This window comes from Streptosporangium sp. OZ121, from assembly GCF_051918885.1.
Taxonomy (GTDB): Bacteria; Actinomycetota; Actinomycetes; order Streptosporangiales; family Streptosporangiaceae; genus Streptosporangium.
This window is the reverse complement of sequence record NZ_JBPXMC010000009.1, coordinates 1-115,343: the sequence shown is the minus strand read 5'-3', so window position 1 is coordinate 115,343 and position 115,343 is coordinate 1. Positions and strand designations below refer to the sequence as shown.

Below are 115,343 nucleotides of genomic sequence, written 5' to 3'. Positions count from 1 at the left end.
GATGTCGGCCTGGACCTCCTCCATGAGATCCAGCAGGTAGCCCAGGCTCAGCTCGTCCCGGGTCGTGCGCAGGCCGATCCGGCCGACGAGGCGGGGCGAGAGCCAGTAGGAACGGGCGCTCGCCTGGTAGACGCCCTCGTGGATGCCGCGCACCCTGCGCTCGGTCACCTGGGTCACCAGGCCGGCCTCGACCAGGCGTTTGACGTGGTAGTAGACCCGCTGCGGGGTCTGGTCGAGCAGGGCCGCCACCTCGGTGCACGAGCGCGGCTCGGCGAGTTGCCGCAGCACCTCGATGCGCTGTGGTTTGAGCAGGGCCTCGGCCTGCTCGATCTGTTCCAGGTACAGGACGTCTCTCATCGCAAAATCAACCTTGTACGTAAAATTATAATTTGTCAATGGCCGGCGCGGAGGAGCTCGCTCGACCTCTCCCCCCGGTGACCGGCGACCGGTCAGGCGGGCGAGGGGAAGGCGGCCAGGAGGCCAGGAGGTCAAAAGAGCAAGGCGGGCGGGGGTGCGGGGCTCACCTGCCTTCCGGGGACGATCGCATCGCCCCCAGAAGGGTGTCGAGGGTCACGCGGGCGAATCCGATCCGGGCGTCGCTCGCCCCGTACGGCAGCCACAGGGCGCCCGCGTGCAGCAGGCCGCCGCAGGAGTACACGACGTTGGGCACGTACCCTTCGCGCTCGGTGTCGCCGGGCGTGAGGAGCGTGCCCGGCAGCTCGGCGATGACGCGGCGCGGCTCGTCCAGGTCGAGCAGCAGCGCGCCGATGGCGTAGCGGCGCATCGGGCCGACGCCGTGGGTCAGGATGAGCCAGCCGGCCTCGGTCTCCAGGGGGGATCCGCAGTTGCCGACCTGGATCAGCTCCCAGCCGCTGCGGGGGGTGTGGAGCGGTACCGGGCGCCGCCACCTGCTGTCCTCGCCGAGGGAGGTCAGGCCGATGGTCTCGCCGTCGGATCGGCACAGCGCCAGCCGGCGCCCGCCCACCCGACGCGGGAACAGCGCCATCCCCTTGTTGACGGCGGCGGGCCCGCGCAGCGGGGTGACCTCGAAGGTACGCAGGTCGTCGCTGGCGAGCATGTGCGAGCGGATGTGCCGCCCGTCGTAGGCGGTGTAGGTGGCGCGGTACGAGGGCGTGCCGTCCTCATCGACGATCCTCACGAAACGGGCGTCCTCCATCCCGTTGCTCTCGGCCGCGGTGGCGGGCCAGAGTACCCGCCGCTCGATCGGGACGTCGGCGGGGAAGGTCACGGCGTAGTCGGCGGCGGTCGCCCGGCGCAGCTCCTCCACGGTGCCGTGCGTGGTGGTGCGGGTGAGCAGGTCGGTGGGGAGCCGGGCGACCGCCTGCTCGAAGTCGTCGTCGTCGAAGAGGTCGGGCAGCGAGCCCAGCACGGTGGAGGAGACCTCGTTGTCCCAGCCCTCGTCGGTGAGCGCGGCGGCGAGCAGGTCACGCCGGTGGGGGACCCCGTGCCGGGGACCGGCGGTCAGCGGTCCCGAGCGGTCGGCGACGACGAGCTCGTCGCCGGGGCCGAGCACCGCCGTGACGAAGCCGATGGACGACAGGTGGCCCTCGCCGATCTGCCGCGTGCTGATCACCACGCGCAGCCGTCCCGGGCTCAGGCCGGACTGGTCGGGGTGGGCGACCATCGAGGGGTTGCACAGCGCGGCGCCCTCCACCGCGTACTCGTGGCTGAAGTAGGCGCCGACCAGGAGGCGGGCCGCCGGCCGCAGGTCGATATGGCTCGGGACCCGGTAGCGGACCAGGTCGTAGTGGTGCAGGAAGGTCGTCGAGAGGTCGCGGTGCCGGTCGCCGAACCCCCGCAGCGTCTCATCGAGGAGCGCGGAGGTCTCGTCGTGGCCGAGAAGCGTGATGCGGTCGATCAGGGCGGCGGCCCGGCTGCGCGCCAGGGCGGCGTCCTCGCCGGGCACGAACAGCTTGATGATCACTCTTCGCGGGTCGGGGGCGAGAGTCTGGTCGAGCCGGGTGGCCAGGTCCCTGATGGTCATGGCGCCTCGTTCGGGGGTCTCGGGGCCGGGACGCGGCCCTCTCCGGGAGAGGCGGCCGGGAGGCCGTGCCTTCCGGGGGAGGAGGCCGGAACGTCGCACCCTTCGGGGGTGGCGGCCGGGAGGCCGTGCCTTACGGGGGAGGCAGTCGGGGCGCGGCACCTTCCGGAGGGCGCGGCCGGGACGCGGCGTCCTCCGAGGAGCGCGGTCGGGACGCGACGCCGTGCAGGGGCCGCGCCATATCCCGTCATGACACCCATGACATCATCCCTCCGGTCCCGTGACCAGGGCACGATGCCTTCAGACGACCTCACTCCGTTCGCTCACCAGGTGCTCGGCGTGCTGCAGGGTGGAGATGAGCGCGATGGTCGACTCCGCGCCCTGGTTCAGATTGGGCCCGTACAGGGTCAGGCCGTCGTAGCCGCCGCCGGTCGCGATGTCCCACATCGCCGTACCCCGGTCGTTGGCGCCCTGGAACCACGCCGACGCCCGCCACACCCCCGCCCGCCAGGCGGGGTCGCCGGTGGCGGCGCCCGCCGTGGCGCAGGCGTCGGCGAGCGCGGCGACCTCGATCGGCTGCTGGTCGTAGCGGCCCCGCGGCGCGTGCCGCCGCCAGCCCGCGACGGGCACGACCGACAGCCGCCCGTCCCTGGTCTGGATGTCGTGGAGCCAGGTCAGCATCCGCAGGCCGTCGGCGAGCATCGAGTGATCGCCGCCGAGGTGGCCCGCCGCGATGAGCACCTCGGCGAGGGCGGCGTTGGCGTACGTCAGCTCGGGCTGCGGCCACGGCCAGTCGGGGTCGGCCGGAGGGACGCCGACCGCGAGGGCGGCGTCCGCGAGCAGGGCCGCGGCCGGGGCGTTGTCCGGCAGGACGCGCAGGACCTCCGCCGCGCCGAGCCCGGCGAACGCCATGGCGCGCGGGTGCGTGGACCGCCTGGTGGCGCCGAGGGCGAAGGAGATCAGGGCCTCGTCGCGGATCCACGGGGCGGGGTTGCGGGCCGCCGCGGTGCCCAGGCCCCACAGCGCCCGGCCCCACCAGTCGCCGAGGCCGGGTTCGTCGGTCCAGCGCCGGTCGTGGGAGAGCCGGTTGCGGAACGCGCCGGAGCCGTCCTGCGCGTGCGTGAGGAAGGCCAGGTAGCACTCCGCGAGCCGCCGAACCTCGGGGGTCGGCGCCGGTTCGCGGCTGGTGACGACGAGCCCGCGGGCGACGTCGTCGGTGCAGTAGCCGTGCTGGCGGCGGACGACGGCGTGCCTGGCGTGTTCGAACAGGCCGGTGTCGTCGCTCAGCCGCGCCAGGTGCCGGAAGCCGGGGATGGCGGGGGCGACCGCGAGGGACGTGTGGGGGGCGGGGGTTGCGGGGGTCGCGGGAGTCACGGCAGGGCCACCGCCACGGCTGCCGGGCGTCTGGTGAGCAGGCTCCGGGCGAGGTCCTCGTAGCGCGCCGCCACGGCGGGCCACAGCAGGGTCGGGACCAGGGCGTGGGTACGGTTCCTGAGGTCCTCGGCCAGGCCTGGCTCGGTGAGGATCCGGCGCACGGCCGCGGCGAGCGCCGCGGGGTCCTCGTGGGGGACGAGCAGGCCGGGCCCGTCGGTGAGCAGTTCCACGGCGTGCGGGAAGGACGTGGCGACCACCGGCACCCCGGCGGCCACCGCCTCGATCAGGACACCGGAGGTCACCTGCTCGTGCGAGTCGTACGGCAGCACGACCACGTCGGCCGAGCGGACCAGCCGGATCAGCGAGGCCTGGTCGCGGTAGACCGGGTCGTACCGCACGGAGGCGGACACGCCGAGCCGCGCCCCCATCCGCTGCAGCCGGTCGCGGTAGGCCTCCCCGTGGTGTTCGAGCACCTTGGGGTGGGTCTTGCCCGCGACCGTGTACGTGGGCGAGGGGGAGAGGTCCCCCAGCAGGGCGAGCGCCTGCAACGCCCACTCGATGCCCTTGCCGGGGCCGATCAGCCCCCAGGTGAGCAGGTGCGGCCGCGGGCGGCGCTGGGCCGGGACGCGCATGTGGTCGGCGGCTCCGTGCGGGATGACCGACACCTTGCCCGGGTCGACGTGGTAGCCGGCGAGCAGCCGGTCGCGGGCGGTGCCGGTCATGGTGACCACCGCGCCGGCGGCGTCCACGATCTGCTCGAGCAGCCTTCGCTGCCGGGGGGTCGGCCGGGTCAGCACGGTGTGCAGGACCACGATGCTCGGCACCATGAGATGCCGCAGCAGCGGCAGGACGTCCTGGCCGTCCGTGCCGGGGTAGATGCCGTACTCGTGCTGGACCACCGCCACGTCGAACCGCTCCAGCGCGGAGGCCGCCGCCTTCCAGCTCTCGTGCCCGCCGGGGGCCCAGGTGTGCACGACCCCGGGTACGGGACGTTCGTCGTCGACATCCGTGGTGACGCGGACGATCCCGCCGCGGGTGCCCCCCTCGGTGAGGTGGGCGGCCAGGGCGGAGTTGAAGGTCGCCAGCCCGCACTGCGTGGGCGGGTGGGTACTGAGAAATCCGTATGTACAGGCCACTGCCAAGCCTTCCGGTCATCGGCCGCTCCGGCTCACGGATGCGGACCTCACGGGATGAAGACGTCCACCGGCCAGCGTGGTGGCGGATGGAACCGAAGCCTGGCGCCGGGGGCCGTCCTCATCGGGGCCCGGCTGCCGCGACCCCGCAGAGGACCGCGGGGGCTACGTCACTCCGACAGTATCAGGGGATTACGCTCGGTCCACTATGTCGCGGTAGATGCGTAAATAATTGGTCACCATTCTCTCCACCCCGAATCTGCGTTCGGCCTGGGCGCGGCAACCCGCCCGGTCGATCGTGCCGACGCGCGAAACGGCGGAGACGGCCTCCTCGACGGTGTCCACCAGAAAGCCCGTCACGCCCGGGTCCACGACCTCGGCCATCGACCCGCGCCGGTAGGCGACCACGGGGGTGCCGCAGGCCATCGACTCGACCACCGACAGGCCGAAGGGCTCGTCGAACGCGATGGGATGCAGCAGGGCCGCGCTTCCGCCGAGGATCTCGGCGCGCCGCTCGGGGCCGACCGAACCGAGGAACCTGACCCGCTCGCCGTCGACGTGCGGGGCGACCCGCTCGTCGAAGTAGCGCCGGTCCTGGACGATCCCGCAGACGGTCAGCGGCAACCCGGCCCGCCGCGCGATCTCGATCGCCGTGTGGGTCCCCTTGTCGGGATGGACCCGGCCGAAGACGACCAGCCCTCGGCCGCCGTCGGGGTCGAAGGGCAGGAGCCCGAGGTCGATGCCGTGGTGGACCGTGGCGACGTAGTCGAGCTCGGGGGAGCGGTCGGCGTCGGAGATGGAGACGTAGGCCGATCGGGCACGGGCGTAGGCGGGCAGGATCCCCGCCCCGGAGAACCCGTGGATCGTGGTGAGCAGCGGAGCGCGGCAGTGACCCGCGAAGGCCAGGGGCAGCCAGTCGAGGTGGCTGTGGACGAGGTCGAACTCGGCGGAACGCCCCAGCGCGTGCGCGACGTGCATCGCCTCCCACACCCGCCCGTCGAGGGACGGATCCTCGGCGTACCCGGTGGGGCAGACCCCGTCGAGCGTCCCCGAGGTGATCGAGTCGAGGGTGGCGAAGAGCGTCACGTCGACGCCCCTGGCGGTCAGTCCCTCGGCGAGCAGGCTGGTGACCTGCTCCCACGGCCCGTAGTGGCGCGGCGGCGTACGCCAGGCGACCGGTCCCAGCAGGGCCACCTTCAGCGGAGCCGTCTCCGTCTCCGACGCCGCCTCTGCCGGAGCCGCCTTCGCCGGGGCCGTTTCCGCCGGAGCCGCCTTCGGCGCGTCCCCCTCCGGCGACGCCGACCTCACCGGTCACCGGATCCGGTGCGTACCCGTCCCAGGTCCTCCCGCGACCTCACAGATTCACCCCTCTGCCGGACTGGTAAGGACAGAGCCAGGCAAAAACCACGCTGCTGAAATTCACCAGCATGGTGTGAGGTGTCCGTCCGGCCGTTTCGGTGACCTGGAGCCTGACCACCGACCCGTCCCGCATCCAGCCCGCCACCTCGTCCTCGGTGGGCTCGTGTCCGTGCAGGCGCAGCATCAGGTCGTGGGACTGCCCGGCGATTCGCAGGTGCAGCTCGCACGCGGGCTCGGTATCCGCCATGTTTCGCCGTCCAGATGTCCATGTGGAGTAGACCCGGCGGAGTTGTCGGCGTCCTGTCGAGCGTACTCCTCGCGCCGGAGGCCACCCCGAGCGGGCGAACGACCACCATGATCGTCGACCCGCTGACGCTCCGACCAGCCGACTCGCCGCCCCGCAGGCTCACCACCCCGCCGAACACCCGGTCAAGCCCCCTCCCTCTCGTGCTCGCGAACTCATGCCCGCGAACCGGGACAAGAACGTCAGCGGGCCAGATCGGCCCTCGGCGCCTCGCATTCGTGTACGCGTCACCGCGATCGATGGATAAACCCCGGAATGGTATTTCCCGCGTCAGTGTGGCTTCTCCACATCGTGACAGGTCGATCACCATCCAATCCGGTGCGATTCGCGCGCGGGAAACGACCCGAGCCGTCGCCGTGCGGATGCGCGCCCCCGGCCGGATCCGTGCGGACACGGCGTCGCGGGCGTCGCCGGATGTCCGTGCGTGTACGCGTTCCGGGTGTGAGCTGCCCGTACGGTGCCGTCCCCGACGTCCTTACCCGCAGTTTTGAAGCGGCTTGCCCTTATCGCCGACTTAGTGATGGAAATGCATGACAAATGGCTTGTTCTGTCCTGTCATTGAGCGGCCAACGGGCATTTAATTGTTGATTCTCGTGGAAATTTTCCGCAATCCGCGGTCTCATATTCCAGCCAGTTCTTTCGGGATCATTACTGGGAAGAGGAGAGTCATATGACCAATTCGCGAAGGATCACGGCACTCGCGGCCGCGCTCGCGACGGCGGTCAGCCTCGGGGGCGCCGGTGCGCAGGCGTCGGCGACGGCCGAGGAGTCCTCGGTGGTGGCCGCGCCTCCGGCGCAGGGGCTCCTGATCACCCGCTTCCTCGGCGAGCAGCGCCTGCCGCACAGGATGCGGTTCCGGGGGACCACCGTCGGCGGCCTCTCCGGTCTCGACCGTGACCCCCGCACCGGCACCTGGTACCTCATATCCGACGACCGGTGGCGCTACAACCCGGCCCGCTTCTACACCGGCCGCTTCGACATCCACCCGGTCACCGGGGCGTTCACCGGGGTGAACCTCACCGGGGTCACCACCCTGCGGCGACCCGGCGGGAGCTCCTACCCGGCCTACGGCCGGCCCAGGTCCGCCGATCCCGAGACGATCCGCTACGACCGGTGGAGCCGCAGGGTGCTGTGGGCCAACGAGGGCGACCGGCCGGACGCGGAGAACCCCGGCATCCCGGTGTCCGACCTGTCCGTCCGCTGGACCAACAGCGAGGGCCGCTACCTCGGGGAGCTGCCCGTTCCCCGCAACCTGAAGATGACCGCCACCACCAGCGGCCCCCGGCGCAACTTCGGGTTCGAGGGGCTGACCTCCACGGAGCGGACCATCGCGGCCGTCACGGAAGGCCCGCGATACGAGGACGGCGCGCCACCGACCGTCAGCCGGGGCGCCACCGCCCGCATCACCGTGTGGGGACGCGACGGCCGGCCGCGCGGGCAGTACGCCTACCCGATCGACAAGCTCCCGGCGGCGCCGATCCCGGCGAACGGCAAGTCCGACAGCGGGGTCTCGGAGATCCTGGCGATCGACGACAACCGCTACCTCGCCCTTGAGCGCTCCTGGATCGAGGGCGTCAACTACAAGGCCAAGCTGTACGAGATCGACCTGCGCGGCGCCACGAACGTGCTGACCCGCGACAGCCTGGCCGCCGGGCGCCCGTACCGCCCGGTTTCCAAGCGTCTCGTCACCGATTTCGGCAGGGTGCGGCCGCCGTTGCAGAACCTGGAGAGCCTCGCCTGGGGGCCGCGCCTGCGCAACGGCGAGTGCACGCTGGTGGTCGGCTCCGACGACAACTTCGACAGCAACGAGGCCACCCAGTTCCTGGCCTTCGCCGCCCGGGGCTGCGACGGCCGTTGAGATAGCACCGGACGACCGGTGCCGCCGCCGACCGCGAGGTGACGGCGGCTCGATCGAGAAAGCACCCCGGCGTGGCCGGGACCCGCGACGCGGGTCCCGGCCACGCCTGCTGTTCCGCCGTCCCCGCCGCCCGCCCGCCCGTCCGGTCGTCGCGGGAGACGCGGCGATCCGGCACCCGACCGGGTCTCCGTCTCCCGCGCCGGGGCCGGTCCCCTCGGTCCCGGCGGTCCATGGGCGGATCGGGAGACGGCGGTCCGGCTGGACCCTCCCATCGCGGGAACCTTCATGCTGGTGACGTGAACGAGGGACACCTGCCGATCGGGCGGTTCGCACGGCTGTGCCGGCTCAGCGTCAAGCAACTGCGCCACTACGACGAGCTGGGCCTGCTGACCCCGGCGTACGTCGATCCGGACACCGGCTACCGCTACTACCGGCCCGACCAGGCGCGCCCCGCGATGCTGATCGGCCTGCTGCGCTCCCTCGACGTACCCCTCCCCTCGATCGGGCGGGTGCTGTCCGGCGAGGCGGGCGTGCTCGGCGGCGTGCGCGACCGCATGGAGGCCGAGCTGGCGCGCCGCGAGCGCAACTTCGCCGCGCTCGAACGCATCCTGTCCGAGGGCCTGCCCCGGCCGGAGGTGACGGTCGTCCGCGAGCCCGCCCGGCGGGTGGTCGTCGTACGGGACACCGCGCCCCAGGAGCGGATCGGCCCGGTCACCTCGGCGTGCGTGGCCCGGTTGCTCGCGGCGACGGGCGCGCCGGACGGGCTGCTGGTCGGCCTGTTCCCGCTCGACATGGCGGAGGAGGTGGCCGTGGCCGTCGCGCTGGAGACGTCCGAGGACGTCCCGGGGACGTCCTCGGACGTCCTGCCGGGCGGCCTGTACGCGTCGGCGACCCACATCGGGGCGTACGACCAGATCCCTCTCACCACGCACGCGTTGCTCGCCTGGGTGGGCGAGCGCGGGCACACGCCTGCCGGCCCGCTGCGGGAGGTGTACGTCTCCAACCCCGCCACCACGCCACAGGACCGGCTGGTGACACATCTGATGATCAAACTGAATGACCTGGAATGAACGGGTGCCCGGCCGCCCGCGATCCCGAAGTGGCCGAGTCCGGTCCCGCGCGGGCGCGTGCGTCCCCCGCTATCACCCCCGGCGGAGACACGAAAGCCGTCCCGGCATTACGTCGGTCCTAAAATGCCAAAAGTGTCCGCATCAAAGTACCGCGGCGATTCATCGGGATTCGTGGATTTCCTCTTTCGGGAGCCGCCTGACCGGGGTTGTTCCGGCTCCGCGACTCCTTGGCCGGTCGCTTCCCGGCACCTGCCTACGGATGGCCAAAAATAAGTAAATTTCTGGATTCGTTGGAGCCGTTGAGGTGTCCTCGGCATGGCTCCGGGTTCTTGGCTATCCGCCCGCTTCTTTGATTGTCGTCGGGTTCATCTATGTCTGCCGCTAGAACTTTGTTCGCATAATGACAAATTTAATGATTTAGCTATACGATCGCCGTTCGTGGTTGGAGTTGATCTTTCAGGAACCCGATTGGCCGACGACCTGTTCTTTGTCATGCATGACAACGCGACCGGCCGGATGAGGCTTCACGCCCGTCTGACCGGTCTCGGGCTGGCCGCCGCCGTACTGGGAGAACTGATGCTCGCCGGGCGGGTGACCGTGGGATCGGCGGCGGGGCAGGTGCGGCTCGTCGTCCTCGACGCGGCGCCGCCTCAAGACGCGCTCACCCGGACCGCCCTGGGGCACATCGTCGCCGAACCCTCTCACCGCTTCCGTACCTGGCTGCAGTTCCTCGCCCGTACGGCACTCGCCGACGTGGCGGCCCGGATGACCGCCGACGGGCTGCTGCGCCCGCCCGGCAGGCGCCCGTCGCGGAGACGGGTACCGGTCGACGTGAACGTCGCGGGATGGCCTGTCGGGCGCGTCAACCTGGCGATCCAACGCCGTGAGCCACTCAACGCCCAGGACCGCGTCCTGCTGGGGCTGCTCGTCGCGACCGGCGGCAACCAGCTCGTCCTGTGGGAGCGGAACCCGGCGTACCTCTCCGCGGCGATCGCCGCCCTTCCGGCGCCGCTCCAGGAACTGGTCGCCCAGACCGAGGCCGCCGTCGGCGACGCCGTCATCACCCGCCGGTGAGCCCACCCCCCTCATTCCAAGGAGTCCCTCGATGTCCGTGACAGAGCAGAGAACCGGCGCGGTCTCCGCCGCGCTGGCCCAGGACCGCCTTGGCGTGCCCTCCGTGGTCTTCTTCGTCATCTCGGCGGCGGCACCGCTCACCGTCATCGGCGGCTCGGTGACCGCCGCCTACGCCGCGACCGGCGTGACCGGCGTGCCGCTCGCCTTCATCCTGCTCGGAGGCATCCTGGGCCTGTTCGCCGTCGGCTACGTGACGATGGCCCGCCACGTCGTCAATGCCGGGGCGTTCTACGCGTACACCGCGAAAGGGCTCGGCAGGCCGGTGGGCGTGGCGACCGCGTGGGTCGCGTTGCTGGCCTACAACGCGCTCCAGGTGGGTCTCTACGGAATGATCGGCGCGGCCGCCCAGCCGCTGATCGCCGGCTGGTTCGGCAGTTCCCCGCCCTGGTGGGTCATCGGGCTGGTCGCCTGGGTGCTGACCGGGGCGCTCGGCCTCATGCGGGTCGACGTGAACGGGAAGGTCCTGTCGGTCCTGCTGCTGACGGAGATAGCCGTCGTCGTCCTGTTCGACATCGCGGACCTGGTCAACCCGTCGGCCTCGGGCTACAGCCTCGACGTCTTCGACCCGTCGAACCTCTTCGTCCCCGGGATCGGAGCGGTGGTCGCGATCTGCATCGCGTCCTTCGCGGGCTTCGAGTCGTCGGTGGTGTTCTCCGAGGAGACCAAGGACCCGAGGCGCACGGTGCCGATCGCGACCTATGTCGCGCTCGCCGTCATCTCCGGCCTCTACGCCCTGTCGTCCTGGGCGATGACCGTGCCGATCGGCTCGGACAAGATCGTCGATGCCTCGCGCGAGCAGAGTTCGAATCTCCTGTTCAACCTGGCCGGGCAGCACCTGGGGACGACCATCGCCACCATCGGCTCCCTCCTCTTCGTGACGAGCCTCTTCGCCGCGCTGATCGCCTTCCACAACACGATCTCCCGCTACGTCTTCGCCCTCGGCCGGGAGAGGGTCCTGCCCGAGACCTTCGGCCGTACCTCCCCCCGGACCGGTGCCCCGGTCAACGGCTCGGTGGCGCAGAGCATCATCGGGCTGGCCACGATCGTCATCTACGCGATCTTCGACCTGGACCCGGTCATCCAGCTGTTCTTCACCGTCGGGTCGTTCGGCGGCCTGGGACTGCTCATGATGCTGGCGGCCACCTCGGTCTCCGTACTGGTCTTCTTCGCCAAGAACCCCCACGAGGAGAACGCCTGGCGGACCAGGATCGCCCCGGTCATCTCCTCCGTCCTGCTGTTCGTCGTCATCGTGCTCGTCCTGCTCAACTTCGACACCGTGCTCGGCGTGGCCCCCGACTCCCCGCTCCGCTGGATCATGCCCGCCATCTACTTCGTCGCCGCGGGCTTCGGCGTCATGTGGGGCCTCGCCCTGCGGGCCAGGCGGCCGAAGGTGTACGCCAACATCGGGCTGGGCGCCCAGGCGGCCGTGGGAGGGAACGAATGACCGAGATCATTCGCCTGCAGAACGCTCCCGGGGTCGCGGAGGCCGTCGGCGCGATCATCGCCACCTCCTTCCACGAGCAGGAGGTCTCGGCCTGGATGATCCCGCCGGAGGAGGACCGCCGCCGGGTGATGCCCCCCTTCTTCTCCATGCTCAGCGAAGGCGCCCTCGTCCACGGCGAGGTCCACGCGACGACCGACATGTCCGCCGTGGCCGTGTGGTACCACAAGGGGGTCGAGCCGCTTCCCGAGGTGCCCGACCGGGCCGCCCGGGTGGCGGCGTTCGCCGGGCCCCACGCGGAGCGCATCGAGCAGATGGGCGAGGAGATGGACCGGCGCCATCCCCACGAGCCACACCACTATCTGGCGTTCCTCGCCGTGCTCCCCGGACATCAGGGACGGAAGACGGGGACCCGGCTGCTGGAGGGGTACCACCGCGGGCTCGACGAGGCGGGGATACCCGCGTACCTGGAGGCCAGCAGCACTCGCAGCCGCAGGCTCTACCTGCGGCACGGCTACCGGGACCTCGGCGACCCGCTGGACCTGCCCGGCGGCCCGCCGATGTTCCCGATGTGGCGCCCGCCGAACCCCTGATCCCGGAGCGCCGGGCCGAGGTCAGGCGAGGGAGAGGTGAAGACGGACCTGGGTGCCGGGCGGCCGTCGCGGTGGTGTCCGGCCCGCGCGGCCGGGGACGTTCGCGGCGGCCGGGCCGGGGTATGCGTCGGCGGATCCGCGTTTGGTCCGGGGGGATGGGCATTGCCGCTCGTTATCGGGGTATCGCGGGGGTCCGCCATCGGTACGCGGCCAGGGAGGGCTGAGGTGGATCGTCACAAGCAGGCGTTGTGGGTGCGGGTGACCCATCGCGGGCACTGCAGCGTGCTGGAGGTGGGCGGGCACCTGGACTTCATCACCGCCCCCACGCTCACCCGACACGTCGACGAGGTCTGGGAGCTGAGCGCCGGCCCCCGCCTGGTGCTGGAGCTGTCACAGCTGACCTTCTACGACTCCACGGCCCTGGGAATCCTGGCCAGCACCCGGCAGCGCATCCAGGACACCGCCACCGGCCGGCTCCTGTTCGCGGGCGTCCCGGACGGCCTGCGGCTTCTGCTGCGACGCACCGGCCTGCTGCCCCGCTTCGAGCTGCGCGACAACGCCGAACAGGCCGTCGCCGAGCTGCTCTCCTCGAGGTGAGGAGCCGCTCCTACCTTCACGAGAGTGGAAAATCTGTAGTGGTCGATGTAGACATTCGTATCGAGCAGGGGTATGGTTTCTGACATCGCAAGGAACGGATCCACCAGGGCAGCGCAGGACTCAGGCATCACGACGAGCTGCCCGGACGAGCGTGGACAGCAGGAGACAACGCGGTAGGGCCGCGAAGAGGGGCAGAAGGTCGGACGTGCCGGGGCCGAGCGGTTGAAGGGTCCCGACCGTGGACGCGCTGCCACGGCAGTAGCGGTGAACGAAGTCGCGACGTCGGACGTGCCGGGGCCGGCACAGCAGGTGAAGGGTCCCGACCGTGGGCGCGCGGTTGCGGTAAGTGACGCATGAGATCGAAGAAGCACACACAGCGAAGGGAGTGTTGAACGCCATCAGGATCGCCCGTTGACGGCTGATGTTCCGCCGCACGGGTACCGCAGTCCCACGGATTGGAAGGTGGTCTACGGTCACGCATACGCGATCCCCGCACACCCGTCCCCATCGGGCGGCCGGTGCGGAAGAAACGGATCGGCCCCAGGGCCGATAGATGGTGTTGAACCTCGCGGGCCCCGGCGCATCAAGGCGCCGGGGCCCCTGTCGGCATTTCGGGAAGGTTGTATGGATCAAGCAGTGATGACGTCGGCCGTCCGCGCCGAGCTCGGGCTCCGCGGCACCGCCGGCAAGGCTGAACCGGCCCCCCGGGTCGCCGCCGCGGGGAGGGCCGATGGGCTCGGGTGACGTCTCCGGTCACCGGTTCGACGACGAGGACTACCCCGCCTACAGCATGGGCCGGGCCGCCGAGATGCTCGGCGTCACCCCGGCGTTCCTCCGCAACCTGGGCACCGCCAAGCTGATCGAGCCGCAGCGCTCCGAGGGCGGCCACCGCCGATACTCGCGCTACCAGCTACGCCTGGCCGCCCGCGCCCGCGAGCTGGTCGACCAGGGCACCGCCCTGGAGGCGGCCTGCCGCATCATCATCCTGGAGGACCAGCTCGCCGAGGCCCTGCGCATCAACGCCGAACTCCAGCGGAGCCGCGACCGCCAGTGAGGAACCTCAGCCGCCGGGTGTGAGGCCGGGGCCGGTGAGGCGGCGGTCTCCGCGGGTGGTGACCACGAACACCTGCCAGTTGTAGTAGGCGTAGTAGTTTCTGATGTCCTGCTTGATCTGGCGGGCGTGCAGCAGCACCGCGTCGACGTACGCCTGGGAGTGGTTGTAGGCGTACAGCGCGCGCCGGTAGTCGCGTGGCGCCCCCGACGCGTGCAGGTAGTTGGCCGCGGCGAGCAGGGCGTCACGGGTGTCCTGGATGTCGCCGCCCATCCCGTAGGCGGCCCATGTTCGCGGCATGAACTGCATGGGCCCCTTGGCGCCGGTGTGGCTCGGCGACCGCACCCGGCCGAACTTGGTCTCGACGAACATCACCGCCGCCAGCACCTCCCAGTCGACGCCGAACCGCCGCTCGGCATACCGGAAGTGGCCGAGCAGGAAGTCGGCGGGCTTGGGCGGCTGGACGCGGAACTTCGCCGCTCCGCTGATGGGCCGGACGAGGGAGCGCAGGTCCCGGCCGGCCGTCACGTTGTCCCTCGCCTGCCCGGCCAGGGCCTTCGGCAGCCTGGCGTAGGTGCGGGAGGCGACCTTCGGGTTGAGGACCAGGTAGCGGTAGATGCGCTGCTGGTGCAGGGCCAGCAGCACCACCGGCTCGGGGGGCCGCCCCTTGGCGGGGTCGCCCTCGCGTCTCCAGCCGTCGATGGCGCGCCGGAGCTCCGCGGTGGTGGTGGTGAGGGAACGGGCCAGTCGTGACGGGTCGGTGGGAATCGCCGCGTCCGGGGCGGGCAGAGCGGGTGCCGCCTGGCCCGCGGGGGTCTGGCCCGTGGATTCCGCCGCCGGCGGCGGTGTCGTCTTCGGGGCGGCGGCGCTCTGCGAGGCGGCGTCCCGCGCGGCACCCGTTGGCGAGGCGGCGTCCTGCGGGGCGTTCTGCGGTACGGCGTTCTGTGAGGTGGCGCTTTGTGAGGTGGCGCAGCCGGAGATCGCGACGACCAGGCCGACGAGCGAGGCGACCATCGGCCTCCCGCGCGACCGGCCCGCGCGCGTGCCCCGCGGCCTGACCTCCGAGACCTCCGGGCACGCGGGCGTCGTCCGCCCGCCCGGCCGGTGGCCACGCTCCGGCCGTGAAACCTCCGCGTGCTGATCGTTCATCGGCCCCAACGTACCCGAGCGGTGGCCTCCCGGGCCGCTTTCCCGAACAACGGGACTCGTCGCGGGGGGAGAGATCAAAGCCGTCAGGCCGGGCCGGCGCGGGCGGCCAGGACGCGCCGGCCGTACTCGTTCGTGTGCACCCGGGTCCGGGTGCGGCGCATCCGGCCGGCGAAGGCGCCCTCCTGAGGGTCCCTTTCCGGCGAGGACATCCGGGAACCTGGACGAACATCCGGCCCTCCGGGGCTCCCACCTGGGCGGCGACGTTGATCGGCGGCTCCGGGAAGGACTTTGGTCCTGACCTGATGCGCCAAACAGCCCTGTTTCCGCCAAGAGTGCCGGATACATCCTGATATGTGGGGATAACTGAATCTTTACCCGAAGGGAGGGGGCATGGGGCCGGCGACAACAAAGATCTTGTTCGTGTTGATCCTGATGATCGTGGCGTTGGCGGGTGTCACCGTGGCGGCGGTGATCGATGACCGCCTCTCGCCGGCCCAGCAGCCCCGCCCTCCAGGGAACTCGGACGAGCGCGGGACGAACGACATGGTCGCGACCGGCGAGCTCGACTATCTGGCGCGGATGGTGCCCCACGATCAGGAGGGCGTCACCGCCGCGAAGCAGCTCCGGCGCTCCAGCACCCCGGAAATACGCCGGCTGGGCGCGACGATCGTGGCCACGCAGAACGCCGACGTCGCCAGGATGAAGGCGTGGCTGGCCAAGTGGTATCCAGGGCGCGCCACGAAGGTCGACTACCAGCCGATGATGCGCGATCTGTCGAACCTGTCGGGTGACTCACTGGACAAGGCGTTCCTGAAAGACATGATCTCGCACCACAAGGCGGCGGTGATGCTGTCCCAGCACCTGCTCAGGCACGGGCTCGCGCGACACGAGGAGGTCGCGGCGTTCGCCCGTGAGGTGAGGGACACCCAGCGTGCCGAGATATCCCAGATGCAGCGTTTGCTGAAGACCAGCGGGCAGGACGGACGTCCCGGCTGATCACGCCGGCCGGGCGAATGGCGGTGGCAGGCCCCGTCCCCCGGGCCTGAGAGTGCCCGCGAAGGGCGTTCCGCCGGTCGCTCATCCGTTCCGCCGGTCGTTCATCCGTTCCGCCGCCAGTACCAGCCGCCACGTCAGCTCCCCGGAGGGCGGGACCACCGCGGCGTCCCCCGGCCCCGCCTCGGCCAGGTCGAAGACCGCGCCGAGCATCGGCTCCACGCCGATGCTGCGGTACGGCGCGCGGGCGGGGAACCCGCCGAGGTTGCGCCACAGCGCGGTGGACACCGGCACTCCCTCGGGCGCCTCCACCCGCAGGTGGAGGACGTCGGGGCCGTCCACCACCCGGACGGCGGAGCACCGGAGCACGGCTCCGGCCGCGGTGCCGTCACACGGGCCGAACCGGCCGAGCGGCAGGCCCAGCGGGTCGGGCCAGCGGCCCTCCAGGTAGGGGGCGCCGGAGGGCCAGGGACGGGCGAGCATCTCCGCGGCCTCGGGAAAGACCCTGGTGGGAGTCTCCGCCGGGGCGACGAGCCGGGCGTCGTCGCCGAGGTCGAGCAGGGCGTGGGCGGCCCAGACGAACGCGTACCCCGGGTCGGCCGACAGGCGGTACTCGGCGACCACCGCCCCGGCCTCCTCGGTGACCCCGCGCCGCAGTTCGAAGCCGTCACCCTGTACGAAGCCCTCGCCCGCCGACCCGCTCCAGGGGCGGCTCCACGCGTCGCCGTGGTCGGGCAGGCCGCGCACCGTGGGAAGGCACTCCTCCAGGCCGCCCGCGTCGACGAAGTCCATGCCGGGGACCACGCCCTCCCGGGCGGGGTCGGGGCGCGACCACAGCCACTCGCGGCCGCCGCCGGCCAGCGACGTCCACCTGCCACCGCGCTCGAGGTCGAAGAGGGGGCGCAGCGGAACCGGGACCGTCGCCATCCGGCGAACCCCTTCCCGGCCGTCCTGATCTCCCGCTCGATTCCGGCCGGTCACGCGGAGTCCTTCACCGCGCTCCAGCCGCCGTCCACGACCAGGCACGCCCCGGTGACGTACGAGCTCTCCTCGCAGGCGAGGAAGGTCACCGCGGCCGCCACCTCCTCGGGCCTGCCGAAGCGCGCGGCGGCGGTGCCGGCCACGCTGCGGAGGCGGTCCTCCTCGCCGATGCCGTCCCAGGCGGGGGTGAGGATCGGCCCGGGGAGCACGGTGTTGACCCGCACCTCGGGGCCGTACTCCACGGCCAGCTGGCGGCCGAGCGACACCAGGCCGCCCTTGGCCGCGGCGTAGGCGGGGTGCGCGGGCAGGCCCGCCAGGGCGTGCACGGAGGAGCTGAGCACGATGGTGCCCCGATTCGCCCGCAGGAGCCCGACACACGCGTGGACCGCCAGGTACGTCGCGGTGAGGTTGACCGCGATCTGCCGGTCCCAGTCGGCCTCGGCCAGTTCGTGGGCGGGGGCCCGCGTCACCACGCTGGCGTTGCTGTGCAGCACGTCGAGCCGCCCGAACTCGGCCCGCGCCACGTCCGCGATCCGCCGCCAGGTGCGGGCGTCGGCCACGTCGCCGGTGATCGCCAGCACTCCGGGCCGGTCGGGGCCCTGCCCGGCCAGGTCGACCGCGATCACTCGCGCGTCCTCGGCCAGGAAGCGGTCCACCACCGCGGCGCCGATGCCGGAGGCCGTGCCGGTCACCACGGCCACCTTGCCGGACAGCAATCCCCGTCCCATGATCTACATCCCCCAGATGGTGGGGAGCCCGCCCGGCTGGACGGTCTCCACGATCGGCCGAGCACGCGAGTCGTCGTTCCTCGCGGACCGGTCACGTCGTCGTTCCTCGCGAACCAGTCAACACGCGGCGACCGGCCGCGAGGAATGTCCATTACGCGGCACTACCTGGACAATCCGATGACGTGTGCCATACTGCTCCCGTGCCGATCCAGGAGGGGTTCCTCAACCAGCGGCTCACCGTCGTGCCGCGCCGCGTCGTCGCCGAGGCGCACGCCCGGCCGGTGACCAGGCGCCTCATGGTCACCGACTGCGGTTACTATCCCAAGGCGGCAGACCACCTGATGACAAGGCCGAACGGCACCGAGGAGACCATTCTCATCCTGTGCGCGGCCGGCACCGGATGGGCGAGCGTCGGCGGCGCCCAGCACCGCGTCGGGTCGAACGCGGCCCTGGTGATCCCGCGCGGCGCCCCGCACTCCTACGGCGCGTCCGCCGACAACCCCTGGACGATCTGGTGGTGCCATCTCCGTGGCAGCGACCTGGCCGAGCTCGTCGAGGAGATCGGCGCGAGCGTGTCCAGGCCGGTGATCCCCATCCGGCGCCTCGACCGGGCGGTCGCGCTGCTGGACGAGATCGTCACCATCCTCGAACGCGACCACTCGCCGGCGAGCCGGATGGGGGCGGCCGGCGCGGCGTGGAAGCTCCTCACGCAGATCGTCGTCGACCGCGCCATGCCGGCACCCGGTGACCCCCTGCAGCGGGCGATGGCCTACCTCGCCGAGCGGCTGGACAGCACGGTCCGGGTCGCCGACCTGGCGTCACTGGTCGGCGTCTCCCCCTCCCACCTGAGCGCGATGTTCCGCCACGCGACCGGGGGAGGGGTGCTCGCGCACCACACGGCGCTGCGGATGGCGCAGGCGCGCCAGCTGCTCGACACGACGGACGCGACCGTCGCCACCATCGCCCGCGAGGTCGGCTATCCCGACCCGTTCTACTTCTCCCGCCACTTCAAGCGGATGCACGAGGCCAGCCCCACCGAATACCGCAACCGCGCCAAGGGCTGAGCCCGGGGCGCTCTCCCGCGGCCCGCGAGCCCGGCAGGGCGGCCCGCGTCACGGCGTCGCCGTCCGGCTCACGACGCGAGCCGGCAGGGCGGCCCGGGGACACGACGCCGCCGCGGGTCCGGGAGGCGAGGCGACCGCCGCCCGGGTCACGGCGTCGCCGTCCGGCTCACGACGCGGATCAGCACCGAGCGGTCCACGTCCAGCGACGGCGCCTCGACGCCGACGAGCCGCAGCACCCGTCCGGGCAGGGTCACGCCGTCGTACTGCCACGGCGGGAGCACGGCGCCGGGCGCGAGCGCGGGCGAGGTGCCCGGGTGGACGGCCTCGACGGTGTAGGTCCGCTCGTCGTCGAGCCCGGGGAGCCGGACGCGTCCCGGCGGCCAGGTCGCCGGGCGCTCGACGACGCTGAACGCGTACAGCGCCTCGCTCCGGTCGCCCGCCACGACACCCTGCAGGCGCAACGCCGCGTCGGCGAGGTCGGCGTGCACGACCTCACCCGAGTGCAGCAACGCCCGGTGCTCCTTGTGGAACGCGATCCACCTCCTGAGCGCGGCGCGGGTCTCGTCGTCCATGGTGAGCAGGTCGACCTCGACGCCGAGGTGCCCCCACAGCGCCTTCTCCGCGCGGTAGTCGAGCGGATGCGTGCGGTGGGTCGTGTGCGTCTCCTCGGCGGCGATGTGCGTGCCCTGCATCTCCGGGGGCACCAGCAGCCCGGTCCAGCGCTGGATCTCCAGCCGCTCGTGCGGGTCGTTGCAGTCGCTCGGCCAGACCCGGTCGGCGTACTCCAGCACGCCGAGGTCGACGCGGCCGCCGCCGCTGGCACACGACTCGATCTCCAGCCCCGGGTGGGCGGCCTTGAGGTCCGCCATCAGCCGGTACGCCTGCCGGACCTGCTCGCGCACCCCCGGCCGCCCGTCGGGGCCGTGCCCGGCGTCGAGCAGGTACCGGTTGTGGTCCCACTTGACGTACGCGATGCCGAGCGAGCCGATCAGGGCGCTCATCCGCTCCAGGAGGTGGGCGTACGCGCCGGGGTGGCCGAGGTCGAGGACATGCTGGTGGCGGGAGGGCAGCCCGGGGCCGTGCCCCGCGTCGAAGATCCATTCCGGGTGCTCGCGGGCCAGGTCGGAGTCGAGGTTCACCATCTCCGGCTCGAACCAGAGCCCGAACTCCATGCCGGCCTCGCGCACGCGGGCGACGAGCGGTTCGAGGCCGTCCGGCCAGACGGCCGGGTCGACCGTCCAGTCGCCCAGCGAGGTGGTGTCGTCCCGGCGGCCGAGGAACCAGCCGTCGTCCAGCACGAACCGCTCGGCGCCGATCTCCGCTCCGCGCTCGGCGAGCGCGGCCAGGGTCGCGAGGTCGTGCTGGAAGTAGACGGCCTCCCAGGTGTTCAGCACGACGGGCCGGGGCGAGCGAGGGTGCTCGGGGCGCGACCGCAGGTACCGGTGGAACCGCGAGGCGAGGTCGTCCAGCCCCACTCCCCACGAGCCGTACTGCCACGGGCTCCGGTACGAGTCGCCCCGCCCGAGCACCACCTCGTCCGCGAGCAGCGCCTCTCCCGCCGCCAGGTGCCTGGTGCCCGCCGGTGTCCGCTCGGCGGCGAGCACCTGGTTGCCGCTCCAGGCGAGATGGGTCGCCCACACCGTCCCGTGCCGGAACCCGAACCCCTCCTCACCGGCGACGAGCAGCATCGTGTGTTCGAGCCCCGGCTTGCCGCCCCGCGAGGCCCTGACCCACTCCCCGACGTGGAACGGGCGCCGCTGCGGCACGCGTTCGAGCGCCCAGCGGCCGGTCAGGTCGAGGACCTCCGACGCGTCCGGCGGCACGGGGAGGGCCATCTCCAGGCCACCCACGCGGTACGGCGTCTCGGCGTCGTTGGTGATCCGGGCCCGCTGCCGTACGAGCCCGCCGGCGGCGAGCACCTGGATCTCGATGTCGGCGGTCAGCCCGTACTCCGGGTCGCGCGCCGTGCCGCGCAGCACCGGGCCGCCGTCGGCCTCGCCGTCGAGGTGGTACGTCGCGTGCCGGAACTTCGGCGCCCAGCGGCGGCCGTCGCTGTCGCCGACGAGCCCGGGGCGCCCGAGCCAGCCCTCCGCCAGCTGGGGGAGCACCGGGACGGGCTGCGGGTAGGTGACCGCGCTGTCGCCGATGGCCGGGAGCGCGGCCCGGTGCAGGTCCGCCAGGGCGCCGTCCTCCAGCGGGCCGAGGTCCGCCCCCCAGTGCAGGACGCGCGGGAGCCGGCCGCCGTCGACGGCGACGACGAGGCTGGTGCCTCCCGCGCGCAGGTGTACCGGTACGTCGTTCGTGGTGTCGTTCACTTTATGATCTTTACCCATCTTTTCCGTCATCCCTTGAGCCCGCTGCTCGCGATGCCCGCGAAGAACTGCCGCTGCAGGAGCAGGAAGACGATCACGAGCGGGATGGAGCACACGAACGCCCCCGCCATGAGGGTCGGGTAGTCCGTACCGAACTGTCCCTGCAGCCCCGCCAGCCCGACCGGCAGCGGCCGGTTCTCCCCCGAGGGCGAGACGATGAGCGGCCACAGGAGGTCGTTCCACGAGTAGAGGCCGGTCAGCACGGCGAGCGCGGCGAGCATCGGCCTGGCCATCGGGAGCATGACGTACCAGAACACCTGGAAGGCGTTGGCGCCGTCGAGCCGCGCCGCCTCCTCGTAGTCCTTCGGCATGGTGAGGAAGGCCTGGCGCATCAGGAAGGTGCCGAACGCCGAGAACAGGCCGGGAACGGCGAGCGCCGGCAGGGTGTCCAGCATCCCCAGGCCGCGGATCAGCTCGTACTGGCCGATCAGGAACAGCTGGCTCGGCACCATCAGCATCGCGATGAACAGGCCGAACAGCAGGTTGCGGCCGCGGAAGGGGATGCGGGCGAAGGCGTACCCGGCGAGCGCCGCGACCGCGAGCTGGCCGGCGACCCGCAGGACCAGCGAGCCGACAGAGACCGCGAACATCGACCAGAACGGCACGGTCGTGAAGAACGTCGCGAACGCGTCCAGGCCGAAGCTCTCCGGGAGGATCGTCGGCGGGATCCTGGTCGCCTCGGCGGTCGACTTGAAAAGGGTGAGGATCTGCCAGACGAACGGCACCACCATGACGACGGCCGCGATGACGAGGACGACGTGGATCGGCCAGGTGGTGCCCGCCTTCCCGCGCCGCCGGGGGCGCGGCCCGGGACTCCTGGCGGCGGTGGTCTTGGTGGCGGTGTTCTCGACAGTGGTGGTCTCAGCCATAGAACACCCACGATTTCTGGAGGCGGAACTGCAGGGCCGTGGCGATCATGATCACCATGAGCAGCACGATCGCGATCGCGGCTCCGTAGCCCTGGTCGAACTGGACGAACGCCTTCTCGTAGAAGAGGTAGACGATCGTCTTGGAGTCGGCGAGGGCGGTGTTGTTCACCCCGCGCAACATGACGAAGATCAGGTCGAACATCTGCAGGGCGGCGATCACGTTGAGGATCGTGACGAAGAAGATGCTCGGGCTGAGCAGCGGCACGGTGATGTGCCGGAACTGCCGCACGCGGCCCGCGCCGTCCAGGGCGGAGGCCTCGTAGAGCTCCTTCGGGACGGCCTGCAGCCCGGCGCCCAGGATGATCAGGTTGATGCCCAGGCCCATCCAGATGCCGGCCACGCCGAACGCGTAGATCGTGAACCGGGGGTCGGCCACCCAGAACTGGCCGGGGACGCCGAACCACGACAGCACCGAGTTCAGCAGCCCGAAGTCGCCGTTGTAGATGAACCGCCAGACCATGCCGATCGCGACCGGCAGGGTGACCACGGGCAGGAAGAAGAGCACCCGGTAGACCGCGCGCCCCCGGCCGACCTGCTCGATCAGCGCCGCCAGCACGATGGCGAGCGGGATGCCGAGCAGGATGATCGCGGTGTAGAGGGCGGAGTTGCCGAACGCCTTCCAGAAGTCCTCGTCGCCGACGAGGTTCGCGTAGTTGTCCAGCCCCACGAAGGTGGCGGGCCCGAACGCCGGAACGTCCTGGAAGCTCTTGATCATGGTGGACAGGAACGGCCACAGGTAGAGGGCGGCCAGGCCGATCACCGCCGGGGCGACGAACGCGGCCGCCCACCAGCCGCCGGGCTCGCCGACGCCCGTGCGGCGGCCGGCCGGCCGCCGCACGGGCTCCGTCGCCCTCACGGGCTTCGTCGTCACGGACGTCATTGCTTCGCGAGCACCTCGTCGACGGCGGCCTGGTACTCCTTGGCCGCCTCCTGCACGGGCTTCCTGCCGTCCCACGCGGGAGCCAGATACTCCGCGGCGAGCCCCTGCCACTCCGACGCGTTGCCGGCGACCGGGAGGGGGACGCTGTACTCGATGGCGTCGATGAACACCTGCAGCTTGAACTCGGGCATCGCGTCGAGCCACGGCTGCTGCGTCCCCTTGTACGCGGGGAGCACCGTCCCGGTGGCGGCCTGGATCTCGGCGGCCTTGGTCCCGCCGAGGAAGGCGAGGAACTTCTTCAGCTCCTCCGGGTGCTTGCTGCCCGCGTACCCGGCGTTGCCGATGCCGCTGGTGACGGTGGCGCGCTTGACGCCCTGCGGCAGTGGCGCGACGTCGACCTTGCCCTTCAGATCGGCGTTCTTGTGGAAGCGGAAGGCCCAGTACGCGCCGGAGAAGTACATGGCGACCTTCTGGTTCTCGAACATCGAGACGGCCTCGGTGTCCGACAACTGCTGCAGCGTCGGCGACGACCCGGCCGCCTGCAGGTCGGTCCAGAACTTCAGACCGGCGACGCTCTCCGGGCTCGCGAAGCCGGACGCGGTGCCCTCGCCGTTGATGATTGACCCGCCGGCCTGCAGGATCGTGTTGTAGTAGCCGCCCTGCGGGTCGATCGGCGCCGCGACGCCCCACACGCCCTTGGCCTTGTCGGTCAGCTTCTCGGCGGCGTCCTGCACGTCCTGCCAGCCCCAGGTGTCGTCCGGGTAGGCGACCTTCGCGGCGTCGAAGAGCGCCTTGTTGTACCAGATGCCGTTGGTGTCGAAGTCCTTCGGCAGCGCGAACAGCTTGCCCTCGTAGGTGTAGGAGTCGGTGACGGCCTTGGGGTAGACGCCCGTGTCGATCCCGGCGGCCTTGACCGTCTCCGACAGGTCGAGCAGCTGGCCGCCCTTCGCGTACTCGCGGAAGTGGTCGGCGAGCATCCAGAACGCGTCGGGCGCGGTGCCGCCCGCGGCGCCGACCTGGAGCGTCGACCAGTACTCGGTCCACGGCAGCGTCTGGACCTTGACGGTGATGTTCGGGTTCGCCTTCTGGAACTCCGCGGCGATCTGCTCCATCGCGGGAGTCTGGTCCTCGCTCCAGTTGGCGTAGGTGAGGGTGACCTTCTCGCCCGGCGCGGCACCCGACCCTGACCCTGATCCGGACCCGCAGGCCGTGAGAAGTGTCGTCGCCGTGACCATCGCCACGGCCGCCATCCACGTGCTTTTCATGGTGTTCCTCTGGTTGTGCCGTTGATCGTGCCGCTGATCGTGTTGTGCACCGGTCGCCGTGATCGGCGCGGTGTCATCGGTTCGTGGGTGGGACGTGCAGGGTCGTGCCGACCCAGTCGACGTGCACGCCGGCGTCGTCCGGTGTGGCCGCCTCGCTGCGCAGGCAGAGGGTCTGGACGCCCCGCACCTCCACGCCGAAGTCCGTGACGGGCCTGCCCGCCTCGACGACGGCGGTGAACAGCTCGACACCGTCGCCGAGGACGCCGACCCTGGCACCGCCGGTCGACTCGTCGTCGACCCCGACCGCGCCGGTGAACGTCTCCACGCGCCCGCCGAGGTGGAAGCGCGCCTCCGAGTACGGCGCCGTGCCGAGGCCGCGCTCGAACCCCTGACCCGCCACGCGCATCGGCCGGCCGTCGCCGGGGTTGCCCGCCCCGTTCGACCGGTCCCGCTCGACGGGCCCGTCGTCGTTGACGAAGGCGATCATCGGCAGGTCCGAGAGGGCGTGGTCGCCGGGCGTCAGGGGGCGCACGACACGCGCGTGCGAGACAACGGGCACCTGACCGTCGCCCTCGCCCTCGCCGTCCCGCTCGATCGTCACGACGCCGAGACGCCCGGGGCGCAGCGAGGCGTCGGGACGGACGGCCCAGCCGGTCTCGCCGACGCGCTCGGCCGACCACCCGGGGGGAAGGCGCAGCCGGACCCCGGCGTCGGTCGTGATCGACGCGGTCCCGTCCGCGCCGACCTCGGCGACGGCCGGGTACACGGCCGGTGCGGCCCGACGCGGCCGGGGCGCGGCCCGGAACACGCCGGTGCCCGCCGGGGCCACGATGGCGACGAACCCGCCGTCGCGGGCGACCTCGACGTCGATCGCGTCACCGGCGGTCGTGGTCGTCTCCGCGAGCCCGGTCGCCGCTGTCCGGTCGGCCTTCTCCGCGAGCCCGGTCGCCGGCGCCTCACCGGTCATGGGCGACGCGTCGCCGACGATCCACACCTGGGCGTCCGCCCCCACCCCGAGCACGCCGAGCGGCACGCGGATCGTCCGGGCCTCCCCGGTGGCGATGCCGCCCACGAACCACCGGTCGCCGGCCCGGCGGGCGATGACCGCGTGGCTGTCGGGGTCACCCGCCAGCAGCACCGTCTCCGTCCAGTACGGCGCGAGCTCCGCCAGGAACCGGGCCGCGAGCGGGCGTCCGGCGTAGGCGTCGACATGATCGGCGAAGTGGGTGATCCCGCATTCGAACGCCACCGACAGCCCGAGCTCGTGGCCGTCGCTGGTCGTGCGGTTCGCGGCGCCGAACGCGACCGGCGTGGCGTCCATGCCGCCCACGACGTTGCGGGTGAACGGCTGGACGACGTTGTGCGCGGCGGTGAGCGCCTGGTTCTCGAAGAACACGTAGTACTCGGCGCCGCGGATCGCCTCGTACCCGATCACCTGCGGGAACGTGCGCGCCCAGCCGCGCGGGATGACCGAGCCGTGGAAGTTCACCATGAGGCCGAGCCGCGCGGTCTCGGCGAGGATCGTGTCGTACCAGCGGTAGCGGTCCTTCGACTCCGACTCCATGAAGTCGACCTTGATCCCGGCGACGCCCCAGGACCGCCACAGCGCCAGCCTCCGCAGGTCCTCCGGGCTGTTCAGGTCGCGCCAGATCGTCCACAGGTGCACCTGGACGCCCCGGCCTGCGGCATAGGAAACGATCTCCGGGACCCAGGTCTCCTCCCACCCGCAGTCGATGAGCAGGTGTTCCCAGCCAAGGTCGGCGGCGACGTCGACGAAGTGCTTCTGCTTGTCCAGCTGCGCGCCCGAGTAGAAGTCCGACCACCACGACCAGGCGGCCCGCCCCGGCCGGACCCACGCCGCCTCCTCCAGCTCGGGAGAGGCCGCGGGCGCCAGCTCGTCGACGAGCAGCGAGGACACCAGCTCCGGCAACGTCCCGACGAGGAAGACCCGCCACGGCGTGACGACGCCGCGGGTGACCTCGACGCTCTCGTCGGCGAGGACGAACCGCAGCGTCCGCCCGCCGCCCTCAAGTCCTCCCGCCTCGGGCTCGCCCGCCTCGACGTGCGCGCCCGCGAACCGGCCGTCGATCCCCGACTCGGTGATCAGTACGTGACTCTCCGCGTCCAGCCGGGCCAGGAACGGCAACCCGTACGCGCCGCTCGCCAGCTCGGCGCTGTCGACCCCGGAGCGGGGCGTCTCGTACCAGGTCTGGTAGTCGAGCACCCAGCTCCGCGACCCGGCGGGAAGCGTGACGGCGGTGCGGTCACCCGTGACGCGGGCGGTCCCGTCCAGCGCGGGCAGCGCGTAGCGGACCGCGACGCCGTCACGCGCGACGCGCAGGACGACCTCCCATTCGACGCCGCCGGCCTCGCGGAAGGCGTACACGCTCTCGCGGTGCTCGTAGTCGTGCTCGCCGGCCGACTTGCCGGAGCGGGCGCGGAACCGGTCGCGGACCGTACGCTCCGAGACGCGCACGAGCTCCGCGCCCGCCGTCCCCAGCTCCGTGCCGTCGAGCACGAACCCGAGCGGGACCCGGTCGAGGACGACCTCCTCCCGCCGGGTGACGGTCAGCCGCACTCCCGCGCCGGCGTTCTCGACCCGGGCGTCGACCGGACCCGCGTTCGTCGCGGTTCTGGAGCGTACTTCGTCGGTCACCACGTTCTCCATCAGATGCCGTCCGGCTGCTCGGGCGGTGGGGGAGCCACCGCCACATATCAATGACGCTATCGGCCGGGTGATTCTTCGTGAAATGGGCTTTCGCAGGTAGGGGATGGACGATCCGACGGTGTAGGCGGGGCGGCGCTCCGTCAGGCCCGCACCGCCGGGCGGGCGGTCACCGCCCCGCCCGGCTCGCGTCGACACGCGGACCGCCGAGTCGGCGGTCACCGCCCCGCCCGGCTCACAGCACCGTGCCGACCGAGTCGACGGTCACCGCCACTCCGGACGCTTTCTTGAACACGATCGTGTTCGCGCCCGGGTTCAGCGGGAGCCCGACGGTCGCCGTGGCGGGGGTGTCGTCGCTCCCCGTCGCGTGCAGCGGAACGGTGATCGCGGCTCCGCCGTTCACCACCACCTTGATCGAGCCGGCGGTCGCCGACGCGTAGTCGATCCGCACCGTCTTGTCGCCTGCCGAGACGGCGTCGACGCGCACCGAGAGCGACCCGTCCGCCAGCCCGGACACCCCGGCCCCGCCCTCGCAACCCGAGCACGCGTCCACGGTGGCGCCGCCCTTCCGGGTGTTCGCCGGCGCCTCGGCCTGGACCGTGCGCGCGATCGTCAACGCGTCGATGTCGGGGGCGTGGGCGCCGTCGTTCAGGAACGTGACGGTGTTCGCGCCGGCGTTGAGCGGCACGTCGAGCGACCACTTGCCCACGTGCTCCCAGCCGCCGGAGTCCTTGACGTTCTCCGTCGAGACGGTGGCGCCGTTGACCTGCACCTGCACAGAACGCGGGTCGCCCGAGGTGTAGGTGAAGGTCAGCCGGTGGGTGCCCGCGGTCGCGGCCGTCACGCCGTTGAACCGCACCGAGCCGCCGGCCCCGAGGTCGCCGACCTTCTGCCCGCCGGAGCATCCCTTGCAGGCGTGGATCCCGGCGGCGCCGCCGCGCGTGTTGGCCGCGCTCTCCGCCTCGTACCGCGTGTCACCGGACCCGATCTTCGGCAGGGGGGTCTTCGAGATGTGCACCGAGGTCCCGCCCGTGGCGATCATCGGCAGGGAGAGCGTGGTCGCGCTCGTCACGGCCTGGGTCGACGTGGTGAGCCGTCCCGAGCCGTTGTCCGAGAAGATCGTCGCGGTGTACGTGCCCGAGCCGAGGAACGACAGCGGGACCGTGGCGGTCCTGGCCGGCGACGTCATCGCGCCGACGAACCAGTCGCCGCCCGAGCGGCGGGCGACCGTGATGTGATCTCCGGGGAACCCCTCGACGACCTTCGTCTCGTCCCACGTCGTCGGGAGCGCGCGCATCAGGTGACGGCCGTCCCACTGCTCGTAGGCCGCGGCCGAGTCCGCGTAGTTGACCATCGCGGAGGTGTACACGACGGCCTGCGCGAGCGTGTGCCCCTGCGTGAGGATCGACGCGTTCTCCGAGATCATCGTCGGCGTGTAGTCCATGCCGCCGAGCATGTTCCGGACGAACGGATAGGTGACGTCCTGGCGGGCGGTCGTGGGCGGCGGGTACAGGTAGTGCTCGGTTCCGGCGACCGCCTCCGTCGTCACCAGCCACGGCCAGGTACGGTTCTCGCCGCCCGGCTTGGTGTTGCCGTGGAAGGTGATCATCATCTCGTTGTCGCCCGCGGCCTTGCCGATCGACTGGTACCAGCCCATCGCCTCCTGCGAGTCCCGCAGGAAGAAGTCGACCTTGAGGCCCTTGACGCCGTAGTCCTTGTGCTCGGCCATCAGCGCGTCCGCGACGGCCGGGTCGGCGAACGGCTCGGCGTTGACCCAGGCGAACATGTCCACCCCGCGCCGCTTGGCGTAGGACGAGATCTCCGGGAGGTCCGCCGCACGGTCGTAGCAGCAGTCCATGGTCACGTACTCGAAGCCCATCGACTCGGCGAAGTCGACGTACTCCTTCTGCTTGTCGAGGTCGGCGGCGCTGTCCCCGTCCGCGTACCACGACCAGGCGGCGCGCCCCGGGCGCACCCAGGAGGCGGCGGTCGTCGCCGGCGGGTTCAGGTGCTGCACCAGGTCCGAGTTGTAGAGCGGGTCGACGCCCTTCGCGATGATCGCCACCCGCCACGGCGTCTGGAACGGGTACGTCGCCGAGATCGGGAACGCCTGGTCCGGCGTCCGCTCCAGGTTCAGCAGCCCGTCCCCGGCACCGCTGCCCTTCAGCAGGGACGGCACGTAGGAGGCGTTCGCGTTCACCACCTCGGCCTCGGTGATCACCGTGAAGTACGCGTTGTCGTCGATCGACGCCAGCAGCGGCATGGTGAGTTTCGTACCGGAGTTCAGCTGGGAGGCGTTCCGGTAGGTGTAGTCCTGCTCGTAGTTCCCGTTCCAGGGGGCGGCCCATCCGCCGGTCGTCGTCGGCAGGCGCCACCCGCCGGTCTCGTCCGTGATCGACACCGCGCCGCTCCCCGGCAGCCGGTACCGGTAGGCGACGCCGTCGTCGTAGGCACGGATCACCAGCTCCAGCGTCCGGCCCGATTTGGCGTACCGCAGCACCAGCTCGTTCGCGTGGTCGCGGTACGACGGCTTGGTCCCGGCGGGCAACGTGTAGGTCGTGTCGATCGACCTGCGCGACTCTCCCGCGAAGCCGAGACCGGACCGCAGGTCGACCGCCGAGGTGGCGATGCCCAGGGGCGACTCCCCGAAGACCGAGGTGCTCCCGGCCGTCACCGCGAACGTCAGCGCTCCCTGCGCCTGCTCGGTGACGGTGAAGGTGATCTGCCCGTTCGGCGAGCTCACGCCGCGGGTCGTCAGCGCGAACGCGGGGGGCGTCGCGAGAAAACTGAGGAGTATCGCCGCCATGGCCAGCACGGCGATCAGGACTGGGCGGTGAGGGCCGTTTCGCTGCGGCATTTCGCCTCCGGTAAGGAAGGGGGGCTGGACTTCACCAGGGTGTATCCGCTCAGGTGAGGTAACTATGAGCCCAGCTGGAGGCCGCAGGAATGGTGGAACCGGTGGACTGGCTGGACGATCCGACTATTTGTCGGCGTGCCGCGGAGGGGCAGAGGGCGGCGCGAGCCCGGCACGGAGTCAGAGCACCGGATCGAAGGAGCGATGGCACGACCGGCAGGAGCCGATCGCACGGATCACAGGGGCAGGACCCCGTCGGCGCGGGCACCGGCTCCTGAGCCCTTGACGGCCGAACCCGGCGGAGCGAATGCCGCCGAACGGGAGGGCCGGGAGAGCCCTGATGTCGGACACCTCTGACCTCTGGTAACGGCGCTTTTCTGACTTCAGTGGTTTGGTATTCCCTTACTCGCGCCGTCATGCGCGTGGATGAACCCTTTTAAGGCATCCACCTGCCGGAACCCTGGATGAGAGGCGAACGGGCCGGCGTAGAGCCGAGACTCCTGGACATATCCGAGGTCTTGATATATCCCGTTAATCATGACATTGTCTGATCAACTGGGGCGTACTGGGGCGTACTGGGGATGTCTCTCGGCGGTGGTTCACAGGGGTATGACGCATCCCGGAGATCGCACGACGGTGGTAGCTCCACTGGAAGTAGGTAAGGGGAAGAATTGATGGACTCTGCGAATGCAGAGAAGCCGGTACAGCTGCATGTGCGTCGTCTCGACTCGAGCCGAGACAAGTCTTTGTCCGAGGTAGCCAAGATTCCGATAAGCCGGATCAAGGTGCCGAGCACGCTGCGGGCGGCAGGGGAGAACCTGCGACACATCAATTCCCTGGTCGAGGTGTACGCCGACCTGCCACCGATAGTGGTCCATCGAGAGACGATGACGGTCATCGACGGCGTGCACAGGCTCAGGGCCACCCAGCGCAGCGGCGCCGAGTTCATCAGCGCCGTGTTCTTCGACGGTGACGAGCGGGAAGCCTTCGTGCTCGCGGTCAAGCTGAACAGCAGCCACGGGCTGCCGCTCTCGCTGGCCGACCGCAAGGCCGCGGCCGTCCGCATAATCGCGGACTTCCCCGACTGGTCCAACCGGCTGTTGGCCGAGGTCGCGGGCCTGTCGGACAAGACCATAGCCGCGCTCCGGCGGAAGTCGGGTGCGGAGATTCCGCACCCGGCCACGGCACGGATCGGGCGGGACGGGGTGGCTTACCCGGTCGCGGTGGGCGAGGGCCGCAAGCGAGCCCTGGCGTTCCTCGCGGCGAACCCCGAGGCGTCCGCGCAGGAGGTGGCGCTCGCCGCGGACATCTCGCTGACCACGGCGAAGGACGTGAGAAGGCGAGCACGCCATGCCGGTGGGGATCCGGACAACGGGTCGACCCGGGGTGGTGAGGCCGGTGTCCGGGGGCCCGCGAAGGTTCCGCCGGGGCATGTGGACCTGTCACTGGCGGTCCAGCGCCTGCGGGCCGACCCCTCGCTCCGGCTCACCGAGGTGGGCCGGAAACTGTTGCGGAGTTTGGACGTCTCGGCGGAACAGCCGGACAACTGGTCGACGATGGCGCACAGCCTGCCGATCCACTGCGCGCCGATAATCGCCGAAGTGGCACGGCACCACGCCAAGAGCTGGCAGCTCCTGGCGGAGTCGCTGACGGAACGCATCAATTGCCCTAACACTGCCGTTTAGCTGTTGAATCGGCTCGGCCGACGACATCCCGACGCCCTGGGCGGTTTCGATTTCCGGTCCGGAACAGATGTCGTGCGAGCGGGTGACGGCGCTGGTCGTCGGTCGTTCTTGTCCGGCCCTTCGGCGTAATTCCAGCCGACGCCGCTGTGAAAGGCGGTCGAAACGGATTTGAACTCGCGGTGAACTTTTCGCCGCGGGAATCATGGATTCAGCTCGCTGGTCGGATGAGCGGATTCCAATCTGACGCGGCAGGTCACGGATCCGTTGTGGATCGCCGGTTTTGGTTCTGACGTAAAGAAGCCTTCGGTGGAAGGGTCGTCGACCGAGATCATTCTTTAACCAGGGCTTCGTGTCCCTGCCGCGCCGCCTTCGGCGTGCCGGACCCTGAGGTACCTCGCAGGCGTGTCGCTGTGCGTGCCGGGTCCGCGCGACACCGAGCAGGTCCGCCTGGGCCGGTCGCAGCGCGGCCCGGCGCGGGCCCGCTCGTCCCTGACCCCGCCTCGTCTTTGACCCCGGCCTCGTCTTTGACCCCGGCCTCGTCCCTGACCCCGCCGAGATCGATCTCCACGTTGACCTGGGCGGTGCCGGCCGCGGCGGCGACGTCGGTGACGGCATTTCTCCACGACGGCCTGCCGGACAGGCCGGGCATCCCGGGGGTCGAGCGATCGGGGCGCGAGCTCAGGCGTCGGGCGTGTCCTGGGTGAGCCGGCGCACCCGCTCGACGTCCGGCAGGTGCGAGGCGTGCCCGTCCCGTGCCGGCGACGGATCGTTGGCGGCGCTCGCCGGGTCCACGAGCCGACGCAGGCCGGTACGCAACAGCGCGCCGTCGGCAGAGGCGATGCCGCTGAGCGCGAGCACAGACATTCCCTGGTCGAGCGCGGTCATGAGCTGTGCGACGTCGTCGGCCGGGAGGTGCTCGCCGTCCGGCCGGCTCGCGGTGGCGACCCGTCCGTAGGCGTTGAGCAGCACCTGGACCCGTGCGCGAAGCAGGTGGATCAGCGTGTCGTCGCGGGCGGCGGTCGCGATGAACTCCAGCATGGCGAGTCCGAACCCGCGCACTATCTCCGCCGCGTCCTCGCCGGGGCCGGTGCCCGGCTCCGGCCGGTCGGGGCCGGGCGCCTCGGGCGTCGCGAACGGGTCCCAGTCCTCACCGCGAAGCGCTTCCAGGTTGTGGTCCATCGCCGCGAGGAACAGCTCGGCCTTGCCCTCGAAGTTCGAGTAGACGGCCCCTTTGGAGAATCCCGCCTCGTTGGCGATCCCCTCCAGGCTCGCTCCGTGATAGCCGTCCCGAGCGAACGCCACCAGCGCCGCCACCGTCAACGCGTCGCGGGTCTCCCTCTTCTGCTCGGCACGGCTCCGCCGTACCCGGGGCGCGGTCGTCGAGGAGCGTTGATCCATGTCCGCATCCTAATTTTTTCGTACCAACAGCATTGCGATACTGATGGAATTCGAATACCGTTGGGATCTAGGTATCGTGGGTATCTCGGTATCGTAGTGCCCGGGGGCGTTTCGGGGTGACGGAGGATCACTTGTGAGTGACGCGGTGTTGGAGATCGAAGGCCTCACAAGGAGGTTCGGCTCGGTCGTCGCGAACGACGGGGTCGGTCTGCGGGTCAGGGCGGGAGAGGTGGTCGGGCTGCTGGGGCACAACGGCGCCGGCAAGACCACGCTGGTCTCGCAGATCGTGGGCCTGCTCAAGCCCGACAGCGGGTCGATCCGGGTGGCCGGCGCGGACGCGATCGCGGATCCGGCGACGGCCCGCCGCTGCGTGGCGCTCCAAGCCCAGTCGCAGGCGCCGCTGGACGGCCTGACGCCCAGGACGGCGATCGAAATCGCCGGACGGCTGCGCGGCATGTCCCGCGCGGCCGCGGCGGCCGCCACGCGCACGCTCGCCGACGAGCTGGACATCCATGAGTGGCTCGATCGACGTGCCATGCCGGACGGCCGTGGCCTGTCCGGCGGCGTGCGCCGTCTGACCGCGTTCGCCATGGCCGCGGTCGCGCCCGTTCCGCTGGTCATCCTCGACGAGCCCACCAACGACGTCGACGCGGGCCGGCGGCGGCGCCTGTGGGACACCGTCCGCCGCCTCGGCGACGACGGCGCGGGGGTCCTGCTCGTCACCCACAACGTCGTGGAGGCCGAACGGGTGGTGGACGAGCTGGTCGTGCTCGACCACGGCAAGGTCGTCGCCGCCGGATCGCCGAGCGCCCTCCGCGGGACCGACGACCACGACCTGCGGCTCGAGCTCTCGCTGCATCCCGACGGCGCGGACCCGTCCAATCCCATGGCCGACATCCCGATCCCGGTCGCCCGCCGCGTCCGCGTCGGCCGGCGGGTGCTGCTGACCCTCGGCTCGACCGATGCCGAGGCCGCCGTCGCCTGGGCGACGAGGCTCCGTTCGAGCCGGCTCATCGAGGGATACGCGCTGGCCCCCGCCACTCTCGAAGACGTCTACCTCGCCGCCACCGCGGAAGCCACCTCGAGCACGGCCGTCACCTCGGAGGAAGCCGCCCATGTCTGAGGCAACCGTCTCCGCGCCCCGCATGCGCGTGCCTCGCGCCGTTCCGCCGCGCACCGGCCTGTGGACGACCTACGGGACCCTGCTGCGCTGGACCATGGCCCAGATCGGCGCGATGCTGCCGCTGATCATCATCGTCCAGGCGTTGCTCGCCGCCGGCATCATCATCGGCTTCGGGTTCCTCATCAGCGACATCAACACTCCCGCCGCGCAGTTCCTGTCCACGGGCACCCCCACCGTGCTGCTGATGGTCGTCGGCCTCGTGATGGTCCCCCAGGGCGTGGCGCAATCACGCACCAGTGGCACGTTCGCCTACCTGCGCGCCCTGCCGGTGCCGCGCCCGCTGCTGCTGCTGGCCGACCTGACGGTGTGGCTGGTGGTCGCGCTGCCGGGCATCCCCGTCGCGGTGTTCGTGGCGTGGCTGCGCTACGACCTGACCTACACCTTCGACTGGCCCCTCCTGATCGCCGCCTCCGTCCTGACCGCGGTGATGGCCACGGCGGTCGGCTACGCGCTCGCCGTGCTCCTGCCACCCCTGCTGGCCCAACTCGTCAGTCAGGTCCTCGTGTTCTTCGTAATGCTGTTCTCGCCGATCACCTTCCCGGCCGGCCAGCTGCCCGACTGGTTCAGGGCGGTGCACGACGTGCTCCCGTTCCGGCCCGCCGGCGACCTGCTGCGTGCCGGGCTGGTGTCGGGCGGCCAAGGTGTGAACTGGCCCGATCTGGCGGTGCTGCTGGTCTGGTGCCTGCTCGGGCTCGCGATCAGCGTGCGTGCACTGGTCCGCCGTGCCTGAGGCGCCCCCAAGGAGGCCGGCGACGGGCGGAGTCCTTCGCCGTCCGCCGCCGCGTCTGCCACGGGCGGCCGCCCATCACCCCGGGTTCCACGTGATTCGGCGGCCTGGAAACGCGAACGATAGGTATGACCTGGTCGGACATGGCTCAGGCCGCCTGGAGATCGTGCCCTAGGCGGTGTTGTTTCTGCTGGTCGGTGAAATGTGGGCTGGGAGGTATATGACCTGCTCGGGGGCGGGGATGTCGATCTTAGCAAGCGGGTCGCCTCGCGGCTCGGACAGATCGGCGACCTGCCGGAACGAGCCCGCGGGGTCGGCCCCGGTTCGGGCCGGCCCACCCGGCCGAGGATCTGGTCGACCCGCGGCCGCCGCCACGGGTGATCGAACCCGTAGGTGCCGCCGCAGGCGGCCGAGGATACGAACTCCAAGTCCGAGGAGGCCGTCGCCGTCAGGGCATCACCCGGTTCCGGCAGTCGCGACACAGACGCGACCGGACATTTGACGGTGTCGCGGTCCAGTTCGTTCTCACGGCCGAAGACGAACAGCGTCCTCGGTATCGTCAGGCCTTTCACCGGGCCCCACTCGTTATGCGCCGGATGCAGGTAGCGGGCCGTTTCGAATTTGTTCTCCCGCTCTTCATATAAGGCTCGGGCCATAAGTCGTCATGCCGGTCCTGTGCGGCTGAATCCAGAGAATCGCGCCTCTGTGCGCTTATGGCTTTCGGGGTCCACCCGAGCCCCTGATCTGCAGGTTCAGCGCGCCGGCCTCGCTGGAACCCCGAATTGCGTGAAACGCGGGATCAGGACAAACCCAGCACCGTCACCGCCAGTCTCTTTGCCAAACTCATAACGAGACTTCAATTGCTTTACTTGGCATGGATCCACACCTAGGATCTTCGAAAGCAGTGATCTGCGGCACAGGGCACCGAAGAGTGTGCGACCCGTGTCGTCCAGCTGTGATCACTTGATGTCGGGCACGAGTAAGGGGTGACGCCAGGCCTCCATCGAGCAGTTTTCCTTGGAGGAGAAGTGTGTGACGGGGGAAGTGCAGCCTTAATTCGGGGTGCACCACGTCGGGGAAGGGAAGTGTTGATCCTTTGACAATTTCCGGTACGTTTACTCACCTTTAGGGTACCCGCGAGTTCCACGGGTATTCGGCTGATCAGCCATCATTCTCATCATGGTCACATGGTTGGCGTGGCGTGCCGACGGCGCCGATCATGCACCACAACTCTGCACCGGTACTTTCCGGCATCCGCAGTCCACGTTCAGTGGCGCCCCGTTGTCACGGCTGCCGCCGATTGGACGTGTCCTTGCGTGTGCCCACCCATGGGGTGACGACTCAAGAGGTAAAGAGCATGGCAATGGTTGGAGTAATTGGCGCCGGTGTTATGGGCAAGGACATCGCACTCACCTGCGCGGCCCGCGGATACGATGTCGTTCTTTGCGACAGCGAAGAATCGGTCCTGGCGTCCGCGTCCGGACAAATGCGTCGGCTCATCAAGAAATACCGGATGATGTCGACGGACCTGGCGGAGTGGAATGCCGATGAAATCCTCGGCAGAATCACCTGCAGCGCCGGCCTCGCGCAACTGGCCGGCGTGGACTGGATCGTCGAGAACATCGTGGAGAACCCGGAGGCCAAGCGGGAACTCTATCTCCGGCTCCGTGACGTGTGCGGAGAGGAGGCGAGGATCGCGGTCAACACGAGTTGCATTCCCATCACCCGGATCGCATCGCTCCTGCCGCATCCACATCAGGTGATCGGCATGCACTTCATGAACCCGGTCCCATTGATCGGCGGCATCGAGGTGATTCGCGGATATCACACGTCGGACGAGACGGTGAAGGCCGCGGAATCTTTCGCGACCTCCCTGAACAAGCAACCCATCGTCGTGAACGACATGCCTGGATTCGTATCCAACCGGCTGTCCCATCTCTTCATGAACGAAGCGGCCTTCCTGGTGCAGGACGGCGTCGCGGAACCGGAACAGGTGGACGCCGTCTTCAAACTCGGTTACGGGCACAGGATGGGGCCGCTGGAAACGGCGGACCTCATCGGCCTGGACACGGTGGTCAATTCGCTGGCGGTTCTGTACGACGAGTTCCAGGAAACCAAATTCCGCTGCTGTCCGCTGCTGAAGAAAATGGTGGACGCCGGGCTGCTGGGGCGAAAGAGCGGCCAAGGCTTCTACAGCTATACGACGCAGGCCGCCCCGGCGCCGGGCAGCGATGCGGGCCGGTCCCGAGTGGGTGCGATCTGATGCCGGACGTGCCCCTTCCCGAAGGGAATCAAGCCGTGAAGATGGCCAAGTGCGTCGTCTGGGACCTCGACGACACGCTGTGGCACGGAACTCTGTCGGCCGGCGACGAGGTCACCCTGAAGAGCGGAATTCTCGACCTGCTCAAGACGCTCGACTCCCGGGGGATCCTCCTGTCGGTGGCCAGCAAGAACAACCATGACGACGCCATGCGGAAACTGGAGGAACTCGGGGTCGCCGAGTACTTCCTGTACCCGCAGGTCAATTGGAACAGCAAGTCGAGTTCGGTCGCGGAGATCCAGAAGCGGCTGAACATCGGACTCGACACGTTCGTGTTCGTCGACGACCAGCCGTTCGAGCGCGACGAGGTCGCGTTCGCCCTGCCCGGGGTGGAGACCGTCGACGCGGAGGACTACCTCACCCTCCGCTCGCTGCCCCGCCTGTCCCCGCCGGTGGTGACCGAGGACGCCAGGAGGCGCCGGCACATGTACCTGGAGGACGAGAGGCGCAGCGAGTCCGAACTGGCCTACCAGGGCCCCCGTGAGGACTTCCTCAGGAGCCTCGACATGGTCTTCCGAATCTCCCGGGCCGGCGGCGACGACCTGCTGAGGCTGGAGGAGCTGACGAAGCGGACCAGCCAGCTGAACTCGACCGGCATCCACTACTCCTACGAGCAGCTCGAGGCGTTGACGCGCGACCCGCGGCACGATCTGTGGGTCTGTGAGCTGGACGACCGGTACGGCTCGTACGGAAAGATCGGATTGGCCCTGGTGGAAAAGCACCAGGACCGATGGACGATCAAGCTGCTCCTCATGTCGTGCCGGACGGTCTCCAAGGGAGTGGGCACCGTCCTCCTGGCCTTCCTCGTCAAGCACGCCGCCGCCGCGGGCAAGCGTCTGCTCGCGGACTTCCGGCGCACGAGCCGCAATCGTCAGATGCTGCTGACGTACCAGCTGGCCAATTTCCGTGTGGTGTCGCAGGACGGCGACGACTACGTGTACGAGAACGATCTCACTGTCAGCCGGGAATATCCGGAATACATCAAGGTGGATGTCAATGCCTAGCGAAGCGGTCACGGAAATGGCGAAGAGTTCGGCCGTGGAAACGGCGAACGCCGTCAGGGACTACGTGCGATCGAACATGAGCGCATTGCGGGACGAGGAGCTTCACGACGACGACAACATCTTCGAGAAGGGTTTCGTCACGTCGATCTTCGCCATGCAGCTCCTGGACTTCATCGAGTTCACGTTCGACGTAGAGGTGCCGGACGATCGCATAATTCTGCAGAACTTCAGCTCGATCCAGCGAATAACGCGAATGGTAGGTGAGCTGAAGAATGCGTCAGGCACATGAGGAGCGAGCCGGCGGTATCCAGGAGCGCGCCAGATCCTTCGCCGAGACCGGACTGGTGAATCGTGCCGCGGAGTTCGACCGGGCCGGTTACCTGCCGAGGGACGTCATCACGACGATGGCCGACGCGGGATTCCTCGGCGCGGTGGTCCCGGCGAAATGGGGCGGCCAGGGCCTGGACCCGCTCGAGTACGGCGAACTGACCGAGTCGATCGGAAAGGCCTGCGCGTCGACACGGGCCTTGTTGACGGTGCACACATCCCTCGTCGCCGAGACCCTCGTCAAACGGGCATCGGACCGGCTCAAGGAGAAATACCTCACAGATCTGGCACTCGGAAAGAAAATCGCGTGCTTCGCCCTTTCCGAGGCCGGTGCCGGATCCGATGCCGCGTCCGTCACCACGTCGTACATCAAGAAGGGCGACCTTTTCGTCCTCGACGGGCGCAAGAAATGGATTTCCTTCGCCGGCGTCGCGGATCTGTTCATGGTCTTCGCGACCGACAACGGCGCGACGAGCGCCTTTCTCGTCGAGCGTGACATGCCGGGCGTGGAGATCCACCCGATGTCGGGGATGCTGGGCAACCGGGCGACGCACATGGCGGAGGTCTCCTTCAGCGATGTCGAGGTCCCCGCCGAGAACCTCGTGTCGGGCATCGGGCTGGGAGTCGGCTTCGTCGCGAACACCGCCCTGTTCCACGGCCGCTACAGCATCGCCTGGGCCGGCGTCGCGATAGCTCAGGCGGCGCTCGAGACCATGTGCGCCTACGCCATCGAACGCGAGCAGTTCGGGGTGAAGATCGGCACCCACCAACTGGTGCAGAAGATGATCGCGGACGCCGTCACGCAGGTCGGCGCCGCGAGAGAGCTGTGCCGTCGAGCCGGCCGGCTGCGCATGGAACACAGCGCCGACGCGGTGATGGAGACCAACATCGCGAAGTACTTCTCCTCGACGATCGCCCAGCAGGTGACCTCGGACGCGGTTCAGGTCCTCGGCGGGAACGGGTGCTGGGACCGGTATCCGGCGGAACGCCTGTTCCGGGAGGCGAAGGTCCTGGAGGTCATCGAAGGCACGTCGCAACTGCAGCAGCTGTTGATCGCCGACTACGGCTACAAGAAATTCGCCGTCTCGAAGTCGGGGTGGGGGACATGAGACATCACGACACCTACGCGAGCGCGCGGCCCGCGTTCGTCTTCCCCGGGCAGGGTGCCGTCTGGCCCGGCATGGCGGTCGAACTGCTCGACAGCTCCCCGGTCTTCGCCCGGCGGGTCGGCGACTGCGCGGACGCCCTGGCGCCGCACGTGGAGTGGTCCCTGGTCGACGTGCTCCGGGCGGAGCGGCCGTCGACCGCGTACGAACGGGCGAACGTCTCGGAGCCCGTGCTGTTCGCCGTCCAGGTCTCCCTGGCCGCCCTGTGGCGGTCCCACGGCGTCGAGCCGCACGCCGTGGCCGGTTACAGCCTCGGTGAGGTCGCCGCGGCGTGCGTCGTCGGCGCGCTCTCCCTGGACGAGGCCGCCCGGGTCATCGCGCTGTGGAGCGAGGCGCAGGCACGGGCGACGGACCCCGGCGCCATGGCGCTGCTGGCACTCCCCCTGGAGGAGGCGCAGGTCCGCCTGGCGCCGCTCGGCGACGCCGTGAGCGTCGCCGGCGTCCTGGCCCCGCGGTCGGTGGTGGTCGCGGGCGACCGCGACGAGATCGTGAGGCTGGTCGCCGAGACGCGCGCCGAGGGGACGTACGCCCAGAAGCTCTCGCTCGGGGTGGCGTGCCACTCGCCCCGGATGGCGGAGCAGCGCGACTGGCTGCTGGACTCCCTGGGCGAGGTCACCCGGCGTGACGTGGAGACCCCGTTCTACTCCAGCGTGACCGGCGGCCGTCTGGCCACCGGCGAGCTGGACGCCGGTTACTGGTACCGCAACATGCGCCAGGTCATGCTGTTCGAGCAGGTCACCCGCGCGATGCTGGCGGACGGCCACACGGCGCTGATCGAGCCCAGCCCCCACCCGGTGCTGACGACCGCGATGCGCGCCACGGTGGAGTCCGCCGGCGGCCGCGTTCCGGTGATCGGTACCCTGTACCGCGGTCACCAGGACATGAACCGGTTCCTGTCCTCGTTGGCCGAGGTCCCCGGACACGGCGTGGCGGCGGGCGCGGACCGGGCGCCGAACGAGGCCGGACGGCCCGTGGCCACCTCGCCCGCGGACGCGAGCACGGTCGGCGCGACCTGCCGCGCGGCCGGACCGCAGGTCCCGCCGCCCGACGGCGACGAGCTGGTGGAGGCCGTGTGCGACCTGATCGTCGCGGCGGTGCGGGGCGGGACGGCGCCGGAGGTGACGGTCGGCGACGTCACGCTGGGCCGCCACGACCATGAGACCGGTCTCTTCGACCTCGGCTTCGACTCGGTCCGGCTCGTCGCGCTCCAGGACCTGCTGGAGCGCCGGCTGGACGTCAGCCTGGAGAGCACCTTCACCGTCGACCACCCCGCCGTCGGCGCCCTGGTGCGCGAGCTGGGGCCGAGGGTGGAGGGGCGGGACACCGAACGCCGGGTACCGGCCCCCGCCGCTCCCACCGTCCGCGCAGACCCGTCGGAACCCGTCGCGCTGGTCGGGATGGCCTTCCGGCTGCCGGGCGGCATCGGGACCCGGGAACACTACTGGGAGGTGCTGAGCGAGGGCATCGACGTCGTTACGGAGATACCGGCCGACCGATGGCGGCAGAGCCCGCTGGACACCGCCGGGGTCACGACCACGCAGGGCGGCTATCTCGGCGACGTCGACCGGTTCGACCCGCTCTTCTTCAACATCTCGCCGAAGGAGGCGCAACTCCTCGATCCGCAGCAGCGGCTCCTCCTCGAATTGACGTGGGAGGCGTTCGAGGACGCCGGGATCGACCCCCTCGCCGCCGGCGAGGACCGGCGGGTCGGCACCTTCGTGGGAATCTACAACAACGACTACCAGCAGGTCGGGGCCGATCTCGGACATGCCCCCGACGCGTACACCTACACCGGCAACATGGCCAACGCGGCGGCCGGACGGATCTCCTACGTCTACGGCTTCCGGGGCCCCAGCATGGCCGTCGACACGGCCTGCTCCTCCTCCCTGTACGCGGTCCACCTGGGCATGCGGGAACTGCGGCAGGGCGGCTGCGACCTGGTCGTGGCCGCCGGGGTGAACCTGATCCTCAGCCCCGAGGTGCACCTGTCCTGGTCGCGGCTGAACGCCCTCTCGCCGAGCGGGCGGTGCCGGAGCTTCGACGACGGTGCCGACGGATACATCCGCAGCGAGGGCGGAGCGGTCGTCCTGCTCAAGCGGCTCTCCGACGCCGAGCGCGACGGCGACCGGATCCTGGCGGTCCTCAGCGGCTCCGCGATCAACCACAACGGTCGCAGCGGCGGCTTCACGGTGCCGAGCGGCACGGCTCAGGCCGACGTCATCCGAAGTGCCCTGGCCGACGCGGGCCTCGGCATCGAGGACGTCTCCTACGTCGAGACCCACGGCTCGGGCACGCCCATCGGAGACCCCCAGGAGGTGAACGCCCTCGCCCGGGTCTTCGCGGACCGCCGGACCAAGCTCCCCATCAGCAGCGTCAAGTCGAACCTCGGGCACCTGGAGGCCGCGGCCGGCATGGCGGCGCTGTGCAAGGTCGTCCTCGCGATCGAGCACGGCCGCCTCCCGGGCACCCTGCACTTCAGGACCGGCAACCGCCGGATCGACTGGGAGCGCATCCCGATCGAGGTGGTCTCCGAGGAGACCCCGTGGGAACCGGCCGGCGGCAGGCGGCGGGCCGGGATCACCTCGCTGGGGATCAGCGGCACCAACGCCCATGTCATCGTCGAGGAGCACCGGCCCCGCGAGCCCGTCCGGACGCCCCGGCCGGCGCCCGACACGCCGCAGTTGCTCACCGTCTCGGCCCAATCGGAAGCGGCGTTGCACACCACCCTGCGGAACCTGGCCGAGTGGAGCGGGAACGCCACCGCGCCCCTCGCCGACGTCGCCCACACGCTGGGCAGGCGACGCGCGCTGCGGTACCGCCGGGCGCTGGTGTGCGGCTCTCCGGCCGACATCCCGGCGGCAGCCGAGGCGGCGGCCTCCGACGACACCGCGCTCCCCGACGGCCACGCCGCCGGCGAGGTCTTCGTCTTCTCCGGTCAGGGCACGCAGTACCCCGGCATGGCCCGCGAGCTCTACGACCACGCCGAGATCTTCCGCCGCGAGATGGACGAGCTGGACAGCGCTTTCTCACGGGCCGGCGGCGCCTCCCCGCTGAAGGCCATGTTCGGGGACGACGAGGCCGTGTTCGCGTCACCGCTCCACACCCAGCCGATGATCTTCACCGTCGAGCTGGCGCTCGCGCGCTACTGGCAGGCGCTCGGCGTCACCCCGGCCGCGGTCCTCGGCCACAGCATCGGTGAGTACGGGGCGGCCTGCTTCGCCGGTGTCATGAGCCAGGAGCAGGCCGTCGACCTGGTGACGCGCCGGGCACGGGTCATGGAGGACACACCGCGCGACGGCGGGATGGCGACGCTGCTGTGCTCCCGGGAGCGGGCCGAGGAACTGCTGCGCGACTTCCCCGAGGTCTCGGTGGCCGCCGTGAACGCGTCGGAGAACGTCACCGTCTCCGGACGGGCGCAGGGTCTCGACGCGGTGCTGCGGAAGGCGCGCAAGCAGCGGATCTTCGTGGAGCGCCTGGACATATCGCACCCCTTCCACTCGCGGTGGATGGACCGGGGCGCCGAGGAGTTGTACGAGCAGATCCGGGACCAGCGGTTCGCCGCTCCGAAGATCCCGTGGATCTCCGCACAGACCGGCCGGCCGGTGACGCGGGACTCGATGATCGGAGCGGAGTACTGGAGCCGCCACCTGGTCGATCCCGTCCTGTTCACGTCGGCGGTCGGCACAGCGGCCGGTCGGGGCTTGCGGGTGTTCGTCGAGGTCGCGCCCATGGCGACCCTCGGCGGGCTGATCGCCCAGGACGCCACGGAGGATGTCGTGACCGTCCCGAGCCTGCGCAAGGGCCGCTCCGACACGCGGCAGTTCCTGGAGAGCGCCGGCCTGCTGTGGCGGCTCGGGAGGGCGCTGGAGTGGGACCGGCTACCGGGCAGGCCCGGCGGCCTCGTCCCGGATCTTCCCCGCACATCATTCGACAGGCAACGGATCTGGTACGGCGACCACACTGGAAACGGCGGTGTTCCGATGTCCCCTGGCGTCGAGGACGGCATCGAGGAGATGCGGGCGCGCGACGCCCGCAGAACGGCGGAACGTGAAACGATCCGGACGTTCCTGACGGGGGCGCTGGGCGAGATCACCGGCGTCGCCGTGGACACGATGGACGAGTCGCTGGAGCTGTTCTCGCTCGGTATCGACTCCCTCATGCTCGTACAGCTGGTCAAGAGGATCGACAGACGGTTCTCCGTCGACTTCCCGATCAGGATGTTCTTCGAGTCGTTGCACACGGTGGGCCAGCTGACCGACTTCGTGCTGGAGCACCGGCCCGCCGAGCCCACGCCGCGGAACGACCTCGAGGCGTCCGCCCCGGCCGGGGCGGACGGGACCTCCGCGTCCTCCGGGTCCTCCGCGCAGGAGCGGCCTGCCGCCGCCGTCCCGTCCGTGGCCAGGACCGCCGCCGTCGCCCAGCAGGCGCCCGGGACCGCTCTCGAGGCTGTCGTCCAGGCGCAGCTGGAGCTCATGCGGCAGCAGCTCAGCCTCCTCGCGGGCACTCCCGATCCGGCGGGCTCCGTCGCCGCACCCGTGGCGGACGCCACCGTCCGGGAACCGCGCGCGGCCACTCCCGCCCGCGCCGACGCGCCGAGGACCCCGCGCAAGGTCGGTTCGTACAACAACAACATCGCGTTGACCGATGACCGGCTCACCGGCGAGCAGAGCCGCTTCATCGCGGACTTCGTCGCGCGGTACGTCGCCAGGACCCGGAAGTCGAAGGAGTACGCCGACAGGTACCGCGGGAGGCTGGCGGACTGGATCGCGTCGCTCAACTTCAACCCGAGCGTGAAGGAGACGGTCTACCCGGTCGTCTCGGCCAGGTCCAGCGGCGCCACGTTCTGGGACCTGGACGGCAACGAGTACGTCGACACCGCCATCGGCTACGGGGTCCACGTCTTCGGGCACAACCCGTCCTTCGTCGCCGACGCCGTCCGCAGGCAGCTCGACCACGGCTACGAGCTCGGCCCGCAGAACGGCGTCGCCGGAGAGGTCGCGGAACTCGTCCACCAGATGACCGGCGCCGAGCGGGTCGCCTTCTGCAACACGGGCACCGAGGCGGTGATGGTGTCACTGCGGCTGGCGAGGGCGGTCAGCGGCCGGGACAAGGTCCTGCGGTTCACCAACTCCTACCACGGAAGCTCCGACGGAGTCCTGGCCGAGACGGACGGCACCGCCACCGTCCCGCTGACCATCGGGGTCCCGCAGGGCATGGTCGACAACACCGTGGTGCGCGCCTACGGCAGCCCCGGGACCCTGGAGTGGATCCGGGAGAACGGCGCCGAACTCGCCGCCGTGCTGGTCGAGCCCGTGCAGTCCCGGAATCCCGCACTGCAGCCGGGGGACTTCCTGCGCGAACTGCGCGAGATATGCACGGAGCATGGGATCGCGCTCATCTTCGACGAGATGATCACCGGCTTCCGGGTGGGGCTGGGCGGCGCCCAGGCGTATTTCGGCGTCAAGGCCGACATGGCGCTGTACGGGAAGCTCGTGGCGGGCGGCCTGCCGATCGGCATCGTCGCCGGCCGGAGCAGGTACCTCGACGCCGTGGACGGCGGCGCCTGGGTCGACACCGACGACTCCAAGCCCGCCGCCCCGACCACCTTCTTCGCCGGGACGTTCTGCAAGCACCCCCTGGCCATGGCCGCGTCCAAGGCCGTGCTCACGCGCCTGAAGGAGTCCGGCGCCGAGATGCTGGCCGGACTCAACGACTACACCGCCGAGTTCGCCCGGCGGGTCAACGAGTACTTCGAGGCCGAGGAGGTTCCGCTCACGGTCGCGCACTTCGCGTCGATGTACAAATGGGAGCCGGTGGCCCCGCGGGACGTGGCGCACGCCTCGTTGACCCAGAACCTGTTCTTCAAGCTCCTGAACCACCACGGCGTCTACGTGTGGGAGCGCAGGACGGCCACCTTCTCCGTCGCCCACACACGTGAGCACCAGGACCGGATCCTGGAGGCGGTCCGCGCCAGCGTGGAGGAACTGCGCGCGGGCGGGTTCGACTTCCGGCGCCGGCAGCCGGCCGCGGCCCCGCCCGGGAACCGCGGGACGTCCGCGGCCGGCACGACGGTCGAGCCACGGCCGGACGCGCCCGTGGACGTCACCTCGCTGGAGCAGCGGGTCTACGTCCTGTCCCGGATGCGCGGCGGGAACGAGGCGTACCAGATCGTCTTCGGCCTCCGCTTCGACGGCCCGCTCGACCAGGAGAGGGTCGCCGCGGCCTTCCGGGCGATCGGCCGCAGGCACCCCAACCTCCGGCGCCATTACGTGGTCGACCCGGCCGGTGTGAGGGCCGGGACCGCGCCGGACGTCACTCCGGAGTTCCATCTCTTCGACCGCGGGCAGGACCCCTCGCTGACCGTCGAGGACATCCTGGCGGTGATGAACGCGCCGCTCGATCTGGCGAGGCCGCCACTGTGGCGGTACGGCATCGTCGTGGACCCGGACGGTACTCACCACCTGGTCGTCACGTTCCACCACATCGCCGTCGACGGCCGGTCGATCGAGATCATCTTCAACGACCTGTCCGATCACCTGACACACGGCCGGCTCGACGACGGCGAGGGGTCCGACGACTACGCCACGTTCGTGCGCCTGCTGTCCGGCGCGGCGGCCCGGCCCGAGTACGCGGACCACCGGCGGTGGTGGCTCGAGCAGTTCGCCACCGTTCCCGGCCCGCTGAGCCTCCCGACCGACTCGCCGCCTCCCGCGGTCAACGACTTCGCCGGGCGGCGCCACTACTTCGAGGTCGACCCCGAGCTGCACCGGGCCGCCACCGCGGTGATCCGGCGGCAGCGGACCACGCCGTCCGTCTTCTACCTGTCGCTGTGGGCGCTCCTGCTGGCCAAGGTCACCGGCGAGGACGACCTGTGCGTCGGCGTCCCCATGGACCAGCGCATGCTGGGGTCCTTCGAGAAGACGGTCGGCATGTTCGCGGAGTCGCTTCCGCTCCGCGTCCGGCCGGCGGCCGGCACCCGGGTGTCCGACTTCCTCCGCCAGGTCCGGGAGACCAGCCTCGCGGCGATGAGCCACTCGCTCTATCCGTACAGCGTCCTGGTCCAGGAACTCGACCTGGCGCGGGACCACGGCCACAACGCGCTGTTCGACACGATGTTCATCTACACCGACGCCCGGACGCGCGCCCGCCGCTACGGCGAGGTCACCGCCACGACGGAGGACCTCGGCGCGCGGGGCTCGATGTTCGCGTTCACCTTCGAGCTCACCGAGCGCGACGGCGGGCTGTTCGCCGACCTGAACCACTCGAGCGTCTACGGCGAGGAGCGGATCGCCGCGCTGATGGACCGGTTCCGCGCCCTCCTGGCACAGGTGGTGCAGGACCCGGATCGAACGATCGGCGAGCTCTCGCTGCTCGACGACGCGGCCAGGGAGCGCCTGGTCACCTGGGGCACGGGCCCGGTCGTCACGGACCTGGCGCTGCTGCCCGAGCTGTTCGACGCGGCGTGCGAGAGGTACGCGCAGGAGCCGGCGGTCCTGTTCCGCGGGACGGACGTCACCTACGGGCAACTGGCCGAGCGGGTGGACCGTCACGCCGCCCTCCTGCGGGCCCACGGTGCCCGCAGGGGAGACGTGATCGGGCTCCTCCTGCGGCCGTCGCCCGAGCTGATCACCCTGATGCTGGCCGCCAACCGGATCGGCTGCGCCTGGCTGCCGATGGACGTCGCCACGCCGCCGAAGCGTCTCGCCCACATCGTCGAGACCGCCGAGCCCGCGGTGATCGTCTGCTCCGAGGACTTCGGCGGGGCACCGGATCTCGGGTCCCGCGTACTCGTCCTGAAGGAGGGCGAACCGCCCGGCACGGCGGCGGACGAGGCCTCCGAGGCCGGTGCCGCGCGGGCCGGTGTCACGGCGGACGACCTGGCGTACGTCATCTTCACGTCGGGTTCCACCGGCAGGCCGAAGGGCGTCACGGTCACGAACGGGGCCCTCGCCAATTTCCTCCGCGGGATGCCGGACGCGCTCGGATGGAGCGAGCGGAAGGCCGTCGCGTGCCTGACGACGCCGTCGTTCGACATCCACGTCCTGGAGACGCTGCTGACGCTGGTCACGGGCGGCACGGTGGTCGTGGCCGACGAGGACGAGGCCCGGACCCCGGCGAGCATCGCCGAGTTCGTCGTCCGCAACGGTGTCGACTACGTGCAGCTGACGCCGACCCGGCTGCGCCTGCTGCACGCGGACCCGGACGCCGCCTTCGAGGCGCTGAGCGCGCTGGAGAAGCTCATCGTGGGCGGCGAGGCGTTTCCCGAGGACCTGCTCGACGGGCTGCGGAAGCACGCGTCGCTGGAGATCTTCAACGTCTACGGCCCGACGGAGACGTGCATCTGGTCCAGTGTCAAGAACCTCACGGGCGACACGGCCCTCAGCATCGGCACGCCGATCGCCAACACCACCTTCCACGTGCTGGACGACGACCTGCGGATGGTGCCGGAGGGCATGCCCGGCGACCTGTGGATCGGCGGGCTCGGGGTGTCGCCGGGCTACCTCAACCGGCCCGATCTGAACGGTGAGGTGTTCCGGGACAACCCGTTCGGTGCCGGACGGATCTACCGGAGCGGTGACCGGGCCGTCTGGAAGGACGGCGAGGTCCACTGCCTGGGACGGACCGACAACCAGGTGAAGGTCCGCGGGCACCGGATCGAGCTGGAGGAGATCGAGCAGGCGATCGCCGGACACGAGCTGGTGACGGCGGCGGCCGCGGTCGTCCACGAACTGTCACCGGGCAACCGGGTCATCCGCGGCTTCTACCAGGCGAAGCGGGGCGAGCCTCTCCGCGAGGAGGCACTGAAGGGCTTCCTCGCGGAGAGGCTGCCCGACTACATGATCCCCGCCACCCTGACAGAGGTCCCGGGCATCCCCGTGACGACCAGCGGAAAGGTCGACCGCAAGGCGCTGGAGCGGCAGGCCGCCGAATGGGCGGCGCCGGGCCGCGAGGGCGCCGCCCGCCCGGGAGTGGAGCGGGAGCTCGTCGCCGCCTGGAAACGGACGCTCGGGGATATCCCGATCGGCCGGGACGACAGCTTCTTCGACCTCGGAGGCAACTCCTTCAGCCTGATCCTGCTGCTGAACGACCTGGACTCGGTGTTCCCCGGACTGCTCGACGTCAGCGACCTGTTCGCCCATCCCACGATCGGCAGGCTCCGGGGGCACATAGAGGGAAGGCTGGCCCAGCGCGACGCGGGCGCGTCGCCGGCCGAGACCGGCGTGCGGCTCCCCGACACCTGGTTCGCGAAGGACGGCACGGGCGGCGGCCGGATCGAAGCCGTCCTGTCCCCGCGGATCAGGGACGGACTGGCACGGCTGGGCAAGGACGTGGACCGGGAGCCCGAGGAACTGGTCCTGGCGACGTTCGCCCTCACCCTCGGCAAGATGCTCGGCCAGGACGACCTCGACCTGTGCGTCGTGCGGAGCGGTGACGACGTCGTCCCGGTCCGGTTCGGCTTCGCGGGGAAGACCGACCTCCGGGAGATCCTCGACGACGACGAGCACCGGCCCGACGGGGCGAACCAGGTCGACCTCAGCCACTTCACCGCCGGCCGGAACGCCGGGGGGAGGGTCTCCATCGCGTGCTGTGACAGCCGGCAGGTGGACGAGACCCGCCTCCTGCGCCATTTCGACCTCGTCCTGGGTCTCGACCTCCTGGCCGATCCGTCGGTCGCCGGCATCGGCTACGCCCGGAAGATCGGCTCCGCGTCGGTGGAACGACTGCTGAGCGGTTTCGTCAGGCTTCTCGGCGTTCTGAGCGAGTCATCCGAGACGGACCGATCGCGCACATCCAAGGAGAAGGACAACTCGTGAACGACCTTGTCATCGTGTTCCCCGGCCAGGGGTCCCAATTCCCCGGCATGGGCAAGAACTGGTTCGACGCGCACGAAAGCGTCCGGAACCGCTTCCGCCAGGCGTCCGGCATCGTCGGCTACTCGCTGGAGGACCTCTGCTTCACCGCGCCGCCCGGCGAGCTGACGAAGACCATGCACGCGCAGGTCGCGCTGCTGGTCCTGAGCCACTCGATGTACGAGGTGCTGACGGCGGACCGCACGCCGCCCGTCTCCGCCATGGCGGGGCACAGCCTGGGCGAGATCACCGCCCTGCTCGCCGCCGGCGCGCTGACCTTCGACGACGCCGTGCGCCTGGTCAAGGTTCGCGGCGAGGCCATGCAGGCCTGCGCGACGGAGAGCGGCGCCGGGATGATCGCCGCCCTGGGGATGTCGGCGGCGGAGGTGGAGAAGTGCGTCGAGGAGTTCAACACCGGCGGCCGCACCGTGCAGGTCTCCAACTACAACGCGGAGCGGCAGACCGTGCTGTCGGGCGCGCTCGACGACCTGAAGGCCATGACCGCCTTCCTCGAGGAGCGCGGCTGTAAGATCGCCAGGCTCAACGTGGGCGGAGCGTTCCACAGCACCTTCATGGCGAACGCCGTTCCCGCGTACGTGCGGGCCATCGAGGAGATCGAGTTCCGGGAACCGGCCGTTCCGGTGTACAGCACCGTCACCGGGCGGGCGTACGGGAGCACGCAGGAGATCAAGGACGCCCTCGCGGTCCAGCTGACCAGCCCGGTGCGCTGGAGCACGGTCGTCTCCGAGCTGGCGGGGCGTGACATCGCCCTGTGGCTGGAGGTGGGGCCGAAGCAGGTGCTCAAGAAGCTGATCCAGGACGCCGTGGACGGCGGCGCCGTCCACAGCCTCGACGCGGAGCTCGACCAGGCCCACGCCGCGATCGACCGGCTCGTCGAGCTGAAGAGGCGGGAGCCCGGGCTCGTCGGCCTGTGCCTGGGCGCCGCCGCCGCGACGCGCAACCGCAACTTCGACGAGGAGCAGTACACCAACGGCGTGGTGCTTCCCTACCGGCGGCTCCAGGAACTGGGCCAGGTGGACAAGGACGAGCTCTCCGACGAGCAGAAGGCGACCGCCCTGGAACTCCTCCACACGATCATGACGACCAAGCGGGTCCCCGAGGCGGAGCGGCAGGAGCGGATCGCGTCGATCCTGGAACGGACCGGCAACACCCACCTCCGGGCGCCCGCGGGGGTGCTGACGAGATGAAACCCTTGCTCGATCTCGGCGATCTGGACTTGATGCGGCTCCCGGACGACTCCGAGGCCCGGATCACCCACGCGGCTCCCCGGCGCGAGCACGGACCGGTCGCCATCATCGGAATGAGCGGCCGGGCGGGTGAGGCGGAGAACCTCGACGAGTTCTGGACGATGATCCTTCGCGGCGAGGAGGCGCGCACCGGCCTCTCGGCCGAGCGTCGTGCCGACGTCGAGGCGTACCTCGCCGCCCGCGGCGTGCCGACGCCGGTGGAGGAGGAGCGCTACATCGGCGGGACGCGGCTGCGCTCGGTGGCCGAATTCGACCACCGCTTCTTCTCGCTCTCCCCTCAGGAGGCGAAGACCATCGATCCGAACCAGCGGATCTTCCTGGAGACCTCGTGGGCCGCCCTCGAGGACGCCGGGTACCTGAACAAGGAGATCCGCGGGGAACGCGTGGGCGTCTACGCCGGGATGTCGGCGGACTTCGGCGAGGACTACCGGTCACTGATCCAGGCGATCGCCCCCGAAGCACCGGAGATCTCCGTCGCCGGCAACGTCAAGTCGATCATCGGGAGCAGGATCGCCTACCTCCTCGACCTCAAGGGCCCGTCGATCCTCGTCGACACGGCCTGCTCGTCCGGTCTGGTGGCCGCCTACACGGCCTTCCGGGCCATCCAGAGCGGCGAGTGCACGATGGCGGTCGTCGGAGCGGCGAACACCGACCTCCTGCCCATCACGGCCGACGCCTCCGGCATCGGGTTCAAGGACATCCAGGACACCTCGTCGTCGGATGGCCGCACGCGGACCTTCGACCGCAGGAGCGAGGGCACCCGTCCCGCCGAGGGATGCTTCGTCTTCGTCCTCAAGGCCCTGGACCGCGCGGAGCGCGACGGCGACAACGTCCACGCGGTGATCATGGGCGGCGCGATCAACCAGGACGGCGCCTCCAACGGCATCACCGCTCCCAACGCGGAGGCGCAGGCGGACCTGATCGAGGAGGCCCTGAACGACGCCGGAATCGGCGCCGACCGGATCGGCTTCATCGAGGCACACGGTACGGCGACCAAGCTCGGCGATCCGGTCGAGGTCAGCGGGATCGAGCGGGCCTTCTCCCGGCAGACCGGGCGCAGGCAGTTCTGCGGCATCGGCACGGTCAAGACGAACATCGGGCACATGGACAACGCGTCCGGACTGGCGGGCCTGGCCAAACTGGTGCTGTCGATGAAGCACCGGACCCTGCCGGCGAGCCTCCATTTCGAGGAGCCGAACCCGAACATCACCTTCCCGGGGACCCCCCTCTACGTGAACGACGCCACGGTGCCGTGGTCCGACGACCCGGAGGAGACCCTCTACGCGGGAATCAACAGCTTCGGCCTGAGCGGCACCAACTGCCATCTGGTGCTGCGCAGCGCGGACCCGGCTCCCGCGCGGGAACAGGCGGGAGCGGGCGCCCCGGAGTGTCTCCTGCTGCCGCTGAGCGCTCGTGACGCGAAGGGCCTGAGGCGGCTCGCGGAGCGCTACCGCGCCTTCCTGACCCGGAACGAGGAGGTGGACCTCGTCGACCTCGCCTTCACCGCGTCGGTCGGGCGCCTGCACCACCCGGTACGTGCCGCGTTCACCTTCCGGTCCCGCACGGAGCTGGTGGCACTGCTCGAACGCTTCCTCGCGGACGGGGACGACGCCCGGGCGAGCGCCGATCCGCTGGACGTGGCGCACGAGGAATCCCGCCCGGCGGGGGAGCGGACCGCGACGAGCGGTCCCCGCGCCCTCGCCGACGCCGATCGCGACGACCTGAGCGGCCGGGCGGCGTCGCTGCTCGCGGGAGGGGAGACGGACAGGGACGCGCGACGCCGGCTCGCCGGCCTGTACGTCCGGGGCGCCGAGATCGACTGGCGGGCGGCGGCCGCCGCCGGGCGGCGGATCTCGCTGCCCACCCATCCGTTCGAGAGGACCAGGTGCTGGATCGAGTCCGACCGCGGACGTCGCCGGGCGGCCGGCCTGACCGGTGACGCGGACGTCCTGCGCTCCTGGAACCGCGACATCTCCGTGTGCCGGATCGGGCCCGGCAGGATGTGGGAGCTGGCCGACCACCGCATCCACGGTGTCAGCGTCCTGCCGGGCACCGGCCTGGTCGAGATGATCGTGGAGACCGCGCGGCGACTCGGCCGCGGCCCGGCCATGACGCTGCGGAACATCCGGTTCGAACTTCCCCTCGCGGTCCCCGACGGCGAGGAGGCCGAGGTGCACGTCGTCGTCGAGCCCCAGGGCGACGTCGACCAGGTCACCATCGCGACGCGACGGCCGGACGGCGAGTGGGTGCGCAACGCGACCGCCGAACTGGTGAACGGAACCGTTCCCCCGCCCCCCGCGCCGCTCGACGTCGAGGACGTGCGGCGCCGGATGACCCGCGAACTCCCCCTGGACGACAGCGTCGACCGCGCCAACGGCCTCGTCATCGGCGAGCGCTGGACCCGCAGCGTGCTGTACGGCGCGGCGGACGACGACGCCGCCGAACTCCTGTACGAGCACGTGTTGCCGGCGGCCTACCGGCAGGAGATCCACGACTACGTCCTCCACCCGGCGTTGCTGGACGCCCTGATCAACGCGCCCAACACCGTCTACGACGAGGACCGGCTCTACCTGCCGTTCTCCTACGGCCGGCTCACGGTCCACGGCCCCCTGCCGGCCCACGTGTTCACCCACTTCACGAAGCGGCCGGAGTCCATCGCCGGCGAGCTCTACGTCTTCGACGTACGCGTGGTCGACCCCGCGGGCCGGGTCGTGCTGACGGTGGACAACTACTGCGTCAAGTCGGCGGCCAACCTCGACCTGACGCTGACCGGGGAGTACGGCTGGGTCCAGGCGTACCGGAAGACGACTTCGGCACCGGCCCCGGCCGCGGGCCAGGGCACCGTCCTGCTCGGCGGGGACTTCGGCGACGTACTGGACGGCCTGACGAAGGAGCTTCAGACCGCCGGACACGACTGGGTCCACGTGCCCGACGCGAAGGACGGAGACGCCGGCGAGCGGGTGGGCGAGAACCGCCGGTTCGCCTTCGGCCTGCTGTCCTGGGCGCCGGCGGACGCGGGTACCCCGCTCGCCGACCGGGTGGTCGAGCCGGTCGACGGGATCCTGGCCCTGCTGGGGCTCGTCTCGCGGCAGCGGGCCGCCTTCGAGGACGGGCTCCTGGTCCTGACGCGCGACGCCTTCGCCGTGACGGGCGAGGAGAGGGCGATCGACCCCGGCCAGGCCGGAGTGACCGGCCTGGCGCGCGTCGCGGCACTGGAGTACCAGGCCCTCGGGATCCGCTGCCTCGACGGCGACGAACACACCGGTCCCGCGCAGGTACTGGCGGAGGCCCGCGCCGCCGGCCGGCCGCCGTTCGTCCTCCAGCGCGGCGGGCAGTCGTACGAGCCCCATCTGGCGAAGTCCCCGGTCCCGCTCGGGTCCGATCGCGCCGTCCCGATCGCCACCGACGGGGTGGTCGTCATCTCGGGCGGAACCGGAGGGCTCGGCACCGCGGTGGCACGGCACCTGGCCCGGCAGGGCGCGCGCAGGCTCGTCCTGCTGGGCTCGCCGGCCGCGGACGGCGCGCGGGAACCGCACCTGAGCGGCCTCTGGTCGGAAATCGAGGCCGAGGCCGAGCACTTCGAGGTGATCCGGCCGGCGCTGGAGGACCGGGAGGCGGTCGAGCGGGCGGTACGCGACATCCGCGCGCGGCACGGCAGGATCTCCGCGGTCCTCCATCTCGCCGGCCGGCCCGGCGTCGGCTTCCTGCACACCAAGAGCGTCGACACCTTCATGAGCGTCTACCGGCCGAAGGCGCTGGGCGGCGTCCATCTCCACGAGGCCACGCTCGCCGACGACCTGGATCACTTCATCGTGTTCTCCAGCATCGCCGGCCTCGAACCGACCCAGGGCCAGGCCGACTACACGGCCGCGAACCTGGCCCTGGACAGCCTGGCCCAGCACCGCGGCCGCACCGGACTGCCGGCGCTCAGCATCCAGTGGCCGGCCTGGCGCGAGACCGGGATGGCGATGCGCCTGGACGCCGTGGACGAGGACGACGTCTTCCCGCCGCTGGACACCCCCGAGGCGGTCGGCCTGCTCACGGCCCTGATGGCCTGGGACGACCACCCGGCCGTGCTCATGCCCGGCCGGACGAGGAGGCGGACCGCGGAGGTCCGGGGGGACCGCGACCGCCGCTCCGGACCGCGGGACGGCCGCGAGGTCGCGCTGCACGGCCTGGAGAGCGTCGGCGAGGTCGAGCGGACCGTCGCGGGGATCTGGGCGGCGACGCTGGACGTCCCCGAGGTCGACGCGCACGACGGCTTCGGGGATCTCGGCGGGAACTCGCTCCTGATATCGCAGATGTCGAAGCTCTACGACGAGCACTATCCGGGCCTGATGGATGTCGTGGACCTGTTCAGGTACACGACCATCGCGGCTCAGGCGGCGTACATCAAGGAGAAGCTCGGTGTCGCACCGGCCGAGGTCACGACCGAAGCGCCCGCCACGGATTCGGACGGCGGTGAAATAGACCGGCTGCTGGACCTCGCGGAGCAGGGCGTGGTCACCGTCGACAGTTCCCCGGGCTTCATCTAGGAATCGGAAGTCACATGGACAATGTGAAGGCATTCATCCTCTCGCAGGTCGCCAACAAGCAGCTGGGCAGGGAGGACGCCAAGAAGTTGCTGCTGGAGCTCTCGGGCGCCCACGCGCACCAGGAGATAGCCGTCATCGGTCTCGCCGGACGGTTCGCCGCCGCCACGAGCGTCGACCGGTTGTGGGAGTTCCTCAGCGTGGGGCACCGGTGCATCCGGGACTTCCCGCAGGCACGCAAGTCCGAGATGCTCGACATGCTGCGGAACCCCTATTACACGGAACTCATCCTCGGGGCCCCGATAGCCGAGTCCGACATCGACCGGATGCACGCCCCCAGCGGATACCTGGACCGGATCGACCATTTCGACGCCCGCTTCTTCGGCATCCCCCCGATCGAAGCCGACTACATGGACCCCAACCAGCGGATCGCGCTGGAGGTGGCCCAGGAGGCGCTGGAGAACGCCGGATACGGAGGCGACAGCGTCAGGGGCACCCGGACCGGTGTCTTCCTGGGCAGGGACCAGACGAACCACTCGTACTACCGCATGCTCTCGGAGAACCACCCGATGCAGCTGTCGGGTTCCTGGGAGGGCCTGGTGGCCAGCCGGATCTCCTACCAGCTCGACCTCAAGGGCCCCTCACTGATGACGGACACCGCGTGCTCGGCGGGCGCGGTCTGCATCCACCAGGCGATCCAGTCGCTCCTGCTGGGCGAGTGCGACATGGCGCTGGCCGGCGGCATCAACATCTCGCAGGGCGGAGAGGTCAAGACCGAGTACCTGGCGAGCATGTCGCTGGGCAGCGTCGAGTCCCGCGACGACACCGTGCGCACCTTCGACGCCGGCGCCAACGGAACGCTGTGGGGCGAGGGCGCGGGCATCGTGGTGCTCAAGCCGCTCCGGCGCGCCCTGGCCGACCGCGACCACATCCGGGCCGTCATCAAGGCGTCGGCCGTCAACAACGACGGCACCTCCACCAGCATCACCGCGCCCGACGCGCTGATGCAGGAGAAGGTGATCCTCGACGCGTGGGCCAAGGCGGACGTCGCGCCGGAGACGATCTCGTACGTGGAGGCGCACGGCACCGGCACGGTGCTCGGCGACCCGATCGAGATCAAGGGCCTGACCAACGCGTTCCGCAGGCACACCTCACGGAAGCAGTTCTGCGGGATCGGCTCGCTCAAGACGACGATGGGGCACCTGGTGGCGGCGTCCGGCGCGGCGTCGATCGCGAAGGTGGTGAAGTCCCTGGAGACCGCGACGCTGGCTCCGACGGCCAACTTCAACGTGCCCAACCCCTACATCGACTTCACCGGCAGCCCGCTCTACGTCAACGACCGCCTGACGCCCTGGGAGACCGGGGGCGAGCCCCGGCGCGCCGGGATCAGCTCGTTCGGCTTCATCCGGACCAACTGCCACATGGTCCTGGAGGAGGCGCCGCGCTACACGAGCGAGCCCGCGCGCCAGAGCCACTACTGCCTCACCCTCAGCGCCAAGTCCGAGGCCGCCCTGCGCGAACTCCTCGACGCGTACGGGGCGATGCTGGCGGAGGAGTGCCCGTGGTCGCTCGCCGACATCTGCTACACCTCCTCCGTCGGGCGCGGCCACTACGAGCACCGCGTGCTGATCGTCGCCTCCGGCAAGGAGCAGCTCGCCGAGGCCCTCGACCGGCTCCGGCACCGAGGCCTGAGCACCGACACGCAGCGGGGGATCTTCTACGGGGTGCACGCGGTCGTCAGCGACAAGAAGAGCTCTCCGGAGCCCGGCGACCTCACGGCCCGGGCGGTCCGGCGCCTGTCGGACGAGGCGAACGCGATGCTCGGCGAGTACCGCGCCCACGGTGACCCGGCGGTCCTCGCCGAGATCGCCACCGCCTACGTCCGGGGAGCCGGCGTCGAATTCGGCCGGTACTACGCGGACGAGGCCCGTCGGCGGGTGCCGCTGCCGACGTACCCGTTCGAGCGGACCCGCCACTGGGCCAAGCCGATGAGGACGCGCGTCCGTGGCTTCGGCAGGGGCCCGGAGCACCCGCTGCTCGGCACCGAGCTCACCCGCACGGAGGACTCGGTCGTCTTCGAGAACACGCTGTCCGCGCAGACCCACTGGGTGCTCGCGGACCACAGGATCGGCCACCGCCCGGTGGTTCCCGGAACGACCTATCTGGAGATGGCCCGGGCGGCCTTCGCCGCCGTGGCGAGCACCGGGAGCACGCGGTTCGAGAACGTCTTCTTCCTCACCCCGCTCGCGGTGGAGGACGGCACGGGGGCCACGGTGCGCACCCTGCTCGACCGGACCGGGGACGGCTACGCGTTCCGGGTGACGAGCCGGCGCGGCGACGAGTGGATCACGCACGTCGAGGGCCGGGTGGGTCCCTTCGACGGGCCCGCTCCGGAGGCCTCGCCCGACACGGAGGCCGTGAAGCGCGCCGCGACCGAGGTCATCGACCCGTACCCGACCGAGACCGACACCGGGGTCTTCCAGTTCGGCCCGCGCTGGGACTCGGTGCGCGGTCTGTGGCGGAACGAGGCCGACGGGCGGGCGCTGGCGCTGCTGGCGCTGCCGCGGGGAACGGACGACGAGACCGCGGTCTACGGCCTGCACCCCGCCAAACTGGACAACGCGGTGAACCTCATCTCGCAGAACAGCGGGCAGACGTTCCTGCCCTACATGTACAAGCGGTTCGTCCTCCACCGGCCCATGCCCGAGACGTTCCACTCGCTGATCCGCACCGTGCGCGACGACAGCCGCGACGGCGAGACGATCACCTATGACGTGGACCTCGTCGGCCCGGACGGGCGGACGTTCGCCCAGATCACCGACTACACCGTCAAGAAGGTCGACTGGGAGCGTTTCAGTCTGGACGGTCCCCGGCGCTTCCTCGAGGTCGCCTGGGTCCCCGCCCCCGCCGTGGAGAGGACGGCCGGCACCGGCGCGGTGTGGGCGGTGATCGCATCGGACACCGAGGCGGGGCGGAGCCTGGTCGACGAGGTGGAGGCCCAGGGCCACCGCGCCGTCGCGTGCTACCTGGCCGGTACCACCGAGGCCGGCGGGAACGTCTTCGCACCCGACGATGACGGCGTGCGGCTCCTGTGCGAGCGCCTCCGGGAGGAGGGGATCCAGGGCGTCCTGTTCGCCACCGACTACACGGCGGACAAGGGCGTGTCCCACGAGGAGCGTCGCGCCTCGGGCGTGGACGCCCTGTTCGCCCTCTACCGCGGCCTGGTGGCCCACCGGGTCAAGCCGGCACTCGGCCTGAAGGTGCTCGGCAGGGACACCTGGGAGGTCGGCGTCGGCGCCCCCGGAGCCGACCCGTACGCCGCCGCCACCGCCGCGCTCGCGGTGGTGATCGGACAGGAGCACCTCGCGGTGGACGTGGTCGACGCGGGGTCGGACACGGAACTCGGTCTCGCGGTCCGCGAGATCCTCGGCGCCGGGGGCACGCTGCCGCGCGCCCTGCGCGGATCGCGGACGTACGTGCGGGAGATGCGCCAGGCCGAGACGAACGAGGTGCCGGACGCCGGCCTGTACCGGGGCGGGACCTTCCTGATCACCGGTGGGGCCGGCGGCCTCGGCCTCGGCGTCGCCGGGGAGATGGCGCGGCAGGGCGCCGCCCGGATCCTCCTCCTCGGCCGGCGGCCCCTGGACGAGGCCACCGCGGGTCGCGTCCGGGAGCTGGCCGTGGCCGAGTACGTGCTCTGCGACGTCTCCCGGGCCGCCGAGGTGCGTGACCTGGACGCGCGGCTCCGCGCCGAGGGCGTCACCTTCGACGGAATCGTCCACGCCGCCGGCGTCGCCGGCGACGGCTTCCTCGCCACCAAGGAGGGCTCCGTCTTCCACGGCGTGCTCGCCCCCAAGGTGGACGGCGGTGTCGCGCTCCTCGACCTGACGAGGAATCACCCCGGCGCCTTCCTGGTGTTCTTCTCGTCGATCACCGCACTCACCGGAGGGCGGGGCCAGGGCGACTACTGCGCCGCCAACGCCTTCATGGACTCCCTCGCGGCCCGGGCACGGGCCGAGGGGATCCGCGCGCTCTCCGTCAACTGGCCCTCGTGGTCCGAGGTCGGCATGGCCGTCGCCTACGGCCTGGGCACGCACGACGCGCCCTTCGTGGCCGTGTCGGTCGAGGACGGGCTGTCGTGGCTCGCCCACTTCATCGCCCATCCGACGGCCACGAGCGTCATCCCGTCCGAGGCGAACCCCCCGGTGCTGAAGGACCATCTCGGGGAGCTGCCCTTCCGGCTCCGGCCGGAGCTGGAGGCGGCGCTGGACGACGCCGCCGTGGCGGCGGAGACCCGGGGCCGCGGCGGTGCGGACGCCCGCCTCACGGGCCTGTCGGACCCCACGCCGACCGAGCTGCGCGTCGGCGGCATCTACGGGGCGGTCCTCGGCCTGGGCGAGGTCGACGCGCACAGCAGCTTCCAGGACCTGGGCGGCAACTCGCTGATGACCGCGCAACTGCTGTCGCTGGTCGACGAGGCGTTCCCGGGGAGGGTCGACATCGCGGACCTGTTCTCCTACGCCACGGTCGCCGACCTCGCCGGCTACATCGACGAACAGGCGCCCTCCACGGGCGGCGAAGGGGAGCCGGCGGCCGTCGCGGAGACGGACGCGTCACTCATGCAGGTCCTGGACGAGATCGGTGACGCGGAGCTGACCAGCCTCTTCGCCGAGGCCGACGACAGCGGGGGGAACTGAGGATGCCGACACCACCGGACGCCAGGAAAGAACTGCTGAAGTACCTGCTCATGCAGGTCAAGGAAGAGAGGCTGGACGTCGGCCGGGCCAAGGAGTTCATCAGGGCGATCGGGGACCCGCAGCGCACCGGGGACGAGCCCGTCGCCGTCGTGGGACTGGCCTGCCGGTTTCCCGGGGCGCCCGACAAGGAGCGCTTCTGGGCCAACCTGCTCGAAGGCCGGGAGCACATCGGCGACTTCCCGAAGGCGCGTGAGGAGGACCTGCGGCGGGTCGACACCACGTCCCGGCTTCGCAAAGGCGGCTACCTCGACCGGATCGACCTCTTCGACCCGGAGTACTTCGGCATCCCGCCGCAGGTCGCGAAACAGGTCGATCCCTACCACCGGAACCTGATGGAGGTCCTGGTGGAGACGATGGAGGACGCCGGGTACGCCAGGAGCGAGCTGTACGGGGCGAACGTCGGCATCTTCGTCGGCAACGACCACACGCACCGGATGAGCACCTCGTACCTCCAGTTCCTCTCGAAGCTCGACTTCTCGGCCTTCACCGGATCGTGGTCCGGCATCCTCGCCAGCCGTCTCGCGTACCACCTCAACCTGCGCGGGCCGGCCACCGTCGTCGACACCGGCTGCTCGTCCGGTCTGGTAGCGCTGGACGCGGCCGTGAAGGCCCTGCGGCAGGGCGACTGCGAGACGGCCTTCGTGGGCGCCGTCAACCTCCTGCTCGCACCGACGAGCATCGGGGACGGGGCCGAGTCCGACGACTGCAGGGTGCGGGCGTTCGACGGTGCCGCGAACGGCACGGTGTGGAGCGAAGGCGTGGCGGGGGTCTACGTCAAGCCCCTCTCGCGCGCGATCGCGGACCGGGACCACGTCTACGGCGTGATCCTCGGCAGCGCCGTCAACAACGACGGCCGCAGCAACGGCCTGACCGCGCCGAGCGCCCGGGCCCAGAAGGAACTGCTCGTCAGCGCGTGGAAGCGGGCCGGCATCCCACCGGAGTCGCTGTCGTACATCGAGGCGCACGGGACAGGGACGTCACTGGGCGACCCCATCGAGATCAAGGGGCTCACCAGCGCGTTCGCCGAGTTCACGACGAGGAGGCAGTTCTGCGGTCTGGGTTCGGTGAAGACCAACATCGGGCACACGGTCGGCGCCGCCGGCCTGGCGTCGTTGATCAAGGTCCTCCTCTGCCTCGACCGCGGGGTCATCCCCCGGTCGCTCCACTTCGACGTCCCGAACGATCTTCTGAACCTCGCGGAGTCGCCGGTCTACGTCCAGGACCGCACGAGCGCCTGGGAGGCGGAGACGCCGCGCCGGGCGGGTGTGAGCAGCTTCAGCCTGAGCGGGACGAACTGCCACGTCGTGCTGGAGGAGCCGCCCGGCGCGGAGGCGCGTCCGGAGGCCGCGGGCGTGTGCCTCTACCCGGTCTCCGCGCGGAGCGAGGAACTCCTGGCCGAGACCGTGGCGCGCCAGCTCGCCCACCTGGACCGGCACCCGGAGTACCGCCTCGACGACGTCTGCTTCACCATGCAGGCGGGCCGCGAGCACCAGCCCGTGCGGGCGGTCGTCCTGTGCGACAGCCGCGCCGCTCTCCGCGACGGGCTGACGCGGTTGCTGGGTCCGGGTGAGGAGGACGAGGGGCCGCTCACGGACGACCGGCTCCTCGTCCTGCGGGCGGAGGACCGGGCCGCCGCGCCCGGAGCCACGCTCCCGAAGCCGTTCCGGCACCTGGAGGACGTGGTCACCGGCTACTTCGAGGCCCGGCCGCGGCCGTTCTCAGGCCTGTACCGGGACGCGGACGTGCGCCGGGTGTCACTACCGCCCCAGCTCTTCCAGCACGTGCGGCTGTGGGACGAGGACGCGCGCCCCGCGGCGCGGGGCGCCTCGGACGCGGCCCCGGACGGGCCGAGCCGGAGCCTCCTGTCGGATCCGTCGCGCCTGCACGGTGAGGAGGACGCCACCCCGGCCCGCAAGGTGATCGCGTGGGTCTGGTCCGACGTCCTGGGATACCCCGTGGTCCGCGGCACGGACGACTTCTTCCTGCTGGGCGGGGACTCCATCTCGTCCCTGAAGATCACGCAGACTCTCAACGCCGAGTTCGGCCTGGACATCCCCGCCGCCACGCTGCTGGTGGACCGGGTGTTCGACGATTTCGCGGACACGGTCGTCCGGGAGCACGGGCTCACCGACGAGCACGTCCGGTCCCTCCTGGGTGGGCCGGACCGAGGAACGGAGCCCCGCCCGGACGAGGAGGACGGCGCCGAGGAGTACGAGCTGCCGCTCAACACCGCCCAGCGGAGTGTGTTCTTCGCGAGCCGGCGCGACGAGGACTCGGTGGCCTACAACGAGGGCGGCCTGGTCGTCCGGCGGGACACGATCGACGTGGCCGGTCTGGAGGCCGGACTGCGCGTGCTCGTCGCGCGGCACGACAGCCTCCGTTCGACCTTCCACGTGGTCGACGGAGAGCCGTTCCAGCGTGTCCACGCGAGTGTCCCGGTGTCGGTCGAGCGCCGGCGGCTCGGTGCCCTCGCCCCGGGGGAGAGCGTCGAGAGCCGGGCCCGCGAGGAGATGAGGGACTTCGTCCGTCCGTTCCGTCTCGACGCCGCGCCCCTGTTCCGCGCCGCGTGCTTCGAGTTCGACGACGGCGTGACGTGTCTGGCGATCGACATGCACCACATCGTCACCGACGGCGCGTCCATGGGCGTCCTGTTCCGCGAGCTCGCCGCCGTCACGGAGGGGGCGGAGCTGCGGCCGCTGCCGAAGAGCTACCGCTCGGCATTGCGTGAGCTGCTCGGACGGCAGAACCGGAACGACCTGCGGCGGCAACGGGACCACTGGGTCGCCACGTTCTCCGACGAGGTGCCCGTGCTCCGGCTTCCCACGGACCTGCGCCGGACCGCCACCCTCTCCGGCAAGGGGGCGAAGCTGTTCACCACCCTGGACGGGCGGCTGCTCGACGCCGCCAAGCGCTGGGCCGGTGAGCACGACATCACCCCGTACATGCTGTTCCTGGGGTTGTTCCAGCAGGTTCTGTCCCGGCTGAGCGGACAACGCGACGTGGTGATCGGCGCCCCGGTCATGGGCCGGCCGGACCTGAGCTACCAGCACCTCATAGGCATGTTCGTCAACACGCTGCCGCTGCGCGTCTCGGCGGATCCCGAGACCGGTGTCGGCGGTTTCTTCCGCGGGCTGAAGTCGACCGTGCTCGACGCGTTCGAACATCAGGACTACCCGCTGGAATTCCTGATCGAGGACATCGCCCCGCCGCGCGAACCCGGGCGGCGACCGCTGTTCGACGTCTGCTTCGTCCACCAGAACGCCGACATGGGCATGGAGGGCGAGAGGCTCGTCCAGTACGACGACGGCAGCGCCAAGTACGACCTCACGCTGAGTACCCGCGAGGCCGACGACGGGCTCGTGATGATGTGGGAGTACTCCACCGGGCTGTTCCGGCAGGAGACGATCGAGCTGTGGGCGGAGCGCTACGAGCAGCTGCTCCGTTCCCTCCTCGCGGCGAAGGACGGCGACCCGGTCGGCGAGCTCGGGATGGTCCCCCCTCGGGAGGCCGAGCTGATGCGGCGCGTCGGCTCGGGTCCGGCCGGGCCGCCGGAGAGCAGGGACATCGTCCGGCTCTTCGAGCGGCAGGCCACGACCGGCCCGGACAGGACGGCGCTGATCAGCGGCGAGACCCGCCTGTCGTACGGCGAGCTCAACGTCCGCGCGAACCGTGTCGCGCACGGCCTGATCCGGCAGGGGGTCGCGGCGGGTTCCCCCGTCGCGCTGCTGACGGACCGCTCCTTCGACATGATCGCCGCGATCATCGGTGTCCTGAAGGCGCGGTGCCACTACGTCCCGCTCAACACCGGGTTCCCCGTCGAGCGCCTTCGGCTGATCGTGGAGGACTCCGGGGCCGGCGTCCTGCTCGCGTCCGCCGCGCGGATGCCGGACGCGGAGCCACTCGCCTCCGACCGGCTGCGGGTCCTGGAGCTCCAGGCGTGCGCGGGCGCGACGGAGGAGACGGCCGATCCTGGCCTTCCCGGGGGTGAGGACGACCCGATCTACATCATGTACACGTCCGGCACCACCGGTGTCCCGAAGGGGGCGCTGATCCGGCAGCGGGGCGTGCTCCGGGTGGCCCACCGGGCCGCCTTCGCCGACGCCGACCGCGGCGACACCTTCCTCCTGCTGTCGGACTACTCGTTCGACGGCTCCGTCTACGACATGTACGCGGCGCTGACCAACGGCGCCTCGCTCGTGGTCACGGACCAGGAGTCCGTCCTGGACGTGGAGCGGCTCGGGGCCACGATCGAGCGCCACGGGGTGACCCGGTTCTTCATCACCATGTCGATGTTCAACACGCTGATCGACTTCGCCCCTCACACGCTCACCGGTGTCCGCAGGGTCGTCTTCGGGGGCGAGGCCGCCTCCCCCGCGCACGTACGGAAGGCGTTCGACCTGCTGGGCCCCGGCCGCGTCGCCAACGGCTACGGCCCGACGGAGACCACGGTCTTCGCCGCCGTGCACGTCTTCGACGAGCTGGACGACGACGACGCGATCCCCATCGGCCGGGCCATCACGGACACCTCGCTGCGGGTGCTCGACGAGCGGATGCGTCCGGTGCCGATCGGCGCGGTCGGCGAGCTGTACATCGGCGGCTCCGGCCTGGCGGACGGCTACCTGAACCGGCCGGACCTGACCGGGGAACGGTTCGTCACCTCGCCGGCCTTCCCCGGCGAGAGGCTCTACCGGACCGGCGACCTCGCCGCGTTCAAGAGCAACGGCCTGCTCTACTACCACGGCCGCGTCGACCAGCAGGTCAAGTTGCGGGGCTACCGCATCGAGCTGGAGGAGATCGTCGCCGTCGCGCTGGCGGAGCCGTACGTGGGGTGGGCGCACGCCGCCGTCCGCGAGTCGGGCACCGGCGGCAGGAGCCTGTGCCTGTGGGTGCGCTACGCCGACGACGCAGAGAAGGACGGCTCGCGACTCCGATCGGCGCTGCGGCGCCGGCTGCCCGACTACATGGTCCCGTCGTTCATCGTCGCGACGAACGAGGTGCCCCTGAACAAGAACGGCAAGGTCGACGCCGCGGCACTGCCCGAACCGGACGTCTCACCCCGCGCCTCGACGGCCCGCCCGACCGGCGAGCTCCAGCACCGGATCGCGGCGGCGTGGTCACACGTGATCGGCCTCCCGGTGGAGGACATCGACGCGAACTTCTTCGAGCTGGGCGGTGACTCCATCAAGGCCATGCAGATCGTGGCCAAGCTCAAGGAGCACGGCATCGCCATCCGGGCCATGGACCTGCTGGAGCACCAGACGGTCCGCGTGCTGGCGGAGAAGGCGTCGGACGCCGCACTCGACCGGCCCGGCGGGCGGGGCCACGACCAGGAGCCGCTGCGGGGACCGGTCACGGCCGGCCCGGTCCAGCACGACTTCCTCGCCGTCCCCGTCAACCGGGCGCACCTGTTCAACCAGAGCCTGCTGATCACGCTCGACGAACCGCACCCGCTCGACCGGCTGGTGCGCGTCACGCGGCGGCTGGTGCGATACCACGACATGCTCCGCGTGGAAATCGACGACCGGGGCGGGCTGAACATCCGGGACGTCGACGCGGAGCCGTCGATCCATGCGGAAGCGGCGCCGGAGGGCCTGTCCGAGGCGGACGTCCCCGCGTACCTCACGGCGCTGCAGGCCCGGGTGGACGCCCGGGGCGGGCCGGTCGTCGCCCTCGCCACCGGCCTGGGGGAGGACGGGCGGCAGGTCGCCCTCGCCGTCCACCACCTGGCCGTGGACGTGGTCTCGTGGGGGATCCTGATCGAGGACCTGATCACCTGCCTGGCCGCCCCGGACGCCGGCCTCCCGCCGAAGACCATGTCCTTCCCCGCGTGGACGGCCGAGCTGAAGCGGTACACGGAGGAGGGCGGCTTCCGCCCGCAGCTCCCCTACTGGACGGAGCTGGCCCAGGACGCCGAGGAGGCCGGCCGGCTGTTCGAGGAGGGGGACCTCGCGCTCGGCGAGAGCGTCGCGGAAACGCTGCGGATGGAGGACGCGGACGGCGTCTCCCTTTTCGACGCCGCGCGCCGCGGTCACGGGGCGGGGCCGGCCGAGGTTCTGGTCGCCGTGCTGGCCCGCGCCGTGACCGCGGTGACCGGCCGGGACCGCGTCCTGGTCACCATGGAGGGTCACGGCCGCGAGCCCCTCGCGCGCGACCACGACCTGAGCCGCACGGTGGGCTGGTTCACCAGCACCTTCCCGCACCTGGTCCGGGTGGCGGACGACGTGGCGGACACCGTCACGTCCGTGCGGCACTCCTTCGACCGGCTGCCCGGCAAGGGCGTCGGATTCGGCGCTCTCCTGCGGTTCGACCCGGCCCTGGGCCGGCGGCGCGACCTGCTCGAAGGCGTGCGCCCGCAGATCAGCTTCAACTACCTGGGCAACCAGGACGGCGGCGGCGACGCCGGCGTCACCCATCTCCCGCGGGACATCACGACCGACGCGGCGTACCGGTCACCGTGTGTCCTCGACATCACGGTGCACCGAACGGGCGGCGACGTGGTCTTCGAGGTGCGCTATCCGAGGAGTTGGCAGGAGAGCGGGACCGGTCCCGCCATCACCGCGGCGATCGGGGCGTCGTTCCACGAGGTCCGCACGGCACTGACGGCCGACGGCCGACGGGTCGTCCACGCCCCGTCGATCGACCGGGCCGTCGTCGACGACATCCTGGCCGACCTCGTCGGCGAGATCTAGGCACCGAGAACCCGAACGGAATCCCTTTCATGGTTGACAGAGACAACATCGAATCGATAACCGGCCTGGCCGCGATGCAGAAGGGAATGTTGTTCAACTACGCGGTCGACGGGAGATCGGACGCCTACGTCGAGCAGTTCGACTTCACCGGCACCGGTGAGATGGACGCCGAGCACATGCGGGAGGCGCTCGCCGCCCTGTCGCGCCACTACGGCGTCCTGCGGTCCGTTTTTTCCTTCCGGAACACGAACGAGCCCTACCAGGTCGTGCTCAAGGAGTGGGCTCCGCCGTTCGACGTCCTGGACCACACCGCGGCCCCCGACGCGGGGGAGGCGGTCGCCGCGTTCAAGGCGGCCGACCGTGCCCGGGGCTTCGACCTGGGCAAGGACGCGCTCCTGCGGGCGACGCTGATCCGTACGGACGAGAAACGGTGGCACTTCGTCCTCACCTTCCACCACATCATCCTGGACGGGTGGTCCCTCGGACCGCTGTTCGGGACCCTGTTCGCCTACTACGACGAACTCGTGCGGACCGGAATGGTCCACCAGCGCCACGAGGAGCACTCCTACGGCGACTACATCGCGTGGTACGAGCGGCAGCACGGCGAGGAGGCGCGCCGGTACTGGGCGGACGAGCTCGACGGCTACGAACGGCCGGCCGGGCTGCCCACGACGCGCGGCACCGGCGGATACCGCGGCGCCACCCACCGGTTCACCTTCCCGAGCGAGCTGTACGCGAGGCTGAAGCGGTTCGCGCAGGAGAACCGGGTGACGCAGAGCGCGGTGTTCCAGGCGGCCTGGGGCGTCGTCCTGCAGAAGTTCAACTACACCGACGACGTCGTGTTCGGCAACGTGGTGTCGGGCCGGGACGTCGACGTGGACGGCGTCGAGGGCATGGTCGGCCTCCTCGTGAACACCCAGCCCGTCCGGGTGACGACGCGGGAGGACACCGGCTTCGCCGACCTGTGCCGGAGCGTGCAGGACGCGTACCGCAGGGCCATCCCGTACCAGTACTACCCGCTCTACGAGGTCCAGGGCGGCACGCCGCTCAGGAACGACCTGCTGAACCACGTGATCGCCTTCGAGAACTACCCGCTGTCGGACCAGCTCCAGAACTTCGGCAACGACGGCGAGGATCTCCGCTTCGAGGGCGTCGAGGTCGTCGAACGGACCGACTACGACTTCCACGTCGTGGTCAACCCGCTCACGGACCTCGAGGTGGCGTTCACGTACAACGCGAACCTGTACCCGCCGGCCCTGATGGAGACGCTGGAAGCCTCCCTGATCCGCGTCCTCACCGTGGCCGTCGACGATCCGGCGATCCCGGTCCGGTGGATCGGGATCCACGACCCCGGGCCGAACCGCGGTCCGGCCGACGCCGTGTCGTCGCTCTCCGCCACGCCGTCCCTCGTCGACGGCTTCGACGCGGTCGTGCGGACCCACGGCGACAGGACCGCCGTCGTGTGGGGCGACGAGGAGTACTCCTACCGGGAGATCGACCGCTGGTCCGACGCCGTGGCCTGGAGGCTGAAGGACCGCGACGTCGGCCCCGGCGCGGGTGTCGGCGTGCTGGCGGACCGTCGCCCGGAGCTGATCGTGGCGATGCTCGGCGTGCTGAAGAGCGGGAACCACTACGTTCCCGTCGACACCAAGGACGCGGCCCCGAGGATCGCCCAGGTCCTCGCCGACGCGGACGTGCGCCACCTCTGCACGGTGGCGGAGTTCGCCGGCAAGGTGCCGGGGGCGGTCGAGACCGTGCCCGTCGACAGGCCCGCGATCAGCGTGCCGGAGTTCTCCCGGCTGAGGGGCACGGGCGACGACGTCGCCTACCTGATGTACACCTCCGGATCCACCGGCCGGCCCAAGGGCTGTCACATCACGCACCGGAACGTCCAGCGGCTCTTCGCCGGCCAGACGTACTTCGACTTCGGCGACGACCAGGTCATCCTCACGACCAGTTCCCCCGCCTTCGACGCCTGCACCTTCGAGATCTGGGGCGCTCTGCTGTTCGGCGGGAAGCTGGTCCTGCCCGACGAGGTCGACATCCTCGACGGCGGCCGGCTCCGCGCCCTGATCGAGCGGCACCGGACGCGTGGCCTCTGGCTGACCACGCCCCTGTTCCAGCAGCTGTGCGAGCACGACCCGGAGATCTTCCGCTCGCTCGACCATCTCCTCGTCGGGGGCAGCGTGCTGTCGAAGCAGCACACGGCCAAGGTGATGGAGGCCTGCCCCGGCGTGCGGATCACCAACTTCTACGGACCCACCGAGAACACCGTGTTCTCCACGGCCCACCTCATCGGCGCCGAGGACCTGGACAGGGACCGGATCCCCATCGGGCGGGTCCTGAACCACACGACGGCCCACGTCCTCGACAACAGCCTCAACCCCCTGCCGCCGTGGGCGACCGGCGAGCTGTGCCTCGGCGGGGGAGGCGTCTCGCCCGGGTACCACAACCGGCCGGAGCTGAACCGCGAGAAGTTCGTCACGGTCCCCGCCCTGCCCGGCGAGCGCCTCTACCGCACGGGCGACCTGGTCCGGCAGTCGCCCGACGGGACCCTGGACTACGTCGGGCGCACCGACGACCAGGTCAAGATCAACGGTTTCCGGGTCGAGCTGGGCGAGGTCGAGTCCGTCCTGGCGTCGGTCGACCGCGTCACCGACGCCGTCGTGATCGCGGTCGAGGAGAACGGGGTCAAGAGCCTCCGCGGGTACTACCTCCCGGACGGCGAGCTGTCCCCGGAAACCGTCAGGAAAGCCCTCACCGCCAAGATGGCCGGGTACATGGTGCCCGCGGTGCTGGTACCGGTCGAGAGGTTCCCGCTCAACAAGAGCGGAAAGGTCGACCGTCAGCGGCTGGAGACGTACCGCTTGCCGTCCCCCGCCGCCGGCCGTGCGGCGGCCCGCCGTCCCTCGTCGGAAACGGAGCGGCTGCTGCTCGACGTCGTGACGGACGTCCTGCCCGGCGTCGACGTCGACGTCGACGGGAACTTCTTCGACATCGGGCTGAACTCGCTGAACCTGGTGACCATCAGCAACCGGCTGCGCAAGAGCCTGGGGCGCGAGGTGCCTTTGCCCCTGTTCTTCGAGCACACGTCCGTCTCCGCGCTGGCGACCCATCTCGACGCCGTGGGCGCCGACGGGGAAGCCGCGTCCGACGACTTCTCCGCCGAAGACCAAGAAGAGGAACAGGCCGCCCTCAGGGCCGGCCGGCTGCTGATGCAACTCGGCGACGAGTGAGAAGGGGGTCACGGCAGTGCCTGAGCACAAGGAATCCGAGCGCCGCTACACCGGGTTGGAGCTGGCGGTCATCGGCATGGCGGGGCGGTTCCCGGGGGCCGAGAACCTCGACGAGTTCTGGAGCAACCTCGTCGAGGGGGTCGACGCGATCTCCCGTTTCACCGAAGAGGAACTGAGGACGGCAGGAGTCGACCTGGAGGAGCTCCAGGACGAGAACTACGTCCGGGCCCGCGGTGTCTTCCCGAACCTGGAGAGCTTCGACTCCACGTTCTTCAACTACACACCCGCGGACGCGGCGATGCTGGACCCGCAGGTCCGGGCCTTGCACGAGGAGGTCTACCACGCCCTGGAGGACGCCGGATACTCGGCGGAGGGGCGCAGCGAGTCCATCGGACTCTTCCTGGGCGCGACCAACAACCTGCCCTGGGAGTCGCACACGCTGCGCGAGTCCATCGCGCGCTCCGGCGTGATGTTCACCGGCATGCAGCTCAGCGACAAGGACTTCGCCGCCACCAGGATCGCCTACGCGCTCGATCTCAAGGGGCCGGCGCTCTCCCTCCACAGCGCGTGCTCGACCTCGCTGGTCGCCGTCGACACGGCCTGCCGGTACCTGTGGACCGGCGCCTGCCAGATCGCGGTGGCGGGCGGAAGCGGCCTGACCCTCCCGCACCGGCGCGGCTACCTCTACCAGGAGAACATGATCCACTCCCCGGACGGCCGCTGCCGGGCGTTCGACAAGGCCGCCGCCGGCACGGTGGAGGGCAACGGAGCAGGCGTCATCGTGCTCAAGCGCCTGGAGACCGCCCTGCGGGACGGGGACCGCATCTACGCGCTGATCAAGGGCTCGGCGGCCAACAACGACGGCAACCGGAAGGTCGGCTACACGGCGCCGAGCATCGAGGGGCAGGCCGAGGTCATCCGGAAGGCGCACCGCGTCGCGGGCGTGACGCCCGCCGAGGTGTCGTACGTGGAGACACACGGAACCGGAACCGCGCTCGGGGACCCCATCGAGGTCGAGGCGCTGCGCAAGGCGTTCGGCCCCGGGAGCGCGGGAACGGTCGGCCTCGGTTCGCTGAAGTCGAACATCGGGCACCTCGACACCGCGGCCGGCGTCGCCTCGCTCATCAAGGCATGCAAGATCGTCCAGAACCGCACGGTCCCGCGGAGCCTGCACTTCGAGGAGCTGAATCCCACCATCAGCCTCGACGGCAGCCCCTTCTACGTGGTGGGACGGCAGGAGGAGCTGCGACGCAAGCACTCACCGGCGCACGACCCGCTGCCGATGCGGGTGGGCGTGAGCGCGTTCGGGATCGGCGGCACCAACGCCCACGTGGTCCTGGAGGAGACGCCCCGCGCCGACACCACGCCGGCCGGCCGGCGGCACAACACGTTCGTCGTGTCGGCCTCGTCCGCGGACGCGCTCGGACGGATCAAGCGGAACGTCGCCGAGCACCTGTCCGCGCATCCCGACACGGACGGCGCCGACCTCGCCTGGACGTTCCAGAACCGCCAGCGGCAGCTCACGTACCGCTACGCCGTGGACTTCGGGGACGCCGGCCAGTTGCGCGAGCGCCTCCAGGAGTCCCTGGAGGCGGACGAGAAGCCGGCGCACCTCGGGAAGAACTCCCGCCGGAGCGTCCACTTCCTGTTCACCGGGACGGGCGCCCAGCACCTAGGGATGGCGCGCGACCTGTACGCGACCGAGGAGTCCTTCCGGGGGCACCTCGACGAGTGTTTCTCGATCGGCGAGGCGCTGGGCAACCCGGTGCCCCGCGAGGTCTTCTTCGGTGATTCCGCCGCGACGGAGAAGCGGATGAACTCGATGGAGACGGCCCAGCTCATCCTGTTCATGCTCGAGTACTCCATGGCGAGGACCCTCATCGGGTGGGGCGTCGAGCCCAGGGGAATGATCGGGCACAGCACGGGCGAGCTGGCGGCCGCCTGTGTCTCCGGGGTGTTCTCGCTGGAGGACGGGGTACGCCTCGTGTGGGCCAGGGGCAGTCTCATGGCGGCCACGCCCGAAGGCGCGATGACCTCGGTGAAGTCCTCCGAGGACGCCGTCCGGTCGATGCTGCCCGACGGGCTGGTGATCGCCGCGGTGAACAGCCCCCAGGACTGCACGGTCTCCGGATCGGTGGCGGACGTGCGGGAGTTCGAACGGCGCTGCGCGGAGCAGGGCGTCGACTTCAACCGGGTCAAGGACCTCGCCCACGCCGCCCACTCCCCGTACGTGGAGAGCATGCTGGAGGAGTTCCGCAAGGTCGTACGGGAGGTGACGTTCCGGCCACCGGGGATTCGGTACGTGTCGAACGTGACCGGCACGTGGATCACTCCGGACGAGGCCGTGGACCCGGACTACTACTGCGACCACATCCGCCGGACGGTGCGGTTCAAGGCCGGTGTCGAGACCATCCTGGCGTCGGGGGACTCCCTCTTCGTCGAGGTCGGCCCGGGCAAGACGCTCTCGTCCTTCGTACGGACCATCGGGCGCGGTACGAACGTCACCGCCCTCAACATGCTGCGGCACCGGATGGAGACGCTCGGGGACGACGAGCACCTGGCCCGCGCCGTGGGGAAGCTGTGGGAGGCGGGGGTCGCTCTCGACTGGAAGGCGTTCCACCGCGGGCGCAACCCGCGGAAGCTGGACCTCCCGCTCTATCCGTTCGACAGGACCCAGTACCCGGTCGGTGTGACCGAATTCCACCGGATGCTCACGGATGCCGACGACGAAGGAACCGCGCGGGCGGCCGCCCGGCCGGATCACACGGTCGCGGCGTTCACGGCGCCCGTCGCGGCAGGCGGACCCCAGCCGGCTCTCGGCCTGGTCTGGTCCCGGACCATGCTCCCCCGGCTCCGCGAGAAGGAGAGGCCGCGGACGCCGGTCGTCTTCACCGACGACGCCCCCACGCTCAAGCGGGTGCTGGAGGAGATCCCGCACTGGCGGGGACTGTACGTCACGTTCGGTCCCGAGTACCGGTTCCACGGGCCGTCCGGGGCGGTCGTCAGGGCGGGCCGGCCGGAGGACCTGAAGCGGCTCGTCCGGGATCTGGACGAGCGCGCCCTCTCCGGGGACGCGTTCGTCGTCCACCGCGAGGACCACGCGTCGTCGATCCGGCTCGTGCGCGATCTCTGCGCGGTCGTCCCCGAGATGAGGGAACCGGGCGTGACGGACCTCCTGGTGCTGGACACCGCGGACCTCCTGCGGAACCGGCCCGACTTCCTGCCCCGGATCCTCGGCCTGAACCACGAGTTCCCCGGCCTGCGGGTGCGGGCGCTGCGATGTGACGCGCCGATCACCGGCAGGAAGGGCCGAACCGCCTGGAGCGAGTGCCTCCAGCGGGAGTTGCGGGGTGACGGTCTCCAGGAGAGCGCCGCCCGCTACACCGGGAGGGAACGATTCGCCCCCGTGATGGTGCCCCTCCACGGCCACCAGGACATGGCGGGCGGCCGTCCCGGCCGGACGGCGGTCCTCTGCCGTTCCGGCGACGCCGGCCGTCTGCTCGACGCCCTGTCCGCCGGCCCCCTGGACCGCCCGGTCCACATTGTGACCTTCGGCCTGGAGGCGGACGGCCTGCCCGCGGAGGCGGGCGGGACCGGGCAGGTCACGGTCGCGGGAGTCGTCACGGGGGCGACGTGGGGCGCGGTGACGAGCGCGCTGGCCGAGCGGGTCCGTGAGCTTCCGGCGATCGACGAGATCGTTCTGTGGGACACCCCGGACGCCGGTCCTCCGGGCACCGGCGGCGACGGGTTCGGTTTCGCCGAACGGCGCACGCTCGCCGGCGCGCTACGCGACGTGAGCCGGGAGCGGGGCATCCCGTGGCAGATCCTGTCCCGGCCGGAGCTCGACCGGCGCGGCTGGGACGCCGGCGTCACCCGCTGGTTCGCCGAGAACGAGCTGATCGACGAGGCGGGGGACGTGACGAGGCTCTACTCGTTCGCCCACGTCGTCGACGGCGGTTCCTCGGCTCTGCGGCTGCTGTCGCAGATGCGGGACTCCGGCCTCACGACCGCCTACCACGGGATGGACGTCACGGCTCTGCGGCCGGTGCCTCCTCCGGCCGCGGGGCAGGACGCGTCCCCGGCCGGTGACGAACGGCACGCCGTCGCCGCGCTCATGCGGCGGGAACTGACGAACCTGCTCGGTTTCGACGACATCGACCCGCGGGGCGACATCTTCGACCTCGGGCTCGACTCGGTCAGGCTGGTCCGCTTCATCAGCGTGCTGGAGAAACAGGGCTACAAGATCCTCGCCGGCGACGTCTACAACCATCCGAGCGTCGACGCGCTGGCACGGTTCGTCACCCGGCCGGCGGAGAAGGCCGACGAGGAGGCCGGCTCCCCGGAGAGCTTCGCGGCGCTGCTGGGCAGCCGCCTGGGCACGGCCTGCGGCTTCCAGGAGTTCCACGTCGAGGGCGAGGACGGCCCCCGGCTGCTCCTCTTCGTCGACGGCCTGGACGACGCGCTCCACGGCCGGGTCCTCCAGGAGATCCGCGATCTCCAGGTGCCCGACGAACTCGTTCCGCACCACATCCTGCCCGGCTCGGCGGAGAAGGAGTTCCTGGACAGGCGCGACTTCGCCTCCCTCGGGATCGGGACCGGAAGCGGGACCGGGAGCGGTATCGGGACCGGGGCCGGGAGCGGCCCGGTATCCGGGGACGGCGGGCTCGAATCCGCCTTCCGCGAGATCGACAGGCGCGGTCAGGAACTGCGACGACAGATCGGCTCCCGGCCGGTGAAGTGGACCTATCCGCCGACCGGCATGCAAAAGCACCACTTCGCGAGCGGCAACCGGCTCCAGCTCTACGTGATGGAGTTCCGCGAGCCGGTCGACGCCGACCTCCTGCAGCGGTCGCTGTGCGACGTCATCGGGCGGCACGGGCTCATGCGGAGCTTCCTGACGCGGTCGTTCGGCCGGCTGCGGTGGAAGGAGTTCGAAGCGCCGGAGAGCATCACGCTGCCGAGGATCGACCTGTCCGGCCTGACCCCGCACCGGCAGAAGGAGGCACGTGCGCGGCTGGCCGACCGGGAGTGGAGCCTGGCCTCCGACTTCGTGGACAAGCCCCTGTACGAGGTCGTGCTCGTCAAGTACCACGAGCGGGCCTACGACCTTCTGTTCCGGTTCGATCACTCGATCTTCGACGCGACGTCCGGCCAGACCCTCCGGGCGGACCTGCTGAAGAGGTACCAGGAGCTGGCGGCAGGGACAGGCCGGGCGATGCCCGCGGCGAAGAGCTACCGGCACCTGCAGCGCCGGATCCGGCAGGGGCCCGTGGGCATCACGGCGGACGAGATCGTCGAGAGGTTCGAACTCGAGAGGTACGCCCGAGCGGGCAGGACGATCCGCGACAGGTCGGCGCCCTACGCGAACGGCCGGATCCACCGGGTCCGCCACTCCGTCGACCTCGGCGCCCTCCGGGGCGAGGACGGTGTCGAGGCCGAGCCGTTCTCGCTGGCCCTGCGCCTGTACGCACGCGTCGTGGCCCGTCTGCTCTCGGTGGACGAGGTCGCGGCCGAGATCGTGGTCCGGTCCCGGACCCTGGGCGACGAGGATTTCTCCGATGTCATGGGGATGGCCCTGGACAGCCTGCCCGTGGTGATCCCCGGGGACCCGAAGGGGCGCGACGACCTGGCGGCGGCCATCGGGCGGAAGACCCGCATGCTGAACAAGAACAACATCAGTTTCCTGGACCTCGGCCGCGATCTGCGCTCCTCCGTCACGTACCGGAAGGTGTCCGCGGCGACGAAGGCGCTGGGGGGCCGATCCTCGTGCGTGTTCAACTTCGCCGGCCAGGTGGAGGACGAGTACGACGAGATCTGGGACATGACCCTGGAACAGCCGGCCGGGGACCACGAGGCGACCGGTTACGCCGACTGCTTCTGTGCGGCCAAGACCGGCAACGGGAGGCTGGACCTGGTCCTCATGTGCAGGTGGGCCGATGGGCCCGACGACATCACAAGGATCTTGGACGAGGAAGTTCGGCACCTGGTGCGGGACAAGGACAGTATGAGGAGTTCTTCGTGAGCGACATGCGAGAGATCCCGGTCATGTGCTTCCCGCACGCCGGTGCGGGCGCCCTGTACTACAGCAAGTGGCGGCACGCGTTCCAGGGCGGAGTCGACCTCCGGATAGTCGAGTACCCGCTCCGGGAACGCCGGCTCGGCACTCCGATGCCGGCCTCGGTCGGACTGCTGGCGGAGCAGATCTTCGCCGAGTTCGCCGACGTCTTCCGTGGCACCTATGCCGTCTGGGGGCACAGCATGGGCAGTGTCATCGGCTACGAGGTCGCCAAGCTGTGCCAGGAGCGCCTGGACAACCCCCCGCTGGTGTACTTCGGTTCGGGCTCGTCGGCGCCGTGCGACTCCCGCTTCAAGCGCGTGAAGGACCTCGATTCCGCCGCGGGCCTGAACGACGTGCTGCGCCGCTACGGAGGGGTGGGCGAGGAGATCCTGCGGGACGCCGGCTTCGTGAAGTACATCGCGCCCGTCATCGAGGCGGATCTGCGGTTGATGGGAGGGTACGAGGACACCGCGAAGGAGAAGCTGCGGTGTCCGATCGTTCTCATGGAGGGTCGCGAGGACGAGGTCACCACGGGCCCCTGGGCGGACTACACCGATGTCTCGTTGCAGGTGTTCGAGTACGACGGCGGGCACTTCTTCCACGACGCGCATCGGGCCAGGATCGCCGCGCTCATGGAATCCAAGATCCAGACGTTGTGGCAGCTGAAGAGGGCGTCGGCCGACCGGCGTGGTCCCGCCGACCGGCTGATGTCCGAGATGCGGTGACGAGGTGTCGACGGTCCTGGTCTTCGACATCGACCGGCTCTCGGACGCCGGCACGGACCGGTTCCGGCAGGCCGTGCCGGCCGAGCGGCGGGCGCGCGCGGACAGGTTCCACTTCCCCGAGGACCGGAAGCGCTGCCTGGCGGCCGGGGTGCTGCTGCGCTACGCGCTGCTCGAACGCCATGGCCTGCCGGTCCGCGACCTGGTCGTGGCCCGGAACGAGTTCGGCAAACCGTTCCTGGTGAACCGCCCCGGACTGCACTTCAACCTGTCGCATTCGGGACGATGGGTGGCGTGCGCCACGAGTGCCACGGAGATCGGCGTGGACATCGAGCACACCAGCGCGGGGGCCGTCGACATCGCCCACCGGTTCACGCCGGACGAGCACGCCTACATCTCCGCCGCGCCGGCCGGCGCACGGGCACGACGACTGGTGCAGATCTGGACGCTCAAGGAGAGCTATGTGAAATACCTCGGACGTGGCCTGAACGTTCCGCTGAACTCCTTCAGCGTGTCGGCACGGGACCGGCGTCCGAAGGTCCTCCGGGGACGACTCGACACGAGGCCCTTCCTGAAACAGGTCACCCACGAGGGCGACTACTGGATCGCCGAATGCAGCGAGAATAAGAGCGACATCTCCCTCGCGGAGCTCTCACCGGAAGACCTCCTCGCCGTCTGCTGAAGACGGCCCCTGGAACTCCGGGCCGGGCATCGCCCGGCCCGGAGCCCTTCCGTGGCGGGACCCGCCCCTCCCGGATGACTCCGGGGAAGAGGTCCCCCGCCGGTTCATCTCTTCCCGCCACGATCCCGACTGCGAGTTCGTCGTCCTTCAGCCGGGCGTGAGGCAGCCGGTGGGGTCCTCGCAGTCCTCGACGGCCTCGGCCAGGCCGAGTGCGGCGCCCTCGGCGAAACCGGCCTCGTACCGGGAGTCTCCCGCCAGCGCGCGGGCCGCCGCCTCGCAGCGGGCGCGGGCATCGCGCAGCTCCGGGGAACCCATCTGGGGGTGGCCGTAGTCGCGCCACAGCTGATGACCCAACCCCAGCAGCCGGGCGGCGCGCTCGCCGTCGCCGGCCGCGACCGCGACCTGGGCGAGGGTGTCGGCGCAGTTGGCCATGCCGAGGCTGTCGCGCAGCAGGTAGCGGGCCCGCAGCGAGCCGGCCGCCAGCGCCGCCGCCTCGTTGAGCCGTCCCATGACCAGGGCGACCTGGCTGCCGATGTAGTCGCCCCACGACCGGGTCCAGATCTCGCCCAGGCCCTCGGCCACGGCGCGGTGCTCGGCCAGGGTCGCCTGCGCGTCGTGCGGGTCGCCCGCGTGCAGGAGCGCGAACGCGCGCGAGATGAGCAGCGTCAGCAGCCGGGCGGGCGGCCCGTCGCCCTCGCGGTGGCGGGCCAGGGCCCGCCGGGTGGCGACCTCGGCCACGGCGTGCTCCCCGGCCAGCGTCGCCGCCACCGCTTCGAGGTGGAAAGCGTAGATCAGCGCGTCCTCCGCCTCCACGGTCCCGGCGCCTTCGGCGATCACCGAGGTCGCGGCGGCCATGCAGTCGGCGGCCAGGCGGCGGGTGGCCGTGAGGTCCCCCTGGCCCACGGTCAGGTGGCCGCAGGCCCACAGCGCCTTGGTGCGCTGCGGGGAGGGCTCGGCGGCGGCGGCCAGAGCACGGTCGAGGTGGTGGCGGCCCTCGCGCAGCCGGCCGCACGCGGCCCACAGGGGCCACAGGGCGGCGGCCAGCTCAAGGGCGCGCAGGCGTTCGCCGGGCCTGCTCACGCCGAAGTCGAGGGCGGCGCGCAGGTTGGCGTCCTCGCGCAGGAGGCGGTCGCACCACTCGACCTGGCCGGGGCCGAACCACTCGGCCTCGAACCGCAGCGAGAGGGCGTGGTAGTGGTCGCGGTGCAGCCGGGCGGACCGCTCCTCCTCGCCGATCTCCCGCAGGCGCTCCCGGCCGAACTCGCGGATCGCGTCGAGCAGGCGGTACCGGCCGTCGTGCTCGCGCATCACGATCGACTTGTCGACCAGGCCGGCCAGCACCCGCCACACGTCGGCGGTGTCCTCGCTCGCGCCGACGTCCTCGGCCGCGCGCAGGTCGAAGGTGCCGGGGAAAATCGACAGCCGCGCCCACAGCGCCCGCTCCCCGGCCGAGCAGAGCTGGTGGCTCCACTCGATGGCGGTGCGCAGCGTCTGGTGCCGCGCCTGAGCCGTACGGGTGCCACCGAGCAGCGCGAACCGCGCGTCGACGCGCTCCAGCATCTCGGCGACCGTCATCACACGCAGCCGTACGGCGGCCAGCTCGATCGCCAGGGGGATGCCGTCGAGCCGGTCGCAGAGCCGGGCGACCTGGTCGTGGTGGCGGGCGAGGGCGAACTCGCGGTCGACGTCCCTGGCCCGCTCGGCGAACAGCGCGGCGCCGTCGCCGCTGCCCGCCATCGGCCGCACGGCGTACACGCGCTCGCCGGGCAGGGCGAGGGCCTCGCGGCTGGTGGCCAGGACGCGCAGGCCGGGCGCGCCGCGCAGCAACGACTCGGTGAGGTGCGCGCAGGCCTCCACCAGGTGCTCGCAGGTGTCCAGGATCAGCAGGGTCCGCCGGTCGGCGAGGTGGTCGCGCAGTTCGTCGGCGGGCGGCCGGGCGGTCTGCCCGGCCACGCCGAGGGCCTCGCCGACGGTCTCGGCCACCAGACCGGGGTCGCCCAGCCCGGAGAGGTCGACCAGCCAGACGCCGTCGGGGGTCTGCGGCGCCAGGTCGCGGCCCACGTGGACGGCCAGCCGGGTCTTGCCGACGCCGCCGACGCCGGTGAGCGTGACGAGCCGCGACCCCGCCAGCAGCCGCGCGACCTCGGCGACCTCGGCCCGCCGCCCGACGAAGGTGGTCGTGTCGGCCGGCAGGTTCCCGCGCGTGCGGACGACCGGCCCCGGCAGCAGCGCCGGATCGGCCTCGATGATGCGCTGCTGGAGGGCCACGAGCGCGGGCCCGGGAGCGAGGCCGTGCTCCTCGGCCAGGCGTGCCCGCAGGTCGCGGAAACTCTCCAGCGCCTCGGTCGGCCGCCCGGCCCGGTAGAGCGCCAGCATGTGGCTCTCCCTGAGCCGCTCGCGCAGCGGGTGGGTCTCGATGAGCGGGCGGATCTCCTGGAGCGCGGCCTCCGTGTTGCCGCGTGCCAGCTCGATCCGCGCGAGATCCTCGATGGCGGCCAGCCGCTGGTCCTCCAGGCGGCTGCGGGCGGGCTCCACGAACGCGCCCGACGCGTCGGCCAGGGCGGGCCCGCGCCACTGCGCCAGGGCCTGCCGGAGCATGCCGGCCGCCTCGGCGGGTGGCAGCGTGCGGGCGCGCTCGATCATCTCCTCGAACCTGGCGAGGTCGAGCGTGCCGTACCCGGCGGCGATGCCGTACCCGGCGGGACCGGCCATCACGGCGTCCTCGCCGTCGAGGTCGCGCAGCGCCATGCGGATGGCGTGGATTCCGGTCTGGATCTGCTGGCGGGCCGTCGCCGGGGCGGCGCCGCCCCACAGGGCCTCGCAGATGGCGTCGACGGAGAGCAGGCGGCCCTCGTTGAGCAGCAGCAACGCCAACAGTCCGCGCCGCTGCGAGCGAGGGACGGAGACGCGAAGCCCATCTCGCTCGACCACGACAGGGCCGAAGACCGAAAACTGCATCGATGTGCCGTCCGTCCCCTATTGCGTGCTGAGGCGGCTCCTGTGTAGCGAATGCGTAGTGATCATGTCAACCGTGTGTACGGCGTCCCGCGATCATCGTGAGCACCACTCCGAACCTCCTGGGGGAACCACCGTGCGCAGCAACCTCCTCAGCCGGGCCCTGGTGGCCGTGGCCGCCGCCGGGCTCGTCGTCGCCACCGCCACGCCCGCCAGCGCGTACACCTCGTTCATCGAGCTCAAGCAGAGCGGCAACATGGCCGCCATCGTCTGGTACAACTCGGGCACCCACAACATGGCCAAGGGCCGCAACTCCTTCACGCTGCGGGCCGCGGCGGGCACGACGTGGGCCAAGCTCCTCTACACGACCCAGTACGCCGAGGGGAAGTGGAACTCCACCCACAAGGTGACCACCAGCGGCGGCAACGCGGCCGAGATCACCTTCAGCGACTACAAGTCCGACACCTCGCGCCACTGGATCAAGTACCGCCTGTGCATGTACCGCGGCAGCACGGAGACCTGCTCGGTCAACACCATCACCGACTACATCGACTGACCGGTCCCGAAACCCGGCCGGTGACCACGATCACCCCGGACGCGCCGTCGCCGAGATCACCGATCTGGCGGGCGTGCCGGCCCTCGTGTTCGGGAGGTCGAGCGGAGAGCGTGGTGTTCTGGTTCAGGACATGGGGAACCCATGTCCTGAACGAACGCAGGAAACCCATGTGAGACACGAGACTCGGACGGCCGGCCATGCCGGTGGGAACGAGAGCCGGATATCGGCCGTTACGGGAGCCGTTTCACGCTTCTTGGGCCGCGTGCGCGCCGGTGAGTCCAGGGGCCACCTCGGCCCCCTCGCCGCCGAGTAGGGCCGTCACTTCGGGAGCAAACGGACTTCGGCGCTCGGCATCTGCTTGGTCCACCAGTGATCGTAGCGGCGATAGACGGTGGTCCCGCGATCCGCCAGGAACGCCGCCAACGCACCGGCCTCCGCCGCGAGTCCCTTCCACGCCTCCTCGTCCAGGCGGTGGAAAGCCGTCGCCTCGATGCCTCCCTGGACCGGGCGCCACACACCGGCGACGTAGCCGTCGACGAGCAGGGTCGGCAGGACATCGCCGTTGCGCCGGATGACGAGCGAGCGATATTCCGGTGGAATGATGCGGCTGCGATCGGAGTAGGCGAGCAGGACGCTGTCCCACATGGGCAGCAGCCGCGGTGGGGCGGCGGTGTCCTCCGCCGGAAGCGGTGCCCCGGGCACGTCGAACAGCGTTGCTCCATCCGGCCCCTCCACCTCCTCGACCTTGCCGGCCAAAGCCCGTACGGCCTGCAGCAGCACCGGCCGCCTGAGCATGGTGAACTGCGCCAAGTCCGGCACCGAGGCGGGACCGAACGCCCGCAGGTAGCGCAGAACCAGCCGCCGCACGGACTCGTCCTCGAACTCCGGACCTGACGTGGTCCACGCGGCGACGAACGACGGCCTCACACCGAACGACCACGGCCCACCGGTCGGGGCGTGGTGCAAGGGCGCGAACGTCCGCAGCGCCCACCACAGGCCCCGCTTGGGCTCACCGAACCTGGCCGTGAGGAAGTCTTCGATCTCGGCGCCGGTCCGCGGACGGGCCACGAACTCCGCGAGATGGGGAAGGAGGGCGTCGGCGTCGGCGATGGACAGCCCGCTGGAGGTGAAGCGGGAGTCGCCCAGACGCGCAGCCCGTAGGTTGCGCCGCATCGCGTTGTGGAACCCCGGGTAGTCCTCGGCGTGCACCGCGTGCAACGTGATGCGCATCAGTGAGGCCTTGACCACCTCGCGGTCGGCGAACGCGGCGTCCAGCTCTTCCGGTTCGAAGTCGGTGAGCCGGTTCCACAGGGCGAGATACGGTGACGGGGCCTCCTGCGCCTGCAGAGCGACGACGCGGCGGACGGCATCGGCCACTGCCAGCGATTCGCGCTCCAACAGCATCTGCCGGTTGAGCGTGGCCCGGTTGAGCTGTCGGGGGGTAAGTCTCATGCCAGGATTCTCGTCCTCACGATAGGAAAGCGGTCTGACAGGGCGGACGCCCGCCTGCTAGACAGGCCGGGGTACGGAGGCCCATTCGGGGAGCGTGAACCACAGGGGCACGGCGCGGCGTAGCGCTTCGGGACCCCGCACCTCGACCGCGTGGGCGCGCAGCGCGTCCGGCCAGCTCAGGTTGCCGCGCCAGACCTCGACCATGCTGCGCAGGCCGGCGGTCACCGTCACGGTCACGGCGTGGCCAGGGTCGGTGTCGCAGACGTCGACCTCGCCACGCGTGATCACGAGCCACCAGTGGCGGCTGCTGGGCGGCACGTCCGGGAACCGGAACTCGATGACCGTCCGCCCGTCCGGAACGGCGGTCCGGTCGACGTTGCGGTGCATGTCCCACAGCAGCAGCTTCGGGTCCAGGTCCTCGTCGCCCAGCTCTCCGATCCAGCGGATGCCCCAGGCGGCGAGTGCCTCGACCACCGGTCGCAGTTCGTGGCCGGCCTGGGTCAGGACGTATCGCACATCGTTGTCCTCGGCGTGCCTCTCCACGATGCCGGCATGTGCGAGCTGGTGCAGCCGTCGGGACAGCAGCGTGGGGGACATGCGCGGCAGACCGCGACGCAGCTCGTTGAAACGCTCGGTCCCGCACACCAGTTCCCGGATGACGAGCAGCGTCCAGCGCTCGTCGAGCAGTTCCACGGCCTTGGCGACCGGGCAGAACTGGTGATACGAGGAGCCCATGCTCCGCAGTCTAAGCTCAGCCGCCATGAACGCCAGAGACAGCCGGCCGGGTCTCGGCCGGGTGCTGGTACAGATCGTGTACTAGATGGCGAACCCGCCCTTCCTTACCGTCGATCCCAGTTCACCGCGGCGATGGGGAGAAGAAGATGAACGTACAGAGCGACGCGCCAGAGGCCGACCGCGCACTGAAGGCCAGGCATCGCGAAATGTGGGCGCTGGGCGACTATCCCGCGGTCGCCGCCGAGATCATCCCTGATCTCGGCGCGATCCTGGTCGAGGCGTGCGGGGTGGGACCCGGAGACCGGGTGCTGGACGTGGCCGCCGGGTCCGGCAATGCCGCCATTCCCGCAGCGCTGGCCGGGGCGAGCGTGGTGGCCGCCGACCTGACCCCGGAACTGCTGGAGGTGGGACGGGCCCTGGCCGCGCAGCGCGGCGCGAAGATCGAGTGGCGGCAGGCCGACGCGGAGGCCCTGCCGTACGCCGACGGCGAGTTCGACACGGTCCTGTCCTGCGTCGGGGTCATGTTCGCTCCCCACCATCAGGCCGGTGCCGACGAACTGATCCGGGTCTGCCGCCCGGGCGGCACGATCGGCCTGCTCAACTGGACGCCGGAGGGGTTCATCGGTCAGATGTTCGCGACGATGAAACCGTACGCGCCCCCACCTCCGCCCGGCGCGCAACCCCCTCCGTTGTGGGGCGGCGAGGATCACGTCCGTGCGCTGCTCGGGGACGCGGTCACCGATGTCGTCGCGCGCCGGCAGACGGTCACGATCGACCGGTTCGCTCACCCCGGCGCGTTCCGTGACTACTTCAAGGCCAACTACGGCCCGACCGTCGCCGTCTACCAGGGGATGGCAGGGGACCCCGACCGGGTCGCCGCCCTGGACCACGCCCTCACCGAACTGGCCCGCCGCCATCTACAGGGCGAGGAAAAAGCGGTGATGGAGTGGGAATACCTCCTCCTCACGGCACGCAAGCACGACTGACGACAAGAACCGTCAGCGGCGGCCATCCTCAGGGCGAGCACAGACCCGGTGACGGGCCTACAAGATCATATCTTCTTGACGACGATCGTGTCCGGGACGAGCTTCTCCAGGTCGTCCACGTCCGAGGTGAAGACGGTGACCTGTCCCTTCTGCTGCCGTGCGATAACGGCGAGGACCGCGTCGATCGCGTACTTGTGGCCGTGCAGCTTGGCGTCGGCCAGGAGTCGGCGGGCCTGGCGGGCCTCGTCCTTCCCGATATCGGGGACGTCAAGCCGGGAGAGCACCCAATCCCAGCGTTGCTCGGTGATTCTGCCGTCGCAGGCCTCAACCACCGTCATCGGAGACGTCACCACCTCCGCCTGCCCCCGGGCCACGAGGTCGAGCCAGGCGATCATCTTCATCAAGAAGAGTTACCAGGCAGGTGGGGGACGTGCGAGCCCCCGGCTAGGAGGTGGGCCTGCCGGCCAGTTTCCTTTCCCAGAACACTTCATCGCGCCATGCGCCGTCGGCGTAGAAGTGGTCATGGGCGATGCCCCAGGAATTGAACCCGTGCTTGCGGAGGATCGCCTGAGACGCGAGGTTCTCCAGCTGGGTGTGTGCCTCCAGCCGATGCAGGTTCAGCTCGTCTTCGGCGATCCGCAGCGCGAGGCCGACGGCACGGCTCGTGTGCCCGAGCCCCTGGTGGAGAGAAGAGACCCAGTAGCCGAGGAATCCCTTCTGGAACGGGCCGCGCAGGATCGAGCTGATGCTGACTTGCCCAATGATGGTCTCATCGGAGACCACGACGCCGGGCCACGCGAGCCCCTTGTCATGGGAGGCCAGGAGGGATTCGATGACCGAGGCTTGCCCGTCGGGCGTGTAGAACTCTGCGGGCCTCTCGGGCAGCCAGCGCGCATACGCCTGCTTGTCCCGGGAGAGCAGGCCGGCGAGTGCGGGGCCGTCGGAGGGCTCGATCAAGCGAATCAACGTGGAGCTCACGGGTGTTCTGCCGTCCTGTCAGGTGCGGTAATCGGTCGCAGGAGCAGAGCCAGTATGGCGGCGCCGAGCACGCCGGCCGCGGCGCCCAAGGAAGGCGGACGACATGGCCGATGCGTACCTGCTGGTGCCGAGGTGCTCGGCTCCGTCTGCTCAGCCGGCCTGCCCGCCGCAGTGCCGGGGCGTGGGTTCGGTGTCAGCCGTCGAGCGCCTGGTAGAGCGTGGTCCAGAAGTCGTTCATCAGGTGCGCCGGGCTCGGCACGGTGTAGCCGAGCTGGCAGAGCAGGATGCCGGTGAGCTGGTTGGACGGGTCTGCGTAGGCCGAGGTGCCGCTGCCGCCGTCCCAGCCGAACTGGCCGATGGGGGCGTAGTCGCCGCGGTAGGTGCGCACCGCCATGCCGAAGCCCCAGCCGCCCTGCTGGCCTTGGCCGAAAGAGATGTGGACGTTGTCGGTGGCCATGGCGGTGCGGGGGGCGTTCTGTTCGGGGGTGAGGCGGTTGGTGGTCATCAGCTCGACGGCGGGTCGGGACAGGATGCGCTTGCCCTGGTGGATGCCGCCGTTGAGCAGCATCTGGAAGTAGGCGTGGTAGTCGTCGGCGGTGGAGACCAGTCCGCCGCCGCCGCCCTGGAACGCCGGAGGCTGGCACCACCGTCCGCCCTTGGGCTCGTCCCAGGCGAGGAACTCACCGGTCTGGGGGTCGGGCGCGTACAGGGTGGGCAGCCGGTCGATCTGGTCGGCGGGCACGTGGAAGCCGGTGTCGGTCATCCCGAGGGGCTCGAAGATGCGCTCGCGCAGGAACTCCTCGAACGACTTGCCGGTGACCCGGGCGACCAGCACACCGGCCAGGTCGTTGCTGAGGTGGTACTGCCAGCGCTCGCCGGGCTGGTACTGCAGCGGCAGCGCGCCCAGGCGGCGTATCCACTCGTCCGGCTCGGGCACCTCCACCGGCAGGTTGGGCGTGAGCCCCTGCTCGAAGACCGCGTTCATGATCGGCGTGCCCAGCGAGGTGAAGTCCATGCCGAGCCCGAAGGTGGAGGTCAGCACATCCCGTACGGTGATCGGCCGCCGCGCCGGCACGGTGTCGTCCAGTGGGGAGTCGGGCCGCGCCAGCACCCGCCGGTCGGCCAGTTCGGGCAGCCACGGGTCCACCACGTCGTCCAGCCGCAGCCGGCACTCGTCCAACAGCACCATCGCCGCGGCGATCGACACCGGCTTGGACGTGGAGGCCATCCGGAAGATCGTGTCCCGGCTCATCGCCGCGCCACCGTCGTGCTGCATCGTGCCGAGTGCTTCGACGTGCGTCTGGCCGTTCCGGCTGACCAGGGCCACCACTCCGGGGATCTTCCCGGAATCGACATGCCGCGCCAGCACGTCGCGCAGCCTGCGCAGCCCCGAGGCGGAGAAGCCGTTGCCAGTACCCATCATGAATCTCCTTGCGTTGTTCAGTGCTTGAGGTGCCGTCCTGGCACCCTGCGGTGTCCCGGGTGCGGAGAGGGCCTTGGTCTGTGCCGTCAGGCGGCGTCGAGGGCTTCGGTGATCTTGCGGGCCATCTCGGTCATGGTGGGGCTGGGCTCGCCCTTGTGGGGCCGGGTGGCCGCTTCGACGGCGACGATGACGGTGCGGCGGAAGTTGTCGGCCTCTGCCGGGGCCTGCTCGTTGAGCAGGCTCATGGATGCCGTCAAAGCCGGCAGTACCTGGTCGGCGAGTTCGGCGACGGTCTTGCCGTACTTCACGCCCTTGGGTGCCTTGCTGAGCACGTGCCCGACCGGGCCGGTCGCGGAGGTCAGGGCGATGGAGCCTTCGGTGGCGGCCTTGTGGGCCGAGCCGGCGGCGCCGGCGGCGGACATCAGCGAGACGGCGCCCCACGCGGCGGTGCGGAGGGTGAGGGTGTCCTGGTCGTTGAAGGTGACGGACATGGTGGTGTGCTCCTTGGAAACTGTGACGGAATTCGGGTGAACGGAAACGCAGTCATCGCTTGCTCGGGAAAGGTCGCCCGAGGGGATCTCACGAGGCCGGGATCGCTGAACCGTTCATGGGGTAACCATCGCCGATCGCTCTGACATCAGGCCGTCGCCGTGCTGACGCGGCCGCTGACACGACACCGCATGGAACCTGATCGCCGCACGGGTCATCAGCAGTCCAGTCGGCCGGCGATCACATCCAGCACCCGGCGCAGATCACGTGACATGCGGGCACGCATGCCGATCTCGGCGATCCCGGCGGTGAATCCCGGATGGTCGGGAAGAAGGCGGTGGACGCGATGGGTCACGCGGGTGCCCGCCGGGCAGACGGTGACGGCGTGGACCCCGGCGTACCAGCTCTGCACCGCCATCCTGGATCGGGCCCGGTCCAGCTGGATCTCCACCGGCTCCACAGGCCCGGCGAACTCGGCCCGGTAGGCGCCGGGGGCGGGCCCGGCCACGACGGTCATGGCCCCTTTCCGTGCCGTCGAAGCCCTGGCCAGTACCAGCAGGTTGTCATAGCCCACCCGGCCCTCGGCAACGGTGAGCAGCAGCGTGGCGACCGCCGCGACGGGCGCGGCGAGCGTCCCGTCCACTTCCCACCGGGCGGGAAGCGCGTCCAGCTCGGCGAGCAAGGAAGGCGTCGTGTGCATGGCCAGGAGCCTCGACCGGCGGGCCCGTCCGGGGCAAGCCATGCCACGCCTTCCGGGACGCGGGACATCCCACCGGCACCCCTGCCGGGCTGCGCTCTTACGTCATCGGGCCGAGTTCGCGCGGGTGTCCCGGGACGGGACGGGACACCGGGAACCGCGCCGTGGTGGCCGGGACTCTCCCGTCCTTCGGCGCTGTGACACCGCTCTACTTCCCGGTGTGCCCGGCGGGGGCACACCGATGATCTAGACCGGTGATCCGGACACCCGCGTGCGCGAGCCGGCCAGGTCGGGTGTGCGGAGCGCGTCCCCGCGCAGCAGGCGAAGGTTCCGGCGAACTTCGCCGGCCGGCATGTCCAGCACGGTGGCGAGCTCGAGAGCGCGGCGGAGGTGCCGTTCGGCGGTAACGGGGTCACCGGCGAGCCGGCACGTCTCCCCGTACGAGGTCAGCACCCCGATGGCGTACTGCTGCTCCCCGGTCGCCTCAATGATCCGGTGAGCCTCCGCGTGCAGTGCCAGCGCCTCTTCTGCCCGGCCGAGGTGCCGGGTGGCCACGGCGGCGTTGGTCAGGTGGACCGCCTCGAAGATCTGGTGACCGGTCTCGCGGCTGTGCGCCACCGCCTGCCGGGACAGCTCCAGCGCGGTCCCGGGGTCGCCGAGCCCGAGTGCGGCGGAGGCGAGCACGTCCAGGCAGAGGCGTTCGCGCTGCGGGTCGTTGCGCTTTCGAGCGATCTCGATCACCGACAGGACGGCCTCCCGTGCCTGTTCGTAGCGTTCGAGCCGGATCAGTGCCATGCCTGTGCGCCCCTGCGCCAGCAGGCGGTAGACGTCGAAGTCCGCACCTTCCGGCAAGATCCTCTTTCCCTGATGCAGCAGGTCGATGGCGCCCTCGAAGTCGCCCGCCCTCATGTGCTGTTCCGCGAGCCTCTGCAGCACCTCGAACTCGACGTGGACGTCACCCGCCTCCGCCATCATCGCCCGGCACGCCTCGAACTCCGGCATGGCTTCCGACGATCGGCCGCCGAGGTGCCGGGCCATACCGCGGCGGAATCGCAGCCAGATCAGCGATCGGCGGTCGTCCAGGCGTTGCGCTGCGAGCAGGGCAGCGTCGATCATGCGCTCCCAGCGGCCGAGCCCGCCGCGCCGGATGAAGTAGACCTCCGCTGTCAGGGCGAGCCCGATCACGGAGGTGTCCAACCGCACCTCGGTGGCCAGGGCGAATACCGCCTCGATGTTGGACCATTCGAGATCCAGCCAGGTGAGCGCGCCCGTCGTTCCGTCGATCTCGGGAACGCGTTCGGGCGGGTGGATGATCGTGAGCGGCAGCGGTGCGATCGTGTGCAGCAGCGCCCGGTCCGCCGCCAGCACGCCGCTCAGGTAGTAATCGGCCAGCCCGGCGATCGCCTCCGCGTCGTCGGGCTCGGTGCTGTCCGCGCGAGCGGCCTGCCGCAGCAGGTCGTGGAGGCGGTAGCGACCGACTGCCGGCTCTTGGACCAGATGCGCGTCGAATAGCTCCTCCAGCAGCCTCCGGGCGTTGCCCAGCGGGATGCCTGCTAGCGCGGCGGCGCCGTACACGCAGATGTCGGTCCCCGGAACCAGGCCGAGCAGCCGGAACATCCGCCGCTGGGCGGGGTCGAGCTGCCGCAGCGACATCCCGAACACGTCCGACACCGCCAGCTCGCCCTCACTCAGCCGTTCCACCAGCGTGTCCAGCGTCCAGCCGGGCCGGTGCCGCAACCGGGCGGCCGCCACCCGGATCGCCAGCGGCAGATTCCCGCACCGGCGCAGCACCTCGCCGACATCACCGGGCCGGGTCCCGCCCGCCGATGCCACGAACAGCTCCGCCGCCTCCTCCACCGGCAGCACGTCCAGCGAGATCGGCAGGACGTCCAGCTCCACCATCCGCCGCCGGCTGGTGACCATGACGAAACTCCGGCCGGCGCCGGGGAGCAGATCGCGCACGTGAGCGGCGTCGGCGGCGTTGTCCAAGAGCACGATCGCGTGCCGCGTCGCCAGCTCCGACCGCCACAGCGCGGCACGCTCGGCCACCCCGTCGGGAATCCTGCCGACCGGCACCCCGAGCGCGGTCAGCAGCAAGCGCAACGCCTCCGCAGGCTCGACCCGCTCCCGGCCCGGAGTGAAGCCGAGCAGGTCCACGTAGAGCTGGCCACCGGGGAAGTCTGTGGTCAGCAGATGCGCTGCGTGTACGGCCAGCGCGGTCTTACCCACCCCGCCCATGCCGTCGATCGCCACCATCTGCGTGTCCCGCGCGGCACCGAGGAGAGCGGCCAGTTCCTCCCGGCGCCCAGTGAAAGCGGCGATGTCGCGCGGCAGGTCGTTGCGTACCGGCGGGATGGCAGTCACGCCCGCTTGGGGTTCGTCCCTGGCCCGCTCCCACATCTCACGCAGCGGCCTAGGATCATGGCCGGCCGCCTTGCACAGCGCCACCACCGTCGGCCAAGGGGGAACGGCCTGGCCGGAGAAGTAGCGCGACAGCGAGGAGCGGCTGGCGCGGACATCTCCGGCGAGCTCGCGCAGGCTCCGTCCAGTCAGGTCACGCAGTTGCCTCAGCTGCCCCGCCAACTCCTCGGCCACCCGCGCCAGCCTTTCTCCGGATTCGCCTCCTGATCCTAGGCGACATGCGTGATATACCACCCAAAAGACCTCCGAGCATGACGTAACGGGGCGAAGCGGATGACCCAACCCGGACAGCAGTTCCGTGACGATCTCTGGCCGGTGCACGCCAGCCTGTGCCGCTCGAAAACTCAAGTCAGGGGTGTGAGCTGAGGCTTCGGCGGCGGTGGTGTGAGCCCGTCTAGGAGCCTTGCACGGCACGAGAACGCGGTGTTGCGCCGTCATATCACCCATCCACGCTATGAGCCCGCCGATCGATTATGGTTCTCGGCCCTGTCCCGGCTCATTCCCCGAGCCACGTGGGCCAGGGTGTTTCCGGTGACGCCGACGACATTGTTACGGTGGCATCGGCTGCTGGTCGCCAGAAAGTGGACCTACGCCCACTGGCGCCGCCCTGGCTCGCCCTGCTCCTCACCCGTGTCGCCGAGCGCTCCGTCGGGCAAAGCCGGCGCCACATCCGCCGGGAGACCACCCGGCTCAAGCAGGTCACCCTTGCCGGGGAGGCCGGGACGATCACCCAGACCACTCCGCTACGGCCCGGCCACAAGGCCATCTACCAGGTGCTTTCCATCACTCCGCCGCCCCGGGTGACAGCCTTCGACCCCGCTTGAGCAAGATCTGGACAGGCTGGGAGAGCGTGGGCACACGCCCCTTCCCGGCCTTGTTGGTGTTCGCGCAGCTCATACCCCAGATTCGGCATCATGTGTGACCACCAACTGCGGAACCCGGGTGCACTGTCCCTCTCGTTTCCGCTTCGGAGGCCGCGAGTCATCGCACCCATGCCGGCCACGAGGCCGCCGGACCCCGGCCCTTTGAGGGCCGGAGTCCGGGCGTTCCTCACATAGCGTCTTGGACGCTGGCGCTGACGGGGCTGTCCGTCACCTTCCGGCTTCCGTAGGAACGATCGGCTATTTCTCCATGGTCAGCGAGAACAGGTGCAGGCTGCTCGGCTGCTGAGGCTGTGGAAGGGTGAGGGATCGCAGGGTCTTGCCGGGGTCGATCGCGTAGGTGTAGCGGTAGATGCCGACGCCATAGGGGCTGTGTCCTGTCGGGCCGTACCGGTAGGCGCTCCTCAAGGGGGCGTCGCCGGAGCCGTAGAGCCAGTCCCCGACCTCCAGCTTCACCTCGCTGGTGGTCTCGTCGGTGTAAGTCGCCGTCGCGGTCCCGCTGACCGGTCCCCAGCTGGACGAGGCGAGTGCGTGGATGCGGCGGTACTTGTCCTGCGGCAGGTCGATGGTCTGGCCGTTGGCGACGACGTTGTTCTTGGCTCCGTTGGCGCCGCTGGGGAAGCGGAACGGGACCGGGTCGATCGTCACGGTTCCCTCGGCGGGGAGTTCTTCGGCGGGGTAGTTGTAACCCGAGCCGTCGAAGTCGCCGTCCCCGGGTGCCGACGCGGTGGCGATGCCGTCGTTGTTGAAGGCGTTCGTCAGATCCACCGGAGTCATCGCCCCGACGACATCCGAGGTCGGGGTATAGATCTGAACTTCTGCGAGCGACAGCGGATTGCTCTTGGAAGCAAGCTGCACCCGGACGTAGCGGCCCGAGATGTTGGGTGTTATCCGGTCGGGAGTCCTGGCCATCTCCTTCTGGTGGTAGGCGTGCACCCCGGGTTGGGCCAGCGTCGCCGCGAGCGAGTCCGAGGTGAACGGCGTGTCGGAGACCATCACGTAGTAGTCGCTGAGCCGGTCGCTGCAGCAGTCGGTGCGGTTCCAGATGGAAATCTGGTTGATCGGCTTGCTGGCGCCGAGGTCGGTCTGCCACCACGCCTCGGACTCGGGCTCGGCCGTGTGTGTCGCCGAGCCGTTCCCGAAGACGCCGTCGGTGCGGCCGTCCACAGCCCGGCCGGGCAGTCCTCCCCATGCCAAGCTCTTCTGCGTCGCCGACGTCCCGAGTGCGGCATTCTCGAAGCCGATGAGGACGGGCCGGGGGATCGTGTCATAGACGAATGCGCCGTTCGTGACCTTCGCTGAGATCGGGTAGCCGCCGGCCTGGATGGTCGTGGGCTGGGTCACCTTGAACTCGATGGTCTTCGAGCCGCCGACGGGAAGGTCGGCGGTGGCCTGCTCGGGTTGCGCCGTCCAGCCGGCGGGAAGGTTCAGGCCGACTCCGACGCCCGAGACCGGGGTCGAAGAGGCATTGCCGACGGTGATCTTCGCGGTGATCGGCTCGCCGAGCCTGGCCGCCTCCGGGAGGGTGATGTCGCTCCGCACGATCTGGCTGACGCCCGGAGTGGACACCTTGAACATGAAGGCGTTCTTGCTCTCGGTGGCGTCGGATCCCCTTGCCGGCATGGTCACCCGGACTTTGCCGCCGTCCTTGCGCCACCGCAGCGGGGTCTTGCCACCGCCCAGCAGGGTGATCTTGGATGTGTCGCTCAGCGGCAGGTCTCCCGACAGCACAAGTTCCTGCCCGGGCCATTGGAGGGCGGTGGCGTAGAGATTGCCGCCCTTGACCGTGTAGCGGACCGGCACGTTGCTCGCCTCGTCCTCGGCGTGGTTCCAGTAGGTGGTGCCGTAGATGCCCTCACCATTGATCTTCAGCCACTTGCCGAGCTCGCGGACCCGCTCCGCCTGGATATCAGGGATCGAGCCGTCGGCCTTGGGGCCGATGTTCAGCAGCAGGTTGCCGTTCTTGCTGACGGTGTCGGCGAAACTGTCGATCAGCTGGTCGGTCGACAGGTAGTCGTTGACGTCCTCCTGCTGGTTGTAGCCGAACGAGTAGCCGAGGCCCCGGGTCGTCTCCCACTTGTTGGGGTTGATGTCGGGCTCGACGCTGTACTCGGGGGTCGTGAAGTCGGAGCTCGCGTTGCCGCACCGGTTGTCGACGACGACGTCCTTGGGCACCGGCCGGTTCTTGGCCTGGTTGTAGTAGTCGGCCATGAACTGGTTGCTGTTGTTCGGGCCGCCTACGCCGTCGCACCACACGATGTCGGGGTCGAATTTCTGCACGAGCTCGACCATCTGCGGGTACTGGTGGTCCATCACATAGTCGTTGATCGGCTTGTAGCCGGTATAGGGCACTTCTTGGCCGGTGTAGGGATTGCGGGGAGGTCCGCCGGGGAAGAACGAATCGCCCGGGTACTTCGGGTGATACCACTCGGGCATTGAGTAGTAGACACCGGTCTTCAGCGGGCTCTTCTTCGCCGCGTCGAACAGCTCCTTGACCAGGTCGCGCTGGGGACCAAGGGCGACGGTGTTGCGGTCGGTGGTCTTGGTGTCCCAGAGCGCGACGCCGTCGTGGTGCTTGGTCGCCATGACGAAGTACTTGGCGCCGCCCTTCTCGAACAGCTTGATCCACTTCTTGGGATCGTACTTGGTCGGCTTCCAGTCCTGAATGAACTGGTCGTATGGGTAGTTCTCGCCGTACACCTCTTTGTGATGGTTGTACATCGGGCTACCGGCGTAGCTCATGCCCTGGAAGTACCACTCGGCGTAGCTGCCCTTTGGGGCCCAGGCCGGCACCGAGTAGGCACCCCAGTGGATGAAGAAGCCCAGCTTCGCGTCGTTGAACCACTGCGGGACCTGGTGTTTGTCCAGAGACTCAGTGGTTGGCTGGTAGTCGTCGATTACCTGCGTTGACATCGGATGATTCGAGTGGCTGGTCGCGCCAGTGGCCGGGAGCGCCACCGCCGGCCCCACCAGTGCCGAGACCGATAATCCAAGGCCAAACAGCCTTGATGCCGACTTGGACCGCACTGCCCCTCCGGTCTCCATGCCGCCTTACGGCCGCAAAAAGGTTGGATGTATCGAACAAGTTGCGGCCAAGTTAACGGCGGTACGGATTCAGGTCAATGGTCTTCGGCCCAATACCTCCGATGACACTTCGCGAACTTCCTGGCTGAGGCGGCGCTCCAAGGCCGGCCGAGCGCAAGAACGTGCTGGTGGACGGCCTGGCAGGCCGTGTGGAGTGCGCCGTACTGGTAGAGAAGTCCGTCTGCGTCGGGTGTGTCCGCTGTGTCGAAGCGTTGCCGACCGAAGCGGATGAACGCTAGCCAGGCGTCTTCCGTGGTCAGATCTGTGATTGCACGCTGCCCGGCCTGCAACTCGACGTGGAGCAGGCTTACGGCTTCATCGATCGACCGTCTCCCGCGCATGCCCTGATCTCCTTGCTCGCCAAAGGAGTGGCCAGGGCACCCAACCCGCTGAATCTTCTCGGTTACAGCAAGTTTGCCGCGGCCTGAGATGGCTCTACGGCCGATGCAGTGGCGCTGCAGCCTTCAGCATCTAGCTGCATGAGATGCGGTGCTGGTTGAGCTGCAGGAGCGTCTAGGCAGTGGCTGTGGATCTTCGTCCGGCCGGTTGATCGCGCACGCGACATCGGGGCGTCGACGCTACTCCTATGACCGCACCGCGTTCACCATCGACTGGGACAGTCGGCAGGCCATCTGCCCGCAAGGGCAACGCAGCACCGGGTGGAGCCCATGCCGGCAGCGCGGTGGCGAGGCGATCGTCGTCACCTTCCCCACCGCCCTCTGCCGCCCGTGCCCGGCCCGCCCCCTGTGCACCACCGGCAAGAAGGACAGACGCCAGATCACCATTCGTCCCTAGCCGATCCAGCAGGCACTCGATACCGGGCGCTCCCCCTTGAATGTGGACACCTTCTCATCCATGCGGCTTCGTGGTGTCTGCCCACTGTGAGATCGCGTACGAGGTTGTCTGGGGACCTGCACACCCCGGTGGTCCAGGCAGGGACGGCAGGTGGAAACGGGAAACACCGCAGTGGGCCTTGTCCGACCGATGTGGCTGACGCAGTCTTACAAGCAGTGACTCTCGGCTGCGCAGCGGACTGCGAAGGAGGTCCAGGTGGTTCAGGAGCCACTCAGCTTCGGCCGGGAGCTTCGTCGGCGACGGTTGGCAGTCGGTCTCACGCTCACAAGCCTGGCCAAGCTCGTCCACTACAGCAAGGGCCAGTTGAGCAAGGTCGAGCGAGGGCTGAAAGCGCCCAGCAGGGAACTGGCACGCCTATGTGATACCACCCTGGGCGCCGGGGGTGACCTCGTGGTCCTCGCTCCTATTCGGCCCACCAATACGAAGGCCACCAAGGCACGTGACAGCGGAGAGGAGGTGTGGGTTATGCAGTTGTCCGGTGACGGGCAGAGCTCGTTCCAGGCGTTGAACAGGCGACAGATGCTGACCATGGGGGTTGCGTCCATCGCCGGTATAAGCATCGGCCTTCCAGGCACCACCGTCTCCGCCGACACCACCCTGCTGGGCATGTCCCGGGCGCTGTTTGATCATTACCGGCAACTCGGTCAGGTAGCGGGTCCGAGCGTGCTGTTACCGGCCCTCATTGCCCAGACGCATTCGCTGCAGGAGCTGTCCTCACGTACGAGGCCGCCTACTCGCGAAGGGCTCCTCCGGCTGGCCTCGCGGTATGCCGAGTACACCGGATGGATGATGCAGGAAGTTGGAAACGATGAGGCCGCATTATGGTGGACGCAGCGGGCAATCGACCTTGCCGCCGCAGGTGGCGATGATGATATGGCCGCGTACGGGCACGTCCGCCGCGCTCTGGTCACTCTGTATCGCAAGGATGCCGTACAGACAATCGTGCTGGCCGGGCAGGCGCAAGCCAGCAGGCTGCCGCCTCGCATCCGTGGGTTGGCGGCGCAGCGCGAAGCCCAGGGGCACGCCCTCGCCGGTGACTACGACGCTTGCATGCGCAGCCTCGACAGGGCCCGCGCACTGCTCGCTCTGCACACGCAGCAATCGAATACACCCATCATCGGCACGACGAACTTGCCCGACCCTGTCGGCATGATCAAGGGCTGGTGCCTGTACGACCTCGGCCGTCCTCAAGCGGCGGCCGAGATCATCGGCCAGCAGATGGCGCTGATACCGCCCCAGGCATTGCGCACACAAGTCCGCTACGGCATGCGCCACGCGCTCTCCCATGCGATGGCGGGCGAGATCGAGAAGGCCTGCCATCTGACGGGACAGCTACTCGGCAGCGCCACGGCAGTCAGCTCCGCGACCATCATCCAGGACATGCGCGCGCTCGCGCGAACGCTGGCTCGTCACCCGAAGAACACGGCGGTGCGGGAGCTGGCCCCCGAGCTCGGCGTGGCCCTGCACATCGTCAACCCGTAGATCCGAGAAGTGGACCCAGCGAAGGGGTGTCAAATGGCAAACGAGGTGTTCATCAACTACCGCACTGGGGATGGCGAGAAGATCGCGGCATTGCTCGATCAGGCCCTCTCCCACCGCTTCGGTGACTCGCGCATTTTCCGCGCTTCCAAGTCCATTCCACCCGGAGGCGTTTATCAGGAGCACCTGATCAGCGGGATACGCCGCAGCTCCGTCGTGCTGGCTGTCATCGGTGAGAACTGGTCCAAGCACCTCCGACTGAGTGACGAAAACGACTGGGTACGCAAGGAGATCTTAGAAGCGTTCGCCTGCGGTATTGAGGTCATTCCGGTTCTGGATGGACGGAAGGCTGAGCGGCTGAACCCGGCTGACCTGCCCAGAGAGCTGAAGCGGCTCGCTGACGTCCAGTCCGTCCCGCTGGACCTGCATGATCTGCAGTCCGATCTCATGTACATCGGTAACCAGCTCGCCGCGAAAGTGCCCGAGCTGAAGGCCGCGGATCGGACCACAGTTCAGGAATCGGAGGTCGGCGAGGTGCGCAACTCGGTTGGCGAGAATCGCGGGAACGTCGTCCAGGCCCGGAAGTTCACCGGCGACGCCGGTACTGTCATCAAGAAAAACCAAGGGTCGATTCACTTGGGCGATGGCAACCTCTACAACAACTCTCCACATGTCTCGGGGACAGGAGCGACCTACATCGCGGGTGACAACCAGGGCGGAATCCGGCATGACTTCGGCGGTTCACGCCGCAAAGAGGAGGAGCGTTGACCGGCTCGGTGCCTCCCTACATCTCGGACAACCGCGGGGCCACGCACACGGGGAGCGGCGACCTTTACTACACGGCGCTCTTCGCCAACGCGGCTGATCGAAGCCGGAAAGCACGCTTGGCCTCCATCAAGGAGCTGGACTGGCTCCAGCAGCGCTTTGTTCGCCCTCCTGGCTACGGACAGGCGCACGACATTCTGAGGACACATCGGACACTTCTCCTGGACGGCGCGCCGGGTAGCGGAAGAAGCACTACGGCAAAGGTACTGCTGCACGAGTTGTCCTCAGGCGGCGAGCGGTTCCATGAGCTGTCCTGGGAGGACGAGAACGAAAAATACCGGGTGGAGCCAGACCTGATCGGCGACGACGATCGCGTGTGGTTCGACCTGTCACGAGTCGACGAGCGGATCTGGACCGCCCTCCAGGACGATCTGTCCTCGCTCCGCAAGCGCGTTGACCAGCACGGCGCTCTGCTGGTGGTTGTGCTGCCTTCCAGAGGAAGCGAAACGCTCTGGCCGCAGTTCGGGCCCTTACATTCCTGGATCGACCGTCCCTCGGCCTTGGAGGTCCTCCGTCGGCATCTACGGTTGGAGGGGGTTCCCGGGGCTGCGACCAGCCCGCAGCCCGCTTTTCTGAGCACCGACAGGCCCATGCTGGAGATCGCCAGGTTTGCCGGTTTAGTCAAGAAGGCGTACAAGGATGCGGCCGACGCCGGTTACCCCGACTGGTATAAGGCCGCAGAGCGCGCGTCCACCGGTCGTGGCCCTGAAGTCGCCACCGTCGTATCAAAGCTGCGCCTCGGCCCTCAACGGGCATTGCTCCTGGCGACGGCCATGCTTCATCAGGCCCACGTCGACCATGTCTACAGCGCCGCCACCGCGTTGCTCGAAACCGTCGACTACGCGGACGAACGCCATAGTCTGGAACGTTCCGATCTCATTGAGAGCCTGCGCGACATCGGTGCCGAACTGGATGCGGACCGCCACGTGCGTTTCACGGACCTGGGATACGACGCCGCCGTCCGCACCCACTTCTGGCACAACATGCCGGGGCTGCGTGATGGCATACAGCGGTGGGTCGCAACGATGACCGACCATCCGGGCCTGGATGACAAAGAGCGCGATGAGCTGGTCATGCGCTTCACCGAGCAGTGTCTGCACTCGATGCACCTGCAGGCATTGGTCGACTCAGTGGCCCACTGGACTAAGGGTCCAAAGCCCTACCGCAGACAGCTGGCAGCCGACCGAGCCCTTCGATTCGCGCTGAGCGCCGAGGAACACGGCAGCTTCTTCCGTCGGAAGATCTACGACTGGGCGACCGATAGCCACATCCCTAAGGCCTTGGCTCAGGTGATCATCGTTATTTGTACGGAGGTCATCGCCGTCACTCACCCCGATCAGGCCATCGTGCGCCTCCACCACCTGGCCAGGCGAGAGAGCCGAACCATGGATGCCCGTACCGCGCTGCTGGGAATGGCCGACGGCGACCCGTGGATGCGTCGACAACTCCTCGCCAGGCTCACCAGACTTCGCACGGTTGGCAAACAGTGGGACAGCGACGTCGATCTCTTCCTGGAACTGGCCGACCCCGTGGCGTTCACCGCTCCCGGCACTCACAACCGGCCACTGATCGCCGAAGCCGAAGTGCAAAAGATGCTCACCGAGGGATGGAGGCGCGCCTTCCAAGAACGCAGTGAGGTGGACTGGAAGACGGGGCTGCGCCAATGGCTCCTAACGGCCTTCCAGGACGACCTTTACCGTGACGCCCTCATCGGCGTCCTCGTCGCCGGAGGCGAGCAGCGCGGCGACGTCTTGGCAAGCCTATACAGCGAGGCCCGCGCCCTGCCCCGCTTCATCACGGAGAGTCGGGAGCAGTACGCCGCCTTCATCGATCTCGTTCTGCAAAAAATCTTCGCGGTCCAAGGCATCCGGGTCACTTGATCAACCCTGTGGAGAGAACCATGAGTATGGGCCGGAATACGGTCATGATCTATGCGTTCACCGTCGGCGGCATCCTGCTGGCCGGCCTCATCGCTTTTGCTCCGAGGGGGATATGGCTCACGGCCGTCGGGGTCACGGTCGTGGCCGTGGCGGTCCTGCTGTTCAAGCTCTGGGAGCGGAACGGGACGCATGACTATATAGAACCGGAGGCCGTCGACACGCCTCCGCCGCCACCTCCGATCGAACCCTGTGAACAACGGGTAGAACAGGTCCCGCTGCCGAGTCAGGAGGAAGACTACGACTTCCTGTTCTCCGCGACGATTCTCTGGTCCCCTTTGAAGCAATCGTGGGACAGCACGCTCGTCAATCCGGCGGCGTTGGCCGTGGACGCGATACTCAGGCGCGCGAGAGCGATCACTGAGCGCCGCGAGCCGGGACGTGCCGCCCTCGTCGCGCACGAGTTGGCTGGCGTACTGGGCACGACGCAGGACGACGCCAGCGGCTATGTCCAGGCCATGGCTAAATCCGTCCAAGTCACTCTTTCCACGCAGGATCAGGAACGCCTGGACAAGCTCGCCATGGTGCGCAAGGACCGAGTGGTCTGGGAACACGACCGCAAGTACGAGCAGAGCAAGCGCGATTACCTCGGCGAGGACGTGCTCAAAGACACCGGCAGCGCCGTCGTCTGGTGGCTCGTCAAGAACGACGACCATGTGGAGAAGACGGTGAACGACATAGGTCTGCTCGCCACGCTGTCGTCCGTAGCCAACAACAAGGAAATACCCCAAGGGGCCGCCTACACGAGCCCACTCTTCGGGCACAACGGTGAGGAGCCGTCTATGAACGGCGCTTCACCAACCGACTCTTTGGCGGCCTTTCTCTGCGCCCTCGATTTGCGAGAACAGAGAGATCTTTTCACCCACCAGATAGCCCATCTGGTCCGCAGTTACGGCCAGCCCGATGTAGCTGAGGAGATCGAGCGCAGGTTCGGCTTGGCCGACCCAACAACCGCCTACGACGCCGACGTGTCTCCGGATACGAACGCCAGCGGGTCGGCCCCCTTCCAGGACGACCAAGACAGCCACTGGGAGGACGGGCATGACGAGTAGAACTGAGGAGACATGCAAGCCGAACTGATTGCATTGGCCGCATCTGGTGCCACGACCTTGGTCACTCTGATGATCTCCGATGCCTGGGCGCAGGCGAAAGGGAGAATTGCGCACGTGCTCGGTCAGGATGAGGATGAGCAGGATGACCTCCTGCAGGAGTTGGAGCTCTCGCGCGCAACCCTCATGCTCGCCTTGGAGAGAGGCGATGGGGCGCGGGCGGCGACGATCGAGGCCGAATGGCGCAGCCGGTTACTGCACCTGCTGCGATCGGATCCAAGCCTCACCGACAAGCTGCGGAGCCTTCCGGCTCCACCAGCGGGGACGGTCTATAACCACATCAGCGGTCGAGTGCGGTCCGGCCTGGTCATCCAGGCCGGACGGATCGAAGGATCCACCTTCCACGCTCCGCCGAACGAGAGTGCTGGCAGAACTGAGGCGTGATCAAGGGCAGGCTGCCGGGAAGGCACGTCTGAGGCCCGACCCGCCGTTGAGTCGGTGGATGCTTTGGAGCGGGAGAGCCTCACGACCTGGGAGAACACCGTCAAGATCATTCTAGCTATATCCCCAGATCATGGTTCTACGGTCGCCTTGGGATGCTCTCGGCTGCTCACTGGGGTTCACCAAGCAAAGAGCCTGCGGTCGGGGAACCACCGGTCGGAGGCTGGAACACCGATTGAGAAAAGTGCCCCCCGGCATGATTCGAACATGCGACACCCGCTTTAGGAGAGCGTGGACGAAGTTGCACGTTCACCCGGTTTGAGCTGCACGGATGTCTTAGACAGCCAATGCAGCTTACGTGATCATCCCGCGCATGTCCCGCGCTTGTGTGGCCGACTGCCGCGACATCGACGGCAACACGACCCGGGCGTAGGCCGTCAGGCCCGAGCGCAGAGGTAGCGCCAGCAGCACTTCATTACGAGTAAGACCAGCATCGTCCACAGCGCGGCCTCCAACTCCGCGAAACTCCCATAGGCCGCCCGCAGGGTGGTCGTCATGGACACCAGATCCGCCTTGTCGATCTTCATGGTCTGGCGACCTGCTGGGCCTAGGGGTGTACTGGCCCAGGACAACCGCCTGACCGTCAAACAACTCCGCAACCGCTGCGCAGAACTCGATGCCGCTGTGAGAGTGGGATGCAGCCCCGCCGACACATGCCGTCCTGCAGCCATATCGCACCGGTAGGACGGGCTCGGAGAAGTACGGCACGAATTGTCTGTGGCATGCGTTACGGTGCCCGCACGATTGCTCACGGGACGGGGCGACATGATCAATGTGGAGATCGGTGCGCTGGCACAGGAAGCCGCCGACGCTTCCTCCGGCGAGACCTACGCGGGGCAACTTCGCGAGTACGCGCTGGCCGTACTTGGCGAATCGCAGAACACAAAGGTCTGGAAGGCGGGCCAGCAGCTCCGAGCGCTCTCGCACAGCGCGGCACGGGAATATGCGGGACGGTTCCTACTGGAACTGCTGCAGAACGCTCATGATGCCCACCCCGGCAATCGCACCGACGGACGCGTCCACATCCTGCTCAACGAGCACGAGGGCCCGCACGGGATGCTGTATGTCGCCAACGGCGGGACTCCGTTCACCTGGGAGCAGGTCGAGGCGATCTGCAAGCTTGCGCTGAGTGACAAGACCATCGGCGAGGGCATCGGCAACAAGGGAGTCGGGTTCCGGAGCGTGCTGGAGATCACTGACGCTCCGGAGATCTTCAGCTCCCAAGTTGGCGGGTCGAACCGCACACCTCTGAACGGTTATCGCTTCCGGTTCGCCGTCGAAGACGACCTGCGGGCCCTGCTCAAAAACGAGGAACTGGTGCGCCAGGCAGTGGAGGAGCTGCCGCCGTTCCAGATTCCGTACCCGATCCTCGACCTGCCTGCGGTCTGCGCGGAACTGGCGGCCGACGGTCATGTCACTGTTGTCCGACTTCCGCTGCGAAGTGACATCGCTCGTCTCTCAGTGGCCCGCCGCCTGAAGGATCTGGCTACGTCCAAGGCACCAGTCATGCTGTTCCTCGACCGCCTTGAACGACTGGTGCTGGAGCGCCGGGCGGCCGACGGCGAAGTCCATCGGACAGAGCTCACCCGCCAGGAACAGCTCTGGGCCGACAGCACGGCCGGTCACAGCGCACTGGCCGAGACCGAAGAACCAGTTCCGGTCGTGTCCCTAGCTGAGGTCGATCTTGGTCCACTCGGCGAATTTCTGCTGGCCCGAGGGCATATTCCAGCCAAGCGGCTACAGGACACGGCCAACGCGGCCGTCGACGAAGGGCTGCTGGATGAGTCTTGGCGGGACTGGACAGAGCCTGCCGCTGTTGAGATCGCCCTGCTGTACGGGGCGGAGAATCCGCCCGCCGGGCACATGTACACCTTCCTGCCACTCGGCGACGATGTTGCTGCGCCCCTGCACGCCCACCTCAATGCGCCTTTCTTCACCAAGTTTGACCGCACGGGACTGAACCGCGAGCATCAGCTGAACGTGATGCTGTTCGAAGCACTCGCCGAAACCTGTCTGATCGCGGCCGCCACGTTGCGGGCAGTGCCGACCATGAAGGCTCGAAGAGCCGCAGTCGACCTGATCAGCTGGGATCCCGGTGCACTGTCGGCGGGGCTGCTGTCGGACGCGGCGCGACGTGTGCACAGCCTCGCGTTCTCGAATGTGCCTGTGGTTCCTACGAACGGCGACACTCAGGATGACACGTGGTGCGTGCCCACGGACGCCGTTCGCTGGCCCGCGAAGAATCAGGCAAAGGATCTAGCGGTGCTCACCGCCCAGGCGGCTAGGAGCGTCGGCGTTGCTGTGGCGGACCCGCACATCGGCGACAGCCGACTTGAAAGGCTGGCCCGTACGTGCAGCTCCCTTCAGTGTTCCCTGGACCCATCAACGCAGAAGTTGGCGGATTACGTAGAACAGATCGTGGGGGCGTTGCCTCTGCCCGCCACGGGAGAGGCTGCTGATGTCTGGAATGGCCTCTACATCGATCTTTTCGTACTGTTCGACAAACGGGGGGAAGCTCTCCGAGGCAGGCAGCTTCTGCTGGCCGATGATGGGACGATTCGATGCTTCAACGGTAGCCTCGGCGCAGCCGTTTCGGGTGGGACGCAGCGTGAGCAACGGCAGGAGGCGTTCTTCCAGCCGACGCAGGTCGGAGCCGATGACACAGGCGAACTCCGTGTCCCCGAGATGCTCAGCAAACAGCTGTTCTACGCTCACCCCGCTCTGCAGTGGACAGGTGGAGAAGACCACCTGCGGCGCCAGCAAGCACGGGAGTTTCTCGAAAAGTCGAGGCTCATCCGCGCTTTTGACGCCGCGGGGCTCCTAGAGCATGTCCGAAACGCTCTCCAGGAAGGAGCCTCAGAGAAGCTGCGCTTGCAGGCCCTGAGGTTCGTCTTCCAGCTCTACCGCTCGCGAAGATCGTCCAAGAGTCTTCCGATCGGAGAGTTGGGACTATACGTACCGTCTGCGGCAGGACCCCTGGTGCCCGCACAGCACGCCGCATTCGGCTCAGGCTGGAACACGGTCTGTGGAGCCGACCTCGTCTACGTCGTGACCGAAGGATGTGAAATCTCTCCCGACCTGAAATGGATGAACGACCACATCGTCGCACCACCGCAAAGGTTCATCGAGCATGGCGACACCCAGAGTGACTGGCTAGGATTTCTCGAACATCTGGGAGTCACGGACGGGCTCATCCCTCGCTCCGCTCCTGACGCTAGGACCTGGATTACAGGCTCCTGGCTCACCGTGGCCGCAGTCGTCAACGAGGCCAAGACCCCTCCTGTAGTCACCGAACAGTGGCGACTCTGTCTTCCGGACCACTTCTCCTATGTCAGCCATCCCCGGACGGGCTACCACGGATCGCCCGCCTTCCGCTTGCCGGGGCAAGAGGTGGTCTGCGGGTTCACCGAGAAGGGACGTCTCGCATACGCCCAGCTGATCCTGCATGGTCTAACGCGCTGGCCCGACGACCATTTCACCAGCGTGTGGACCAGTTCCCATTCACGAGAGCATGATGCCCATCGCCTGCCGACTCCCTTGGCCGCGTTCATCCGAGAGCAGCCGTGGCTGCCCGTACGCACCCGTACCCGCACCGTGGGATTCGCCCGTCCGGCCGACGCTTGGTGCTGGCCTCCTGCCCTGGCTGACGAGGAGCCCTCCTTCGGTCCTACCGTTGCGCATGCTTTCCGGTCGCTTCTGGACCAGCCGGCTGTAAAGAAGCGACTGCGTGACATGGGGCTGTCCACATGGGGGAGTCCTCAGGACAGCGCCAAACTCATCGCGACGCTGGGAGCGCTGATTGATTCCGGCGCGGTGTACGACGAGGACCGTCCCGTGCTCCAACGGGCCAACCAAAAAGCCTGGACGGCGTTGATCTCATACGCACGTGGCCTGACTTCACCGCGCGACGCCCTCCAGCCGCTCATGAGCGCCTCCCTGCTCGCCGAAACCGGTGACCAGCTCAGCACCATCAAGATTGCCGATCTGTCGGGAGGAACCCAGAAGCTATACATAACCGGGGAGCGGGACAGCCTGGCCTCCCGGCTAATCAGAGAGACGGAGAACGCTCTGCTGGTTGTGCCGGACGGAGCCTGGGATGCCACTCGATTGCTTGCTCGGGTGTGTACGACGGCTGTTCGACACGTCGACGACGCGACCATGACGGTCATGGTCGACGGTCAGCCGCTGGCGTCGCTGGCCGCGGGGTCGCAACTCCTTGAGCACCTGCCGTGGTTGCCGTACGCGATTGGAGTACTGGAGGATCACTCTCCTGGCGTGCGGACGACTGAAGCCGGGCTCACCGGGCTTGTCTCGCTGGCGCGGCGGATCCGCATACGCGGCTACGAGACGCTGGACATCACCGTCGACGATGAACCCATCGAGCTACCCGCGAGGCAGAATGGTGTCCTGCCCCTTCCAGACGACGATCAGCCGTTGATCCTGGCACCGATGCTTGTGGGGGATGACCTCACCTGGGAATCCGTAGCGCAGTTGGTGGAGGCGATCGGTCACGTGGTGGGACGACCGAGGTTCGCCGCACCGCTTAAACTCGCCGCCTACGAGTTGCGCGACAGACGCGCTGTCCTGGCGTCTCCCACCGATCAGCAACTCGCCGATGTGCTCAGCGTCTCGCTTGACCAATTGCAGGAGACGGTACGTCGTCTGGACGGATCCATCGCGGGCGTGCTAAAGCGCTGCTACCCGCTCTTGCTCCACTGCCTGGGACTGAAATTGGCCAACGAGCTTACGGTTCCTCCGCCTCCGGACCTCAGCACGTTCCAGGCATTGCTCACGCCTTACGATGATGAACTGCCAGAGACTGCTGAGGAATTGGTCACGGCGGCGCGCAGAGCTCGCAATGTGGAAGAGCTGCGTATCGCCATGAACTTGGACTTTGCGGAATTCAACCGCACACTGGCCGTCCTCACACCGCAGTACCACCCCATCAGCCGCGCCGACGCTCACGAAGAAGAACTGCGGAAGCACATCGACCTGAACCGGACTCGCCTCGTTGACCGGCTGCGCTGGGCTGTTCTCGACCGCTTCGAAACTCGCGAGCCGATCGCCGATTGGGCGCAGACACGTTCCCTGCAGTGGATCACCGCCCCTGAGGAATGGGCGTTCACTCACGACAGCGTGGATACCGGCCTGCTTCGGGAGCATATCGAAGCATCACTGACCGCGCGGCTGGGGGCTCCCACGCCGCAGGACGGCAAGCGTCTGCCTGCGCTGGATCAGCTCCGTGGCGACAACAACCTACTGATTCGTCACCTTGTCCCCGAACTCACCGTATTGATCAAAGCGGTGCGGCGTCCCCTACCCGGCGCGCTAGCCGGGGCCGGCGCCGTAGAGAACGTCGCGACGCTTCTGGACCAGGTGGGCGTCCTGGATTTCCGCCTTCTCACCAAGGACGACATCGTCGCATGGCTTGACGTCCTGGGTCAGTGGCCAGCGGGGATGCCGACGACGACCGTTCTCGCCGCACATGGCTTGACCCAGGCCGATCTCGACCCGGCGCGCCGCGCCGAACTGCAAGCTCGGGAGGAGCGTGCTCGTCGCCGACGCGTCATCAACCTCGGCCGTCAGGAGTTCGACGTGGATTCCGGCGACTTCACCGATGTGATCACCGGGCTGCAACAGGGGCTGGAGGAGAACCCGGAGATGATCGCCGGACGTGGCCGCTTCGCCACCCTAGAAGCACTTCCCGGCCGCCGAGCCGTCTCCGGGCCGGGCGGTCGAACGAGCGTGGGCTTGCGCGCGGATCGCGAGCTTTCACCGGCCCAGCGCACGGCGATCGGTTTCGCGGGCGAATGGATCGCCTACCAGTGGCTACGCAAGAACTACCCGGCCACCGACGAGAGTAGTTGGGTATCCACCAGCCGTCAGAACGTCTTTCCAGGCTCCTCAGGGGATGACGGTCTTGGCTTTGACTTCCGTGTCGGTTCCGGGCAGGAGCCCCTCATGTTCGAGGTGAAGGCAACTCAAGGCGATGGCGGTCAGTTCGAACTCGGGGAGAGCGAGGTTCGGGCGGCGCAGAGCGCAGCTCGAAATGATCGTTGGCGGCTCCTGGTCATCACGTGGGTGCTGGACCCGGAGCGCACGACGGTGACGATGCTGCGGAACCCCTTTAGCGCGCAAAGCCAAGGCCTGTACCGGGAAGAAGGCGGTGCGCTGCGGTTCTCATACCGCCTATGAAGCAGGCAATCACCGCTTGCGGTCAGTCATCGCGATGACGAACAGGTGAAACCAGAACCATTCAATCAGCGGACAGCTTTTGGAGCCGGGATCCGGCAGCGTCGCTGAGCGCCTACCGGCCTCAGCGCTTGCGTAGAGCACAGGCCGGCTCCGGCTCCCGCTGACCAGGAGAGGCCGACTACAGTGCGGCGGCCACATTCGGTCCGACTGTCGTTGATACGGAATCCGACTCCTTCACCTGGGCAGGATGGTCCTCGCGAAGCTGCGCGGCGATCTGTCGGGCTCTGGAGGTGCTCACCGAGAGCTTGTAGGTGCGGAAACCCGATCGCTGTGGCTGACCTTCGGGCTCTTATTTCGACTAGCGCGACAGCCGTAGTTGCGACGCGAGAAAGAAGGTCAACAGCAGGAAGCGGTTCATCATCACCGACACCGGCAGCCTGCCGGCTCGCCGTACCTGAGATGTTGGGGCCTCAATGCGGACAGGCGGTTTCCCTCGTGAGGACCGGGTCGTTCGACATCCTGGGACCTATCGATCCGAATATGACATTCCGCCGACATTCCGTGCTCATGCGACGATAGGGTAGATCGATCTTAGGGGTCGGGAATGTAATTCGCGGGGCCGACGCATGGGCGAAGGGGAACTGGTGGCGGAGCTGATCAACAACCGCTTCGCCCTCGTCGAGGGCATTGTACATTCCGGCGGAGCCGCAGATGTCCGGAAAGCGGTCGATCTACACAACGGCGGTATACCCGTCGCGGTCAAACTGTTCAGGACCTCCGAGAACGACGAGACTCTGCGGATCTTCTTCGAGCGGGAAAAGCAGACATTGCGGTCTTTGAACCATGACCACATCATCAAACTGGTCGACGCGGGCTGGGACGAACCCTCCGGGCGCTTCTACCTCATCCTCGACTGGTCTGATCGGACCCTCGCCGGACGGCTCCGGGAAGAGGGGAGCTACGACTGGCAAGACTTCTTCGCGCGAATCGGAATGCCCCTGGCAGGGGCGCTCAACCACGCCCACCTCAAAGAGATCGAACACCGCGATCTCAAGCCCGCCAACGTCTTGCTGGCGGGAGATGGAACGGCCCGGCTTGCCGACTTCAACATCGCCAAAATCCGCGACAAGCTCGGTGCCCCTTCAGGCGGGCATACGGTAGCTGGCTACCGGTCCGGCTTGTACGCTCCTCCTGAGCGCGACGACTCGATCCCTTACACACGAGATGTGTTCGCCTACGGAGTCCTCGCGATCGCCTCGATGTCACGTTCCCCAATACAGGACTATCCGGACATCCTCCCGGCGTTGGAAGCGCTTGAGCTTCCCGCTGAGATCAGAGAAGTCCTGCGCTCGTGCGTAGCGACCAAGCCCCAGGAGCGTCCAGCCAACGGAGCGGTGCTCGAATCACTACTGCAGGCCGCGCTCGCCCGATCCAATGCGCGCGCAGCGCGCAGGAAGAACACACTCTGGCTCAAGATGACCCAGGGTGCTGGGCGCACGGTGCTCTCCCTTGGCCAGGACGCCCAGGTCGACTTCGCGGGGGGCGAGTCCGCGGTCATGATGGACCTGTCAGGGGAGGTCTACGCCGAGTTCGGCACCGACCGGCAGACCGGGCTCCAAGACCGGAAGTCCGTCCTGCTGATCGGACGCGAACACACCTACAAGATCGTCCTTGATCAGGACGGCCAGGACCGAGTAGTGATCGTCAACGCGAGGCGGCACAGCGGCCCGTGGTACGACAACGCCCGTCGCAGGGCTTGCCTTGTCTCCACCTCGATGGGTTTCGCGTTCGCTCGCCAACGCCCGGCAGGATCCGACTGCGGCCTCGAGGAGCTGATCCTCGCCATCGACGACCACGCTGAGGCTGCCGTCCACACAGATATCGCCGACGACGGGCTCGGTGACCTGTTCGCCAACTGGCGGCGTGTGCTCGACGCGCGGGAGGATCTCGCCCGTAGCGAACTCCAGTCATTGGAGTTCCACGGCAGGACCGTCCGCGGCCGAGAGGTCGCGTTCGTGATCACACGAGAGACCGATCAGAACCTCGTCGGCGACGAGTGGGAGGTATTCGACCCCAGCCGCAACCGGCTCGTAGGTCGCGGCGAAGTCGTCGCCCAGTCTGCCGATTCCGTCACCCTCCGATTCCGTCATGCTCTCCGGGACCTTACCGCCGCTGGACGCCTGGCACCCTATTTGGGGCCGACTCAGACGGCACTGTCTCGCCAGATCGATGCACTGAACCGGGTTGCCTCGCGGGAGGCGGTGAATCCCGTTCTCCGCGACATCATCACCCGTCCTGGTGCCCTCGCACCATCCGAACCGGCGGTGATCGAATCCTGGTTTCGCGGCGATCTCGACGAGAGTAAGAAGGACGTGGTCCGGCACGCCCTGGGCACCAGCGACATCATCCTGGTAGAGGGCCCGCCGGGCACCGGCAAGACGACCGTCATCGCAGAGATCGTGCAACAGACGCTCAAGCGCGCCCCCCGCACCCGGATCCTCATCGTCAGCCAGACCCATATCGCGATCGACAACGCGCTCCAGCGGCTTGAGTCGGCTCGTATCGGCAATCTGGTCCGACTCGGACGTGGCGCCGATGACCCCCGGGTCGCGCCGGCCGCCCGCCATCTGCTGCTAGACAAGCAGATGAAGAAGTGGGTCGAGCGGATTCGGACGCGTGCCCAGCGTGGCATCAGCGCGCTCGCTGCCAAGCACGACCTCACCGAACGTCATCTGCGTGGCGCAGTGGCCCTCCAGGAACTGGCTGCCACTCTCGGCGACATCGAACATGTGCAACGGCGGATCGTCGATCTGTCCGGTTACCAGACCGGTGCGAACCCCATTACTAGTAAGGAGCCCGCAGATGACGTCGTCGACGCCCAAGCCCGGTTGGAGTATCTGTACGCCGACCGGGACGCGCGTGTCGTCGAGGCTCGTATGTACTTAGCCGGAGATCTCACGATTGGATCTGAGCCGAGCCTTATTGAGGCGCGCGATGCGGTCGCGGCGGTGCTCGGCGTCTCTGACGGCAGCCGACGGCTGATGGAACTCCTCGCGCTGCAGGCCGAGTGGCTGCACCGCATTGAGTCCGACAAGGCTATGGTGAAGGCGTTCCTGCGCACCAGTAGTGTCGTGGCGGGTACCGCGCTCGGGTTCCTCGGGCATCCGGCCGTCAAGGACATCGAGTTCGACTTGTGCATCTTCGACGAGGCATCCAAGGCGACCGCAACCGAGACCCTCGTCCCGCTGTCGCGAGCACGTCGATGGGTGCTGGTCGGCGATACTCGCCAGTTGCCGCCGATCGACGAGGACCTGCTCAACGAGCGATCGATCATGCAGGAGCACTCGATCAGCAAGGAGATCGTGACCACGACCCTATTCCAACACCTGGTCTCCAGCCTTCCCTCTACCGCTAAGCACATGCTCCGCGCGCAGTACCGGATGATCCCGCCGATCGGCGAACTCATTTCCGCCTGCTTCTATGAGGACAAACTGCTGTCACCGCTCGCCCGGGAGCTCAACGGATACGCCAGCTTCGGCAAACCCGTCCAGTGGATTGACACCGGTCCGCTCGGGACCGGCCGCCGCGAGCAGGCACCCGTCAGCGGGGACACCAGTTTCGCCAACCGAGACGAGGCCAGACTGGTCATTGACCGGCTGCGCACCCTCGACCGCGCTGTCGGCCATGGCCTCATCAAACCGATAGACGGGCACAAGCTCGAGATCCTGCTTATCGCTCCCTACCGGCGGCAGGTCGCCGAACTTAATAATAAGATCGCGACCCTGAGTCCGGCCCACGTCGCCGCGACCGCGCTGTCGGTCGACGCGGTGCAAGGCAGAGAATGCGACCTGGCAATCTTCAGCGTGACCAGGAGTAACGACCAGGGTCGACTCGGCTTTCTCGGCCAGGAGTACTGGCGCCGCATCAACGTCGCGCTGTCCCGCGCCCGATATGGCCTGACGATCGTTGGTGATGCCCGGTTCTGCCAGTCCGCACCCGGTGCCCTCCGCGACGTACTGAACTACATCCAGACTCATCGCACCGACTGCGAGATCATCGATGCCGACCGCACCTGAAGCCGACGCGCTCCTCGCCGAGCGCTACCCCGTGGATCGAGCTGGGCGTCCGCTGATCAACATCTTGGACGCCGCACTGCCTATCACTGGGTTATCGGTCGACGTTCTGGCCCAGGAGCGCAAGCCGCTGCCTCTGCTCGACGAGTTCGTCCTGCGCCTGACTAGCGTCGGTGTTGACACCGCAGACAGTATCGGGAATCTCCTTGGTCTCGACAAGCCCCTCATCGCGCAGACGGTGGGGGACCAGTTCTCCGCCGACACGTTGAGATATGCCCCCGATGCATCAAGCCGCACCCTGCAGTTGACCGCCAAGGGTGTACGGACGGTGACTGACCTGTCGTCGGTCCGGCCGGTACGCGAGGAACTCGATCTCTACTTCGACCGGATCGCCTGGCGCTTGCACTCCTGTAGGCCCCGCGACCTGATCACCCGGCACAGGGCTAGCAGTGATGGAATGATCATCCTCCATCATGACCCAAGAAAGGTCATCAGCGAGGACGACATCGCCCCGGCGACGATCAACGCCCTGTTCGGTGACGTGGACGAAACCCAGATGGAAGTCGTTGCAGTAAAGAGATTCCACGAGAAGCCAGCCAAGCGCTTCCTGCCCGTCAAGCTTCTCGTCTACGCCGACAACGGGCAGGACATCAATTTGGCCGTCGCCATCGCCGACGAGCTGAGCCAAACACACGAGCTGGCCCTGGCGGCGCTCGGCGGCAGTGAGCGTCTGGGCATCCGCGTTGACCAGCCCGCTCAGCGGCCGATCTTGACCGACGAGCTCGAAGCCCTACGGATCCCCACGCATCCGACCCAGGAAACCGAACCACCTACTCCGCAGTTCACCACCGAAGTCCGCGGCATCGGCGTCTTCGAGCACCGGATTCAACTAAACAACGCCCTCACTACGGCATCCCAGCGCCTGCTCATCATCAGTCCTTGGCTGAGAAACCAGGTCGTCACCACTGACTTCGTCGGCAAAGTCGAAAGCCGTCTACGGCGTGGAGTACGGGTTCACATCGCGCACGGGTACGGAGACGATGAGCCGGACTCCCGTGCACTGCGCACGCTTCGCAACCTCCAACGGCGCTACTCGGATAAATTCACCTTTACTAGGATCCGCAACACGCACGCCAAGGTCCTCATCTTTGACGACGTGTGGATCTCCACCAGCTTCAACTGGCTGTCCTTCCTCGGTGATCCAGACCGTACATACCGCCAGGAGGAAGGCACCCTCGTGAGAAGCGGCGCCATCGTGGACGAACGCTACGCGCACTTCATCCGGCAGATCACCGATGACGCGGTACCGGACTGAGCATCGACCCCGCCATCACAGCGAAGTTCTTCAGATCAAGGACATGACCCGGGCGCTGACGACCCGGCACAGCCGTGAGGGCGGCACTCGCCGTTTGTATGATCATCCGGCGCATGTCCCGTACCCGCCGCCTATCCGCGGGTCACGCGACCCGCATCGACAGGGACCATGAATCGTCTTCATGCGACTCATCAAGCCACGCCATGCACTGAAATATCGCGGGACGGGAAGGCCTGATTGCACTCCGTGGTTGACCGGCGTGTTAGGGGACGTTACCTAGGGAAGGACTTGCGAAGCGGAATTCTTGTCGGACCGGCCTGCACTTTTACGTGAAATTGGCATATGACCTAGGAGGGCTAGTGCAGGTTCAAGAGAGCAGCGTGATGTCTCTCCTCGAAGGCCAGAAGCAGTTCCAGGTGCCGCTCTACCAGCGGACATACAGATGGGACCAGAAAGATCTGCGCCTGCTGTGGGACGACGTCATTGAGCATGCCGAAGCTCTGGCCAACGGGGAAGAGCGAAGCGCTCACTTCCTCGGCTCGGTCGTCCTGGCTCCAGGTGAGGTCTCGGCCGGCGGGAAGAAGGTCAATCGCTGGTTGGTAGTGGACGGCCAGCAGCGCCTGACGACTCTCATGCTCGCCTTCTGTGCTCTTCGTGACCACATAATGCAGTTCGATGAGCGCGAAGCCGACCGCATCCATCGGCGGTACCTGGTAAACGAGTTCCAGACCGGTAAAGATCACTATCGCCTCTTGCCGACACAGGCCGACCGGGAGGCGTTCCGGGCCTGTATCGACCGCAGTCCAACAGCAGGCGGTCCCGACAAGATCGGAAGCGCTTATCGTTTCTTCAAGGCGGCGCTGGTCGGTCTCGACGCCGATGCCGAACAGATCGATCGAGTCGAATCTGTGCTCTGCGACAAGCTCTCGATCGTGGAGATCACCGCGGAGAAAGGCGACAACGTCTACCGGATCTTCGAGTCGCTGAACAACACCGGCGTCCGGCTCACCCAAACCGATCTGCTGCGCAACTATGTATTTATGCTGCTGCCCAAGCACGGCGAGGACGTCTACGAGCAGCACTGGCTGCCTCTGCAGAAGCTGCTTGGCCCGGACGGCCTGGAACTGCTCGTCTGGCTCGATCTCGTGATCCGCGGAGCGGACAAGATCAAGCAGACGGAGATCTACCGCTACCAGCAGGCACGCCTAGACGAGGTGGTTCGCACGGGCGGTGAGGAGAGTCTCTGCGCTGAAATCGCCGATCTGTACCGGCGCGGACGTCTGCTCGACCAGATTCTTCGTCCCGAACAGCTCTCTGGGCCGCTGGCCGAACCGCTGACCCGGCTTCACGCCTGGGGCGGGCAGACCTCATACGCGCTCGTCCTACATCTGCTTGATCTCCTCGATCGCAAACTGACGACGCCCGACCAGGTCGTTACAGCCCTTGGATATGTCGAGAGTTTCCTGGTCCGTCGCATGATCTGCGACAAGAGCACCAACAACCTTAACCGGATTTTCAACGCGGCCCCTAAAGAGCTGGAGACCGACCGGCTGGTCGCCGAGGCCGTCCATCGCTACCTATCCGGGGAGCGGCGTTACTGGCCATCGGATGAGGCCCTGCGAGACGCGATCCGGCACCGGCCCTTCTACTGGTCGGGCCGCCCGGCCCAGCGCTTCTTCATCCTTCGCAGACTCGAAGAAAGTTTCGATGCCAAGGAACCGGTCGACTTCACTAAAGCCAAGCTCACCATCGAGCACGTCATGCCTCAGAGCGCGACCAAACCTTGGCTCGACCAGCTTGCCGAGGAAGTCAGCGACGAAGGCAGCGCCGAGGAACTCCACCAGCTGCTGCTGCACACGCTGGGCAACCTCACGCTCTCAGCAGAGAACGCCAAGCTTTCCAACCACCCCTTTAAGCGCAAACAGCAGATCCTCGACAACAGCGCTCTACAGATGAACCGGAAGATCGCCGAGACGCCACGTTGGGGCAAGGAACAGATCCTCACCCGCGCCGACGAGCTCGCAGCCCGGGCCGTGCATCTGTGGCCGGCCCCTCTGGCTAACAGCCGGGCCTTGGTCGATGATCGCCGCGAGTGGGCTCTGCTGCGTGCGGCACTGACGGTTCTCCCTGCTGGAAGCTGGACCACCTACGGCGAGCTGGCCGAACTCATCGGAACCCATCCCCGAGCGGTCGGAAGCTACATCGCCGCCCGGCCCGATGTCCCCAACGCCTACCGTGCGTTGAGTGCCAACGGCACGCTGGCCCCAAACTTCCACTGGCTCGACGGACGCACCGACGACCCCATCGACGTCCTCAAGGCCGAGGGCGTGCACTTCGACAGCAAGGGCCATGCCGATCAGTCGCAGCGTCTCTATGCTGCGGACCTTGCTGAGCTTCTCGGCATGGACCTACCGCAGACCGGTGTCCCACCCTTGTCCAAGGGAGCCAGCGAGGAAGAGCGCGCTCTGCGCTTTCAAGCCCTCCTGCGTGAGAACCAGGATCCAAGCACCGCGGAGTACGTCGAGAGTCTGCTGAAGATCTGGACGGACCTGGGCGGAACGTTGTCCTACGGCAAAAGCACCGACACCAGTTGTTTCCCGCTCGTCTGGGACGAGGCCAGCGCGCCAGGGCACAACTTGTGGCCGGTGGTGTTCTACCCACTGAGCGGCAAGGTGGAGGTCGTGTTTCAGTACCTTGGTAACCGTCCGCCCTTCGATGATCTCAACCTGCGCCGCGAGCTACTCACCAGGCTCAATACCATCGACGGTATTCAGTTGGCTGAGGTCAAGCTCGGTCTGCGGCCGTCGTTCTCGATGGACCTGCTAGTCGCTCACGGAGCCCACACGATGGGTGGGATCCTCGAATGGTTTTACCGTCGCGCCCAGGACTGGCTCCACAAGGAGTCCGGACTCTTGCCTTTCTCGATCGAGAAAGACTGACAAGCCCGGAAGTGAACCGTGCCGGGTTGTGTGGAGACTCTGGCCTGCCCTGAGTTCGGTGGAGTCGCGTTTTTGGATTGTCATGCCACGATGGTCGTGTTTTCGAACTCTATCGGG

Annotated in this window: 65 protein-coding genes and 1 pseudogene (1 of these 66 running past the window's edge); 38 read left to right on the top strand and 28 right to left on the bottom strand. The window is 69.1% G+C overall.

Annotation, left to right across the window (positions count from 1 at the left end; genetic code table 11):
- From ACTOQ1_RS18605 to ACTOQ1_RS18580, 6 genes are all read right to left on the bottom strand, one after another.
- A protein-coding gene (locus tag ACTOQ1_RS18605) for a helix-turn-helix domain-containing protein (protein ID WP_440068715.1) crosses the window boundary here: on the bottom strand, nt 1-357 show its 5' portion. 201 nt of this gene lie to the left of the window's left edge; only the first 357 of its 558 coding nucleotides appear in the window; it begins with the start codon at nt 355-357; its stop codon lies beyond the left edge, outside the window.
- A 163-nt stretch (nt 358-520) separates the two neighbouring features.
- A complete protein-coding gene (locus ACTOQ1_RS18600) occupies nt 521-2,005 on the bottom strand; it encodes a glycoside hydrolase family 130 protein (RefSeq protein ID WP_440068713.1) in 1,485 nt (494 codons plus the stop codon).
- Nucleotides 2,006-2,302: 297 nt separating this feature from the next.
- Nucleotides 2,303-3,376, bottom strand: coding sequence for a glycosyltransferase (locus tag ACTOQ1_RS18595; protein WP_440068712.1), 1,074 nt, complete (start codon nt 3,374-3,376; stop codon nt 2,303-2,305).
- Nucleotides 3,373-4,512, bottom strand: coding sequence for a glycosyltransferase (locus ACTOQ1_RS18590; protein ID WP_440068710.1), 1,140 nt, complete (start codon nt 4,510-4,512; stop codon nt 3,373-3,375). Before ACTOQ1_RS18590 ends, ACTOQ1_RS18595 begins: the two co-directional genes overlap by 4 nt.
- Nucleotides 4,513-4,701: 189 nt before the next feature.
- Nucleotides 4,702-5,817: a glycosyltransferase family 4 protein gene (locus ACTOQ1_RS18585; protein WP_440068709.1), complete on the bottom strand. Its 1,116-nt coding sequence runs from the start codon at nt 5,815-5,817 to the stop codon at nt 4,702-4,704.
- 46 nt (nt 5,818-5,863) lie between these two features.
- A complete protein-coding gene (locus ACTOQ1_RS18580; protein ID WP_440068707.1) occupies nt 5,864-6,115 on the bottom strand; it encodes a hypothetical protein in 252 nt (83 codons plus the stop codon).
- 727 nt (nt 6,116-6,842) lie between these two features.
- On the opposite strand from ACTOQ1_RS18580, the gene ACTOQ1_RS18575 reads away from it, so the two are divergent.
- The 7 genes from ACTOQ1_RS18575 (at nt 6,843) to ACTOQ1_RS18545 (ending at nt 13,919) form a co-directional block, all read left to right on the top strand.
- Nucleotides 6,843-8,030: an esterase-like activity of phytase family protein gene (locus ACTOQ1_RS18575; RefSeq protein WP_440068705.1), complete on the top strand. Its 1,188-nt coding sequence runs from the start codon at nt 6,843-6,845 to the stop codon at nt 8,028-8,030.
- A gap of 296 nt (nt 8,031-8,326) precedes the next feature.
- A complete protein-coding gene (locus ACTOQ1_RS18570) occupies nt 8,327-9,100 on the top strand; it encodes a MerR family transcriptional regulator (protein ID WP_440068703.1) in 774 nt (257 codons plus the stop codon).
- A gap of 315 nt (nt 9,101-9,415) precedes the next feature.
- Nucleotides 9,416-10,174 carry a GOLPH3/VPS74 family protein gene (locus tag ACTOQ1_RS18565; RefSeq protein ID WP_440068701.1) on the top strand — a complete coding sequence of 253 codons (759 nt, stop codon included), beginning with the start codon at nt 9,416-9,418 and terminating at the stop codon, nt 10,172-10,174.
- A 31-nt stretch (nt 10,175-10,205) separates the two neighbouring features.
- Nucleotides 10,206-11,678 (top strand): APC family permease, encoded by a 1,473-nt coding sequence (locus ACTOQ1_RS18560; RefSeq protein WP_440068699.1) that lies wholly within the window; start codon nt 10,206-10,208, stop codon nt 11,676-11,678.
- Nucleotides 11,675-12,268, top strand: a complete 594-nt coding sequence (locus ACTOQ1_RS18555) for a GNAT family N-acetyltransferase (RefSeq protein ID WP_440068697.1) — start codon at nt 11,675-11,677, stop codon at nt 12,266-12,268. Before ACTOQ1_RS18560 ends, ACTOQ1_RS18555 begins: the two co-directional genes overlap by 4 nt.
- A gap of 225 nt (nt 12,269-12,493) precedes the next feature.
- Nucleotides 12,494-12,865, top strand: a complete 372-nt coding sequence (locus ACTOQ1_RS18550) for an STAS domain-containing protein (protein ID WP_440068695.1) — start codon at nt 12,494-12,496, stop codon at nt 12,863-12,865.
- Between the two features lie 730 nt (nt 12,866-13,595).
- The gene (locus tag ACTOQ1_RS18545; RefSeq protein WP_440068693.1) at nt 13,596-13,919 is read left to right on the top strand and encodes a helix-turn-helix domain-containing protein; all 324 of its coding nucleotides are present in this window, start codon (nt 13,596-13,598) and stop codon (nt 13,917-13,919) included.
- A 6-nt stretch (nt 13,920-13,925) separates the two neighbouring features.
- Here ACTOQ1_RS18545 and ACTOQ1_RS18540 read toward each other — a convergent pair whose 3' ends face one another.
- Together ACTOQ1_RS18540 and ACTOQ1_RS18535 are read right to left on the bottom strand one after the other, a co-directional pair.
- Entirely contained in the window at nt 13,926-14,930 is a 1,005-nt protein-coding gene (locus ACTOQ1_RS18540; RefSeq protein ID WP_440068691.1) for a transglycosylase SLT domain-containing protein, read from the bottom strand.
- A 218-nt stretch (nt 14,931-15,148) separates the two neighbouring features.
- Nucleotides 15,149-15,274, bottom strand: coding sequence for a hypothetical protein (locus ACTOQ1_RS18535; protein ID WP_440068689.1), 126 nt, complete (start codon nt 15,272-15,274; stop codon nt 15,149-15,151).
- 211 nt (nt 15,275-15,485) lie between these two features.
- On the opposite strand from ACTOQ1_RS18535, the gene ACTOQ1_RS18530 reads away from it, so the two are divergent.
- Nucleotides 15,486-16,061, top strand: coding sequence for a DUF305 domain-containing protein (locus ACTOQ1_RS18530; RefSeq protein WP_440068687.1), 576 nt, complete (start codon nt 15,486-15,488; stop codon nt 16,059-16,061).
- A gap of 81 nt (nt 16,062-16,142) precedes the next feature.
- On the opposite strand, the gene ACTOQ1_RS18525 is transcribed toward ACTOQ1_RS18530, so the two are convergent.
- Both ACTOQ1_RS18525 and ACTOQ1_RS18520 read right to left on the bottom strand, forming a co-directional pair.
- Nucleotides 16,143-16,985, bottom strand: coding sequence for a hypothetical protein (locus ACTOQ1_RS18525; RefSeq protein ID WP_440068685.1), 843 nt, complete (start codon nt 16,983-16,985; stop codon nt 16,143-16,145).
- Between the two features lie 50 nt (nt 16,986-17,035).
- On the bottom strand, nt 17,036-17,767 hold the full coding sequence (locus ACTOQ1_RS18520) for an SDR family NAD(P)-dependent oxidoreductase (RefSeq protein ID WP_440068683.1): 732 nt from the start codon (nt 17,765-17,767) through the stop codon (nt 17,036-17,038).
- A gap of 200 nt (nt 17,768-17,967) precedes the next feature.
- Between ACTOQ1_RS18520 and ACTOQ1_RS18515 the strand changes: the two genes are divergently transcribed.
- Entirely contained in the window at nt 17,968-18,831 is an 864-nt protein-coding gene (locus tag ACTOQ1_RS18515) for a helix-turn-helix domain-containing protein (RefSeq protein ID WP_440068682.1), read from the top strand.
- 146 nt (nt 18,832-18,977) lie between these two features.
- Here ACTOQ1_RS18515 and ACTOQ1_RS18510 read toward each other — a convergent pair whose 3' ends face one another.
- The 6 genes from ACTOQ1_RS18510 to ACTOQ1_RS18485 all read right to left on the bottom strand — a co-directional run bounded on the left by ACTOQ1_RS18510 (nt 18,978) and on the right by ACTOQ1_RS18485 (nt 29,799).
- Nucleotides 18,978-21,146 carry an alpha-galactosidase gene (locus tag ACTOQ1_RS18510; protein WP_440068680.1) on the bottom strand — a complete coding sequence of 723 codons (2,169 nt, stop codon included), beginning with the start codon at nt 21,144-21,146 and terminating at the stop codon, nt 18,978-18,980.
- A 26-nt stretch (nt 21,147-21,172) separates the two neighbouring features.
- Nucleotides 21,173-22,072, bottom strand: coding sequence for a carbohydrate ABC transporter permease (locus tag ACTOQ1_RS18505; RefSeq protein WP_440068678.1), 900 nt, complete (start codon nt 22,070-22,072; stop codon nt 21,173-21,175).
- Nucleotides 22,065-23,003 (bottom strand): carbohydrate ABC transporter permease, encoded by a 939-nt coding sequence (locus ACTOQ1_RS18500; RefSeq protein ID WP_440068677.1) that lies wholly within the window; start codon nt 23,001-23,003, stop codon nt 22,065-22,067. Before ACTOQ1_RS18500 ends, ACTOQ1_RS18505 begins: the two co-directional genes overlap by 8 nt.
- A 5-nt stretch (nt 23,004-23,008) precedes the next feature.
- Nucleotides 23,009-24,277: an ABC transporter substrate-binding protein gene (locus tag ACTOQ1_RS18495; protein ID WP_440068675.1), complete on the bottom strand. Its 1,269-nt coding sequence runs from the start codon at nt 24,275-24,277 to the stop codon at nt 23,009-23,011.
- Nucleotides 24,278-24,350: 73 nt separating this feature from the next.
- Nucleotides 24,351-26,933: a glycoside hydrolase family 97 catalytic domain-containing protein gene (locus tag ACTOQ1_RS18490; protein WP_440068673.1), complete on the bottom strand. Its 2,583-nt coding sequence runs from the start codon at nt 26,931-26,933 to the stop codon at nt 24,351-24,353.
- A 244-nt stretch (nt 26,934-27,177) separates the two neighbouring features.
- Entirely contained in the window at nt 27,178-29,799 is a 2,622-nt protein-coding gene (locus tag ACTOQ1_RS18485) for a glycoside hydrolase family 97 catalytic domain-containing protein (RefSeq protein WP_440068671.1), read from the bottom strand.
- 782 nt (nt 29,800-30,581) lie between these two features.
- Here ACTOQ1_RS18485 and ACTOQ1_RS18480 point away from each other — a divergent pair.
- Entirely contained in the window at nt 30,582-31,481 is a 900-nt protein-coding gene (locus ACTOQ1_RS18480) for a ParB N-terminal domain-containing protein (protein ID WP_440068669.1), read from the top strand.
- Between the two features lie 678 nt (nt 31,482-32,159).
- Here the strand turns inward: ACTOQ1_RS18480 and ACTOQ1_RS18475 are convergent.
- Nucleotides 32,160-32,879: a TetR/AcrR family transcriptional regulator gene (locus ACTOQ1_RS18475; RefSeq protein ID WP_440068668.1), complete on the bottom strand. Its 720-nt coding sequence runs from the start codon at nt 32,877-32,879 to the stop codon at nt 32,160-32,162.
- A 133-nt stretch (nt 32,880-33,012) separates the two neighbouring features.
- On the opposite strand from ACTOQ1_RS18475, the gene ACTOQ1_RS18470 reads away from it, so the two are divergent.
- From ACTOQ1_RS18470 to ACTOQ1_RS18400, 15 genes are all read left to right on the top strand, one after another.
- Nucleotides 33,013-34,002 (top strand): ABC transporter ATP-binding protein, encoded by a 990-nt coding sequence (locus tag ACTOQ1_RS18470; RefSeq protein ID WP_440068666.1) that lies wholly within the window; start codon nt 33,013-33,015, stop codon nt 34,000-34,002.
- Nucleotides 33,995-34,792 carry an ABC transporter permease gene (locus ACTOQ1_RS18465; RefSeq protein WP_440068665.1) on the top strand — a complete coding sequence of 266 codons (798 nt, stop codon included), beginning with the start codon at nt 33,995-33,997 and terminating at the stop codon, nt 34,790-34,792. Before ACTOQ1_RS18470 ends, ACTOQ1_RS18465 begins: the two co-directional genes overlap by 8 nt.
- Nucleotides 34,793-36,146: 1,354 nt before the next feature.
- Nucleotides 36,147-37,052, top strand: coding sequence for a 3-hydroxyacyl-CoA dehydrogenase family protein (locus ACTOQ1_RS18460; RefSeq protein ID WP_440068663.1), 906 nt, complete (start codon nt 36,147-36,149; stop codon nt 37,050-37,052).
- A gap of 41 nt (nt 37,053-37,093) precedes the next feature.
- On the top strand, nt 37,094-38,113 hold the full coding sequence (locus ACTOQ1_RS18455; protein ID WP_440068970.1) for an HAD-IIIC family phosphatase: 1,020 nt from the start codon (nt 37,094-37,096) through the stop codon (nt 38,111-38,113).
- Nucleotides 38,106-38,402: a phosphopantetheine-binding protein gene (locus ACTOQ1_RS18450; protein ID WP_440068662.1), complete on the top strand. Its 297-nt coding sequence runs from the start codon at nt 38,106-38,108 to the stop codon at nt 38,400-38,402. Before ACTOQ1_RS18455 ends, ACTOQ1_RS18450 begins: the two co-directional genes overlap by 8 nt.
- Nucleotides 38,386-39,549, top strand: coding sequence for an acyl-CoA dehydrogenase family protein (locus tag ACTOQ1_RS18445; protein WP_440068661.1), 1,164 nt, complete (start codon nt 38,386-38,388; stop codon nt 39,547-39,549). Before ACTOQ1_RS18450 ends, ACTOQ1_RS18445 begins: the two co-directional genes overlap by 17 nt.
- Complete coding sequence (locus ACTOQ1_RS18440) at nt 39,546-49,421, top strand: amino acid adenylation domain-containing protein (protein ID WP_440068659.1); 9,876 nt, start codon at nt 39,546-39,548, stop codon at nt 49,419-49,421. The genes ACTOQ1_RS18445 and ACTOQ1_RS18440 overlap by 4 nt, the downstream gene beginning before the upstream one ends.
- Nucleotides 49,418-50,665 (top strand): ACP S-malonyltransferase, encoded by a 1,248-nt coding sequence (locus tag ACTOQ1_RS18435; protein ID WP_440068658.1) that lies wholly within the window; start codon nt 49,418-49,420, stop codon nt 50,663-50,665. Before ACTOQ1_RS18440 ends, ACTOQ1_RS18435 begins: the two co-directional genes overlap by 4 nt.
- Nucleotides 50,662-55,260 (top strand): SDR family NAD(P)-dependent oxidoreductase, encoded by a 4,599-nt coding sequence (locus tag ACTOQ1_RS18430; RefSeq protein ID WP_440068656.1) that lies wholly within the window; start codon nt 50,662-50,664, stop codon nt 55,258-55,260. The genes ACTOQ1_RS18435 and ACTOQ1_RS18430 overlap by 4 nt, the downstream gene beginning before the upstream one ends.
- A gap of 14 nt (nt 55,261-55,274) precedes the next feature.
- Entirely contained in the window at nt 55,275-59,954 is a 4,680-nt protein-coding gene (locus ACTOQ1_RS18425) for an SDR family NAD(P)-dependent oxidoreductase (RefSeq protein ID WP_440068654.1), read from the top strand.
- Between the two features lie 2 nt (nt 59,955-59,956).
- Nucleotides 59,957-66,703, top strand: coding sequence for an amino acid adenylation domain-containing protein (locus tag ACTOQ1_RS18420; RefSeq protein ID WP_440068652.1), 6,747 nt, complete (start codon nt 59,957-59,959; stop codon nt 66,701-66,703).
- A 29-nt stretch (nt 66,704-66,732) separates the two neighbouring features.
- Complete coding sequence (locus ACTOQ1_RS18415; protein ID WP_440068650.1) at nt 66,733-69,939, top strand: non-ribosomal peptide synthetase; 3,207 nt, start codon at nt 66,733-66,735, stop codon at nt 69,937-69,939.
- A 16-nt stretch (nt 69,940-69,955) separates the two neighbouring features.
- Nucleotides 69,956-75,961: a beta-ketoacyl synthase N-terminal-like domain-containing protein gene (locus ACTOQ1_RS18410; protein WP_440068648.1), complete on the top strand. Its 6,006-nt coding sequence runs from the start codon at nt 69,956-69,958 to the stop codon at nt 75,959-75,961.
- A 5-nt stretch (nt 75,962-75,966) separates the two neighbouring features.
- Nucleotides 75,967-76,722, top strand: a complete 756-nt coding sequence (locus ACTOQ1_RS18405; protein ID WP_440068969.1) for a thioesterase II family protein — start codon at nt 75,967-75,969, stop codon at nt 76,720-76,722.
- 4 nt (nt 76,723-76,726) lie between these two features.
- Nucleotides 76,727-77,401 (top strand): 4'-phosphopantetheinyl transferase family protein, encoded by a 675-nt coding sequence (locus tag ACTOQ1_RS18400; protein WP_440068647.1) that lies wholly within the window; start codon nt 76,727-76,729, stop codon nt 77,399-77,401.
- Between the two features lie 147 nt (nt 77,402-77,548).
- Here ACTOQ1_RS18400 and ACTOQ1_RS18395 read toward each other — a convergent pair whose 3' ends face one another.
- Complete coding sequence (locus tag ACTOQ1_RS18395; RefSeq protein ID WP_440068645.1) at nt 77,549-80,359, bottom strand: ATP-binding protein; 2,811 nt, start codon at nt 80,357-80,359, stop codon at nt 77,549-77,551.
- Between the two features lie 133 nt (nt 80,360-80,492).
- Between ACTOQ1_RS18395 and ACTOQ1_RS18390 the strand changes: the two genes are divergently transcribed.
- Nucleotides 80,493-80,912 (top strand): hypothetical protein, encoded by a 420-nt coding sequence (locus tag ACTOQ1_RS18390; RefSeq protein WP_440068644.1) that lies wholly within the window; start codon nt 80,493-80,495, stop codon nt 80,910-80,912.
- Nucleotides 80,913-81,230: 318 nt separating this feature from the next.
- On the opposite strand, the gene ACTOQ1_RS18385 is transcribed toward ACTOQ1_RS18390, so the two are convergent.
- Nucleotides 81,231-82,364, bottom strand: a complete 1,134-nt coding sequence (locus ACTOQ1_RS18385; protein ID WP_440068642.1) for a winged helix DNA-binding domain-containing protein — start codon at nt 82,362-82,364, stop codon at nt 81,231-81,233.
- Nucleotides 82,365-82,421: 57 nt separating this feature from the next.
- Nucleotides 82,422-83,099 (bottom strand): winged helix-turn-helix transcriptional regulator, encoded by a 678-nt coding sequence (locus tag ACTOQ1_RS18380; RefSeq protein WP_440068640.1) that lies wholly within the window; start codon nt 83,097-83,099, stop codon nt 82,422-82,424.
- Between the two features lie 146 nt (nt 83,100-83,245).
- Between ACTOQ1_RS18380 and ACTOQ1_RS18375 the strand changes: the two genes are divergently transcribed.
- On the top strand, nt 83,246-84,085 hold the full coding sequence (locus tag ACTOQ1_RS18375; RefSeq protein ID WP_440068638.1) for a class I SAM-dependent methyltransferase: 840 nt from the start codon (nt 83,246-83,248) through the stop codon (nt 84,083-84,085).
- A 65-nt stretch (nt 84,086-84,150) separates the two neighbouring features.
- Here the strand turns inward: ACTOQ1_RS18375 and ACTOQ1_RS18370 are convergent, their stop codons facing one another.
- The 6 genes from ACTOQ1_RS18370 to ACTOQ1_RS18345 form a co-directional block, all read right to left on the bottom strand.
- Nucleotides 84,151-84,486, bottom strand: coding sequence for a hypothetical protein (locus tag ACTOQ1_RS18370; protein ID WP_440068637.1), 336 nt, complete (start codon nt 84,484-84,486; stop codon nt 84,151-84,153).
- Between the two features lie 43 nt (nt 84,487-84,529).
- A complete protein-coding gene (locus tag ACTOQ1_RS18365; protein WP_440068635.1) occupies nt 84,530-85,042 on the bottom strand; it encodes a GNAT family N-acetyltransferase in 513 nt (170 codons plus the stop codon).
- A 214-nt stretch (nt 85,043-85,256) separates the two neighbouring features.
- On the bottom strand, nt 85,257-86,483 hold the full coding sequence (locus tag ACTOQ1_RS18360) for a serine hydrolase domain-containing protein (protein ID WP_440068633.1): 1,227 nt from the start codon (nt 86,481-86,483) through the stop codon (nt 85,257-85,259).
- A gap of 89 nt (nt 86,484-86,572) precedes the next feature.
- The gene (locus ACTOQ1_RS18355; RefSeq protein WP_440068631.1) at nt 86,573-86,977 is read right to left on the bottom strand and encodes a hypothetical protein; all 405 of its coding nucleotides are present in this window, start codon (nt 86,975-86,977) and stop codon (nt 86,573-86,575) included.
- 215 nt (nt 86,978-87,192) lie between these two features.
- Complete coding sequence (locus tag ACTOQ1_RS18350) at nt 87,193-87,675, bottom strand: hypothetical protein (RefSeq protein WP_440068630.1); 483 nt, start codon at nt 87,673-87,675, stop codon at nt 87,193-87,195.
- A gap of 243 nt (nt 87,676-87,918) precedes the next feature.
- A complete protein-coding gene (locus tag ACTOQ1_RS18345) occupies nt 87,919-90,267 on the bottom strand; it encodes an ATP-binding protein (protein ID WP_440068628.1) in 2,349 nt (782 codons plus the stop codon).
- Nucleotides 90,268-90,701: 434 nt separating this feature from the next.
- On the opposite strand from ACTOQ1_RS18345, the pseudogene ACTOQ1_RS18340 reads away from it, so the two are divergent.
- A pseudogene (locus ACTOQ1_RS18340) lies at nt 90,702-90,917 on the top strand (IS1634 family transposase); the annotation flags it as partial.
- A gap of 297 nt (nt 90,918-91,214) precedes the next feature.
- Here ACTOQ1_RS18340 and ACTOQ1_RS18335 read toward each other — a convergent pair.
- The gene (locus ACTOQ1_RS18335; protein WP_440068626.1) at nt 91,215-93,887 is read right to left on the bottom strand and encodes an alpha-L-fucosidase; all 2,673 of its coding nucleotides are present in this window, start codon (nt 93,885-93,887) and stop codon (nt 91,215-91,217) included.
- Between the two features lie 660 nt (nt 93,888-94,547).
- Between ACTOQ1_RS18335 and ACTOQ1_RS18330 the strand changes: the two genes are divergently transcribed.
- The 6 genes from ACTOQ1_RS18330 to ACTOQ1_RS18305 all read left to right on the top strand — a co-directional run bounded on the left by ACTOQ1_RS18330 (nt 94,548) and on the right by ACTOQ1_RS18305 (nt 100,647).
- Complete coding sequence (locus ACTOQ1_RS18330) at nt 94,548-94,853, top strand: transposase (protein WP_440068624.1); 306 nt, start codon at nt 94,548-94,550, stop codon at nt 94,851-94,853.
- A gap of 255 nt (nt 94,854-95,108) precedes the next feature.
- Entirely contained in the window at nt 95,109-96,395 is a 1,287-nt protein-coding gene (locus ACTOQ1_RS18325; RefSeq protein WP_440068622.1) for a helix-turn-helix domain-containing protein, read from the top strand.
- A gap of 33 nt (nt 96,396-96,428) precedes the next feature.
- Entirely contained in the window at nt 96,429-97,160 is a 732-nt protein-coding gene (locus ACTOQ1_RS18320; RefSeq protein ID WP_440068620.1) for a toll/interleukin-1 receptor domain-containing protein, read from the top strand.
- The gene (locus ACTOQ1_RS18315; RefSeq protein ID WP_440068618.1) at nt 97,157-99,097 is read left to right on the top strand and encodes a hypothetical protein; all 1,941 of its coding nucleotides are present in this window, start codon (nt 97,157-97,159) and stop codon (nt 99,095-99,097) included. Before ACTOQ1_RS18320 ends, ACTOQ1_RS18315 begins: the two co-directional genes overlap by 4 nt.
- Before the next feature lie 44 nt (nt 99,098-99,141).
- Nucleotides 99,142-100,206, top strand: coding sequence for a hypothetical protein (locus ACTOQ1_RS18310; RefSeq protein WP_440068616.1), 1,065 nt, complete (start codon nt 99,142-99,144; stop codon nt 100,204-100,206).
- Nucleotides 100,207-100,218: 12 nt separating this feature from the next.
- Nucleotides 100,219-100,647, top strand: coding sequence for a hypothetical protein (locus ACTOQ1_RS18305; RefSeq protein ID WP_440068614.1), 429 nt, complete (start codon nt 100,219-100,221; stop codon nt 100,645-100,647).
- Nucleotides 100,648-101,081: 434 nt separating this feature from the next.
- On the opposite strand, the gene ACTOQ1_RS18300 is transcribed toward ACTOQ1_RS18305, so the two are convergent.
- Nucleotides 101,082-101,231 (bottom strand): hypothetical protein, encoded by a 150-nt coding sequence (locus ACTOQ1_RS18300; RefSeq protein ID WP_440068611.1) that lies wholly within the window; start codon nt 101,229-101,231, stop codon nt 101,082-101,084.
- A 238-nt stretch (nt 101,232-101,469) separates the two neighbouring features.
- Here ACTOQ1_RS18300 and ACTOQ1_RS18295 point away from each other — a divergent pair, with 238 nt between their 5' ends.
- From ACTOQ1_RS18295 to ACTOQ1_RS18280, 4 genes are all read left to right on the top strand, one after another.
- Nucleotides 101,470-106,899: a sacsin N-terminal ATP-binding-like domain-containing protein gene (locus tag ACTOQ1_RS18295; protein WP_440068609.1), complete on the top strand. Its 5,430-nt coding sequence runs from the start codon at nt 101,470-101,472 to the stop codon at nt 106,897-106,899.
- Nucleotides 106,900-107,543: 644 nt separating this feature from the next.
- On the top strand, nt 107,544-110,975 hold the full coding sequence (locus ACTOQ1_RS18290; protein WP_440068608.1) for an AAA domain-containing protein: 3,432 nt from the start codon (nt 107,544-107,546) through the stop codon (nt 110,973-110,975).
- Complete coding sequence (locus tag ACTOQ1_RS18285) at nt 110,959-112,287, top strand: hypothetical protein (protein ID WP_440068607.1); 1,329 nt, start codon at nt 110,959-110,961, stop codon at nt 112,285-112,287. Before ACTOQ1_RS18290 ends, ACTOQ1_RS18285 begins: the two co-directional genes overlap by 17 nt.
- A gap of 359 nt (nt 112,288-112,646) precedes the next feature.
- Complete coding sequence (locus ACTOQ1_RS18280; protein WP_440068605.1) at nt 112,647-115,226, top strand: GmrSD restriction endonuclease domain-containing protein; 2,580 nt, start codon at nt 112,647-112,649, stop codon at nt 115,224-115,226.
- The last annotated feature ends 117 nt before the right edge of the window (nt 115,227-115,343 follow it).

Coding starts and splice junctions, on each gene's coding strand:
- ACTOQ1_RS18440 (WP_440068659.1), top strand. CDS start 39,546: ATGAGACATCACGACACCTACGCGAGCGCGCGGCCCGCGTTCGTCTTC.
- ACTOQ1_RS18450 (WP_440068662.1), top strand. CDS start 38,106: ATGCCTAGCGAAGCGGTCACGGAAATGGCGAAGAGTTCGGCCGTGGAA.
- ACTOQ1_RS18385 (WP_440068642.1), bottom strand. CDS start 82,364: ATGAGACTTACCCCCCGACAGCTCAACCGGGCCACGCTCAACCGGCAG.
- ACTOQ1_RS18420 (WP_440068652.1), top strand. CDS start 59,957: ATGCCGACACCACCGGACGCCAGGAAAGAACTGCTGAAGTACCTGCTC.
- ACTOQ1_RS18425 (WP_440068654.1), top strand. CDS start 55,275: ATGGACAATGTGAAGGCATTCATCCTCTCGCAGGTCGCCAACAAGCAG.
- ACTOQ1_RS18600 (WP_440068713.1), bottom strand. CDS start 2,005: ATGACCATCAGGGACCTGGCCACCCGGCTCGACCAGACTCTCGCCCCC.
- ACTOQ1_RS18545 (WP_440068693.1), top strand. CDS start 13,596: ATGGGCTCGGGTGACGTCTCCGGTCACCGGTTCGACGACGAGGACTAC.
- ACTOQ1_RS18455 (WP_440068970.1), top strand. CDS start 37,094: ATGGCCAAGTGCGTCGTCTGGGACCTCGACGACACGCTGTGGCACGGA.
- ACTOQ1_RS18525 (WP_440068685.1), bottom strand. CDS start 16,985: ATGGCGACGGTCCCGGTTCCGCTGCGCCCCCTCTTCGACCTCGAGCGC.
- ACTOQ1_RS18335 (WP_440068626.1), bottom strand. CDS start 93,887: ATGTCAACGCAGGTAATCGACGACTACCAGCCAACCACTGAGTCTCTG.
- ACTOQ1_RS18520 (WP_440068683.1), bottom strand. CDS start 17,767: ATGGGACGGGGATTGCTGTCCGGCAAGGTGGCCGTGGTGACCGGCACG.
- ACTOQ1_RS18285 (WP_440068607.1), top strand. CDS start 110,959: ATGCCGACCGCACCTGAAGCCGACGCGCTCCTCGCCGAGCGCTACCCC.
- ACTOQ1_RS18305 (WP_440068614.1), top strand. CDS start 100,219: ATGCAAGCCGAACTGATTGCATTGGCCGCATCTGGTGCCACGACCTTG.
- ACTOQ1_RS18415 (WP_440068650.1), top strand. CDS start 66,733: ATGGTTGACAGAGACAACATCGAATCGATAACCGGCCTGGCCGCGATG.
- ACTOQ1_RS18395 (WP_440068645.1), bottom strand. CDS start 80,359: ATGCAGTTTTCGGTCTTCGGCCCTGTCGTGGTCGAGCGAGATGGGCTT.
- ACTOQ1_RS18295 (WP_440068609.1), top strand. CDS start 101,470: ATGATCAATGTGGAGATCGGTGCGCTGGCACAGGAAGCCGCCGACGCT.
- ACTOQ1_RS18310 (WP_440068616.1), top strand. CDS start 99,142: ATGATCTATGCGTTCACCGTCGGCGGCATCCTGCTGGCCGGCCTCATC.
- ACTOQ1_RS18495 (WP_440068675.1), bottom strand. CDS start 24,277: ATGAAAAGCACGTGGATGGCGGCCGTGGCGATGGTCACGGCGACGACA.
- ACTOQ1_RS18370 (WP_440068637.1), bottom strand. CDS start 84,486: ATGAAGATGATCGCCTGGCTCGACCTCGTGGCCCGGGGGCAGGCGGAG.
- ACTOQ1_RS18350 (WP_440068630.1), bottom strand. CDS start 87,675: ATGCACACGACGCCTTCCTTGCTCGCCGAGCTGGACGCGCTTCCCGCC.
- ACTOQ1_RS18475 (WP_440068668.1), bottom strand. CDS start 32,879: ATGGATCAACGCTCCTCGACGACCGCGCCCCGGGTACGGCGGAGCCGT.
- ACTOQ1_RS18300 (WP_440068611.1), bottom strand. CDS start 101,231: ATGAAGATCGACAAGGCGGATCTGGTGTCCATGACGACCACCCTGCGG.
- ACTOQ1_RS18430 (WP_440068656.1), top strand. CDS start 50,662: ATGAAACCCTTGCTCGATCTCGGCGATCTGGACTTGATGCGGCTCCCG.
- ACTOQ1_RS18555 (WP_440068697.1), top strand. CDS start 11,675: ATGACCGAGATCATTCGCCTGCAGAACGCTCCCGGGGTCGCGGAGGCC.
- ACTOQ1_RS18575 (WP_440068705.1), top strand. CDS start 6,843: ATGACCAATTCGCGAAGGATCACGGCACTCGCGGCCGCGCTCGCGACG.
- ACTOQ1_RS18485 (WP_440068671.1), bottom strand. CDS start 29,799: ATGCCGCAGCGAAACGGCCCTCACCGCCCAGTCCTGATCGCCGTGCTG.
- ACTOQ1_RS18505 (WP_440068678.1), bottom strand. CDS start 22,072: ATGGCTGAGACCACCACTGTCGAGAACACCGCCACCAAGACCACCGCC.
- ACTOQ1_RS18375 (WP_440068638.1), top strand. CDS start 83,246: ATGAACGTACAGAGCGACGCGCCAGAGGCCGACCGCGCACTGAAGGCC.
- ACTOQ1_RS18580 (WP_440068707.1), bottom strand. CDS start 6,115: ATGGCGGATACCGAGCCCGCGTGCGAGCTGCACCTGCGAATCGCCGGG.
- ACTOQ1_RS18445 (WP_440068661.1), top strand. CDS start 38,386: ATGCGTCAGGCACATGAGGAGCGAGCCGGCGGTATCCAGGAGCGCGCC.
- ACTOQ1_RS18540 (WP_440068691.1), bottom strand. CDS start 14,930: ATGGTCGCCTCGCTCGTCGGCCTGGTCGTCGCGATCTCCGGCTGCGCC.
- ACTOQ1_RS18535 (WP_440068689.1), bottom strand. CDS start 15,274: ATGTCCTCGCCGGAAAGGGACCCTCAGGAGGGCGCCTTCGCCGGCCGG.
- ACTOQ1_RS18405 (WP_440068969.1), top strand. CDS start 75,967: ATGCGAGAGATCCCGGTCATGTGCTTCCCGCACGCCGGTGCGGGCGCC.
- ACTOQ1_RS18460 (WP_440068663.1), top strand. CDS start 36,147: ATGGCAATGGTTGGAGTAATTGGCGCCGGTGTTATGGGCAAGGACATC.
- ACTOQ1_RS18380 (WP_440068640.1), bottom strand. CDS start 83,099: ATGGGCTCCTCGTATCACCAGTTCTGCCCGGTCGCCAAGGCCGTGGAA.
- ACTOQ1_RS18560 (WP_440068699.1), top strand. CDS start 10,206: ATGTCCGTGACAGAGCAGAGAACCGGCGCGGTCTCCGCCGCGCTGGCC.
- ACTOQ1_RS18360 (WP_440068633.1), bottom strand. CDS start 86,483: ATGGGTACTGGCAACGGCTTCTCCGCCTCGGGGCTGCGCAGGCTGCGC.
- ACTOQ1_RS18465 (WP_440068665.1), top strand. CDS start 33,995: ATGTCTGAGGCAACCGTCTCCGCGCCCCGCATGCGCGTGCCTCGCGCC.
- ACTOQ1_RS18565 (WP_440068701.1), top strand. CDS start 9,416: ATGGCTCCGGGTTCTTGGCTATCCGCCCGCTTCTTTGATTGTCGTCGG.
- ACTOQ1_RS18355 (WP_440068631.1), bottom strand. CDS start 86,977: ATGTCCGTCACCTTCAACGACCAGGACACCCTCACCCTCCGCACCGCC.
- ACTOQ1_RS18320 (WP_440068620.1), top strand. CDS start 96,429: ATGGCAAACGAGGTGTTCATCAACTACCGCACTGGGGATGGCGAGAAG.